Annotated in this window: 101 protein-coding genes (2 of these 101 running past the window's edge); 43 read left to right on the top strand and 58 right to left on the bottom strand. The window is 63.6% G+C overall.

The features are described from left to right. Both ACP7BV_RS01805 and ACP7BV_RS01800 read right to left on the bottom strand, forming a co-directional pair. On the bottom strand, positions 1-2056 hold the 5' portion of the coding sequence (locus ACP7BV_RS01805) for a hypothetical protein (RefSeq protein ID WP_426100888.1). 206 nt of this gene lie to the left of the window's left edge; only the first 2056 of its 2262 coding nucleotides appear in the window; its start codon is at positions 2054-2056; the stop codon falls past the left edge of the window. Between the two features lie 327 nt (positions 2057-2383). Beyond that, complete coding sequence (locus ACP7BV_RS01800) at positions 2384-3373, bottom strand: serine/threonine protein kinase (protein WP_426100886.1); 990 nt, start codon at positions 3371-3373, stop codon at positions 2384-2386. Positions 3374-3480: 107 nt separating this feature from the next. Between ACP7BV_RS01800 and ACP7BV_RS01795 the strand changes: the two genes are divergently transcribed. Further along, entirely contained in the window at positions 3481-4176 is a 696-nt protein-coding gene (locus ACP7BV_RS01795; RefSeq protein WP_426100884.1) for a UPF0149 family protein, read from the top strand. A 73-nt stretch (positions 4177-4249) separates the two neighbouring features. On the opposite strand, the gene ACP7BV_RS01790 is transcribed toward ACP7BV_RS01795, so the two are convergent. Continuing rightward, positions 4250-5473 carry an HPP family protein gene (locus tag ACP7BV_RS01790; RefSeq protein WP_426100882.1) on the bottom strand — a complete coding sequence of 408 codons (1224 nt, stop codon included), beginning with the start codon at positions 5471-5473 and terminating at the stop codon, positions 4250-4252. Positions 5474-5602: 129 nt separating this feature from the next. Between ACP7BV_RS01790 and ACP7BV_RS01785 the strand changes: the two genes are divergently transcribed. After that, positions 5603-6172: a hypothetical protein gene (locus ACP7BV_RS01785; RefSeq protein WP_426100880.1), complete on the top strand. Its 570-nt coding sequence runs from the start codon at positions 5603-5605 to the stop codon at positions 6170-6172. A 40-nt stretch (positions 6173-6212) separates the two neighbouring features. On the opposite strand, the gene ACP7BV_RS01780 is transcribed toward ACP7BV_RS01785, so the two are convergent. The 3 genes from ACP7BV_RS01780 to orn all read right to left on the bottom strand — a co-directional run bounded on the left by ACP7BV_RS01780 (position 6213) and on the right by orn (position 9248). Then, positions 6213-6386, bottom strand: a complete 174-nt coding sequence (locus ACP7BV_RS01780) for a hypothetical protein (RefSeq protein ID WP_426100878.1) — start codon at positions 6384-6386, stop codon at positions 6213-6215. Positions 6387-6475: 89 nt separating this feature from the next. Then, positions 6476-8533, bottom strand: a complete 2058-nt coding sequence (locus tag ACP7BV_RS01775) for a hypothetical protein (protein WP_426100876.1) — start codon at positions 8531-8533, stop codon at positions 6476-6478. Positions 8534-8648: 115 nt separating this feature from the next. Beyond that, the gene (gene orn / locus ACP7BV_RS01770) at positions 8649-9248 is read right to left on the bottom strand and encodes an oligoribonuclease (protein WP_426100874.1); all 600 of its coding nucleotides are present in this window, start codon (positions 9246-9248) and stop codon (positions 8649-8651) included. A gap of 47 nt (positions 9249-9295) precedes the next feature. Here orn and ACP7BV_RS01765 point away from each other — a divergent pair, with 47 nt between their 5' ends. The 15 genes from ACP7BV_RS01765 (at position 9296) to ACP7BV_RS01695 (ending at position 28230) form a co-directional block, all read left to right on the top strand. After that, the gene (locus ACP7BV_RS01765; protein ID WP_426100872.1) at positions 9296-10558 is read left to right on the top strand and encodes a M48 family metallopeptidase; all 1263 of its coding nucleotides are present in this window, start codon (positions 9296-9298) and stop codon (positions 10556-10558) included. Further along, entirely contained in the window at positions 10555-10911 is a 357-nt protein-coding gene (locus ACP7BV_RS01760; RefSeq protein ID WP_426100870.1) for a 4a-hydroxytetrahydrobiopterin dehydratase, read from the top strand. Before ACP7BV_RS01765 ends, ACP7BV_RS01760 begins: the two co-directional genes overlap by 4 nt. Before the next feature lie 20 nt (positions 10912-10931). Further along, positions 10932-11822 (top strand): ribosome small subunit-dependent GTPase A, encoded by an 891-nt coding sequence (gene rsgA, locus ACP7BV_RS01755; RefSeq protein ID WP_426100868.1) that lies wholly within the window; start codon positions 10932-10934, stop codon positions 11820-11822. A gap of 91 nt (positions 11823-11913) precedes the next feature. Continuing rightward, complete coding sequence (locus tag ACP7BV_RS01750) at positions 11914-14784, top strand: ATP-binding protein (protein WP_426100865.1); 2871 nt, start codon at positions 11914-11916, stop codon at positions 14782-14784. 111 nt (positions 14785-14895) lie between these two features. Beyond that, entirely contained in the window at positions 14896-15822 is a 927-nt protein-coding gene (gene argF, locus ACP7BV_RS01745; protein WP_426100863.1) for an ornithine carbamoyltransferase, read from the top strand. A 27-nt stretch (positions 15823-15849) separates the two neighbouring features. Then, positions 15850-17082: an argininosuccinate synthase gene (locus tag ACP7BV_RS01740; RefSeq protein WP_426100861.1), complete on the top strand. Its 1233-nt coding sequence runs from the start codon at positions 15850-15852 to the stop codon at positions 17080-17082. A 231-nt stretch (positions 17083-17313) separates the two neighbouring features. Further along, positions 17314-19134 carry a methyl-accepting chemotaxis protein gene (locus ACP7BV_RS01735; RefSeq protein WP_426100859.1) on the top strand — a complete coding sequence of 607 codons (1821 nt, stop codon included), beginning with the start codon at positions 17314-17316 and terminating at the stop codon, positions 19132-19134. A 90-nt stretch (positions 19135-19224) separates the two neighbouring features. Beyond that, positions 19225-21036 (top strand): HAMP domain-containing methyl-accepting chemotaxis protein, encoded by a 1812-nt coding sequence (locus ACP7BV_RS01730; protein ID WP_426100857.1) that lies wholly within the window; start codon positions 19225-19227, stop codon positions 21034-21036. Between the two features lie 3 nt (positions 21037-21039). After that, entirely contained in the window at positions 21040-21492 is a 453-nt protein-coding gene (locus ACP7BV_RS01725) for a chemotaxis protein CheW (protein ID WP_426100855.1), read from the top strand. Beyond that, entirely contained in the window at positions 21489-22775 is a 1287-nt protein-coding gene (locus tag ACP7BV_RS01720; RefSeq protein WP_426100853.1) for a CheR family methyltransferase, read from the top strand. Before ACP7BV_RS01725 ends, ACP7BV_RS01720 begins: the two co-directional genes overlap by 4 nt. Beyond that, positions 22772-23482 (top strand): chemotaxis protein CheW, encoded by a 711-nt coding sequence (locus ACP7BV_RS01715; protein ID WP_426100851.1) that lies wholly within the window; start codon positions 22772-22774, stop codon positions 23480-23482. Before ACP7BV_RS01720 ends, ACP7BV_RS01715 begins: the two co-directional genes overlap by 4 nt. Further along, the gene (locus ACP7BV_RS01710) at positions 23479-25839 is read left to right on the top strand and encodes a hybrid sensor histidine kinase/response regulator (RefSeq protein WP_426100849.1); all 2361 of its coding nucleotides are present in this window, start codon (positions 23479-23481) and stop codon (positions 25837-25839) included. Before ACP7BV_RS01715 ends, ACP7BV_RS01710 begins: the two co-directional genes overlap by 4 nt. After that, entirely contained in the window at positions 25836-26849 is a 1014-nt protein-coding gene (gene cheB / locus ACP7BV_RS01705; RefSeq protein WP_426100847.1) for a chemotaxis-specific protein-glutamate methyltransferase CheB, read from the top strand. Before ACP7BV_RS01710 ends, cheB begins: the two co-directional genes overlap by 4 nt. A gap of 34 nt (positions 26850-26883) precedes the next feature. Then, complete coding sequence (locus ACP7BV_RS01700; RefSeq protein WP_426100845.1) at positions 26884-27897, top strand: diguanylate cyclase domain-containing protein; 1014 nt, start codon at positions 26884-26886, stop codon at positions 27895-27897. Positions 27898-27918: 21 nt separating this feature from the next. Beyond that, positions 27919-28230 (top strand): pyrimidine/purine nucleoside phosphorylase, encoded by a 312-nt coding sequence (locus tag ACP7BV_RS01695; protein WP_426100843.1) that lies wholly within the window; start codon positions 27919-27921, stop codon positions 28228-28230. A 113-nt stretch (positions 28231-28343) separates the two neighbouring features. On the opposite strand, the gene murB is transcribed toward ACP7BV_RS01695, so the two are convergent. Next, a complete protein-coding gene (murB, locus tag ACP7BV_RS01690; RefSeq protein ID WP_426100841.1) occupies positions 28344-29372 on the bottom strand; it encodes a UDP-N-acetylmuramate dehydrogenase in 1029 nt (342 codons plus the stop codon). A 124-nt stretch (positions 29373-29496) separates the two neighbouring features. Here murB and ACP7BV_RS01685 point away from each other — a divergent pair, with 124 nt between their 5' ends. Together ACP7BV_RS01685 and ACP7BV_RS01680 are read left to right on the top strand one after the other, a co-directional pair. Beyond that, positions 29497-29982 (top strand): YajQ family cyclic di-GMP-binding protein, encoded by a 486-nt coding sequence (locus ACP7BV_RS01685; RefSeq protein ID WP_426100839.1) that lies wholly within the window; start codon positions 29497-29499, stop codon positions 29980-29982. A 153-nt stretch (positions 29983-30135) separates the two neighbouring features. Beyond that, entirely contained in the window at positions 30136-31401 is a 1266-nt protein-coding gene (locus tag ACP7BV_RS01680) for a nitronate monooxygenase (protein ID WP_426100837.1), read from the top strand. A gap of 63 nt (positions 31402-31464) precedes the next feature. Here the strand turns inward: ACP7BV_RS01680 and ACP7BV_RS01675 are convergent, their stop codons facing one another. Then, positions 31465-32400: an exopolyphosphatase gene (locus tag ACP7BV_RS01675; RefSeq protein ID WP_426100835.1), complete on the bottom strand. Its 936-nt coding sequence runs from the start codon at positions 32398-32400 to the stop codon at positions 31465-31467. Between the two features lie 340 nt (positions 32401-32740). On the opposite strand from ACP7BV_RS01675, the gene ACP7BV_RS01670 reads away from it, so the two are divergent. The 5 genes from ACP7BV_RS01670 (at position 32741) to ACP7BV_RS01650 (ending at position 38665) form a co-directional block, all read left to right on the top strand. Beyond that, on the top strand, positions 32741-34018 hold the full coding sequence (locus tag ACP7BV_RS01670) for a sensor histidine kinase (RefSeq protein WP_426100834.1): 1278 nt from the start codon (positions 32741-32743) through the stop codon (positions 34016-34018). Positions 34019-34113: 95 nt separating this feature from the next. Then, the gene (locus ACP7BV_RS01665; RefSeq protein ID WP_426100832.1) at positions 34114-34875 is read left to right on the top strand and encodes a LytR/AlgR family response regulator transcription factor; all 762 of its coding nucleotides are present in this window, start codon (positions 34114-34116) and stop codon (positions 34873-34875) included. A 205-nt stretch (positions 34876-35080) separates the two neighbouring features. Beyond that, positions 35081-36334 carry a PAS domain-containing sensor histidine kinase gene (locus ACP7BV_RS01660; RefSeq protein ID WP_426100830.1) on the top strand — a complete coding sequence of 418 codons (1254 nt, stop codon included), beginning with the start codon at positions 35081-35083 and terminating at the stop codon, positions 36332-36334. Positions 36335-36433: 99 nt separating this feature from the next. Further along, positions 36434-37444 carry a porin gene (locus tag ACP7BV_RS01655; protein ID WP_426100828.1) on the top strand — a complete coding sequence of 337 codons (1011 nt, stop codon included), beginning with the start codon at positions 36434-36436 and terminating at the stop codon, positions 37442-37444. 210 nt (positions 37445-37654) lie between these two features. Beyond that, positions 37655-38665, top strand: a complete 1011-nt coding sequence (locus ACP7BV_RS01650) for a porin (protein WP_426100826.1) — start codon at positions 37655-37657, stop codon at positions 38663-38665. A gap of 71 nt (positions 38666-38736) precedes the next feature. Here the strand turns inward: ACP7BV_RS01650 and ACP7BV_RS01645 are convergent, their stop codons facing one another. Then, positions 38737-39387, bottom strand: a complete 651-nt coding sequence (locus ACP7BV_RS01645; protein ID WP_426100824.1) for a class I SAM-dependent methyltransferase — start codon at positions 39385-39387, stop codon at positions 38737-38739. Positions 39388-39412: 25 nt separating this feature from the next. Beyond that, entirely contained in the window at positions 39413-40354 is a 942-nt protein-coding gene (locus ACP7BV_RS01640; RefSeq protein WP_426100822.1) for a CysB family HTH-type transcriptional regulator, read from the bottom strand. 196 nt (positions 40355-40550) lie between these two features. On the opposite strand from ACP7BV_RS01640, the gene ACP7BV_RS01635 reads away from it, so the two are divergent. From ACP7BV_RS01635 to cobA, 6 genes are read left to right on the top strand one after another with little or no spacing between them, the layout of a single operon-like run. Beyond that, positions 40551-42239, top strand: a complete 1689-nt coding sequence (locus ACP7BV_RS01635; protein ID WP_426100820.1) for a nitrite/sulfite reductase — start codon at positions 40551-40553, stop codon at positions 42237-42239. Further along, entirely contained in the window at positions 42232-42789 is a 558-nt protein-coding gene (locus ACP7BV_RS01630; RefSeq protein ID WP_426100818.1) for a DUF934 domain-containing protein, read from the top strand. Before ACP7BV_RS01635 ends, ACP7BV_RS01630 begins: the two co-directional genes overlap by 8 nt. 10 nt (positions 42790-42799) lie before the next feature. Then, a complete protein-coding gene (locus ACP7BV_RS01625; protein WP_426100816.1) occupies positions 42800-43516 on the top strand; it encodes a phosphoadenylyl-sulfate reductase in 717 nt (238 codons plus the stop codon). A 34-nt stretch (positions 43517-43550) separates the two neighbouring features. Further along, complete coding sequence (cysD, locus tag ACP7BV_RS01620; protein ID WP_426100814.1) at positions 43551-44489, top strand: sulfate adenylyltransferase subunit CysD; 939 nt, start codon at positions 43551-43553, stop codon at positions 44487-44489. Further along, on the top strand, positions 44489-45808 hold the full coding sequence (locus ACP7BV_RS01615) for a sulfate adenylyltransferase subunit 1 (RefSeq protein ID WP_426100812.1): 1320 nt from the start codon (positions 44489-44491) through the stop codon (positions 45806-45808). The genes cysD and ACP7BV_RS01615 overlap by 1 nt, the downstream gene beginning before the upstream one ends. 10 nt (positions 45809-45818) lie before the next feature. Beyond that, positions 45819-46583, top strand: a complete 765-nt coding sequence (gene cobA / locus ACP7BV_RS01610; protein ID WP_426100810.1) for a uroporphyrinogen-III C-methyltransferase — start codon at positions 45819-45821, stop codon at positions 46581-46583. Positions 46584-46711: 128 nt separating this feature from the next. Here the strand turns inward: cobA and ACP7BV_RS01605 are convergent, their stop codons facing one another. Further along, entirely contained in the window at positions 46712-47119 is a 408-nt protein-coding gene (locus tag ACP7BV_RS01605; RefSeq protein WP_426100808.1) for a hypothetical protein, read from the bottom strand. Positions 47120-47322: 203 nt separating this feature from the next. Between ACP7BV_RS01605 and hemP the strand changes: the two genes are divergently transcribed. Then, positions 47323-47499, top strand: coding sequence for a hemin uptake protein HemP (hemP, locus tag ACP7BV_RS01600; protein WP_426100806.1), 177 nt, complete (start codon positions 47323-47325; stop codon positions 47497-47499). A gap of 87 nt (positions 47500-47586) precedes the next feature. Continuing rightward, a complete protein-coding gene (locus tag ACP7BV_RS01595; RefSeq protein WP_426100804.1) occupies positions 47587-47898 on the top strand; it encodes a hypothetical protein in 312 nt (103 codons plus the stop codon). Positions 47899-47964: 66 nt separating this feature from the next. Here the strand turns inward: ACP7BV_RS01595 and ACP7BV_RS01590 are convergent, their stop codons facing one another. The 5 genes from ACP7BV_RS01590 to lptF form a co-directional block, all read right to left on the bottom strand. Next, a complete protein-coding gene (locus ACP7BV_RS01590) occupies positions 47965-49254 on the bottom strand; it encodes an alpha-amylase family glycosyl hydrolase (protein ID WP_426100802.1) in 1290 nt (429 codons plus the stop codon). A gap of 78 nt (positions 49255-49332) precedes the next feature. After that, entirely contained in the window at positions 49333-49572 is a 240-nt protein-coding gene (locus ACP7BV_RS01585; protein WP_426100800.1) for a glycogen-binding domain-containing protein, read from the bottom strand. A gap of 68 nt (positions 49573-49640) precedes the next feature. Next, positions 49641-50018 (bottom strand): sirohydrochlorin chelatase, encoded by a 378-nt coding sequence (locus ACP7BV_RS01580; RefSeq protein WP_426100798.1) that lies wholly within the window; start codon positions 50016-50018, stop codon positions 49641-49643. After that, entirely contained in the window at positions 50018-51196 is a 1179-nt protein-coding gene (lptG, locus tag ACP7BV_RS01575; RefSeq protein ID WP_426100796.1) for an LPS export ABC transporter permease LptG, read from the bottom strand. The genes ACP7BV_RS01580 and lptG overlap by 1 nt, the downstream gene beginning before the upstream one ends. Further along, positions 51193-52332 (bottom strand): LPS export ABC transporter permease LptF, encoded by a 1140-nt coding sequence (gene lptF, locus ACP7BV_RS01570; RefSeq protein ID WP_426100794.1) that lies wholly within the window; start codon positions 52330-52332, stop codon positions 51193-51195. Before lptF ends, lptG begins: the two co-directional genes overlap by 4 nt. Before the next feature lie 68 nt (positions 52333-52400). Between lptF and ACP7BV_RS01565 the strand changes: the two genes are divergently transcribed. Beyond that, the gene (locus tag ACP7BV_RS01565; RefSeq protein ID WP_426100792.1) at positions 52401-53894 is read left to right on the top strand and encodes a leucyl aminopeptidase; all 1494 of its coding nucleotides are present in this window, start codon (positions 52401-52403) and stop codon (positions 53892-53894) included. A 223-nt stretch (positions 53895-54117) separates the two neighbouring features. Here the strand turns inward: ACP7BV_RS01565 and ACP7BV_RS01560 are convergent, their stop codons facing one another. Genes ACP7BV_RS01560 through ACP7BV_RS01545 form a run of 4 tightly spaced genes read right to left on the bottom strand, consistent with a single transcriptional unit; the run spans position 54118 to position 55689 of the window. Then, positions 54118-54570, bottom strand: a complete 453-nt coding sequence (locus tag ACP7BV_RS01560) for a hypothetical protein (RefSeq protein ID WP_426100790.1) — start codon at positions 54568-54570, stop codon at positions 54118-54120. Between the two features lie 33 nt (positions 54571-54603). Then, on the bottom strand, positions 54604-55077 hold the full coding sequence (locus ACP7BV_RS01555) for a CreA family protein (protein ID WP_426100788.1): 474 nt from the start codon (positions 55075-55077) through the stop codon (positions 54604-54606). Between the two features lie 40 nt (positions 55078-55117). Continuing rightward, the gene (locus tag ACP7BV_RS01550) at positions 55118-55306 is read right to left on the bottom strand and encodes a DUF1653 domain-containing protein (RefSeq protein WP_426100786.1); all 189 of its coding nucleotides are present in this window, start codon (positions 55304-55306) and stop codon (positions 55118-55120) included. Then, positions 55306-55689, bottom strand: a complete 384-nt coding sequence (locus ACP7BV_RS01545) for a hypothetical protein (RefSeq protein ID WP_426100784.1) — start codon at positions 55687-55689, stop codon at positions 55306-55308. The genes ACP7BV_RS01550 and ACP7BV_RS01545 overlap by 1 nt, the downstream gene beginning before the upstream one ends. 475 nt (positions 55690-56164) lie before the next feature. On the opposite strand from ACP7BV_RS01545, the gene xth reads away from it, so the two are divergent. Next, entirely contained in the window at positions 56165-56935 is a 771-nt protein-coding gene (gene xth, locus ACP7BV_RS01540) for an exodeoxyribonuclease III (protein WP_426100782.1), read from the top strand. Positions 56936-57023: 88 nt separating this feature from the next. Here xth and ACP7BV_RS01535 read toward each other — a convergent pair whose 3' ends face one another. The 5 genes from ACP7BV_RS01535 to prpB all read right to left on the bottom strand — a co-directional run bounded on the left by ACP7BV_RS01535 (position 57024) and on the right by prpB (position 66824). After that, a complete protein-coding gene (locus ACP7BV_RS01535; RefSeq protein ID WP_426100780.1) occupies positions 57024-60647 on the bottom strand; it encodes an EAL domain-containing protein in 3624 nt (1207 codons plus the stop codon). 307 nt (positions 60648-60954) lie between these two features. Beyond that, entirely contained in the window at positions 60955-62145 is a 1191-nt protein-coding gene (prpF, locus tag ACP7BV_RS01530; RefSeq protein WP_426100778.1) for a 2-methylaconitate cis-trans isomerase PrpF, read from the bottom strand. Beyond that, on the bottom strand, positions 62146-64740 hold the full coding sequence (gene acnD, locus ACP7BV_RS01525) for a Fe/S-dependent 2-methylisocitrate dehydratase AcnD (RefSeq protein ID WP_426100776.1): 2595 nt from the start codon (positions 64738-64740) through the stop codon (positions 62146-62148). A gap of 16 nt (positions 64741-64756) precedes the next feature. Beyond that, a complete protein-coding gene (gene prpC, locus ACP7BV_RS01520; protein ID WP_426100774.1) occupies positions 64757-65911 on the bottom strand; it encodes a bifunctional 2-methylcitrate synthase/citrate synthase in 1155 nt (384 codons plus the stop codon). A gap of 25 nt (positions 65912-65936) precedes the next feature. Beyond that, positions 65937-66824 carry a methylisocitrate lyase gene (gene prpB / locus ACP7BV_RS01515; RefSeq protein WP_426100772.1) on the bottom strand — a complete coding sequence of 296 codons (888 nt, stop codon included), beginning with the start codon at positions 66822-66824 and terminating at the stop codon, positions 65937-65939. Between the two features lie 217 nt (positions 66825-67041). Here prpB and prpR point away from each other — a divergent pair, with 217 nt between their 5' ends. From prpR to ACP7BV_RS01500, 3 genes are all read left to right on the top strand, one after another. Next, positions 67042-68646: a propionate catabolism operon regulatory protein PrpR gene (prpR, locus tag ACP7BV_RS01510; RefSeq protein ID WP_426100973.1), complete on the top strand. Its 1605-nt coding sequence runs from the start codon at positions 67042-67044 to the stop codon at positions 68644-68646. A gap of 156 nt (positions 68647-68802) precedes the next feature. Continuing rightward, positions 68803-70179 (top strand): pyridoxal-phosphate dependent enzyme, encoded by a 1377-nt coding sequence (locus ACP7BV_RS01505; protein ID WP_426100770.1) that lies wholly within the window; start codon positions 68803-68805, stop codon positions 70177-70179. After that, on the top strand, positions 70176-71354 hold the full coding sequence (locus ACP7BV_RS01500) for a trans-sulfuration enzyme family protein (protein ID WP_426100768.1): 1179 nt from the start codon (positions 70176-70178) through the stop codon (positions 71352-71354). Before ACP7BV_RS01505 ends, ACP7BV_RS01500 begins: the two co-directional genes overlap by 4 nt. A gap of 292 nt (positions 71355-71646) precedes the next feature. On the opposite strand, the gene clpA is transcribed toward ACP7BV_RS01500, so the two are convergent. Both clpA and clpS read right to left on the bottom strand, forming a co-directional pair. Next, positions 71647-73947, bottom strand: a complete 2301-nt coding sequence (clpA, locus tag ACP7BV_RS01495; RefSeq protein WP_426100766.1) for an ATP-dependent Clp protease ATP-binding subunit ClpA — start codon at positions 73945-73947, stop codon at positions 71647-71649. Beyond that, entirely contained in the window at positions 73944-74246 is a 303-nt protein-coding gene (gene clpS / locus ACP7BV_RS01490; RefSeq protein ID WP_426100764.1) for an ATP-dependent Clp protease adapter ClpS, read from the bottom strand. The genes clpA and clpS overlap by 4 nt, the downstream gene beginning before the upstream one ends. A gap of 319 nt (positions 74247-74565) precedes the next feature. On the opposite strand from clpS, the gene cspE reads away from it, so the two are divergent. From cspE to ACP7BV_RS01470, 4 genes are all read left to right on the top strand, one after another. Beyond that, positions 74566-74769, top strand: a complete 204-nt coding sequence (gene cspE / locus ACP7BV_RS01485) for a transcription antiterminator/RNA stability regulator CspE (protein ID WP_010395943.1) — start codon at positions 74566-74568, stop codon at positions 74767-74769. A gap of 98 nt (positions 74770-74867) precedes the next feature. Next, entirely contained in the window at positions 74868-76103 is a 1236-nt protein-coding gene (locus tag ACP7BV_RS01480) for a GAF domain-containing sensor histidine kinase (RefSeq protein WP_426100762.1), read from the top strand. Between the two features lie 129 nt (positions 76104-76232). Next, a complete protein-coding gene (locus ACP7BV_RS01475; RefSeq protein WP_426100760.1) occupies positions 76233-76604 on the top strand; it encodes a tachylectin-related carbohydrate-binding protein in 372 nt (123 codons plus the stop codon). A 110-nt stretch (positions 76605-76714) separates the two neighbouring features. Continuing rightward, positions 76715-77131 carry a hypothetical protein gene (locus ACP7BV_RS01470; protein ID WP_426100758.1) on the top strand — a complete coding sequence of 139 codons (417 nt, stop codon included), beginning with the start codon at positions 76715-76717 and terminating at the stop codon, positions 77129-77131. A gap of 107 nt (positions 77132-77238) precedes the next feature. Here the strand turns inward: ACP7BV_RS01470 and icd are convergent, their stop codons facing one another. Continuing rightward, positions 77239-78492 carry an NADP-dependent isocitrate dehydrogenase gene (gene icd, locus ACP7BV_RS01465; RefSeq protein ID WP_426100756.1) on the bottom strand — a complete coding sequence of 418 codons (1254 nt, stop codon included), beginning with the start codon at positions 78490-78492 and terminating at the stop codon, positions 77239-77241. Positions 78493-78757: 265 nt separating this feature from the next. Between icd and ACP7BV_RS01460 the strand changes: the two genes are divergently transcribed. Beyond that, positions 78758-79327, top strand: coding sequence for a pseudouridine synthase (locus ACP7BV_RS01460; protein ID WP_426100754.1), 570 nt, complete (start codon positions 78758-78760; stop codon positions 79325-79327). Positions 79328-79727: 400 nt separating this feature from the next. Here the strand turns inward: ACP7BV_RS01460 and rpsT are convergent, their stop codons facing one another. Then, on the bottom strand, positions 79728-79994 hold the full coding sequence (gene rpsT, locus ACP7BV_RS01455; RefSeq protein ID WP_426100752.1) for a 30S ribosomal protein S20: 267 nt from the start codon (positions 79992-79994) through the stop codon (positions 79728-79730). A 198-nt stretch (positions 79995-80192) separates the two neighbouring features. Between rpsT and murJ the strand changes: the two genes are divergently transcribed. Beyond that, the gene (gene murJ, locus ACP7BV_RS01450; protein ID WP_426100750.1) at positions 80193-81752 is read left to right on the top strand and encodes a murein biosynthesis integral membrane protein MurJ; all 1560 of its coding nucleotides are present in this window, start codon (positions 80193-80195) and stop codon (positions 81750-81752) included. 22 nt (positions 81753-81774) lie between these two features. Here murJ and ACP7BV_RS01445 read toward each other — a convergent pair whose 3' ends face one another. The 29 genes from ACP7BV_RS01445 to ACP7BV_RS01305 form a co-directional block, all read right to left on the bottom strand. Then, entirely contained in the window at positions 81775-82602 is an 828-nt protein-coding gene (locus ACP7BV_RS01445; RefSeq protein WP_426100748.1) for a type II secretion system protein, read from the bottom strand. 1 nt (position 82603) lies between these two features. Then, on the bottom strand, positions 82604-83011 hold the full coding sequence (locus ACP7BV_RS01440) for a type II secretion system protein (RefSeq protein ID WP_426100746.1): 408 nt from the start codon (positions 83009-83011) through the stop codon (positions 82604-82606). 2 nt (positions 83012-83013) lie between these two features. Beyond that, complete coding sequence (locus ACP7BV_RS01435; RefSeq protein ID WP_426100744.1) at positions 83014-83490, bottom strand: type II secretion system protein; 477 nt, start codon at positions 83488-83490, stop codon at positions 83014-83016. A gap of 2 nt (positions 83491-83492) precedes the next feature. Beyond that, positions 83493-85526: a secretin N-terminal domain-containing protein gene (locus ACP7BV_RS01430; protein ID WP_426100742.1), complete on the bottom strand. Its 2034-nt coding sequence runs from the start codon at positions 85524-85526 to the stop codon at positions 83493-83495. A gap of 29 nt (positions 85527-85555) precedes the next feature. After that, positions 85556-86116: a hypothetical protein gene (locus ACP7BV_RS01425; protein WP_426100740.1), complete on the bottom strand. Its 561-nt coding sequence runs from the start codon at positions 86114-86116 to the stop codon at positions 85556-85558. Beyond that, positions 86113-86679, bottom strand: a complete 567-nt coding sequence (locus ACP7BV_RS01420) for a hypothetical protein (RefSeq protein ID WP_426100738.1) — start codon at positions 86677-86679, stop codon at positions 86113-86115. Before ACP7BV_RS01420 ends, ACP7BV_RS01425 begins: the two co-directional genes overlap by 4 nt. Next, the gene (locus ACP7BV_RS01415) at positions 86676-87221 is read right to left on the bottom strand and encodes a PilN domain-containing protein (protein WP_426100736.1); all 546 of its coding nucleotides are present in this window, start codon (positions 87219-87221) and stop codon (positions 86676-86678) included. The genes ACP7BV_RS01420 and ACP7BV_RS01415 overlap by 4 nt, the downstream gene beginning before the upstream one ends. Next, positions 87218-87997, bottom strand: coding sequence for a hypothetical protein (locus tag ACP7BV_RS01410; RefSeq protein ID WP_426100734.1), 780 nt, complete (start codon positions 87995-87997; stop codon positions 87218-87220). Before ACP7BV_RS01410 ends, ACP7BV_RS01415 begins: the two co-directional genes overlap by 4 nt. 16 nt (positions 87998-88013) lie before the next feature. Then, positions 88014-89702, bottom strand: coding sequence for a GspE/PulE family protein (locus ACP7BV_RS01405; protein ID WP_426100732.1), 1689 nt, complete (start codon positions 89700-89702; stop codon positions 88014-88016). Further along, on the bottom strand, positions 89699-90886 hold the full coding sequence (locus tag ACP7BV_RS01400) for a type II secretion system F family protein (RefSeq protein WP_426100730.1): 1188 nt from the start codon (positions 90884-90886) through the stop codon (positions 89699-89701). Before ACP7BV_RS01400 ends, ACP7BV_RS01405 begins: the two co-directional genes overlap by 4 nt. Before the next feature lie 47 nt (positions 90887-90933). After that, a complete protein-coding gene (gspG, locus tag ACP7BV_RS01395; protein ID WP_426100728.1) occupies positions 90934-91377 on the bottom strand; it encodes a type II secretion system major pseudopilin GspG in 444 nt (147 codons plus the stop codon). A gap of 126 nt (positions 91378-91503) precedes the next feature. Then, entirely contained in the window at positions 91504-92304 is an 801-nt protein-coding gene (locus ACP7BV_RS01390) for a LuxR C-terminal-related transcriptional regulator (RefSeq protein ID WP_426100726.1), read from the bottom strand. Next, positions 92301-93026, bottom strand: coding sequence for a phosphate regulon transcriptional regulator PhoB (phoB, locus tag ACP7BV_RS01385; RefSeq protein ID WP_426100724.1), 726 nt, complete (start codon positions 93024-93026; stop codon positions 92301-92303). The genes ACP7BV_RS01390 and phoB overlap by 4 nt, the downstream gene beginning before the upstream one ends. A 260-nt stretch (positions 93027-93286) precedes the next feature. Then, the gene (locus ACP7BV_RS01380; protein ID WP_426100722.1) at positions 93287-93913 is read right to left on the bottom strand and encodes an NF038129 family PEP-CTERM protein; all 627 of its coding nucleotides are present in this window, start codon (positions 93911-93913) and stop codon (positions 93287-93289) included. Positions 93914-93931: 18 nt separating this feature from the next. Next, the gene (locus ACP7BV_RS01375; protein WP_426100720.1) at positions 93932-96922 is read right to left on the bottom strand and encodes an ExeM/NucH family extracellular endonuclease; all 2991 of its coding nucleotides are present in this window, start codon (positions 96920-96922) and stop codon (positions 93932-93934) included. Positions 96923-97242: 320 nt separating this feature from the next. After that, the gene (locus ACP7BV_RS01370; RefSeq protein ID WP_426100718.1) at positions 97243-97665 is read right to left on the bottom strand and encodes a hypothetical protein; all 423 of its coding nucleotides are present in this window, start codon (positions 97663-97665) and stop codon (positions 97243-97245) included. 190 nt (positions 97666-97855) lie between these two features. After that, positions 97856-99280 carry a mannose-1-phosphate guanylyltransferase/mannose-6-phosphate isomerase gene (locus ACP7BV_RS01365; protein WP_426100716.1) on the bottom strand — a complete coding sequence of 475 codons (1425 nt, stop codon included), beginning with the start codon at positions 99278-99280 and terminating at the stop codon, positions 97856-97858. A 29-nt stretch (positions 99281-99309) separates the two neighbouring features. After that, on the bottom strand, positions 99310-100461 hold the full coding sequence (locus ACP7BV_RS01360; protein ID WP_426100714.1) for a sugar phosphate nucleotidyltransferase: 1152 nt from the start codon (positions 100459-100461) through the stop codon (positions 99310-99312). A gap of 19 nt (positions 100462-100480) precedes the next feature. After that, a complete protein-coding gene (gene galE, locus ACP7BV_RS01355) occupies positions 100481-101479 on the bottom strand; it encodes a UDP-glucose 4-epimerase GalE (protein WP_426100712.1) in 999 nt (332 codons plus the stop codon). A 23-nt stretch (positions 101480-101502) separates the two neighbouring features. Continuing rightward, positions 101503-102783: a nucleotide sugar dehydrogenase gene (locus ACP7BV_RS01350; RefSeq protein WP_426100971.1), complete on the bottom strand. Its 1281-nt coding sequence runs from the start codon at positions 102781-102783 to the stop codon at positions 101503-101505. Positions 102784-102919: 136 nt separating this feature from the next. Next, the gene (locus ACP7BV_RS01345; protein WP_426100710.1) at positions 102920-103657 is read right to left on the bottom strand and encodes a WecB/TagA/CpsF family glycosyltransferase; all 738 of its coding nucleotides are present in this window, start codon (positions 103655-103657) and stop codon (positions 102920-102922) included. Continuing rightward, entirely contained in the window at positions 103654-104763 is a 1110-nt protein-coding gene (gene wecB, locus ACP7BV_RS01340) for a non-hydrolyzing UDP-N-acetylglucosamine 2-epimerase (RefSeq protein WP_426100708.1), read from the bottom strand. The genes ACP7BV_RS01345 and wecB (ACP7BV_RS01340) overlap by 4 nt, the downstream gene beginning before the upstream one ends. Before the next feature lie 63 nt (positions 104764-104826). Continuing rightward, on the bottom strand, positions 104827-106146 hold the full coding sequence (locus ACP7BV_RS01335) for a hypothetical protein (RefSeq protein ID WP_426100706.1): 1320 nt from the start codon (positions 106144-106146) through the stop codon (positions 104827-104829). Between the two features lie 16 nt (positions 106147-106162). Beyond that, entirely contained in the window at positions 106163-108157 is a 1995-nt protein-coding gene (locus tag ACP7BV_RS01330; protein ID WP_426100704.1) for a heparinase II/III domain-containing protein, read from the bottom strand. After that, on the bottom strand, positions 108154-109191 hold the full coding sequence (locus ACP7BV_RS01325) for a glycosyltransferase family 4 protein (protein ID WP_426100702.1): 1038 nt from the start codon (positions 109189-109191) through the stop codon (positions 108154-108156). Before ACP7BV_RS01325 ends, ACP7BV_RS01330 begins: the two co-directional genes overlap by 4 nt. 151 nt (positions 109192-109342) lie before the next feature. Next, the gene (locus ACP7BV_RS01320) at positions 109343-110479 is read right to left on the bottom strand and encodes a glycosyltransferase family 4 protein (protein ID WP_426100700.1); all 1137 of its coding nucleotides are present in this window, start codon (positions 110477-110479) and stop codon (positions 109343-109345) included. Further along, on the bottom strand, positions 110476-111972 hold the full coding sequence (locus ACP7BV_RS01315; RefSeq protein WP_426100698.1) for a glycosyltransferase: 1497 nt from the start codon (positions 111970-111972) through the stop codon (positions 110476-110478). The genes ACP7BV_RS01320 and ACP7BV_RS01315 overlap by 4 nt, the downstream gene beginning before the upstream one ends. Beyond that, positions 111969-113168, bottom strand: coding sequence for a non-hydrolyzing UDP-N-acetylglucosamine 2-epimerase (wecB, locus tag ACP7BV_RS01310; RefSeq protein ID WP_426100696.1), 1200 nt, complete (start codon positions 113166-113168; stop codon positions 111969-111971). The genes ACP7BV_RS01315 and wecB (ACP7BV_RS01310) overlap by 4 nt, the downstream gene beginning before the upstream one ends. Then, positions 113168-113798, bottom strand: the end of a protein-coding gene (locus tag ACP7BV_RS01305; RefSeq protein ID WP_426100694.1) for a lipopolysaccharide biosynthesis protein. It continues 1082 nt past the right edge of the window; the window shows 631 of its 1713 coding nt (coding positions 1083-1713); its start codon lies off the right edge, out of view; the stop codon is at positions 113168-113170. Before ACP7BV_RS01305 ends, wecB (ACP7BV_RS01310) begins: the two co-directional genes overlap by 1 nt.

Below are 113798 nucleotides of genomic sequence, written 5' to 3'. Positions count from 1 at the left end.
TCTCGCGCGTGGCGAGGGCCGCCTTGCGCTGCATCTCGGCGTGCGCCTGGGCGCTGTCAAGCAGCAAGCGCTGGGCGTTGCGCTTGTCGACGGCCGACTGCGCCGCGCTTTCCTGGGCCGCCTCGAGCTGGCGCGCCATGTCGGCCTGCTCCTGCTCGGCGTCGGCGCGCAGGCGGGCCGCCTTGCATGCTGCCTGCTCCGACGCCACGCGCGCCGCGATGGCCGCGTTGGCGCGTTCGTCGGCGGCGGCCTTGTGGCGCTGGGTCGCCAAGGTCTGCTCAGTCAGCGACAGCGAAGCGCGTTCGGCCGCCAGCGTTTGCGAGGCCAGCTCCAGCTTCAGCTTTTCATTGTGGGCGCGCTCGGCCTGGACCCGGCCCAACTCGGACGCCATGCGCAGCTGCGCGATGACCGCGTCGGCCGCTGCCGCCTTGTCGGCCGCGGCGCTGGCCGTTTGCGCCAGCAGCGCGCTGGTGCTGTCAATTTCCGCGCGCTGCGCCTGCTCCAGGCGGCGCTCCGCGTCCGCCATCTGGCGCATCAGCAGCGCCTGCGCCTGTTCCGCATCGGCGCGGGCGTGGGCGGCGGCCGCCGCCTCCTGTTCGGCCGCCAGCCGCTCTTGCAAGCGCACCAGTGCGCCCTGCTCGGCCAGCGCGTGCTCGTGCTCGGCATGGGCCAGCAACGCCGACTGCGCCGCTTTTTCGCTTGCCAGCGCCGCGCTTTGTTCCTGCAGCGCGACCTGTTCGGCGATCGACGCCACCAGCGACTGCTCGGCATCATTCTCAAGCGCGGCCGCAGCGGCCGACGCGGTGGCCAGCGCCGCGCGCTCCTCGGCCAGGGCGCGGGCGCGCTGCTGCTGCTCGGCCTCGAGCGCGGCGGCGGCGGCGGCGGCCTGCTCGGCCAGTTTGCGTTCAGCGGCCTTTTCGGCGGCAATGCTTTCCGCTTCCACCCGTGCGTGCACTTCCAGGCTGGCGTCGTCTTCGGCCTTGGCGCGCGCCAGCGCCACTTCGCGCAGCTTGCGGTCCACTTCAATGCGCGCTTCGGTCGCGCTCATGATGCGCGCCTCGGCTTCGCGCCGCGCCTCGGCGCTGGCGGCCGCCATCTGTTCCAGGCGCTCACGGTGCATTGCCGCGTCGCGCAATTCCTTTTCCGACTGCAGACGCAGATGGATCGATTTGGAAGCCATCCGCTCGGACTCGGCCTGGGCGATCGCGATCGCCTCGCGCTCCTGTTCCACGTGGGCCAGGGCGCGCGCTTCCTCCAGCGCGCGCGCTTCGGCCACGGCGCGGGCAAAGGCGGCGGCCAGCGCCACCTGATCGGCCTTTTCGCGCTGCACCGTCAGCTCCAGCGCTTCGGCCTCGGCGTCGGCCAGCAGTTCGGCGGTCTGGCGCGCGCCGCGCGCCTGGCGTTCGCGTTCGCGCGCCAGCGTGGCCACGCGCGCGTCGGCGCTGGCGATGTGCAGCACTTCCTCGCGCGCCGCGTGAACGGCGGCGACCCGCTCGACCGCCTGCAGGCGCGCCTGTTCGGTGTGCAGCATCAGCTCGTCGGCGGCGCGCGCAGCCAGTTCGGCCATGACCGCTTCCGCTTCGATCTGCTCCGCGGCGCGGCGGCGCGCCTCCTCCTCGGTCTTGGCGCGCGCTTCGGCGGCCAGCTTGATCTGGGTATCGGCTTCGACGCGGGCGCGCAGCTCGGCCGTTTCCAGGCGCACCGCTTCGAGCCGCTCCAGGCTCGCCTGCGCGGCCAGGCGCAGCGTCTCCAGTCGGTCGCGGTTGGCTTCGATGGCCTCCTCCGAAGCTTGCGCATTTTGCAGCGCGGCGGCGGCGGCGGCGGCATCCATCGCGGCGCGCTCTTCGGCCAGCGAGCGGGCGCGGGCCTCGGCATGGGCCCGGCTCTCGGCCGCGCACGACGCCTTGGCCTCCGCCTCGACGCGCGCAATCGCCTCGTGAATGGCCCGCATTTCCGACTTGGCCCGTCCTGGCGCGCCGGCCTGCGCTTGATTGTCCGCCACCGGCAAAGCAATGGTGATATCGGCGTCGTCGTGCAGGCAGGCTGTGGATTCCATCGTCTTCTCGCTATAAGAGCCCTCCGCAGACGGGTAGGCGTACAGCGATTATCAGGCGACCGGCCGATTGGCGGCGTACCGAGCAGAAGCCTAAAACCCGCCCAATTCGCCAGATGGCAATTCTTTTTTAATTGGGGTCAGACCTCCGATTTTGTGCAATATTGCCAATTTATAACGCGTTATCCGATACTTTATTTAATTCGTCATTGCCGAGTATTACGAAGCGACACCAAGATATTGACTAGCGAATAGCAACCGTCAGGCCAGCTGAGAAATCGCAGCCAACCGGAAATGTTGAACAATTGAGGTCTGACCCCGATGTTGTTGTCAGGCGGGCCAGAGGGGGGGCTCGTCCATGAGGGCGATTTGCTCGCGCAGTTCGAGGATTCTGTCTTGCCAGTAACGTTGGGTGTTGAACCACGGGAATGCGGCGGGAAAGGCGGGGTCGTCCCAGCGCCGTGCCAGCCAGGCGCTGTAGTGGATCAGGCGCAGCGTGCGCAGCGCTTCGACCAAATACAGCTGGCGCGGCTCGAAGTCGCAAAAGTCTTCGTAGCCGGCCAAGATGTCGCTCATCTGGCGCACCATGTCGGCCCGCTCGCCCGACAGCAGCATCCACAAATCCTGGATCGCCGGCCCCATGCGGCTGTCGTCGAAGTCGACGAAATGGGGACCGTCGCCCGTCCACAGCACGTTGCCGGCGTGGCAGTCGCCGTGCAGCCGCAGCGACGGCGTCGCGCCGGCCCGGTCGTAGCAGCGCCGCACGCCATCGAGCGCCTGCGCGGCCACGCTGCTGTACGCAGCGAGCAGCTCGGGAGGAATAAAGTCGTGCGCCAGCAGGTAGTCGCGCGGCTCGGTGCCAAAGGTCTCGATGCTCAGCGCGGGCCGCTCGGCGTAGGTGCCAAGCGCGCCAACGGCGTGGATGCGCCCGATGAAGCGCCCGCTCCACTCGAGCGTGGCCGGGTCGTCCAACTCGGGCGCCCGCCCACCCTTGCGCGGGAAGACGGCGAAGCGAAAGCCGCCAAAGCTGTGCAGCGTGCCGCCGCCCAGCGTCAGCGCCGGCACCACGGGAATCTCGCGCTCGACCAGTTCATCGACAAAGCGGTGCTCTTCCAGGATGGCGGCGTCGCTCCAGCGCGCCGGCCGGTAGAACTTGGCCACCACGGGCGGCCCTTCTTCCATGCCGATCTGGTACACCCGGTTTTCGTAGCTGTTGAGCGCGAGCAGGCGGCCGTCGGAAAACAGGCCGACGCTGTCGAGCGCGTCGAGCACGCATTCGGGGCTGAGGGTGGCAAACGGGTGCAGCGGCGGTGTCTCCATGCGCGCTATTGTACGGCCCAAGCTTGGCGCGCGACCAGCGAATAAGTGCGTCGATCGGGCCCCGACGCGTTAAACTAGCGCCTTCAACGACGATTAAGAGCCCCGCCATGCAACTCGACCAGCCCCTTTCAGAAAAAGAATTCAACGAACTCGATCAGTTTTTGCTGTCGGACCGCTCGTCCGACGACGCGATGACGATGGATACCCTGCACGGCTACATGACCGCCATTGCGATCGGCCCGGAAACCATCATGCCGGCCGAATGGCTGCTCAAGGTCTGGGGCGACGATGCGGCCGCGGCGCCCAAATGGAAAAACGCCAAGGAAGAGGAGCGCATCGTCGAACTGATCATGCGCTTCATGAACGAGGTGCTGGTGACGTTCGAGGTGGCGCCCAAGGAATTCGAGCCGCTCTTTTGCGAGCACGAGGAAGACGGCGAAACCCTGATCGACGCCGAAGCCTGGTGCTGGGGCTTCTGGGAAGGCATGGAGCTGCGAGCCGGTTCGTGGGACCCGATCTGGCAGTCCGACCTGGCACCCCTGATGCGCCCGATCTACCTGCTCGGCGCCGACGAGATCGAAGAAGCCGAACTGGCCGAAGTCGACAATCCGGTCAAGGGCCACAAGCTGGCCGTCGAGATCGAGGCGAACCTGCCGGCCATCTACAAGTTCTGGGTTCCGCTGCGCAAAGGTCCCGTGCAAACGCTTAAGCGCGACGAGCCGAAGGTCGGCCGCAATGACGACTGCCCTTGCGGCAGCGGCAAAAAATACAAGAAGTGCTGCGGCGCCGACGGCGCAGAATAAGCCGCCCCGCATCAAGCCAAGCCGCCCGCAGTCTAGGCGGCTTTTTCACGCCCGTGCAACCTGATCAATCCATTCAAGTCGCCGGCGCCGGCACCGGCCGCGCCGACGGGCGCGCCGCTGGCGGCCCGTCGCCGAGCGGCTCGGCAAGCCGGCTTTGCACCAGCGCGGCGATCACGTCGGACTGGGTCACGATGCCGGCAAAGCGCCGTTCGGCGTCGATCACGGGAATATGGTGCAAGCCGCTGTTGGCCATCAGCGGCACCAGTTCGACGATCGGCGTGTCGACAAAGGCCGAACTGATATGGGTACTCATGATCTGCCCGACCACTTCCGGCTTGTCCGAATGGGTGTGGCGCGTGCGCACGATCAGCTGGCGCAAGCGCGCGCCCAGCGTGCGGAAATCATCGAGGTCGCTGTAGCGCAAAAAATCTCCTTGCGAGACCATGCCGATCACGCGCCGCGCGCGGTTCAGCACCGGGATCGCGTGCACCTGGTGGTAGCGCATCATGCGCCAGGCTTCGCCCAGCTCGGTCGAAAACTCGGCCGTAAGCGCATGGGTGGACATGATGGCGCCGCAGGTGATGACGCCGAAGCGGCGCGAATACGCATGCGCTTCGGTGGCCAGGATGATGTTTTCAAGGTCGTCGCGGCTGACGTCGAGCACCTGCCCGTAGTGCGCCAGCACGTCGTCGAGGTCTTCGCGCTGAAAGCCCAGGCGCGCGCTGGGCACGACGTCGCCGGTGGCGTGCGGATTTTCCAGCACCGAGCGCTGCGGATGCGGATAGCGTTTGCCGCTGAGGTTATTGAACGCCAGCGCGGCCAGCACCATCAAGGCCGAATTGAGCGCCACCGGCAGCAGTGCGAATTGAAAACCCATCGCGTGCACGGCGGGGCCGGCCAGCACGGCCGTCAGCCCGACCGCGCCGCCCGGCGGATGCAGGCAGCGCAGCGCGAACATGGCGCCAATGGCCGCCGCGCCCGCGAGCGGCGCGGCCAACCAGTGGCCGCCGCACAGCTTGTAGCAGGCCACTCCCGCCAGCGCCGACACCACATTACCCCCAAAGACGGCCCAGGGCTGGGCCAGCGGGCTGCCGGGCAGGCAAAACAGCAGCACGGCCGAGGCACCCATGGGTGCGATCAGCCACACGCCTGCGCTTCCCAGCCACAGCATCGACAAGCCGGCCGCGGTAGCCAGTGCGCACAGCGCGCCGGCGACCGCGCGCAGTTGTTCGGACAGGGGAACGGTCGGCTTGGCGGGCAGTAGATTTTGCAGCCAGGAAGGAATGTCGTTTGGCATTGTTGAAGATGCGAAAAACATGAATTAGAGCACAAGCGCCCCTTCGCTGCATTGCTTGATACTTTGCAAACACGCGCCGGGGCACGCCGCTAGCATGGACACATCAGTCCGTCATAAAAGGGGAATGCCATGATCCGCACCTGCCTGTTCGCCAGCATGCTCTCGCTCACTTGCCTGCCTACGCACGGCGCCGCCAGCCTGTACACGGACTTGTATGGCAAGGCCTGCAAGACGGTGGAACTGGACCGCGGCAGCGGCGCCAGCACGCGCCAGTGCGCCGGCGTGGGCGGCTTCAGCCTGCTGGTGCACGAGGCGCGCGCGCAAACGTCGATCGATATCGTCACCCCGCGCGGCGCAGTCTATCCGCTCGAGTATTGGGAAGTGGTCACGCCGGGCTTGTCGCGCGTGGGGCGCAAGGCCGAGTGGCGTGTCGCGGAGCGTAATGGCAAGCCGACGCCCACCGCGCTGCTGGTCAGGCTGGACACGGGCAAGACGATCCTGGAAGGCCCGCGCGAGGCGGCCGGCACGATCATCACGGCGGCGCGCATCGCCAGCGATGGGGCATGCGTGGTGTATCAGGGCGATGGCGCGTTAAAAACGGCTGACACGGCGGCGCGCAGCGCGGTAGTGGAGTCCGGGCGCAAGTGCCTGGGGGTATTTTCAACCTCCGGGCGCGTCCGCACGGAACTTGCCAACTAAGACGGATACATGGCCCCCGGTCGGGGACGATGTCGTGTCATTACTGCCCGCGCGGACCCTTGTCGGCGCCCTTGTGATCCTTGGCGCCATCATTCTGGTGGCGTCCATCAACTTCATGCGATTCAGCACGCTGGCGATTGTTGTCGGCGTCTTGCACAGCCTGCTGCGCTTCACGTTGCTGCTGCTCGCGCGAGTCTTCGATAGGCTTGGTCATGGCACTCTCCTTCATGTGATTGAATGAGGACGATACGCGACCTTGCCCTGCCCGACTGTTCGACAGGCAACATAAGAACCCATAAACTTTTACGGTCCCGGCAACCTGTCCAGCGCTTCGCGAAACGGCAAGCGTTCCACTTCCGGCGCGCGCAGCAAGCGGTCCATGCCGTCAAAGGTGCTGTCGGCCAGGGCCCAGGCCAGCGGCGTATCGTTATTCGCCTGCATGCCAAACCACAAAAACCGCTGGGGATCGTCGCGCCGCTCGGCCGAGACGGCAAACGTGGCGCGCGCGGCGCGCGTATTGAACAAGCCCAGCGGCGGGGCCAGCAACTCGGACAGGAACGTCATGTCGAGCCTTGCCGCCAGCGGCGCCAGCCGGCCCGACGGCGCCATCGCGCCCGGCGAATTGCTGATCACCATCACCACCGGCTCGATCACGAAGCCGCGCGCGCGCCAGCGCTCGAGCATCGGGCGCATTGCAAAGAGCAGGTCGCGCACCGATTCCACGCCCGAATTTTCAAAGTAGCCGCCATCGATCACCCGCCCCCACGGGTAGCGCGCCTGGCCCGCCTCGCACACGGCGGCGCGGCCGTTGCGCTGGCAGCCCGACACCGTTCCCGCCGGGCTGATGTAGCTAAAGCGCGCGCTGTTGTGCACCGCCGTGGCCAGACTCATCTGGCGCAAGTCGAGCATGGGATCGAAGGCGTCGTAGGCGTCCGGGAAACGCCCGTCGATCACCAGGTCGCTGGCGATGACGCGGTTGCCGCCGTCGACCAGCGTGGCGTTGAGCAGCAGCGAAGGCACGTCGAGCGCGCCGTCTTCGCTCCACAAGGTGTCGAAGCGCTGCGCGAAACGCTCGCTACCGGTGGCCTTGCGCCAGCCATGCTCCCAGCCCTGCTCCATGGCGCGCGCGCGGTCGGCGCTCGGCATGCGAAATGGCAGCAAGCGCTGCAGCATGTCCGGATACAGCAGGTAGCCCAGCGTCGGCGACAGGTAATCCTGGCGCAGCATGGCGCGCACGCAGGACTGGTACATGGCCGCCGGATGCGCGCGCGCGCATTGGCTGCGCGCCAGTGTGTCGCTGCCGGCGTCGGCCATCAGCGCGGCGAAGGTGGCGCCCGCCAGGCTGCCGCCGGACACCCCGCTCAGGGCAAACAGATGGCGGCCGAAGCGCGATGCGCTCTCGTCCTGCAGCTTGGCCAGCACGATGCCGGCCCAGTAGGCGGCGCGGATGCCGCCCCCTTCAGCGGCCACCAAAAACAGTGGGAAGGGCGTACCGGCGCGCAGTTCGCCCCGCGCCGCGCGCGACTCGAGCCAGGCGTCGAGATGCTCGTCGACCTGGCGCCGCATGCTCACGCCCTGATCTGCTTCGATCAGGGCGATGGCGTGGTTGTCGTTCCAGGCGCTAAAGGCAATGAACAGCAGCAGCGGCGCGGCCGCCATCGACGGCAGCCTGGCCTGCTTGAAAAAATACGTCAGCACCAGGTCGCCGAACAGGATCCAGCTGGCCAGCGCAAAGCACAGCAGCACCGGCGCGGTAACGAACGAGGTCACTTCAACCGGCTTCCACCAGACCGCGAACAGCAGCGCAAAGGTGCAGGAGATGGCGAGCACGACCGTGCCCAGGGTGCGCTGCTGCAGCGAGCCAAAGCGCACCTGCAGCTTTTGCCCCGGCTCAAAACCGCCAAAGCGCGAGGCGAACCAGCTGCGCCGCTTGACGACGAACAGGGCGATGGCAAGCGTGGTTGCCAGGCAGGCCAGCGCCAGCGCCGCCAAGCCCAGGCGGCGAAACTGCAGCGTGAGCACGGCGCCGGGCAGCACCGCCAGCACGCGCGGCAGCCACAGCCGCATGCCATTGACAAAAGGCGTGTCGCTGCGGTCGATGACGGAGGTGTGCTCGAACACGCGGCCAAGCGTCAGGCGCGCGCTGTACCAGGCCGACAGCGACCAGGTGGCCACCGAAAATAGAAATAAGGGAAAGTTCCAGCCGGGCTGGCTGACCAGGCGCAGGCATTCGGCGCCCTGCGGCACGCCCACCAGGCCGATTGCGCCCAGCACGGTCAGCGTCACGCTGTAAAAACAGCGCCACAGGAGCGAACCGATTTCCTTCAGGCGATCGCCAATTTCGCGCACCAACTGCAACATGCAACTTCCCCTCGCGGACACCTTTGTTAAGGAACATCACAAGGGTGACTGCTGGGGCTGCTAGCGGAGTTGCGCGAAATCAAAGAAATGCGCGTGGACTACCAGATCGTAGCGCTTAATCGAGCTTGATGAAATGCTCGCGGTAGTAGCGCAGCTCTTCGATCGATTCGATGATGTCGGCCAGCGCCGTGTGCTTCTGGTGCTTCTTGAAGCCGCCGACGATGCCCGGCTTCCAGCGCTTGCACAGCTCCTTGAGCGTCGACACGTCCAGGTTGCGGTAGTGGAAAAACGCTTCCAGCTTGGGCATGCCGCGCACCATGAAACGGCGGTCCTGGCAAATGGTATTGCCGCACATCGGCGACTTGCCGGCCGGAACCCACTGCTTCAGGAAGGCGATCAATTCAAGCTCGGCCTGCGCTTCCGTCACGGTCGAGCTCTTGACGCGCTCGATCAAACCGGAGCGGCCATGGGTGCCCTTGTTCCACGCATCCATCTTGTCGAGCGCTTCGTCGGACTGGTGGATCGCAAACACGGGACCTTCGGCCAGGATATTCAGATGCAGGTCGGTAACGACCACGGCCACCTCAATGATCAGGTCGGTATCCGGTTCGAGGCCCGTCATTTCCATGTCCACCCAGACCAGGTTGAACTCGTTCGGACGCTGCTGCGCGGCCGGTGCCGGGATGGCTGAGGGTATTTCAGTGGCTTGTGACATAATTCTCTCTTGGCCTAAACAATCCTGCATTTTCTCACAGGCACCGAATGTATTCATCTGCGTTTTCAATTTTGTTCGTCAGTTTCTTCATCCTGACGCTGGCGCTGCGCTTCTGGCTGGCGTCGCGCCAGGTGCGCCACGTCAAAGCGCACCGTGGCGCGGTCCCGGCCGAATTTGCCGCCAGCATCCCCCTTGCAGCGCACCAGAAGGCGGCCGACTACACCGCCGCCAAAACCACCTTTGGCTTGCTCACGCTGTTTGTCAGCAGCGCCGTGCTGATCGGCTTCACGCTGCTGGGCGGCCTGCAATGGCTGTCGATGACGCTGCTGCCGCTGACCGGCGCGGGCATGACCTACCAGTTGGCGCTGCTGGCCGCCTTCGCGCTCGTCAGCGGCCTGCTTGACCTGCCATTCGACTACTATCGCCAGTTCATGCTGGAGCAGCGCTTTGGTTTCAACAAGATGTCGGTGGGCCTGTGGCTGGCCGACATGGCCAAGGGCGTGGCGCTTGGCGCGCTGATCGGCCTGCCGCTGGTCTGGGTGGTGCTCACGCTGATGGACAAGACGGGTCCGCTGTGGTGGTTGTACGCCTGGCTGGTCTGGAGCGGCTTTCAGTTGTTGCTGATGGTACTCTACCCGACCGTGCTGGCGCCCCTGTTCAATCAATTCACGCCCCTGCAGGACGCCAGCCTGCAGGCGCGCATCGAAGCGTTGATGCAGCGCGTGGGCTTTGCCTCCAAGGGGCTGTTCGTGATGGACGGCTCCAAGCGCAGCGCGCATGGCAACGCTTACTTCTCCGGCTTTGGCGCCAACAAGCGCATTGTGTTCTTCGACACCTTGCTCGCGCGCCTGGCGCCCCAGGAAATCGAAGCGGTGCTGGCGCATGAACTGGGCCACTTCAAGCTCAAGCACATCGTCAAGCGCATTGCCGTCATGTTCGCCGTCTCGCTGGCCTTTCTGGCGCTGCTGGGTTTTCTCAAGGAGCAGACCTGGTTTTACCAGGGCTTGGGCGTCGATCCCGTGCCCGGCAGCGGCAACGACGCCATGGCGCTGATCCTGTTCATGCTGGTGCTGCCGGTGTTTACCTTCGTGTTCTCGCCCCTGACGTCGATCAGCTCGCGCAAGCACGAATTCGAGGCCGACGCTTTTGCCGCCACCCATTCCAGCGCGCGCGACCTGGTCTCGGCGCTGGTCAAGATGTATGAAGACAATGCCTCGACGCTGACGCCCGATCCCCTGCACTCAGCTTTTTACGACTCCCATCCGCCGGCCTCCGTGCGGATCAAGCAACTGAACCTGGCGGCCACATGACCCACACTAATACGCTCAATGCCACCCTGGCCGAAACGCACTGCGCCGAGAACGCTCCCGCCCTGGACGCCGGCGCCATCGATGACCTGCTGGGGCTGCTGCCCGGCTGGGCTATCATCGACGGCAAGCTGCAAAGCAGCTTCTCGTTCGCCAATTACTACCAGACCATCGCGTTCGTCAACGCCATCGCTTGGGTCAGCCACCAGCAAGACCACCATCCGGACCTGATGGTCTCCTACAAGCTGTGTGCGGTCAGCTACACCACCCATTCGGCTGCCGGCGAACTGTCGCTCAACGACTTCATCTGCGCGGCCAAGGTCAGCGCCCTGTATGTGCAGCGGACGGCTCAGTGAACGGCACAGCGAACAGCCCCATGAATAAAATCACCGGTACCATCATCGCCGGCCACGGCCGCCATTACGTGGCCGAAGCCGACGGCCGCAAGCTGCAATGCGTCACCCGCCAGCGCAAGACCAATATCGCCGTGGGCGACGTCGTCAACCTGATGATGACGTCCGATGACCAGGCCGTCATCGAATCGACCGCCGAGCGCAAGACGCTGCTGTACCGCTCGGACCAGTACAAGTCCAAGCTGTTGGCGGCCAACCTGACGCGCCTGTTCATTGTCGTGGCGACCGAACCCGGTTTTGCCGACGACCTGATTTCGCGCTCGCTGGTGGCCGCCGAAGCGGCCGGCATCGACGCCCACCTGATCCTCAACAAGACCGACGTCGCCGACCTGCTGCCCAAGGCGCGCGAGCGCCTGCTGACCTACACCTCGCTCGGCTACCCGTGCCACGAAGTGTCGGCGCGCGGCAATCCGGAGCACGCGGTGGCCACCTTGATGCCGCTGCTAACTGGCCAGTCGTCGATCTTCATCGGCCAGTCCGGCATGGGCAAGTCGTCGCTGATTAATTTGTTGGTGCCGGACGCCGACATCGCGGTGCGCGAAATTTCAGCCGCGCTCGACACCGGCAAGCACACCACCACCTTTACGCGCCTGTATTCGCTGGGCGAAGGTTCGTCGATCATCGACTCGCCCGGCTTTCAAGAGTTCGGCCTGTACCACCTGTCCGAAGGCATGCTCGAACGCGCCTTTGTGGAATTCACCCCCTACCTGGGCGGCTGCAAGTTCTACAACTGCCGCCATCTGATCGAGCCCCAATGCGCCATTTTGCAGGCGCTCGAAGAAGGCAAGATCGCGCGTTTTCGGCACACCCTGTATGGACAGCTGCTGCACGAATCGGCCCAGACGCTGTATTGACGGGGCATTGACGTTCCATTCGCTGTAGAGGATCGTCGCTTTTTTGTTGCTCAAGGCATACAATCGCTGCATACACCGGCGAGGCGATTCCATGGACATGTTCACGGCAGACGACAAGGTAGCGCAGTGGGAAAGCGCCCTGCTCCCGCTGCGCGGCGCCGAGCGCTTGCCGCTGCTGCTGCCGCTGGCCTGGCACCTGCGCCAGCGCGACACGCGCCGCGCCCTGGCGTTCGCCACCGAAGCACTGGCCCTGCTGCCCGATTCTTCCCTGCCCGACTCCTCCCTGCCCGACCCCGAACACGCCAGCCAGGTGGCGCGCATGCACCTGGTGCACGCCGAAGGCAAATGGCTGGACGGCCACCTCGATGATGCGCAAGCGCGCGCCACCGATGTGCTGCAGCGCTTTGCCGCGCTCGATGACCGGGCAGGCTGCGCCGACAGCCACTGGCTGCTGGCCTGGATCGCCGTCGACCAGGGCAAGCATGGCGCCAGCGACGCCGCTCTGGCCGCCGGCGCCGCGCAGGCGCGCCTGGGCGGGGACATGTTGCGCGCCGAGCTGGCCGATGCGGCCCGTGCGCGCTGGGCAGTGCTGGTTGAGCGCAACAGCGCGGTGGCGCAATGGGGCGGCCAGTTCAATGCGCATACGCGCGTGGCCGACCCTGCGCTGGCGACCTGGGTCAACGATTTCCTGGCGCTGGCCGCCAGCCAGACGGGCGACTTTGGCGCCGCCGCCGGCTACTTTATTGGCTGCTACGAATGTGCGCTTGAGAGCGGCCAGCTGCGCGCGGCGATCATCGCCGCCACCAACATCGGCGAAGACTTCACGCTGCTGGGCGACCATCACTCGGCCCTTGAATGGATGCAGCGCGCGCTGGAGCTGGCGCGCCCCACCGGCTGGCCGCGCAGCGTGGGCGCCTGCCTGATGCACACGGCCGACACCTTGCGCCGCCTGGGCCAGCTCGACCCGGCGCACGACCTGCTGCAAGAAGCGCTGACGATTTTAAAACCCCTGGCCGGCGCCCGCAGCTACGCCATTGCACTGCAGTACCTGGGCGACCTGTCGCTCGACCAGGGCGACTTCGACGCCGCGCTGAACGCCTTTACCCGGCTCGAAGCGCGCGCCGACGTGCTTGGCCAGTCGGACTTTCACAGCATTGCACGGCGCGGCCAGGCACACGCGCTGGGCCGGCTGGGCCGCGCCGACGAAGCGCTGGCCGTGGCCGCGCAAGCGGTGGCCATCAGCGTGGCCGACGACAACCCGCACAACCAGATCGCCGCGCTGCGCGTAATGGCCATGGTCCACTCCCAGCATCCGCGCCACGGCCTGCCCGCGCCGGAGGGCATGACCGAGCCGAACGCCGCCCTGCACTACTTGGTGCAGGCATTGGCGCTGGCAGCGACCATCGAAGGCTATACCGTGCCGGGCGACCTGTACGACGCCATGGCGCGCGAATACGCCGCCGCGGGCGACTTTCGGCGCGCCTACGAAGTGGCCATGGCCGGCTCGCTCGCGCGCGAAACCACCCACAGCCAGGAAGCGACCAACCACGCCATTGCGATGCAGGTGCACCACCAGACCGAGCACGCGCGCAACGAAGGCCACCACCACCGCGAACTGGCCGCCTCCGAAGCGCGGCGCGCCGAGGTGCTGGCCCGCACCAGCGCCACGCTCGAACGCCTCTCGACCATTGGCCAGGAAATCACCGCCCACCTCGACGCGGCCGCCGTGTTTAGCGCGCTCGACCGCCACATCCACGGCCTGCTCACGGCCAGCACCTTTGCCATCTACATGACCGATCCGGCGCACACCGAGCTGCAGCGCGCCTTTGGGGTGGAACTGGGGCAGGCGCTGCCCCCGCATGCGATCGCACTCACGCACCCGTCGGCGTACGCGGTGCGCGCGCTGCTGGAACGGCGCGAAATCTACATCGCGCACTGGCCCGACTGCGAACATCAACAGGTGGTGCCCGACACCCTGGTCAACATGAGCGCCCTGTTCGTGCCGCTGACGGCCGGCGAACGGGCGATCGGCGTGATGACGGTGCAGGCCCCGCAGTCGCATGCCTATGGCGAAAACGAGCGGATGATTTTTCGCACGCTGTGCGCCTACGGCGCCATTGCGCTCGACAACGCCGACGCCTACCGCCAACTGCAAGATGCACAGGCGCAGCTGGTGTCGCAGCAAAAGCTGGCCGCGCTCGGCGCGCTGACGGCCGGCGTCGCCCACGAATTGAACACCCCAATCGGCAACAGCTTGCTGATTGCCTCGACCATGCAGGAAAAGACCAGCGAGATCGAAACGCTGATGAACGGGCGCGGCTTGCGCCGCTCCGAACTGGCCGCTTTCGTGGCGGACTCGCAAAAGGCAGCCGCGCTGGTGATGCGCGGGTTGACCAGCGCGGCCGACCTGGTCAACAGCTTCAAGCAGGTGGCGGTGGACCGCACCACCGAGCAGCGGCGCTTTTTCAATTTGCAGCAGGTGTGCCACGAAATCATCGCCACCATGATGAACCGCATCCGCGCCGCCGATCATCGGATCGAGATGGACGTGCCCGACACGATCGGCATGGACAGCTATCCCGGCCCGTTCGGCCAGGTGATCACCAACTTCATCGCCAACGCCTTGCTGCATGGGTTCGCGCCCGGCGTGTCCGGCACGATGCGCCTGTCGGCCGCGCTGACCGGCGAGGCCCGGGTGCAGGTGCGCTTTGCCGACGACGGCGTGGGCATCCCGAGCGAACATCTGGGGCGCATTTTCGACCCGTTCTTCACCACCAAGCTCGGTCAGGGCGGCAGCGGCCTGGGGCTGTCGATCAGCTATAACATTGTCTCGTCGCTGCTGGGCGGGCAGATCGGGGTGAACAGCGGCTTGAACAATGCAGACAGCGCCGGTACCTGCTTCACGCTCGATCTGCCCTTGCGCGCGCCCGAGCAGGCGCCGGACGCCGGCGGCATCTACTGAAGACCGGCAGCGCTGCGCAACGGGGCAACTTGTCTATACATTCACCACGCACACCCTCGACAAAGGAAACCCTTATAATTGCTCGGACAACACTCGCAACCGGCCGTCCCCATGCCCCCAAATACACCAATCAAGCACTTCCTGCAGTTTTCCGACTTCACGCTCGACGAGTTCAACTACGTCATCGCGCGCGCGGCGGTCATCAAGCGCAAATTCAAGGCCTACGAGGTGTACCACCCGCTGGTGGACCGCACCCTGGTGATGGTGTTCGAGAAAAATTCAACCCGCACCCGTCTCTCGTTCGAAGCCGGCATGCACCAACTGGGCGGCGCCGCCATCTACCTGAACACGCGCGACAGCCAGCTGGGGCGCGGCGAACCGGTCGAGGACGCGGGCCAGGTCATCAGCCGCATGTGCGACATCATCATGATCCGCACCTTCGGCCAGGACATCATCGAGCGTTTCGCGGCCAATTCGCGCGTGCCGGTAATTAACGGGCTGACCAACGAACACCACCCGTGCCAGGTACTGGCCGACATTTTCACCTTCGTCGAACACCGCGGCTCGATCGCCGGCAAGGTCGTGGCCTGGATCGGCGACGCCAACAACATGCTTTACTCGTGGCTGCAGGCGGCCGAAGTATTCGGCTTCCACCTGAACGTGTCGACCCCAAAAGGCTACGACATCGACGAGTCCCTGGTGGCTACCAGCCGCTACACCTTTTTCGACAATCCGTCCGACGCCTGCGCCGGCGCGCACCTGGTCAACACCGACGTCTGGACCAGCATGGGCTACGAAGAGGAAAATGCGGCGCGCCTCAAAGCGTTCGCCGGCTTCATCGTCGACGCCCAGAAAATGGCGCGCGCCGCGCCCGACGCCCTGTTCATGCATTGCCTGCCGGCCCACCGCGGCGAGGAAGTCGCGGCCGACGTCATCGACGGCGCGCAGTCCGTGGTCTGGGACGAGGCCGAGAACCGGCTGCACGTGCAAAAGGCGCTGATCGAATACCTGCTGCTCGGGCGCGTCGCCAATCAATAATTACCCCTACATCAAACTGGAAACACCATGAGCGACATTAAAAAAGTAGTCCTTGCCTATTCGGGCGGCCTTGACACCTCGGTCATCCTGAAATGGCTGCAGGATAACTACCAGTGCGAGATCGTCACCTTCACCGCCGACCTGGGCCAGGGCGAAGAGCTGGAACCGGCGCGCGCCAAGGCGATCAAGTTCGGCATCAAGCCGGAAAACATCTACATTGACGACGTGCGCGAAGAATTCACGCGCGACTTCGTGTTCCCGATGTTTCGCGCCAATACCGTCTACGAAGGCGAATACCTGCTCGGCACCTCGATCGCGCGCCCCCTGATCGCCAAGCGTCTGATCGAAATCACGCGCGAGACGGGCGCTGACGCCATCTCGCACGGCGCCACCGGCAAGGGCAATGACCAGGTCCGCTTCGAACTGGGCGCGTATGCCCTGAAACCGGACGTCAAGATCATCGCCCCGTGGCGCGAGTGGGACTTGCTGTCGCGCGAAAAACTGCTGCAGTACGCGCAAGACGCCGGCATCGAGATCGACATGAAGCACAAGAACGGCGGCGCGCCCTATTCGATGGACGCCAACCTGCTGCACATCTCGTTCGAAGGGCGGCACCTGGAAAACCCGAGCGCCGAAGCCGAGGAATCGATGTGGCGCTGGACGGTCAGCCCGGAAAACGCGCCCGACGCGGCCGAGTACATCGACCTGGAATACGAAAAGGGCGACATCGTGGCCATCAACGGCGTACGCATGACGCCGGCCACGGTGCTGACGGAATTGAACCGCGTGGGCGGCAAGCACGGCATCGGACGGCTGGACCTGGTGGAAAACCGTTACGTGGGCATGAAGTCGCGCGGCTGCTACGAAACGCCGGGCGGCACCATCATGCTCAAGGGTCACCGCGCGATCGAATCGATCACGCTCGACCGCGAAGTGGCGCACCTGAAGGACGACTTGATGCCGCGTTACGCATCGATGATCTACAACGGCTACTGGTGGTCGCCCGAGCGCGTGGCGCTGCAAACGCTGATCGACCATACCCAGCTGTCGGTCAACGGCTGGGTGCGCATCAAGCTGTACAAGGGCAATGTGATCGTCGTTGCGCGCGACTCGAAGACCGATTCGCTGTTCGACATGAACATTGCTACCTTCGATGAAGACGGCGGCGCCTACAACCAGGCCGACGCGGGCGGCTTCATCAAGCTCAACGCGCTGCGCATGCGCATTGCCGCCGTGGCCCGCGAAAAGCGCGGGCAGTAAGCAACAGCACGCAATAGCACGCAACAGCACGCACCAGCGAACAAGCTCGCAAGCCGCCTCCGGGCGGCTTTTTTTCGCCATCCACCCCGGGGTCAGTTCCCCCATTGCGACACGGCCTCAGCTGTATCGGGCCTTTAAGGACCAGTTCGTGTCGTAATGGGGGAACTGACCCCATTTTTATGCATATTCCATGTTACATTTCTACAGGAAATTATGTATCTGGAGAAGTGCATGTTCAAGAACATCAGGATCGCAAACAAACTGGCGCTCGGCTTTGGCACCATCGTCTTCATCATGCTGGTGCTGTTGGCGCTGGCGTACGGTGTTTTTGCGCGCCTGGCGGCGGCCAACGCGTGGGACCGGCATACGCTGGAAGTGCTGCTGGAAACCAATCAGCTCGCCACGTCCGTGGTCCAGGTGCAAAATTCGACGCGCGGCTTCATGTTGACCGGCAGCGAAAAACTGGCCGCCGCCGTCGATCCCGAAGACCTGTTGGCCCATGAGCACCTGGCGCGCGCCTTCAGCCTGACGGCCGACAACCCGGCCCAGCAGGAGCGCCTGGCGCGCCTGAAACCCATGCTCGAGGGCTGGATGCAGGAGGTGATCCGACCGCTAATCGTCAAGCGGCGCGAAGTCAATACCAAGGTGGGCGAATCCCAGCAGGTGGCCACGGCCGCCGATGTGCTTAAAGGGGCCCAGACGGTAGGCGCCATTCGCGCCCTGATCGCCGATATCGGCGCCGAGGAAAACCGCTTGCTGGCCATACGCAGCGCCGAATCGCAGTCGCTGCAAAGAACCGTCTCGCTGCTACTGGTGGGCGGCGGCGCGGTGTGCGCGCTGCTGGCGGTGCTGATCGGCTGGGTGCTCACGCGCGCGCTGCTCGCGCCGGTCGACAAGCTGATGGACGCCGTCGCTGAGATCGCCCGCGGCAACCAGGGCGCGCGCGCGCAAGTGCTCGGCACCGATGAACTGGGGCGCGTCACGCTCGCCTTTAACGCCATGGCGCAAGCCATCGAGGACAGCCAGGCCGCCGAAACGGCAGCTTCCGGCGCGCTGCGCGCCAAGGTCGATGCGCTGCTCGGCGTGGTCTCGCTGGCTGCCTCGGGCGACCTGACCGGCAACGTGCAGGTGCACGGCGAGGACGCCATCGGGCGCATGGGCCAGGGCCTGCAGACCATGGTCGACAATCTGCGGCGCTTGCTGAGCAACGTGCAAAAGGCTGGCATCCAGGTCACCACCAGCGCCACCGAAATTGCCGCCTCGGCCAGGCAGCAGGAGGCCACCGGCATTGAACAAGCGCAGACCAGCGTCGAGATTCTGGCCACCACCAAGGAGATTTCGGCCAACACGGCGCAGCTGTTGAAGACCATGGAAGGCGCCACCGCCGTGGCCGACTACACCACGGGTGCCACCGCCCAGGCGCAGACCAACCTGGCGCGTATGGACCAGACCATGGGCCAGATGGTGGCCGCCACCGATGCCATCAACGCCAAACTGGCGGCGCTGTCGGAAAAGGCGTCCAACATCAACAGCGTGCTGACCACGATCACCAAGGTCGCCGACCAGACCAACATCTTGTCGCTGAACGCGGCCATCGAGGCTGAAAAAGCGGGCGACGCGGGGCGCGGCTTTTCGGTCGTGGCCACTGAAATTCGGCGCCTGGCCGATCAAACGTCGGTCTCCACCTGGGATATCGAGCAGATGCTCAAGGAGATGCAGTCGGCGGTGTCGGCCAGCGTGATGGGCATGGATAAATTTTCCGAAGAGATCCGGCGCAGCGTGGAGGAAGTGCGCAGCGTCGGCGCCCAGCTCTCCGGCGTGATGGACCAGGTGCAGCGCCTCGCGCCCCAGTTCGATCTGGTCTTGCAGGGCATGCAGTCGCAGGCGCAGGGCGCCGCGCAGATCGCCCAGACCATGATGCAGCTGGCCGACACCAGCCACCAGAGCGTCGACTCGCTCAAGGCCACCAGCGAGGCGGTGCACCAGCTGCAGTATGCGGCGAGCGACCTGCAGTCGTCGGTTGCCACGTTTTCAGTGAACAGCGCCGCGTGATGGGCCGCCGGCACTCATCGCTTCGACGTCCCGCAGGCGCGGGCCCGTCAGTGTTACATTGTGAGCGATCAACCAGGCAGTGGGAAAAACATGTTTAAAAACCTGACAATCAGGACCAGGCTGTACGTCGGCTTCGGCGCAATCGTCTCCATTATCCTGGTGCTGCTCGCTGTCTCGTACAACAATTTTTCGCGCATGTCGGACGCCAGCCAGCTCGACCGGCGCACGCTCGAGATCATGCTCGAGGCGAACAAGGTGTCGACGGCGATGTTGGAGATCCAGGCTGAAACGCGTGGTTTCCTGTTAACCGGCAACGAGCGCTTCCTCACCCCCGAAAAAGATGAGCGCGCTATCCTGCGCAGCCACTTTGACAAGGCATACAGCCTGATGCTCGACGCCGGCGTCAAAGTCAAGATGGTTCAGCTCGGCACGCTGGTCGATGGCTGGCTGGCGCAGGTGATCGACCCGCTGGTCGCGCGCCGGCGCGCACTGGGCGCCGGCAGCGCAGCGGCGGCGCAAATCGCGCAGGCGAGCGAACTGCAGCAGGGTTTCCAGACGGTTGGCACAATGCTCGCTCTGCTCGACCAGATCAACGCCGACCAGAACCGCCTGCTTGCGCAGCGCACGCGCAATTTAGGCGAACTGCAGCAGCGCATGCAACTGCTGTTGTCGGTGGGCGGCTTGATCACGGTGGCGCTGGCGACACTGGTCGCCTGGGTGCTCACGCGCGCCTTGATGACGCCGTTAAGCGACCTGACCGACGTGGTCGGGCGCATCGCCGGCGGCGACGCGATCGCGCGCGCCACCGTGCATTCAGGCGACGAACTGGGCAAGGTGGCGCTGGAATTCAATCGCATGGCGCAGGCGATGCACGATAACCAGGCCAAGGAGCTGGCCACCTCGAACGCGCTGCGCACCAAGGTCGACGCCCTGCTGACGGTGGTGTCGAAAGCGGCCATGGGCGACCTGACCGGCGGCGTGACGGTCAACGGCGGCGACGCCATCGGGCGCATGGGCGACGGCCTGCAGACCATGGTCGACAATCTGCGCAAACTGATCAACAACGTGCAAAAGGCCGGCATCCAGGTCACCACCAGCGCCACCGAAATTGCCGCCTCGGCCAGGCAGCAGGAGGCCACCGGCATTGAACAAGCGCAGACCAGCGTCGAGATCCTGGCCACCACCAAGGAGATCTCGGCCAACACGGCGCAGCTGTTGAAGACCATGGAAGGCGCCACCGCCGTGGCCGACTACACCACGGGTGCCACCGCCCAGGCGCAGACCAACCTGGCGCGCATGGACCAGACCATGGGCCAGATGGTGGCCGCCACCGATGCCATCAACGCCAAACTGGCGGCGCTGTCGGAAAAGGCGTCCAACATCAACAGCGTACTGACCACGATCACCAAGGTGGCCGACCAGACCAACATCTTGTCGCTGAACGCGGCCATCGAGGCTGAAAAAGCGGGCGACGCGGGGCGTGGCTTTTCGGTGGTGGCCACTGAAATCCGGCGCCTGGCGGACCAGACCTCGGTCTCGACCTGGGATATCGAGCAGATGCTCAAGGAGATGCAGTCGGCGGTGTCGGCCAGCGTGATGGGCATGGATAAATTTTCCGAAGAGATCCGGCGCAGCGTGAGCGAAGTGCGCCAGGTGGGCGAACAGCTATCAAGCGTGATGGAGCAGGTGCAAAAACTGGCCCCGCAGTTCGACCTGGTCTTGCAGGGCATGCAGGCGCAGGCGCTGGGCGCTTCGCAAATTTCGGACACCATGATGCAGCTGAACGACGCCACCCAGCAGAGTGTCGATTCGCTCAAGGCCACCAGCGAGGCGGTCCACCAGCTGCAGTACGCGGCGAGCGATCTGCAGTCGTCAGTGGCCACGTTTTCGGTCAATGGGTAAGCCATGAAAGTGCTGGTTTTTCAGATTGGCGCCGACCGCTACGCATTGCGCCTGGCGGCCATTGCGCGCGTGCTGCCGGTGGCCGCGCTCAAGGCGATTGCGCTGGCGCCCCCGTTCGTGGCGGGCCTGCTCGACCTGCACGGCGAACCGGTGCCGGTAATCGACCTGTCGCGCCTGGCCGGCGTGATTCCCGAGCAGATCTGGTTCGACACGCGCATCGTGCTGGCCGACTATCCGCTGCCTGGCGGCGCCATGGCCCGCGTGGGCCTGTTGGCCGAGCACGTGATCGGCGTTGACACGGTCAACGATGCCGATCTGCGCGAAAGCGGCGTGGCCGGCGCACCCTTCCTGGGCCAGGTCGCCAGCACCGCACATGGCTTGCTGCAGCTGGTCGAAGTCGATCAATTGCTCGCGCCCGAGGTGTGCGCGCTGCTGTTCCCGCAGGCGCTGGCATGAGCGCGCGCAGGGACGCCCGCATGGATGCCCGCGAGCTGATCCGGCGCGCGTCGGGTCTGAACCTGACGGCCTCGGTGGCCGAGCGCGCCGTCGCCGAACGCATGGCGCGGCGCGGGGCCAGCGACGCAGGCGTGCAGGCTTACCTGGACGCGATCGACCCGGCCGAAATCCGGGCGCTGCTGGAACTGGTGGTGGTGCCCGAGTCGTGGATGTTCCGCGACCCCGAAGCCTTTTACGCGGTGGCCGCCTTGGTGCGCGAGCGCCTGGCGGCAACGCCGGGTTCGGGTTCGGCTTCGGGTTCAGCTTCAGTACGCCCGGTGCGCATCCTGTCCATTCCCTGCGCCGGCGGCGAGGAGCCGTATTCGATTGCGATGGCGCTGGTCGACGCGGCCGTGCCCAAAGCGTCGGTGTCGATCGATGCGGTCGACCTGTCCGAAGCAGCGCTCGAGCGCGCGCGGCGCGGGCGCTACACGCGCAACGCCTTTCGCGGCGCCGAACTGGCCTTTCGCGAGCGTCACTTCAGCCAGGACGGTGAACACTATCAGATCCACCAAACGCTGCGCGAGCAGGTCAATTTCAGCCAGGGCAACCTGCTGGCCATGGACGCCATCGGCAACGCCGGGCGCTACGACATTGTCTTTTGCCGCAACCTGCTGATCTACTTCGACGACGCCACCACCGCCACCGCAATTGCCAAGCTGCGCCTGCTGCTGGCCGACGACGGCATGCTGATGGCAGGCTACGCCGAGGTGCCGGCATTTTGCAGCCATGGCTTTACGGCGCTGCGCTTGCCCGGCGCCTTTGCGCTGCAAAAGGATGCGCGCGCGCAGACGCCCGCCAGGACGAGCCTCGCGGCGCCGACGCAACGCGTCGCTCCACGGGCGCCGCGGGCCGCGCTGCCCGCCGGCCTGCCTGCGGCGGCAACGCCCGCGGTTCGGGCGCCCGACGCGCACATGCTGCTCGACCAGGCCAGGCGCCTGGCCGACCAGGGCGACCTTGGCGGCGCCGCCAGCCTGTGCCACGCTGCCCTGGCGGCCGACCCCGGGTCGGCGCAAGCCTACTTCATCCTGGGCTTGGTCAGCGAATGCGAGCAGCATGCGGCGGCGGCGCAAGACTACTGGCGCCGCTGCGTCTACCTTCAGCCCGACCACTACGAAGCACTGTGCCACCTGGCTTTGCTGGCCGACCAACAGGGGGACGCCGGCCAGGCCGCCGTCTTGAGGCAGCGCGCCGCGCGCATCTACGGCCGGCGCGCCGACGGCGCAACCAGGAAGCAGTCATGAGCCCGAGCGACATCATGAACCACCACGACGATCCGGCTCACACCCAACCCGCCCCGCTGGCCGACTGCTGGAACCGCATTGGCGTGGCCGGCGACCAGAGCTGCCCCAAGCTGGCCAGCGCCATCCACTGCCGCAACTGCCAGGTCTACGCCGAGGCCGCGCAGCGCAATTTGCAGCGCCCCGTGGACGCGCTCTACCGCGAGCAATGGGCGGCGCAATTACGCCAGCCGCGCCAGGCGCGGGTGGCGGCCGACAGCGCGGCGCTGGTGTTCCGGGTGGGGCGCGAGTGGCTGGCGCTGCCGGCGGCCAGCATCGATTCGGTCGCCCCCGAGGCCAAGGCGCACCGCCTGCCGCACCGCAGCGCGGGCGGCCTGCTGGGCGTGGTCAATGTGGGCGGCAAGCTGCACCCGCAACTCTCGCTGGCCACGCTGCTGGGCATCGGCCACGAGGAGGCTCTTGCAGTAAGCGGGCGCCACATCTTTGCGCGGCAGGTCGTGATGCAGTGGGAAGGCCAGTCCTTTGCGCTGCCCGTGGCCGACCTGCACGGCATCGAGCGCTACGCGGGGGGCACGCTGGGCGCGCCGGCCGCCACCATCAACAAGGGCCTGGTGCGCTACCTGACCGGGGTGCTAAGCGTTGCGGGCATGCACATCGGCGTGCTCGACGCGCCGCTGCTGGGCCACCAGATGGCAAGGCTGCTGCGATGAGCTACGGCGACAAGGATTTAAGCCAGTTTTCGATGATGGACCTGTTCCGCATGGAGGCGCACGGCCAGACCCAGGAGCTGACCGACGGCCTGCTGGTCATGGAACGGGGCGCTGGCACCGACGCCACGGTGGAGTCGCTGATGCGCGCGGCGCACTCGATCAAGGGCGCCGCCTCGATCGTCGGGCTGGACGTGGTGGTGCAGCTCGCGCATGCCATGGAAGACGCCTTTATCGCGGCCCAGAACAAGCTGCTCGCGCTCTCCCCCGCGCGCATCGACGTGCTGCTGGCCGGGGTCGACCTGATTTTGCAGATGTCGACCTTGCTGGAGCCGGCCATCGATGGCTGGCTGGGGCAGAACAAGCAGCGCGTCGACGCGCTGATGAAAGCCATGTGCGGCATCGGCCATGTGCACGGCGCGCTGGCGCTGCCGGGGCTGTTTGGGACCACGCAGGCCGTGCCGCAGCCCGAACCGGAGGACGATGCGCTCGAACTGGCCGCGGCGATGGCGGCCATGGCGGCGCTGGAGGAGCGCGAGAACGGCGCCGCGCCGCAAGCGGGCGCGCCGCCCCCCCCTGCCGCTGCGCCGGCGGTACCAACACCGGCGCCGGCGTCCGGCAGCGCGGCAAGCGCGCGCCCTTCCCAGAATTTCGACCGCCTGCTGGCGCTGGCGAGCGAATCGCGCATCAACGCGCACCAGATGCATCCTTTCGTCACGTCGCTGCAGCGCTTCAAGCGCAACCAGGGCCTGTTGTTCCAGGCGCTCGAGCAGCTCAATGAAACGATCATCGCCAGCGGCAACGCGGCGCTGATCGACCAGTCGATGCAGGCGCTGCACAGGGCCCGCCCGCTCAAGCAATTCCTGCTCGAGCACATGGCCGGCATCGAAAGCTACGAGCGGCGCCTGCTGACAGTGTCGAACAAGCTGGTGGACGAGGTGCTCACGCTGCGCATGCGCCCTTTCCGCGACGGCGTGCAAGCGTTTGGGCGCATGGTGCGCGACCTGGCGCGCTCGTTGGACAAGGAAGCGCAGCTGATCATCAGCGGCGAAGAAACACTGGTGGACCGCGACATCCTTACCAAGATCGAAGGCGCGCTCAATCACATGCTGCGCAACGCCGTCGACCATGGCCTGGAAACGCCGGCCCAGCGCCTGGCTGCCGGAAAAAACGCGATCGGCACCATCACGCTGACGGCGCGTCACCGCGCCGGCATGCTGTCGATCGAGATTGGCGACGACGGGCGCGGCGTCGACCTTGAGCGCATCCGCAGCCATGTCGTCGCGCGCGCAATGGCCAGCGAAGCGATGGCCGCCCTGCTCTCCCCCGCCGAGCTGATGGAGTTTCTGTTCCTGCCCGCCTTCAGCCTGAAGGAAACGGCGAGCGCGATTTCCGGGCGCGGGGTGGGCCTGGACATCGTGCTGCAAACGATCCGCGAACAGAACGGCACCGTGCGCATGGAGTCCGACAGCGGGCGAGGCATGCGCACCTCGATCACGCTGCCGTTGACGCAGTCGGTGGTGCGCGCTTTGGTCATCGAGATCCAGGGCGAAGCCTATGCGATTCCGATCGTCAAGGTCGAGCGGGTGATGATGGTGGCGCACGACGCCATCCACAGGCTGGAAAACAAGCAGTTTTTCGCCTACGACGGCGAGCACCTGGGATTGGTGTCGGCCTCGCAAGTGCTGGAACTGGGTCAGATGGCCGCTGCCGGAGCCGAACTGGCGGTGGTGGTGGTCGGCTCCGGCCAGAAGCGCTACGCGCTGGTGGTCGACGCCATCGTCGGCGAGCAAAGCCTGGCGGTGCAGGCGCTCGACCAGATCTTTGGCAAGCTGCGCGACATCAGTTCGGCCGCGCTGCTCGACGACGGGGCGCCGGTGCTGATACTGGACGTGCCGGACCTGCTGCTGTCGATCGACAAGCTGCTCGGCGAAGGCGCGCTGCACCAGATGGCGCACGACGACAACCACGGCGCGCGCAAGATCAAGCGCATTCTGGTGGTGGACGATTCGCTCACGGTGCGCGAAATGGAGCGCAAGCTGCTGCACGCGCGCGGCTACCAGGTCGACATTGCGATTGACGGCATCGACGGCTGGAACGTGGTGCGCAGCGGCGACTACGATCTGGTGATCACCGACGTCGACATGCCGCGCATGGACGGCATCGAGCTGGTGGCGCTGATCAAGAAGGACCTGCACCTGCACCAGACGCCGGTGATGATCGTCTCCTACAAGGACCGGGCTGAGGACCGCGCGCGCGGCATGGCTGCCGGCGCCGACTACTATCTGACCAAGGGCAGTTTCCACGACGAGACGCTGCTCGACGCCGTATTCGAACTGATCGGAGAAGCCACGACATGAAGATAGCCATCGCCAACGATGTGGCCATGGCGGCCGAGGCGCTGCGGCGGGTGATCGCCGCCACCAGCGAGCACCAGGTGGTGTGGATCGCCCGCACGGGCCTGGACGCGGTGCGCCTGTGCGCCGAAAACCGGCCCGACCTGGTGCTGATGGACTTGAACATGCCGGGCCTGGACGGGGTCGAGGCGACGCGTCAGATCATGGCCGCCTCGCCGTGCGCGATTTTGATCGTCACCGGCCAGCCGCAAGACAATGTGAGCCAGGTGTTCCGCGCGCTCGGCGCCGGCGCGCTGGACGTGACGGCCACGCCGATCATGGCCGGCAGCACCGGCGGCGACGCCGCCCTGCTGGCCAAGATCAAGACCATCGGCAAGCTGGTGCGCGCGGCGCGTCCCGAGGCGAGCGCCAGTGGCGGCGCGCCCGATCGCGGCGAGACGGTACGCCACCTGCTTGCCATCGGCGCCTCGACCGGCGGTCCGCTGGCCGTCTCGCACATCCTGGCCGGCTGGATTGCTCCACCCGGCACCGGCATCGTGGTGGTGCAGCACATCGACGCCAACTTCGCCGGGCATTTTGCCAAGTGGCTGGGCGACCAGTTAAGCATGCCCGTCAAAGTGGTCGAAGATGGCGACGCGCTGGCGCCGGGCTGCGTGCAGATCGCGCGCACCAACGACCACTTGGTGCTGTCGGCGCGCCACCGCCTGCACTACGCGCAGGAGCCGCGCGACTATCCGTACCGCCCGTCGGTGGACGTGTTTTTCGAGTGCGTGGCGCGCCACTGGGAAGGCGACGCGACCGCCATCCTGCTGACCGGGATGGGGCGCGACGGCGCGCACGGCCTGCTGTCGATGCGCGCAGCCGGCAAGGCCACCATCGCCCAGGACCAGGCCAGCAGCGCGGTGTACGGCATGCCGCGCGCGGCAGCCGACCTCGATGCCGCCCGGCAGATCCTGTCGCTGGACCAGATCGCCAAGCTGCTGCGTGGCCGGGCCGGCTCAAAGATGGCATAATTGCCGCCAATTTTCTACTAGAACCGAATGCGCGATGACCCAATCCAGCAGTAAGCCAGCCTCTGTACTGCCGGACACCGAAGGTAAAATCAAGGTGCTGCTGGTGGACGACCAGCCCATGATCGTCGAAGCGGTGCGCCGCATGCTAAGCGACCAGGACGACATCGAATTTCACTATGTGCTCGATGCCGCCGTCGCGCATGCGCAGGCCGAAAAGATCGCACCGAACGTGATTTTGCAAGACCTGATCATGCCGGGGAAGGATGGCTTTGCCCTGATCCAGGAATACCGCGCCAGCGAACGGCTCAAGGCGGTGCCGGTGATCGTGCTCTCGGCGCGCGAAGACCCCAAGCTCAAGGCGCACGGGTTTGCCGTTGGCGCCAACGATTATGTCACCAAGCTGCCCGACCGGCTCGAACTGCTGGCGCGCGTGCGCTACCATGCGGCCGGGCATATCAGCCGGCTGCAGCGCGACGAAGCCTTCCGTTTTTTACGCGAGAGCCAGGCCAGGCTGGCCGACGCCAACATCGAACTGCAAAAGCTGGCCGCGCTCGACGGCCTGACCGGCATTGCCAACCGGCGCCGGTTCGACGACGCCATCACGACCGAGTGGCAGCGCGGCATGCGCGAACAGGGGCCACTATCCTTGATCATGTGCGACGTCGACAGCTTCAAGCTCTACAACGACGCCTATGGCCACCCGGCGGGCGACCTGTGCCTGAAAAAGACCGCCGCTGTCCTGACCGAACACTTGAAGCGCCCGGCCGACCTGGTGGCGCGCTACGGCGGCGAAGAATTTGCCATCGTGCTGCCGGAGACGGCCTCTGCGGGCGCGCTCCAAATTGCCAGCGCCTGCCGCGCCCATCTTGCACAACTCGCCATCGAACACGGCGGCGTGGCCGGGGGCATCGTCACCGCCTCGTTCGGCGTGGCCACGATGCTGCCCTCGCCTGGCGCCAGCGTGGACCAACTGATTGCGCGCGCCGACAAGGCGCTGTATGCCGCCAAGGAAGGCGGACGCAATTGCGTCAGCCAGGCTCCAGAATAACCACAACCCTGCAAGGAAACCATGAGTACGCTGCAAAACGTCACATTGAGCAAAAAATCGAATGTCTACTTCGACGGCAAATGCGTCTCGCATACGGCCGTGCTGGCCGACGGCAGCAAAAAAACCGTGGGCGTGATTTTCCCGTCGACGCTGACCTTCAACACCGGCGCGCCGGAGACGATGGAAATTGTCGGCGGTAAATGCCGGGTGCGCCTGGCTGGCGCCGACACCTGGGTCACGTACGAAAGCGGCCAGCAATTTGACGTCGCCGCCAACAGCGCCTTTGACATTGAAACGCTGGAGATGGTGGACTACGTCTGCCACTTCGGCTAAAACCGCAAGCGGGTTCAAAACCTCAACCGGGGTCAGACCACTTTTGCCGAAACGCTAAAGTGGTCTGACCCTGTTTTTTCAGCAAAAGTGGTCTGACCCTGGTGTGGAAGAAATTAAATAAAGACGGGCTCGGTTTCGAGCGTGACGCCGTAGCGGGCGGCGACGTCAGCCTGGATGGCGCGCGCCAGCGCCACGACGTCGGCTCCCGTCGCCCCGCCATTATTGACCAGCACCAGCGCCTGCTTCGGGTACACGCCCGCCGCGCCCAGCGTCCTGCCCTTCCAGCCGCATTGATCGATCAGCCAGCCGGCAGCCAGTTTTTCGCTGCCGTCCGGCTGCGCATGGTGCACCAGCGCCGGGTGCGCCGCCAGTAGCGCGTCACATTGGGCGCGCGTGACGACGGGATTTTTGAAAAAGCTGCCGGCGTTGCCGATAACGGCAGGGTCGGGCAACTTGCGTTGCCGGATCGCGACGATGATGTCGCTGATGGCTTGCGGGCCAGGTGCGCCCAAGCCCGCAGCGGCCACCGCCTGCGCCAGCTCGGCATAGCGCAAATTGGGTTGCCAATCGGTCGGCAGCGCGAACGTGACGTCGACGATGACGAGACCGGCCCCTTGCGCGTGCTTGAAGACGCTGTCGCGGTAACCGAAGCGGCAGGCTGCAGCATCCATTTCGCGCAGCACGCCCTGGTTCAGGTCGTACACGGTCAGCGCATGGAAGACGTCTTTGAGCTCGGTGCCGTAAGCACCGATGTTCTGGATCGGCGAAGCGCCCACGGTGCCGGGAATGAGCGCCATGTTTTCCAGCCCGCCCAAGCCTTGCGCCAGTGTCCATTGCACAAAGCCGTGCCAGTTTTCGCCGGCCCCGCAGCGCACCAGGGTGTGGCCGCCGTGCACGCCAACAATCTCCTTGCCAATAATGGCCATATGCAGCACCAGCGCGTCGACGTCGCCGGTCAGCACGATGTTGCTGCCGCCGCCAAGCAGCAGGCGCGGCAGCGCGGCAAGCACGGGATCGGCCATCACGGCGCGCAATTGCTCAACTGCCGTGACGGTCAAAAATGCCCGCGCGCGGGCGGCGATGCCGAAGGTATTGAGTGCCTGGAGCGGGAAATCGGGAAGGATGGAGAGGTCGGGTTGCATAAGTTACCGTGGTTTTAGCCGATTATAGGGTAAATAGGGGAAAAAAAGCCGTGCAACCGGGGCGAGGTGCCCGTTGTCCGTTAAAATATCGGCATTCTACATTTGCAAGTAAAAGGAAACCACCATGCCGTCATTTGATGTCGTCTCCGAAGCAGACATGATCGAGGTAAAAAACGCCGTTGAGCAAGCGAGCAAGGAAATCATCGGCCGCTTCGATTTCAAGGGCAGTTCGGCCAAGATCGACCGCAAGGAAGCAGAACTGACCTTGTTCGGCGACTCGGACTTTCAACTCGACCAGGTGCGCGATCTGCTCACCACCAAGCTGGCCAAGCGCGGCGTCGATGTGCGTTTTCTCGATGTGGGCAAGATCGAGAAAATCGGCGGCGACAAGGTCAAGCAGCTCGTCAAGATCAAGAATGGCATTGAATCGGATGACGCGAAGAAAATCGTCAAGGCCGTCAAGGAAAGCAAGATGAAAGTCCAGGCCAGCATCCAGGGCGAATCGGTGCGCATCACCGGCGCCAAGCGCGACGACTTGCAGGCGGCCATGGCCATGCTGCGCAAGGATGTACCAGACATGCCGCTCGAATTTAACAATTTCCGCGACTGAGCATAACGCGCGCGGCGCTGAATCCGTCGTGCGCCGAGCAACGTATGTAGCTTTGGGGCCATTTATGCGCTTCAGGTAGAATTGGGGTTACGCAAACCGGCCTTGATCGGCTGTGCCAGTGGACCGGTGAAACTCGGTAGTCTAAGGATAGCAATGAAACGTGTTGATGATTTCCGCCTGCGTCTGGGCAATAAGGAATATGTACCGATCATGATAGGCGGCATGGGGGTCGACATTTCGACGTCCGAGCTGGCGCTCGAGGCGGCGCGCCTGGGCGGCATCGGCCACATTTCGGACGCGATGGTGGAAGACGTGTCGGACCGTAAGTTTGACACCAGCTATGTCAAAGACAAGACCAAGACCTACAAGTTCAATATCAACAACATGGACAAGGCAGTGGTGCAGTTCGACCTGGAGCGCCTGGCCGATGCCACGCGTCGCCACGTGGGCGCGACCATGGCCGCCAAGCGCGGCGATGGTTTGATTTTCGTGAACTGCATGGAAAAGCTGACCATGAACGCGCCCAAGGAAACCTTGCGCACGCGCTTGAATGCGGCGCTGGACGCCGGTATCGATGGCATCACCATGTCGGCCGGCCTGCACCTCGGTTCCTTCGCCCTGATTGCCGACCATCCCCGTTTTCGCGAAGCCCAGCTGGGCATCATCGTGTCCTCAGTGCGCGCTTTGCAACTGTTCTTGCGCAAGATTGCCCGCCTCGACCGCTTTCCCGATTACGTCATCGTCGAGGGTCCATTGGCCGGCGGCCACCTCGGCTTTGGCATGGACTGGGCCGAGTTCGACCTGCACACCATCATGGACGAGATCCACGCGTTCATGCGCGAGCAAAAGCTGGACATTCCGCTGATTGCTGCGGGCGGCATCTTTACCGGCTCGGACGCGGTCAGCTTTCTGGAAAAAGGCGCCGGCGGCGTCCAGGTGGCCACCCGCTTTACGATCACCGACGAATGCGGCCTGCCCGACGACGTCAAGCAGGAATACGTGCGCGCGACGGAAGACGACATCATCGTCAACGGCATCTCGCCCACCGGTTATCCGATGCGCATGCTCAAGAGCACGCCAGCCATTGGCGCCGGCATCCGCCCGGGCTGCGAATCTTACGGCTACCTGCTCGACGCTACCGGCAACTGTTCGTATATCAATTCGTACAACCGCGAAGTGCTGGCCCATCCGGGTGCCAAGACCATCACCGTCATGGACAAGACGTGCCTGTGCACGCATATGCGCAACTTCAATTGCTGGACCTGCGGGCACTACACCTATCGCTTGAAGAACACCACGCACAAGCTGGCCGACGGGCGCTACCAGATGCTGACGGCCGAGCACGTGTTCAAGGATTACCAGTTCAGCGTTGACAACCAGATTGCCCTGCCCGACCGGCAGGACGCCGTCGCCGCCTGAGCCAAGCACGAGCGATAAAAAAGCCGCGAAAATCTCGCGGCTTTTTTTTGCCCTGCCGTCAAGCTAGCCTTCGATGACGATGCGGCCGATCAAGGCGGCCTGGACGTCATCGGCCAAATCATTCGACACCTGGCAGGTGCCGGCATTCTCGTGCCCGCCGCCGCCGTATTCCAGCATCAGGGCGCCGATGTTGGTGCGCGAAGTACGGTTCAAGATTGATTTTCCGGTGGCGAACACGGTGTTCTGGTTGCGCAAGCCCCACAGCACGTGCATGGAAATATTCGTTTCGGGGAACAAGGCATAGATGATGAAGCGGTTGCCGGCAAAAATGACCGGCTCCTGGCGCAGGTCGAGCACCACCAGGTTCTTGTGCACCGTGGCGCAGCGGCGGATCTGGTCCTTGCATTTCTGGCTATGATCGAAGTACAGGTCCATGCGCTCGCGCACGTCCGGCAAGTCCATGATCTCGTCGATCGTGTGGTTCTTGCAATAGTCGATCAAGTCCATCATCAGGTTGTAGTTCGAGATGCGGAAATCCTTGAAGCGCCCCAGCCCGGTACGCGCATCCATCAGAAAATTGAGCAAGTCCCAGCCCTGCGGATCGAGCACTTCCTTCTGGTTGAAGCGGGCCGCGTCGCCCTTGTCGACGGCGGCCATCATGTCAAACCAGGATGCGGGGAACACCGACGAGCCGCCGTAATAGGCGTACACCACCCGCGCCGCCGAGGGCGCTTCGGGGTGGATGATGTGGTTGTGGCTCGGCGCGTTGCGGATGGTTTCCGACAAGTGGTGATCGAACGCGAGGTGGACGCCGGGAACAAAGGGCAGATTGGTGGTGATGTCGCGGTCGCTCACTTCAATCTTCCCATCCTGCATGTCCTTGGGATGGACAAACAGAATTTCATCGATCAAGTCCAGGTGCTTGAGCAAAACGGCGCACACCAGGCCGTCAAAATCACTGCGCGTTACAAGGCGACATTTTTTCTTGTCTAGGGACATAGGCGCACCATAGGGGGATATAAGGATTATCTGAAGATCATGAAACGCCGCTGGTCGAAATCGGTTCCCCATAGTACAGCGTCGTATTGACTTCTGAAAAGCGATGTTTTCGTCGCCACGCCCGGGGCTTCCCGTGCATTCCAGGCCTCCAATCCTGCAGACTGTCGCAAACGGATGGTCGTGCGCCGGATGGGGGACTAAAGTTGCATCATCCCAACAGCGCTAAGACGCGCCGATCACGTTTTTGCGGCAGGGACATGCGATGCTTTACACTCGCCTCTGCCACTGGCCCTTGCCACGCGCCATCGCGTTTTGATTTGACTACGGAAAACAGTTCACCATGCCTTCTCGCCGCCTTTCCCAGCAGGACATCAGTGCCATCATGGCATGGCTGCATCGCGCTTTCGATGCAACCACGACCTGGGTCACCGAATTATCATGGTGGAAATTTTTCCTGTTTGCCGCCGTCTCGCTGATCGCCGCCAACATCTTGCAAGACCAGTTGTTTTCCACCTCCGGTGAAGTCGTGGTGCGCTCGGACAGCGCCAAGGATGGGCATAAGAAGAAGGGCAAGAAGCCGGAAGCGACCATCCTGATCGACGACAGCGGAATTCACTTCAATCCCGGCAAGCCGGTCAAGCAACCGGTGGCGCCGGTGCCACCGACCCCGCCCGCCCCGCCCGAGCCGGCGGCGGACCCGGCCGAGCCGGGCACGCCAGCCCCGGAGACCACGCCGGACGTGGCCTCGATGCCCGACAGCGGCGACGCGGTGCACATCGAATTGCCGCCGCAAATCGGCGAAGAACTGTCGAACGCGATCGAAAAAGCGGTGGAAGACGCGGCCGAACAGAAAGTGACGCGCTACGAAAAGCAGGCGTCGACCTGGTTCATCAGCTTTGTGTCGCTGCTTATTCTCGCCTTGCTTGCCATGAAAGCGCTGGTGGGCGGCAAGAAGCGCGCCGAGGCGGAAACCATGACGGCCAACGCTGCCGCCGAGCGCGCATCGATGCAGCGCCAGCTCTCAGAAACCAAGATGCAAATGATGCAGGCCCAGGTCGAGCCGCACTTTTTATTCAATACGCTCGCGTCCGTCGAATACCTGATCGAAACGGATCCACCGCGCGCCTCGGCCATGCAGCGCAGCCTGATCCAGTACCTGCGGGCCGTGCTGCCGCAGATGCGCGACAACGCCGTCGTTACCAACCTGGGGCGCGAAGCGGACATGGTCAAGGCGTACCTGAACCTGCTCAAGATGCGCATGGAAGAACGCCTGACGGTCGACATGCAAATTCCCGAAGGCTTGCGCAGCGCCGCCTTCCCGCCCATGATGCTGCAATCGATGGTCGAAAACGCAATCAAGCATGGCCTCGAATGCAAGGCCGAAGGCGGCACCCTGCGCATCGTCGCTGAAGTTGCCAGCGGCAAGCTGCGCGTGATCGTCGCCGACGACGGCGTGGGCTTTGGCGTGATGCCAAGCGACGGCACCGGGCTGGGTTTGCCCACCATCCGTGAACGGCTCAAGCTGCTGCACGGCGACCAGGGCCAGCTGCACATCGCCGCCAACACCCCCACCGGCGTGATTATCACCATCGAAGTGCCGTACCAGGTGTCGAAGTAAGCACTCGCCAAGGCATCGATTGACCAAGGAATCGATTGATTAAAGCGGCGATTCGTTGAATAATTGGCACCCTGATCACCAGAGCCCAACGGACCATGCCTACAGCAATCATTGCCGACGACGAAAGACTCATGCGGGACCAGCTGCGCATGCGCCTGTCTCAGGTGTGGCCCGAACTAGAAATAGTCGGCGAAGCCAAGAACGGCGATGAAGCCATCGAACTGGTCGCGCAACTGAAACCCGACCTCACCTTCCTCGATATCCGCATGCCCGGCAAGACGGGCATGGATGCGGCGCGCGCCATCGGTACCGGCAGCAACATCGTGTTCGTGACCGCGTATGACCAGTATGCGGTCGAAGCGTTCGAGCGCGGCGCGGTGGACTACGTGCTCAAGCCGCCCGAGCAGGAACGCCTGCAAGTGACGGTGGACCGCCTCAAGGCGCGCCTGGCGCGGCCGAAAGAAGCGGTCAACGAGAGCGTGACGGCCATGCTGTCGCAGTTGGCCGAAAAGATGGCCGCGCCCAAGCCGACCTATCTGCAATGGATCCAGGCCAGCATTGGGCAAGACTTGCGCATGATTCCCGTGGAAGAGATTTTATTTTTCCGCTCGGATGAGAAATACACCTGCGTGCAGACCGAAAAGTTTGAAGCGCTGATTCGCAAACCGGTGCGCGACCTGGCCGAGGAACTCGATCCTGCGCTGTTCTGGCAGATCCACCGGGCCACGCTGGTAAACGTGAATGCGATCGAGGGGGTCACGCGCGACATTCGCGGGCGCCATCTGGTGCTGATCAAGGGCAAGCCAGACAAGCTTGAAGTGAGCCGCAGTTTCTTGCACTTGTTTAAGCAGATGTAGCCATGCAGCGCGCGACGCGTCTCGACGGCTCGCGGCGCAATGCTCTGCGTTTTTCCGCCCGACAGCTCGCCCGACAGCTCGCCCGACAGCTCGCCCTACAGCTTACGCTTGTGCGCGGCTTGTGGGCCCTCAACGCCCACTTCCTTCTTCTGCACTAAGCTGGTCCCGGGCGCGCTTCGCGTGCCACCAACGGCAGGCACGCTCCATGACATTTCCGCGTTTTCCCCGTTTGCCAGCCTGGCGCGCGGGGTTTTTCGTGCTCGGCTTCGCAGGCGGGCAACTTCTGGCGCGCGCGCTGGCAAACACCCGGGGTCCACGGTTTGCGCAAAGCCACAGCCGTGACATCATCCACAATGCCAGCGAAGCGATTATCTCCACTGACGAATCGCAAACCGTGGTGCTGGTCAATCCGTCGGCCGCATCCATGTTCGCCACCACCGTCGAGGCAATGCAAGGCAGCCACCTGAGCCGGTTCATTTATCCGCTGCCCACCGCTTCGCGCGATGCCACGCCCGCCTATTTTGGCGACGGCGCCGGGCGCGCCGGGCGCCGCGCCACCGACTACGCCGTCACGGGCGTGCGCGCCAGCGGCGAAACGTTCCCCCTCGAAGGCTCGGTCTCGAGCACGGTTGAAGGCGACAAATTGATCAACACCATCATCTTGCGCGACGTCACCGAGCGCCAGCAAGTGCAGGAAAAGCTGTCGCGCTCGCACGCCCAGTTGCGCCAACTGTCGGCCGCGCTGCAAACGGTGCGCGAGGAAGAACGCGCCCACATCGCCCGTGAATTGCACGACGACCTGGGGCAACTGCTGGCCTCGCTGCGCATGGACCTCAATTTGCTGCAGCAGGAAGCACACGCCAGGCAAGCACACACCGGCGCCACCGATGCGCGCTTGATGGAAGGTATGGAAGAGAATTTGCTGACGGCCATCCATTCGCTGCGCCGCATCGCCACCAACCTGCGTCCGCGCGCGCTCGATGAAGGCGGCCTGTTTTTCGCACTGAAAGGCTTGCGCGACGAGTTCGTGCAGCGCCACGGCATCAGTTGCGCGCTGTTCGCCGATGAAGCCGAGCTGCGCCTGGACGACGCGGCCAGCACCGCGATCTTTCGCATCATCCAGGAAGCGTTGACCAATATCGCGCGCCACGCGGCAGCCTTGAGCGTTACCATGTACCTGTACCGCATCAATGGCCAGCTCTTGATTTCGATCCGCGACGACGGGCGCGGCATCCAGGCGTCCGACTTCGACAAATCGCAGTCGCTCGGCCTGATCGGCATGCGCGAGCGGGTCTGGGGCTTGCGCGGCGAAATCAGCGTCAGCGGCGACGACCCTCCCGGCACCCGCATCGACATCGCGCTGCCGCTGCCCCCCATGCCGTCCGGCGACGAGCAAAGCGCCGCGCAAGGCGCCCCTCAGGCGCAGCCGGCGGGGCGCATCGGCGCCAATCCTCCCTGATTGCAACAATATCTCCCTGTCATCAACGTGACACACTTGCTCGATATAATTTCCGTCGATTAGTAAGCAACTCGTTGAAGCAAACCCATGGAGATTCATATGCAAGTCAAATTGTTGGCAGCTGTAGTGTTCGCGTCCCTTCCCCTGGCAGCATCGGCACAGTCGAGCGTCACCGTGTATGGCGTGATGGACGCCGCCATCGCCCACGAAGACACCGGCGCGCCTAACGGCAGCCGCAACGTCGTCAATTCGGGCAACCAGTCAAGCAGCCGCCTCGGCTTCAAAGGCACGGAAGACCTGGGCAATGGCCTGAAAGCGATGTTCAACATCGAAGCGGGCGTCGCGCTCGACACCGGTGCCAGCGACACGGCATTGTTCGGCCGCCGCTCCGTGGTCGGCTTGTCGGGCGGCTTCGGTTCGCTCACCCTGGGCCGCGAATACAGCCCGATCGCCGACGTGGCCAAGGAAACCGACGTGTTCGGCCAAGGCTTCTACGGCAGCAACCTGAATGCCTTCACCACGGGCCGCCTGACGCGCCGCCTGAGCAACTCGGTGAACTACCGCACACCTACGATGAGCGGCTTCAAGGCAGGCCTGGCGTACTCGGCCGGCGAAACTTCCACCGGCCCATCGGGCACGCTCAAGGGCGTCATGGCCGACTACACCAACGCCGGCCTGTACATCGGCGCCGGTTACCATACGCTGGAGCGCCTGGCGAGCGGCGACGACAAGGAAATGATCGTCGGCGCGGGCTACAAGTTCGGCACGGTCGAACTGAAGGCCAACTACCTGGAAGCGGACCCGACCGGTGCGAACAATCAGTTCGAACAAGTCAACCTGGGCGCTTCCTACGGCATGGACGCGCACAAGTTCTTTGCCAATTACCAGACCAACAAGCTGGAAAACGGCGCCAAGGCCAACGGGATTGCCGTCGCTTACACGTACTCGCTGTCCAAGCGCACCAACGTCTACGCGTCGTACTCGACGCTGCGCAACAACGCCACCGGTCTGTTCGGCATGAATTCGTCAAGCACCAACGTGACGCCGCCGACCACGGCGCCAGGTGCGGATCCAAAAGCGCTGGTACTGGGCATGCGCCACTCGTTCTAAGCGACCCTGTTCCCCAAAAAGCACGCCTTGCGCGTGCTTTTTTCGTTTACTCAAGGTGCTTTACTTGTGATTTGTGTCTGATTTTTGTACGACTTACGTGTAATCCACACCCCCGCCCTGCCTCCCCCGGCAACATGGGCTCTCGCCAGGGGCTATAATGCTCTCGATTAATTTGTTGCAAACTTTTGAAGTCATTCTATGGAGATTCACATGCAAGGTAAATTATTGGTAGCTGCACTGTTCGCAACGCTTCCTCTGGCCGCATCGGCGCAGTCGAGCGTCACGGTTTATGGCATTGCCGACGCATCGATCGCGCGCGAAGACACTGGCGCGCCGGCCGGCGGCCGTAACATCGTCGCTTCGGGCAACCAGTCGACCAGCCGTTTTGGCTTTCGCGGCACCGAAGACATCGGTGGCGGCCTGAAAGCCATGTTCAACCTGGAAGCGGGCGCCCAGTTCGACACCGGCATGGGCGACTCTGCCTTGTTCGGTCGCCGCGCAGTCGTTGGCCTGGAAGGTTCGTTCGGCCTGATCACGATCGGTCGCGAGTACTCGCCAATCGCCGACGTTGCAGGTTTGACCGATATTAACGGCCAGGGTTTCTACGGCACCAACTTGAATTCGTTCAACGCCGGCCGCCTGACCCGCCGCCTGAGCAATTCGGTCAACTACAAGTCGCCTTCGTACTCCGGCTTCAAGCTCGGCCTGGCCTACAGCGCCGGCGAAGTTGCCACCGGTGCCTCCCAGAACCTGAAGGGCGTGTCGGCCTCTTACACGCTGGGCAACCTGTACCTGGGCGCCGGCTACCACACCATCGAGCGCCAGCTGAGCGGCGACGACAAGGAAATGATCCTTGGCGCGGCTTACAAAATGGGCGACATCGAGTTCCGCGGCAACTACATGACTGCCGATCCAACTGGTGCCAACAACCAGTACGAGCAGCTCAACGCGGGCGCTTCGTACGCCTTCGGCGCCAACAAAGTGTTCGGCAACTACCAGCGCAGCGAGCTGGAAAACGGCGCGCGCGGCAACGGTTTCAGCGTGGCTTACTCGTACACGCTGTCCAAGCGCACCAATGTGTACGCAGCGTACGCGACGATCCGCAACAACGACCAAGCCGTGTTCGGCATCAACTCGGCAGGCAGCAGCGTTGTCGTGCCGGTCGCGTCGCTGGGCGCCGATCCTAAGGCGTTCACGCTCGGCATGCGTCATATGTTTTAAGTTTTACCCGCAATGCAAAAAGCACGCGTCAATGCGTGCTTTTTTCGTTTACGGCGCAACATCCATGGATGTCACTTCAGGCGGCAAGTCAGCATCCAGTAATACTCCAGCCGCACGATCTTGATTTCGCGCACCGACGAGGCCAGCTTCTTGCGCAGCGCGCTGTCGGACGGATAGGTCTTGGGAATTTCATAGCGCTCGCCATCGGGCGCGGTGCGGATCTGGTACGTATTGCCTTCCATATCCGTGCGCGCCACAGTCTCGCTGCTGCCTTCCACATACGCGTCGTCCAGCAGCACGATCCACATATCCTTGCCCACCCTGGCACGCAACTGCGCCAGGAATTTCTCCTGCACTTCGCGCCCCACGTGCGACCACCAGAATCCGATGAACACGGCCGTAAAATCGCCTATATCTTCCGGCAAGTCATAGGCATCGGCGACGCGCAGCGTGACTTTGTCGGCCGGCATCGCGCGCAAGGCGGCCATGGCGATCATTTCCGGATTGATGTCGGTGGCCACGACCTTGTCGGCCACCTCGGCGATGATGCGGGTCCAGTAGCCGGTGCCGCAGGCGAGTTCGAGCACGGTGTGCCCGCGCAAGGCCTCGGCGACGTGCCCGCGCATGGCTTCCAGGTCATCCTGGCGTTCAGGGCGGTCGTAGATGCGGTCGTGGTTGGAAGCGCTCTTGGCGTAAAACTGGGCAGATTGTTCGGTAATCATGTTTTTCTTAAGGTAATACGTTGCGTCACAGCTCGTAGTTGTCTTTGTTGCCACTCATGGCGGACTCGACCAGCTTGCGGTTCAGCGTGGGCGCCAGCAGCTCGATAAAGGTGTAGATATAACTGCGCAGATAAGCGCCCTGCTTGACCGCCACCCGCGACACATTCATGCCGAACAAGTGGCCGACAGGAATTGCCCGCAGGCTTTTGTCGCGCTCGGCATCGAAGGCCATCCCCGCTATGATACCAACTCCCATGCCAAGTTCGACATAAGTCTTGATGACGTCGGCGTCGATAGCTTCGAGCAGCACGTCGGGCTTGAGACCGCGCAGGCCGAAAGCGTGGTCGATCTTGCTGCGCCCGGCAAACGCGCCATCGTAGGTAATCAAGGGGTAAGTCGCGATTTCTTCCAGCGACACGGCCTTCGATTTTAACAGCGCATGGTCGGGCGGCACCACGACTACATGCTCCCATTGATAGCACGGCAGCGTGATCAGGCCGTCGATGCCGGCAATCGATTCGGTGGCGATGGCCAGATCGGCCTGGTCGCGCTGGACCATCTCCGCAATCTGGCGCGGATTGCCTTGCAGTAGCGACAAGCGCACCTTGGGATACTTGAGCATGAACGCCTGCACCACCTTGGGCAGCGTGTAGCGCGCCTGCGTGTGCGTGGTGGCAATGGTGAAACTGCCGCTGTCCTGGGCCGCATATTCCTTGCCTATACGCTTGAGGCTGTCGATTTCCTGCATGATCAGTTCCACCGAGGCCAGCACCAGCCGGCCGGGTTCGGTCAAGCCGCGGATGCGCTTGCCATGGCGTGTGAAAATATCAACGCCGAGCTCTTCCTCAAGTTCAATAATGGCCTTGGACACGCCCGGCTGGGACGTGAACAGCGCCTTGGCCGCGTCGGTCAGGTTGTAATTCTGGCGCACCGCTTCGCGCACAAAGCGCAGTTGATGAAGGTTCATTGCTATTTTTTCTCTATTTCTTCAGTAAAAGCCCTGCCCGAGCATTTTAAGTGATTGCTTATGCCTGATACGCATATAAGCAAATAAATTCTTAGTCCTTTGGAATATAGACGGAGTTTATTACCATTGGGGCTAGTTTGGGGAGACTCTGGTGCTCTGCCCCGCGCATCAAGACCGTAAAAAAACAGGATTACATATGTATCGCTACGACAAATACGACCATCTCATCGTCAAGGAACGCATCGCGCAATACCGCAGCCAGGTGGAGCGCCGCATCAACAATGAGCTGGACGAAGCCGAATTCGTGCCCTTGCGCCTGCAAAATGGCCTGTACATGCAGCGCCACGCCTACATGCTGCGCATCGCCGTCCCGTACGGCCTGCTGTCGGCAAGCCAGATGCGCATGTTCGGCCACATCGCGCGCAAGTACGACCGCGGTTATGGCCACTTCACGACGCGCCAGAATATCCAGTTCAACTGGATCGAACTGGAGCAAACGCCCGACATCCTGGCCGACCTGGCCTCGGTGGAAATGCACGCCATTCAAACGTCGGGCAACTGCATCCGCAACATCACGTCCGACGAATACGCGGGCGTGGCCGCGGACGAAATCATCGATCCGCGTCCGTACGCCGAAGTACTGCGCCAGTGGAGCACCTTCCACCCGGAATTTGCCGCCCTGCCGCGCAAGTTCAAGGTGGCGATCAACGGCGCCGTGGAAGACCGCGCCGCCATTGCCGTGCACGACATCGGCCTGACGGTGGTGCACAACGACGCCGGCGAGATTGGCTTTAAAGTCATGGTCGGCGGCGGCATGGGCCGCACCCCGATCCTGGGCAGCACCGTGCGCGACTTTTTGCCGTGGCAGCACATGCTCACGTATATCGAAGCGGTCATGCGCGTGTATAACCAGTACGGCCGGCGCGACAACAAGTACAAGGCGCGCATCAAGATCCTGGTCAAGGCGCTCGGCGTGGAAGCATTCACGCGCCTGGTCGAAGCAGAATGGCTGGACTTGAAAAACAGCCCGTCCACCTTGACGGTCGACGAGATGAACCGGGTGGCCGCCTACTTCACGCCGCCCGCCTACGAGCAGCTTGAGAGCACCGACCCGCTCGCCGAGCACGCCGGCAACAAGGCGTTCTCCAACTGGCTGCTGCGTAACGTCAAGGCGCACAAGGTGCCGGGCTACGCGATCGTGCTGCTGTCGCTGAAAAAAACCGGCGTGCCGCCGGGCGACGCCACCGCCACCCAGATCGACTTCGTGGCCGACCTTGCGGATCGCTACAGCTTTGGCGAACTGCGCGTCACGCACGAACAAAACCTGGTGCTGGCCGACGTCAAGCAGGGCGAGTTGTTCAAGCTGTGGCAAGAGATCAAGGCTCATGGCCTGGCCACGCCGAACATCGGCCTGCTGACCGACATTATCTGCTGCCCGGGCGGCGACTTTTGCTCGCTGGCGAACGCCAAGTCGATCCCGATCGCCGCGGCCATTGCCGAGCGCTTCGACGACATCGACTTCCAGCACGATATCGGCGAGATCGAACTGAATATCTCCGGCTGCATCAACGCTTGCGGACATCACCATGTGGGCTCGATCGGCGTACTGGGCGTGGACAAGGACGGCAGCGAGTTTTACCAGGTCTCGATCGGCGGCGCGCAGGGTAACAACTCGGCCATCGGCAAGATCATCGGACCATCGTTCTCGGCGCTGCAAATGCCCGAAGTGATCGACCGCCTGCTGCAAGTGTACGTGCGCGAGCGCGCCGAGGACGAGCGCTTTGTCGACACCGCGCAGCGCCTGGGTGTCGCCCCGTTCAAGGAACATGTTTATGCCACGCCGATCAAGGCGGGCAACCTGGTTGGAGAAGACCATTATGCTTGAAAATCACCCACAGATCATCAAGGGCCGCGAAGTCGTCGCCGACGATTGGAGCGTATTGCGCCTCGATGAAGGCCAGACTGCTGCTGACGCCGTCGTCCCCGAAGGCAAAATCATCGTGCCGCTGGCCGTCTGGCAGGCGCAGAGCGCCGTGCTGTCGTCGCGCGCCGCAGTTGGCGTCTGGATCGCTTCCGACGAGCGCCCTGAAGTGTTGAAAGGGGAGCTGGACAAATTTGCCGTTGTCGCCGTCGACTTCCCCAAGTTCACCGATGGCCGCGGCTATTCGATCGCCTATAACCTGCGCATGCGCCTCGCCTACACGGGCGAGCTGCGCGCCATTGGCGACGTGCTGCGCGACCAGCTGTTCCAGATGCACCGCACCGGCTTTGACGCCTTTGCCACGCGCCAGGACCGCAACATCAACGATGCGCTCAAGGGCTTGACCGACTTTTCAGAGGTCTACCAGACATCGGTCGACATCAAGGCGCCGCTGTTTCGCCGCCTCGAGCGCGATGTGCGCGTCGAGAGCAGCGACGTCGGCTTTGGCATCTGAGGGCGCGCGCATGAGCGATATCACCGCACTGGTGGCAAGCACCAGCGAGACGCTGGCGCGCATCGCGGCCGAGTTCTCGCCCGCCGTCTTCGCCTCCAGCCTGGCCGCCGAAGACATGGTCCTCACCGACCTGATTTTAAAAGCCGGCCTGCCGATCGGGATTTTTTCGCTCGAGACCGGGCGCCTGCACCCCGAGACGCTGGCCGTTCTCGACCAGGTCAAGGCCACCTACGGCTACGACGTGACGCTGTACAAGCCGCAGGAAGCGGCCGTGGAAAACTACGTGGCGCGCAATGGCTTGAATGCGTTCTACGACAGCGTCGAGATGCGCCGCGAATGCTGCCGCATCCGCAAGGTGGAGCCGCTCGGACGCGCGCTGGCCGGCAACAAGGCCTGGGTGACGGGCCAGCGCCGCGCGCAGTCCACCACCCGCGCCGAACTCGATGTGCAGGAAAACGACCCGGCGCACGGCATGACCAAGTTCAATCCGCTGGCCGACTGGTCGGAGGAAGATGTCTGGAACTACATCCGCGCCAACCAGGTTCCGTACAATGCGCTGCATGACCAGGGCTTTCCATCGATCGGTTGCGCACCGTGCACGCGCGCCGTGCAGCCGGGCGAAGACGTGCGCGCCGGGCGCTGGTGGTGGGAAAATCCGGACTCCAAGGAGTGCGGGCTGCACATGGTCGACGGCAAGCTGATTCGCATCAAATCCGTAGCTGCTTGAATTTCAATTGGCTGAACAAGAACAGGTCCACGCAATGAATACAACAACAGACATCCCACGCGTACTTACCGACGTCAATGCGCGCCACCTCGACGCGCTGGAATCGGAAGCGATCCACATCATGCGCGAAGTGGCGGCCGAATGCGCCAATCCGGCCCTGCTTTTCTCGGGCGGCAAAGACTCGGTGGTGTTGCTGCGCCTGGCCGAAAAGGCCTTCCGCCCGGGTAAATTCCCGTTCCCGCTGGTGCACATCGACACCGGCCACAACTTCGCCGAAGTGATCACCTTCCGCGACGCCCGCGCCGCCGAACTGGGTGAGCGGCTGATCGTCGGTTCGGTCGAGGAATCGATCCGCAAGGGCACCGTGCGCCTGCGTAACCCGGCTACCGATTCGCGCAATGCCGCGCAGGCGGTCACGCTGCTCGAGACCATCGCCGAATACAAATTTGACGCCTGCATCGGCGGCGCGCGGCGCGACGAAGAAAAGGCCCGGGCCAAGGAACGCATCTTTTCCTTCCGCGACGAATTTGGCCAGTGGGATCCCAAGGCCCAGCGCCCGGAACTGTGGGACCTGTATAACACCCGCGTCCACCCGGGCGAAAACATGCGCGTGTTCCCGATCTCGAACTGGACCGAACTCGATGTCTGGCTTTACATTCAGCGCGAAAAGCTGGCCCTGCCGCCGATCTATTTCGCGCACGAACGCCAGGTCATCCCGCGCAATGGTTTACTGGTGCCGCTGACCGATTTGACGCCGGCGCGCGAAGGCGAAACCGTTGAAACGCAAGTGGTGCGTTTTCGCACCGTGGGTGACATTTCATGCACCTGCCCCGTATCATCGAACGCCACGACGGTTGAAGCGATCATCGCCGAAACGGCCGTTACCCAGATCACCGAACGCGGCGCCACCCGGATGGACGACCAGACCTCCGAAGCGTCGATGGAAAAACGCAAGAAAGCAGGATACTTCTGATGAACGCCCGCATTGACCCAAGCTCCGACACCCTGACCGAACGCGGCCTGCTGCGCTTTATTACCGCCGGCTCCGTCGACGACGGCAAAAGCACGCTGATCGGACGCCTGCTGTTTGACAGCAAAGGCATCTTTGCCGACCAGCTCGACGCCATGTCGCGCTCCAAGCACAAGCGCACCGTGGGCGACGCAGTCGACCTGTCGCTGCTGACCGATGGCCTGGAAGCGGAGCGCGAACAAGGCATCACAATCGACGTCGCTTACCGCTACTTCGCCACGCCCAAGCGCAAGTTCATCATCGCCGACACGCCTGGCCACGAACAGTACACGCGCAACATGGTCACCGGCGCCTCGACGGCGGACGCGGTCATCATCCTGATCGACGTTTCCAAGGTCAAGCTGCGTGAAGACGGCGGCGTCGACCTGCTGATCCAGACCAAGCGCCACTCGACCATCGCCCACCTGCTGCAAATCGAGCACGTGGTCGTCGCGGTCAACAAAATGGACCTGATCGGCTACGACCAGGCCATTTATGATCGCATCGTCAAGGCTTACCAGGAATTTGCCGCCACGCTGGGCTTGAAGGACATCACCCCGATTCCCTTGTCGGCCCTGACGGGCGATAACGTCGTCGAGCGCGGCGACAAGCTCGGTTGGTACGAAGGCCCGACCCTGATCGAACTGCTCGAGTCGCTGTCGGTCTACGACGAGTCGCACAATGCGCCGTTCCGCTTTCCGGTGCAGCTGGTGGCGCGCCACAACGGCCACGAAGCGAACGACTTCCGCGGCTACATGGGCCGGATCGAAGCGGGCAAGGTCAGCGTCGGCGACAAGCTGGTGGTGCAGCCTTCGGGCCAAAGCGCCACCGTCAAGGATATCGTCACGCTGGAAGGCTCGCACCAGTTTGCCGTGGTGGGCCAGTCGGTCACGCTGCTGCTCAATGAACACCTGGACATTTCGCGCGGGGACCTGCTGGCAGGCGCCGACCAGCCGGCCACGCTGCTCAAGACGCTCAACGCAGACGTGTGCTGGATGTCGGACGAGCCGCTCGACCTGCGCCGCAAATACTGGATCAAGCACGGCACCAAGCAGACGGGCGCCAAGGTCACGGCGATTGACACGCTGCTGGACATCAACACCCAGCAGCGCCATCCCGCGCAAGGCTTGAAGCTGAACGACATTGCGCGCATTTCGCTCTCCGTGCAGCAGCCGCTGGCGGCCGATGCGTATGACGACATTCGCGCCACCGGCGCCTTTATCCTGATCGATGAAGTGACCCACCAGACCGTCGCCGCGGGCATGATCCGTCTGGGCGAATAAGGCAAGCACCATGACAGCTGTTCCCGGAAAAGTCTACCTGGTGGGGGCCGGCCCCGGCGCCCAGGACCTCATGACGCTGCGCGGTGCGCGCCTGCTGGCGCAAGCCGACGTGGTGCTGCACGACGCGCTGGTGACCGCCGAGATGCTGGAACTGTGCCCGCAAGCGCAGAAGATCCTGGTTGGCAAACGCTGCGGCCAGCTGTCGACGGCGCAGCAGTTCATCAACAAGCAGCTGGTCGACAACGCCAAAAAACACGCCATCGTGGTGCGCCTGAAAGGTGGCGACCCGATGCTGTTCGGGCGCGCGGATGAAGAATTGCGCGCGCTGGAAGAAGCGGGAATCGCCGTTGAAGTGGTGCCGGGCATTACCACGGCGCTGGCGGCGGCTGCCGCAACGCGGCAACCGCTGACCAAGCGCGGCGTATCGCGCAGCGTGGCGTTTTTTACGTCGAGCACGGCGCCCGAGCACGCGGGGCAATCGGCCATTCCCGACACCGATACGCTGGTGCAGTACATGGGCGGGCGCGAGGCGAGCGTGACGGCGCAGCGCATGCTGGACCAGGGACGGCGGCCCGACACGCCGGTGGTGGTGATTGAAAACTGCAGCCGGGTCGATCAGCGCATTTTCAGGCTGACGCTGGCGACGCTGGCGCAAGGGCTGGGACAGGCGCATGGACCGGTGCTGGTGATGCTGGGCGAGGCGATGAAGCAGCGCGAGAAGCAGGCGTCAGATGCCGCGGAGCCGGAGCCGAAGCCAGCGCGCCTGCGGGCATAAATCGATATATTGAGCAAGGCGTAGGGCGGAAAAGCCCGCAGGGCGCATTTTGCCAAGCGTTCCGGGGACCTCTCGGCGGAATGCGCCCTGCGGGCTTTTCCGCCCTACAGTAGAGGCTTTGCGACTACCTACACAAACCGCTGGTCATGCTCGTCAATCTCCCACTGCAGCTTGTCAGCACTCGCGTAGGTCAGTTCCGCAATGTTCCCCAGCCTGGCAAAGGCGCGCTGCAAGCGCGCGCTGAGCTGCGGCGACTGCATCCCGGCCAGCTGGCAACGAATCTCCCGAATATCTTCCTTTAAACCGCGCAAGGCGTTGCGCAGTGCGTGATCGGTATCGATTGCCTCGCCGACCTCATCGTGCATGCGCGAACGCAAAAGATTGATGCGCTCACCCATCAGATGGAGGCGGTCGCCAAGCCGGTCCAGCCGTAACGCGCAGCGCCGTTCGGCGCCAAACGAAGCGAACGCAACTTCAGTGCGCCGGAACACGTCAAGCACGTTGGCAAACAGGTATTTGAGGGTGTTTGCAAGCATGATCAGACCCAATCGAATCGCAGAAAATATCAAGAAAGTCTGGTCCCAATCACGGTGCACGTCAAACGTTCACGTCCCGTTTGACACTGATTTAAAACAAACGAACCGATTATTTACCGGGTGCGTTTTTGGCGCTTGCAAACCCGGGCGCCATGGGCCATAATCCAAATGCGAATAATTCTCATTTAACAGGAGGTGAGCCGATGACTAAGCACGCTTTACCGCAGCACGCCGCGGCGCCGGCCGCCCGGCAAACGCAGCCGGTGCGTCTGAGCAGCCACGACTTGCTTCGGCAAGCCCGGTCGATCGAGATCGAGCACGAGGGCAAAATCTACCAATTGCGGCTGACGCGCTTGAACAAGCTGATCCTGACCGCCTGAATTTTCCCTGAATTCCCCTGAATGCAGCCAGCCATCCGCCACCATGCGGCAAGCGAGCCAATCAACCACCATTATTAGGAGCGTTGCATGGCTATCGACCTGACAAATTCCCCCTCAACCGCGCCCGGTTTGCCGCCCCAGCCGGAACTGCTGGTCTCCAGCGCGCTGCACTTGATGACCCACTACAGCGCCCAGGCCGGGCAGGCGGGAGCGTGCGTGAAGCTGGCGTCGGTCATTGAACGGCATTTGAAGGCGCTGGCCGGCCATGGCGACCTGAACCCGGTGCTGCGAGCCACCTGCCAGCAGTTGTCGGAGCAGTGGGCCCTGGTCGTCGACAAGGCGATGCCGCGGCCGACCCGGCCGAAATTATTCCCCAGCTTCGGCCCGCGCAGTCACTGACCGGCATTGCGGCGCCGGGGTCTGAGCTGGGTCCGAGCTGGGTATGAGCTCGCACGCCCCAACTAGTCAGGCTTTGGCGATGGCGCAGCCGAAAGGCGCCAGTGTCTGGCCGCGCACACCGTGCGCGTACAGCATCTGCTGGGCTTCGAAGGCGGCGGGCAGCGCGCAGGCGGTGTCGGCGAGGTTGACCGCGACCAGCAGACGCGCATCGGCATTGCTGCGCCAGTACACCAGCAGCTGGGGAACGCCGCTGCGCACGAAGTGCACCGCGCCCTGGCGCAGCGCCGCATGCGCGCGGCGCAACTTGATCAGCGCCTGGTAATGCTTGAACGTGCTTTGGTCGAAGCTGTCCCAGTCAAGGCGGAAATCGTCGAACAGCGAACGCCAGTCCTGCCAGCGCGGCTCGTTGAATTCCTGCCCCATCATCAGGTGCGGCACGCCGTCAAGCGTGAGCACGACGGCGGCCGCAGCCAGATGCAGCGCAGGGCCAAAGTAGCGAAAAGCCCTGCCCTGCTCCTTTTCTTCCAGCCAGCGCATGCGCAGCGCCCCGCGCGGGAAGGTGTAGGTGGACTCTTCCCATTGCCAGCGCAGCGCGTTGGCCGTCGCTTCGCCGGCGGCGATGCGCAGCATGGTCTCGCGCGCGCCGCCGTCGTACGTCAGGTCGCAGGCGTCGAGGTGATGCAGTTCGTCGGTCGATTGTGAAATCAGGCCGATGTCGGGCCGCACGGCGACCAGCGCGGCGCGGATCTCGTCCAGGAAGTCGAGCGGGGTAATGTCGGCGTCGTCAAAGCGCATGCCGTCAAGATCAAAGCCGGTCACCCAATCCTGCATGGCCTTGAGCAGCCAGGCGCGCAAGTGGCGGTTGCTGAAGTCGAAACCGGCGAAACAGGCGCGGTCCGGCACCGCATAGTAAATTGCGCCGCCGGCGTCGCGCATAAACCATGCAGGATGGCTTACGGTGAGCACGTTGTCGCAACTGGCGCGGTTGAGCGTCCAGTCCAGCATGATGCGCATGCCGCGCGCGTGGATGTCGGCCACCAGCGCGCGCAGTTGATCGGCAGTGCCCAGCTCCGGATCGATGGCCATGAAGTCGCGCACCGCGTAGGGGTCGCCCTTCTCGCCAATGCGCGCGGCCACGCCGATGGGCTGCACCGGCATTATCCAGATCACGCTTATGCCAAGCTCCTGCAGGTAGCCCAGGCGCTCGCGCACGCCGTCAAAGGTGCCGCCGAAGGCACGCACCGACAGCTGGTAAATCACGCCATTGGCGAGCCACGGCGCACTTGCTACAGCGCTGCGGCGGCGGTACAGGTCGCCGGGCGTTTGCTGGGAGGCCTCGCCGGCCCGTACGAACACGTCGCCGAACTCGTTGATGGTAAAGCAGGAGTTGTTCTGCGCGTCTTCCGAAATCCAGGGATTGGCGGGGTCGACGATCTAGTCGCGCCCATTGACGACGTACTTGTAGTGATGGCGTCCGGGTTTGGCCGGCACCATGGCCTGCCAAGTGACGGCGCCCACCCGCGTGAGAGGGAAGCTGTCGCCCACCCAGTTATTGAAGGTGCCTGCCACCGCGACGGAGTCGATGCCGGCCCCGCCGTCGAAAGTAAAGCGGATGCCGCGCGCGGTTTTTTGCGGCAGCAGGTCGGGCCGCAGGGGTGGATTGGTGGTTGTCATGATGGCAGTATTTTACCGCGTGGCGCAGCGCTTTTACAACGCCTGCCCATCGCCAACGCCGGCTACGGTCAAGCCGATCTGGAGAACGCCGCCACGCAGTAGTCGGTCATGGCGTTGAGCACACCGGGGTCTTCGCCGACCGCGCCGGCCACGCGCAGCGCGAGCTGCGGATGGTCGCTCTGCAGTTGCTCGACCATCAGCGGCAGGTCGCGCAGCAGATGCCCGCCCTGCCCCAGGAACACCGGTACGATGGTGATGTCGGTCACGCCGCCGGCGATCAGCTCGGCCACATGGGCGGGCAGGCGCGGCTCCATCAATTCCAGGAACGCCAGCGACACCGGTACCTGCGGCATGCGTTCCTGGGTCAGCGCGGCCAGCCGCTCGAACGGCGCGGCCCACGACGCGGCGCGCGCGCCATGGGCAAACAGGATCAGGGAACGGGTCATCAATGCCTTTCAACGCGCCACAGCGCGACTAATGCGAGTGCCAGGAACACCAGGCTGGGCGCGATTGCCGTCAGCGGCGCCGGCATGGAACTAAGTACGCCCAGGCTTGCGGACAAACTATTGACCAGCATGTAGCCGACACCGAGCATGATACCCGCAAAAATCTTGATGCTGATCCCGCCGCTGCGCGTTTGCAGGTAGGCGAACGGCAGCGCGAGCGCCATCAGGACGAAAATGGCAAGCGGATCGAAGAGCTTTTTCCAGAAGGCGATCTGGAAGCGCTCGCTCTCCTGCTTGTTCTCGCTCAGGTGGCGCGCATAGACGGCCAGCTCATTGGCCGACATGCGGTCTGGGTCGGAGGCCGAGACGGATATGATCTTGGGCGTCACCTCGGAAACGAGGTCCATCCCCGGCAGCTTGCGCGTGACGACCCGGCTGCTGTCCTGGCCGTAGTTGGACAAGCCCTGCTGCCCTGCGGCCGTCGCCGGTGCGGCGTCCGGCGCGGTGTTTGAAAACACGGTCTGCGTGACCTCTTCCAGGCGCCAGGTGTTGTTGCCCTTGTAGCTGCCGCGCGCGGCGGTGATCAGCGATCGCATGCGAAAGTTGGTGTCGAATTCATAGAGCCGCACGTCGATCAGCTGGCCGTCATTGCGAAACTGGCGCACGTTAAAAAAACGCGAACCCGTCACGGCGCCGGTGATGCCCTCGCTGCGCACCACGTCCTTGGTCCACATGCCGCTGACGAAGCCCTGGGTGACGGTGGCGCCGCGCGCGGACAGGCGCATGCGTTCGGCCACCGGTGCGGTGCGCGGCGCGATCAGTTCGCCGAATATAAAGGTGATCAGCACCAGCACGATACCGATCTTGAACAGCATCCAGGCGGCCTGCCGGGTTGACATGCCCGACGCGCGCATGATCGTAAATTCGGAACTGGCGGCAAACTGCGCCATCGTATAAATGGTGCCCAGCAGCGCGGCGATCGGCATCACGACATACACGTGATACGGCAAGCGCAGCAGCACGAACAGCAGCGCGTGCTGCAGCCGGTAGCCGTTGTTGCCAATCACAGGCAACTGCCCGGTCAGGTCGAAGAACGCGTTCAACGCCAGGAAAGCGACCAGCACGAAGGCAACCGCCTGGGCGATCGAGACGGCGAAATAACGCTGCAGGATTTTCATGCCGCACTCGCCTTGCAGCGCGGCGCGTGCCGGCGCCGCTTGAGCGCCGCCCACAGCACCTTGGGATGGAGGCGGTGATTCACATTCAGGCGCCAGGCGAACATTCCCACCACCCACAGCGCTACGAGCAGGTGCAGCGGCCACCAGGCCGTGGCAAATTGCAGCTTGCCGCGGGCAACGGCCGACTCGGTCATCTTGGCCAGGTTAATGTAGGTGAAAAAAATCAGCAGCGCCACGATCATATTGGCCGCGTTACCGGCACGCGGATTGACGAAGCCGAGCGGAATGGCCAGCAAGATCAGCAGCAGGCAGGTCAGCGGCTCGGCGATGCGATACAGCAGTTCGGCGCGATTTTCCGGACTCGGCGCCGCTACCAGCGCCATGGTCGACATCGCGTCGGGCGGCAAGGCGCCGCCGGTCACGGGCATCTTGGTGGCCACGCGCATGCTGTAGCGTTCAAACTCCATCGACTGGAAATCGGCCTGCCCTGGCGTGCCCTGATAGCGTCGGCCGTTCTTGAGAACCAGGAATTGCCCGCCCTTGCCGTCCGCCTCGATCACGCCTTCCTTGGCGACGACGACGGTATTGATCTTGTCCTCGACGGTATTGACAAACACGTTTTGCACCACGGTCGATTCGCCCGAGACGCCTTCGACGAAAAACACGCGGTTGCTGGAGGACGATTCGCGAAACTGGCCGGGCGAGACTTTTTTCAGGTCTTCGCGTGTTTCGAAACGCTGGACGAACTCCGTGCTTTTCATCTTGGCCCAGGGACCGGCGTAAAGACTGACGACGGCGGTGAGCAGCACCAGCGGCAGGCCGAAGGTCATGACGGGCCGGACCCAGCGCACCAGCGACAGGCCCGAGGCGAACCACACAACCATCTCGGAATCGCGATAGCTGCGCGTGACGACGGCCAGAACGGAAATAAAGCTGGTGAGAGTCAGGACAGTTGGCAGATAATTCAGCATTGCGAAGAAGATCAACGCGACCACGTCGCCTGTGGCGACCTTGCCACCGGCGGCCTTGCCAAGAATGGCGATCAGGGTCCAGGTAACGAGGATCGAAAACAGTACGGTGAAGGTAGCTCCGGCCGAAGCGGCCAGTTCACGTTGCAAGGCGCGTTGAAAAATCATTCGAAGTTGGACATCATAGTTTAGGCAGTGCGCGTCAAATACGCGAAAAACACGACATGGAGATTCAAATGGACTTTAGCATAAAAGCATTCGATACAAAAAACACCATCGCGTCGGCCAAAACAGGCTGTATCGCGGTTGCGGTATTCGAAAACAAAAAACTGTCGCCGGCAGCGAAAGAGCTCGATCACGGCGGAGAAATCAGCGCCGCGCTCAAGTCCGGCGACATCACCGGCAAGCCAGGCACCACCTTGACGCTGCGCGGCCTGGCTGGCGTGGGCGCCGCCCGCGTGCTGCTCGTCGGCCTTGGCAATGAGGAGTCGGTCAGCGAGAAAAGCTTTACCACTGCGGTGACCGCCACGCTCAAGGTGTTCTCCACACTGGGCGCGACGGACGCCATTATCGCACTACCGATGGCCGATGTGAAAGAGCGCGACGCCGCCTGGGCGATTCGCACCGTGCTCTGCTGCGCGCACGAGGCTGCCTTTCGCACCGACGGCCAGAAGAGCAAGAAGGATCCGGCGCCTGCGGGCGTGAAAAAAGTCACGCTGGCGCTCGATGCAACGGCCCAGGCCAAAAATGCGCTGGCGCAGGCGCAAGCGATCGCCAACGGCATGGACCTGACCAAGGAACTGGGCAACCTGTCGGCCAATGTGTGCACCCCGACCTACCTGGCCAACACGGCCAAAAAGCTGGCCAAGGAATACAAGTTCGACGTCGAGATCCTCGACCGCAAGCAGCTTGAAGCGCTCAAGATGGGCAGCTTCCTGTCGGTCACCAACGGCAGCGACGAGCCGCCGAAATTCATCGTGCTCAAGCACATGGGCGGCAAGTCGAAGGACGCGCCGGTGGTCCTGGTCGGCAAAGGCATCACCTTCGACAGCGGCGGCATTTCGATCAAGGCCGGCGCCGGCATGGACGAGATGAAGTACGACATGGGCGGCGCCGCCTCGGTGCTGGGCACCTTCCGCGCGCTGGGCGAAATGAACCTCAAGCTCAACGTCATTGGCGTCATCGCCAGCTGCGAGAACATGCCGTCGGGGCGCGCCACCAAGCCGGGCGACATCGTCACGTCGATGAATGGCCTGACGATCGAAGTGTTGAACACCGACGCCGAAGGGCGCCTGGTACTGTGCGATGCGCTCACCTACGTCGAGCGCTTCAATCCGGCAGCGGTGGTGGACATCGCCACGCTGACGGGCGCCTGCATCGTCGCACTGGGCAACCATAATTCGGGCCTGTTCACCCGCAGCGACGAGGCGCACGAAAAGCTGGCGGCCGAACTGCTCGCCGCCGGCAAGCAGACCAGCGACACCGCATGGCGCCTGCCGATCGAGGAAGCCTACAACGAGCAGCTCAAGTCGAATTTTGCCGACCTGGCCAACATCGGCACCCCTGGTGGCGCGAGCGTGACGGCGGCGTGCTTCCTGGAGAATTTCACGCGCAAGTACACCTGGGCGCATTTGGATATCGCAGGTACGGCGTGGAAGTCGGGCGGGTCCAAGGGCGCGACCGGGCGTCCGGTGCCGCTGCTGACGCAGTTCTTGATCAACCGCGTGTAAGCAGCGGTTGTTGAAGACAAAAAGCGGCCCGTGCGGCCGCTTTTTTGTGCTCAAGAATACGACGGCGCTGCCACTCGTGTGAACGCGCCGCAGTCAGGAGCGTAGGTCGGATTGCGCTGGCGCTTATCCGACCTACCGCTTGATCCCGAAGGACGAACGGCCAAAGCCATGCAGTGCCGCCTTCGCGAGGACGATATGGCAACAGGCGTACTTTCCGACGCTCTCAATACACAGGGTTACCCGGATTGCCCTGCTGCGTCCCGGGGGCCGCTGCCGCCGGCCTGCTCGCCTTCATCAGCACCGTGAGCGTCTCGGGGTAATCAAACCCCGCTCCGGTTTTTTTATCGAGCAGATACCCCAGGCCGGCCGTTGCCACATTGCCGATCATGGCGCTCGCATTGGGCCTTGACGCAAAGCGCTCCTGCCCCACGCTCTCGGTACCCCTGCGACAGTCCACGAACAGATTGCCCGCGCTGCGCCTGACCGATACGCGACCGGGCGCCGTGACGAACCAGCGCCCCGCGTCATTGGTGATCACGCAGCCCACGCCCGTGATTTCACGGTTGTCGAAGATGGTATGAATTTCAAGCCGCTGCATGGGCGACTCGCTGATCGTCGCGCAGCCCGCCAGCGCAGCGGCCAGCGCCAGCGCGCCCCAGTGTCTTGTGAATGCCATGCCATCCTCCTTTAGCGTTGAGTGCTGCAGCGCCTACTGTAGCGGAATTGGCTGGTTCGCGGGTACCGGCACGGCCGTCACGCTGTTTTTCGGGCTGCCCTCGATCAGCTTGTCGGAGTAAACCAGGTAGACCAGCGTATTGCGCTTCGGGTCCACCATGCGCACGACGCGCGTGTGCTTGAAAAAAATCGACGCGCGCTCGCTGAACACTTCTTCGGTGCGCGCGACCTTGCCGTTGAAACTGAGCGCGCCCACCTGGCGGCAGGCGACGGACGAATCGGACTTGTCTTCGGCCAGGCCGATGGCGCCCTTGATGCCGCCGGTCTTGGCGCGCGACAGGTAGCAGCTCACGCCGCCCACCTTGGGGTCGTCAAACGCTTCGACCACGATCTTGTGATCGGGCCCGATCAGCTTGAACACGGTGTCGACCGAACCGATGGTCTCGGCATTGGCAAACTGGAAGGCGGCAGACAAGACGACGCCGATGGCCACATGGCTTATGCGCATAAAAAATCCTGGAGGTTGCGGCCGCATCATGGGCCTGGCATTACGGTACCGGCGTGAAGCGCTGCACGAGCGTGCCGTCGACTTCCACCAGCTGGAAAAACACGTCTCGCGGCCGGGTCCAGAAGGACCCGTCGGGAGCCGTGTAGACAATCATTTCGGACAGGTCCGATTCAAGCGTGGCCACGCATACCAGCTGGTACAGGCCACCCTTGTAGTGCCGAAACTGCATCAGCTTTCGGACTTGTCTTCGGCCATGGCCTTCTGCTTTTTCTTCAGGCCCTGGATCACCTTGAGCACGCCTTCAATACCGGCGGTGTCGTCCAGGTCGCTGAAAGCGTCGAGCACTTCGTTGAGCACGCGGTTACGCACGGCGCTCTCGTCGGACGTGGCGGGCGCGGCGGCGCGCACGCTCTCTGGGCTGACCTCTTTCGCGGCAAGCTTGGGCGCTGCATACTTCGTCGTCGCTGCGGCAGTTTTGCCATGCGCTAACGCTGCCTGCCAGATTACCCAGCGGCGCTGCGTCTCGAATACGAGGTATTCCTCGGGTTTGTCTTCGCGGCGGCGTACGATGTGACCATCACGCTGGGCCCATGCTTCAAATGCATTGCGCATTTCGATCCTTTACAAATGCTGTGTTCGCATTTTTATCACTAATTGAAACACGTAGTTTCGAATTAGAACCACCTGTCTGGCTGCCTTGGAAGCACAGCTTTTCAGGACTAGTAGTGCCTGATTCTACGGAAAACATGTAAGCGCGGTCGGTGCACAAGCTTACCGCCACAACTTATATTACGCTCTCCGTTATAAGAATGCAATTTTTAATTCCCGTCGAGTAACAATAGTACGAAACCCGCGTAAAGTATTACTGTTGTTACACTTTGCAACACTTATAGGCTGTTCTGCAGAAAAAAGCAATAGTGTCGTGAAATTAACATAGCATAACTTGCCAAGAATCTTACTGCGACATTAGCACAAGTTGCCTTGGATCATTATAAAACAGAATAAATTCGGTGGTCGCGCGATCTTGCACGAAATTGCGGCTGGGTTGATACTGCGCATACCTGCAACATTTATACAACACTACAACATGAAAATCGCTACCTGGAACGTCAACTCCCTGAAAGTCCGCCTGCCGCACTTGCTCACGTGGCTAGCTGAAAACCCGGTCGACGTGCTCTGCTTACAAGAGACAAAATTAACAGACGATAAGTTCCCCATCGCACAAATTAATGAAGCCGGTTACCAGGTCGCGTTCAGCGGCCAGAAAACGTATAACGGGGTAGCGATCCTGTCGAAGCATCCGATCAGCGACGTGGTCAAGAACAATCCCCGCTATCCGGACGCGCAGCAGCGCATCCTTGCCGCCACGATAGCGGGCAGCCGTTTCATTTGCGCTTACGTGCCCAACGGGCAGTCGGTCGACTCCGACAAATACGGCTACAAGCTGGCATGGCTTGCCGCGCTGCGCGACTGGCTGGCCGACGAGATGGCAGCGCACGCGGGCGCTGGCCTGGCCATTTTGGGGGACTACAACATCGCCCCGGCCGACCAGGACGTGCATGACCCGGCGGCGTGGGCCGGACAGGTGCTGTGTTCGGACAAGGAGCGCGCCGCCTTGACTGCGCTGACCGACCTGGGTTTGACCGATGCGTTTCGCATGTTCCCGCAGCAGGACAAGTCGTTCAGCTGGTGGGATTACCGGATGCTGGGTTACCAGAAGAACAAGGGGCTGCGGATTGACCACATCTTGCTGTCGGCCGCGCTTGCCGAGCGCTGCGTGGCCTGCGCCATCGACCGCGCGCCGCGCAAGTGGGAGCAGCCGTCGGATCATGCGCCGGTGATTGCCACGCTGGCGTAGCCCTTGTGCCGGGCGAAACAGCAAATGCGCGCGCTACCGTAAGCCGTCGGCGGCGCCTGGCGCAATGCACGCTGCGCGTTTTTGCGCCCTACGTGTTCTTCAGAACCTCGGCGGCCTCGCGCGCCTCCAGCGGCTGCGCAAACAGGTAGCCCTGCGCGTACTGGCAGCCGTTCTGCTGCAGCAGCGCGTACTGCGCTTCGGTCTCCACGCCCTCGGCCACGACCGACAGCTGCAGGCTGTTCGACAGCGCCATGATGGCCGCCACAATGGCGCGGTCCTCGGTGCTTTGTTCGAGGTCCTTGATAAAGGCGCGGTCGATCTTGATCTTCTTGACCGGGAAGCGCTTCAGGTAGGCCAGGCTCGAATAACCGGTGCCGAAATCGTCGATCGACAGGCGGATTCCCATGTCGTTGATCTGCCCGAGAATTTCGAGCGTCTGTTCGCCGTGCTGCATCAGCGCCGTTTCGGTAATCTCGAATTCGAGCAGCGCCGGATCAATCCCGGTTTCGTCGAGCACGCACTGGATCGACTCGATCAGCCCGCGGTGCATGAACTGGCGCGGCGACAGATTCACCGTCAGCGGTACCGGTTTGAGTCCCTGGCGCTGCCAGGCCATGCTTTGGGCGCAGGCGCTGCGCATCACCCATTCGCCGATCGGCACGATCAGGCCGTTCTCTTCGATGATCGGGATGAAGTGGTCCGGCAAAATCAAGCCATCGTGCGGCCGGCGCCAGCGCAGCAGCACTTCCATCGCGTGCAGGCGGCGCGTGGCGGTGTCGATGATCGGCTGGTAAAACAGCTCGAACTCGTCCTTGGCCATGGCGCCGCGCAGGCTGCTCTCAAGTTCAAAATGCTGGGCTGCGGCCTGGTTCATGCGCTGCATGAAGAATTGGTAGTTGTTGCGCCCGTTCGCCTTGGCGTGGTACATGGCCGCGTCGGCGTGGCGCATCAGCGTTTCGACGTCGGCGCCGTCGTCCGGATACATGCTGATGCCGATCGACGGCGTAATGTGCAGCATGCGTCCTTCGAACGGGAACGGCAAAGCCAGCGCTTCAATGATCTTTTCGGCCACGTGGCTGCATTCTTCCGGCTCGCGGATGCCCGGCACCAGCACCACGAATTCGTCCCCGCCCAGACGCGCCACAGTGTCGCTGGCGCGCACAGCGCGGCACAGGCGGCTGGCCACTTCCTTGAGCAGGTAGTCGCCGGTCAGGTGGCCGAGGGAATCATTGATGGTTTTAAAACGGTCGAGATCGATGAACATGACGGCCAGCTTGCGCTCGGAGCGCTGCACGGCCAGCATGGCGCGGTCGAGCCGGTCCGACAGCAGCGCGCGGTTGGGCAGGCCGGTCAGGCTGTCGTGGTAAGCCATGTGGTGCACGCGCGCCTCGGCCTGGCGCCGCTCGACGATCTCGGCCTGCAGCAGCGCGTTGGCGCCGGCCAGCTCAGCGGTGCGCTCAAGCACCCGCACTTCGAGTTCGTCGCGCGCGCGCCGGATCGCTTCGGCCGCCTCGCGGCGCGCCGTCACATCATCGACCAGCCACACCGAGCGGCCGGTAACACGTTCCAGTTCGAACGGACGGCCCGACAGGCGCGCCCAGAACAAGGTGCCGTCCTTGCGCACCAGCTGGAACTCGGACATGCTCACGCGCCCGGCCCGAAAGTCGCGCGCCGTCTCAAGGCGCGCCTGCTCCCAGCTGGTCTTGTCGGGATACAGCGACTGCACCGACAGGCCATTGATTTCGCCCGTCGAGTAGCCAAACAATTCTTCCATCTTGGCGTTGCAGCGCAGATTAAAACCGTGTTCCACCACGGCGATGCCGAGCACCGCGCTATCGAGGATGGCCTGGTTTTCCAGCAGCGCGTTGCGCAGCGACTCCTCGGCGCGCTTGGCGTCGGTGCGGTCTTCGATGATCCAGATCGTGCCCTGGCTCGGGTCTTCCGGGTTCACCACATAGCCGATCAGCTGGCACCACATCACCGAACCATCCTTGCGGGCCATCCAGACGTCGGTCTGGAACGGCTTGGCGACCGACAGCAGCGGCCCCGCTTCAGCGCCAACGGCAGCATAGACGTCGTCGCTGGGATAGAGCGCGCGGCCCGGCAGGCCGAGGCCTTCGTCATCATGGTAGCCGAACATCTCGGCAAAGCCGCGGTTGTAGCGCTTGATCACGCGGTTCTTGGTGTACAGGATGCTCATTGACGCATTCGTCATCAGGGCCTGCACCTCGATGAGCGTCTGGCGCGCTTCGGTGACGTCTTCCAGAATCCAGATCGTGCCCTCTTCGCTGCGGTCGGTGTCGACCGCCTTGGCGCGCACCCGGCACCAGAACAATTCGCCGTTCTTTTTCCTGAACTGGTACTCCGCTTTCTCGAACGGCAAGCCGTTGCCCAGCAAGGGTCCGGCGTCGCGCCCGAACTGCTGGTACAGCTCTTCGGACGGGAACACCTCGAGCGCGCGGCGCCCGGTCATCTGGTCGATGGTGGAGCCGAACATCTCGGCAAAGCGCGGGTTACACGACAACATCACGCCGCCCCTGCTGAACAGGATGCCGACCGACGCATTGTCGAGAATCGCCTTTTGTTCGAGCAGGATTTTCTTGGTTGCTTCCTCGGCCGCCTTTTGCGCGCTGCGGTCGTCCAGGATCCAGATCGTGTCCTGGCGCTCGCGCCCGGCATTGATGACGTAGACGTAGGCATGGGCCCAGAAAGTGAGGCCGTCCTGGCGCCGCATCAAGCCGTCGGCCTGGTACGGGCGGCCGGAGCGCAGCAGTGGACCGGCGTCTTCCAGCATCGCGTCGTAGCTCTGCGCGCACGCATACAATTCGCTCGCAGTGCGCCCTACCCCGTCGTCGCCCGCAAAGCCAAAGAATTGGGCGAACTGGCTGTTGTAGCGCAGGATGGTGCCATCGCGCTGGAAGGCAATCGCTAACGGCGCGTTGTCCATGATGGCCTGCATCTCGAGCAGCGCGCGGCGCAGCTTGTCCTCATTATGGTGCGGCTCGTCGATATCCTCGACGATCCAGATCGTGCCGTGCGCGCTATTGTGCGGGTCGACGGCGCGCCCGTAAATACGGCACCACAGCAAGCGGCCATCCTTGCGCCGCAATTCCATTTCACGCGTAAAGGCGGCGCCCGACGAAAGCGCGGGGCCGGCCTCGACGCCCATCTCTTCGTAGCATTGCACCGAAGGGAAGATGCACACGCTGCTCATGCCAATCAGTTCGTGCTCGGCATAGCCCAACATTTCCGCGGCGCGGATGTTGCATTCCTCGATGGTCCGTCTTTTACTGAGGAGGATGCCCACGGCCGCATTTTCGAAGAGCGCTTTCTGTTCGAGCAGTGTGGTGCGCAGTTCGGCAGCGTCACCTTCAAAACGGCGGATATCGGTAAAGACAAAGGTGGCGCCTTGGCCGTTTGCCAGCGGCTTGGCCGTGATCTGCACTGCCACTTCGGCGCCGTTTGCACGCAGCGCGCTTTGCCAACGACAGGCGCTGGTCTGGGCGCTGTGCGCGTGCGCGGCGCCCTCCGCAAGCGCGCCTGCGGCGAACAGGTCGACCAGGCGAACACCATCTACCGCCGCGCCAAGCAGGTCGCGTAGTTCGGCATTGGACGCAAACACGGTGCCCGCAGCGTCGCAGGCGCATGCGGGAGACGCGATCAGCTGTAATGCGTCGACGATGAAATCGTGGTTGGTAAGTGCGCGGTCCATGCAGGAAAACCGCCTGATGAGCGGGAGCCAAGGGAGCTGTGATCATAAACCACAATTGCACCCAAGTTACAAAACTGGCCGAAAAACAAGCGCCCGGAGCGCTCTGGGAGAGTGCTTCCGGGCATTCTTACCACACGGGGCGCGTGGGAATTGGAGACAATTGGAGAAGCATTAGCAAAATGTGTTGGCTAAAAGACAACTACCGGCCCGTCCCGGCACAGTGGAAACGCCAATGCACGCTGCCTTCTACCACGAGAGGACGGCAAGGCAAGCGAGGAAGGCATCCTTCCCCACCCTTCAGCGTGAATTAAAACGCGTCGCCCGGCACGCGTACCCAGCCTTCCATCAGCACGCGCGCGCTGCGGCTCATGATCGCTTTCTTGACCTTCCACTCGCCGTCGACCAGGTGCGCTTCGGCGCCCACGCGCAGCGTGCCGGACGGGTGGCCAAAGCGCACCGCCGTGCGCGCAAGGCCACCAGCGGCGAGATTGACCAGCGTGCCGGGAATGGCCGCCGCCGTGCCGATCGCCACCGCGGCCGTGCCCATCATCGCGTGATGCAGCTTGCCCATCGACAGGGCGCGCACCTGCAGGTCGATGTCCCCGGCCGGGATCTGCTTGCCGCTAGACGAGACATAGTCGCTCGGCCCCGACACGAACGCCACCTTCGGCGTGTGCTGGAACCTGGACGCTTCGGCAATGTGCTTGATGAGGCCCATGCGCACCGCGCCATGCGCGCGGATGGTTTCGAAACGCGCAAGCGCCGCGGCGTCGCCGTTGATCGCTTCCTGCAGCTCGGTGCCGGTGTACCCGATCTCTTTCGCATTGAGAAAAATGGTCGGGATGCCGGCATTGATCATAGTCGCCTTGAAAGTGCCCACGCCCGGCACTTCCAGATCGTCGACCAGATGCCCGGTCGGGAACATCGAGCCGCCCGCGCCCTCTTCGTCGGCGGCCGGATCAAGGAACTCGAGCTGCACTTCGGCCGCCGCGAACGTCACGCCGTCAAGCGCAAAGTCGCCCGTTTCCTGCACCGCGCCGCCGCTGACCGGCACGTGCGCGATGATGGTCTTGCCGATGTTGGCCTGCCAGACGCGCACCGTGCACACGCCGTCTGCGGGCACCCGCGCCGAATCGAGCATGCCGGCACTGATGGCGAACGATCCCACAGCCGCCGACAGGTTGCCGCAGTTGCCGCTCCAGTCGACAAACGCCTTGTCGATGGCGACCTGGCCGAACAGATAATCGACGTCATGCCCTTCGCGGCTGCTGGGCGAGACAATCACGGCCTTGCTGGTGGACGAGGTGGCGCCGCCCATGCCGTCGATCTGCTTGCCGTACGGGTCGGGGCTGCCGATCACGCGCAGCAGCAGCGCGTCGCGCGCGGGACCTGGATACTGGCACGTTTGCGGCAGGTCCTGCAGGCGAAAGAACACGCCCTTGCTGGTGCCGCCTCGCATATAGGTGGCGGCGATTTTGGTCTGGGGTACGCTGGACATCTAGGCCGCCTTGGTCGATTCGAGGAAATCCTGGGCAAAGCGCTGCAGCACACCGCCCGCTTCGTAGATCGCCACTTCTTCGGCCGTGTCGAGCCGGCAGATGACCGGTACCATGAGTTGCTCGCCGCCTTTGCGCTTGATCACCAGCGTGAGCGTCGAACGCGGGGTGCGCTCGCCGATCACGTCATACGTCTCGCTGCCGTCGATCGCCAGCGTATTGCGGTCCACGCCGGGTTTGAATTCCAGCGGCAGCACGCCCATGCCCACCAGGTTGGTGCGGTGGATGCGCTCGAAGCCTTCGGCGACGATCGCTTCCACGCCGGCCAGGCGCACGCCCTTGGCGGCCCAGTCGCGCGAGGAACCCTGGCCATAGTCGGCCCCGGCGATGATGATCAGGGGCTGCTTGCGCTCCATGTAGGTTTCAATCGCTTCCCACATGCGCGTGACCGTGCCTTCGGGCTCGATGCGGGCCAGCGAGCCGGCCTTGACCTTGCCGTCGACCTGCACCATTTCGTTCTTGAGCGTGGGATTGGCAAAGGTTGCGCGCTGCGCCGTCAAATGGTCGCCCCGGTGGGTGGCGTAGGAATTGAAGTCTTCTTCCGGCAGTCCCATTTTGGCCAGGTATTCGCCCGCTGCGCTGTCAAGCATAATCGCGTTCGATGGCGACAGGTGGTCGGTGGTGATGTTGTCGCCCAAAACTGCGAGCGGACGCATGCCCTTCAGTGCACGCTCGCCGGCCAGCGCGCCTTCCCAGTAAGGCGGACGGCGGATGTAGGTGGTCTGCGCGCGCCACTCGTACAGGGGGCTGACCTTCAGGCCATCGTCGGCCTGTTTGGCGAACATCGGGATGTAGACCTTGCGGAACTGCTCCGGCTTGACGCTCGAAGCGACGATGGCGTCGATCTCTTCGTCCAGCGGCCAGATGTCTTTGAGCGTGACGGGCTTGCCCTGGGCGTCCAGACCGAGGATATCTTTTTCGATGTCGAAGCGGATGGTGCCGGCAATCGCATAGGCGACCACGAGCGGCGGCGACGCCAGGAAGGCCTGGTTCGCATACGGGTGGATGCGCCCGTCAAAATTGCGGTTGCCCGACAGGACCGCGGTCGCATACAGTTTGCGATCAATGATCTCTTGCTGGATCACCGGGTCAAGCGCGCCGGACATGCCGTTGCACGAAGTGCAGGCATACGCCACCACGCCAAAGCCGAGCTGCTCGAGTTCCGGCATCAAGCCTGCTTCTTCCAGGTACAGCGTGACGGTCTTGGAGCCTGGCGCGAGCGAGGTCTTGACCCACGGTTTGCGCGTCAAGCCAAGGCGGTTGGCGTTGCGCGCGATCAGGCCAGCGGCGATCATGTTGCGCGGGTTGTTGGTGTTGGTGCAGCTGGTGATGGCGGCGATGATCACGGCGCCGTCGGGCATCAGCCCAGGTTCGTTCTCGACCACGCCGCTAATGCCGCGCGCTGCCAGTTCGGAGGTCGGCACGCGGTTGTGCGGGTTGGACGGGCCGGCGATATTGCGCACCACCGACGACAGGTCGAACGTCAGCACGCGCTCGTATTGCGCCGTTTTCAGGCTGTCGGCCCACAGGCCGGTATGGCGCGCATACAGTTCCACCAGCAAGACCTGCTCGTCGTCGCGTCCGGTCAGCTTGAGGTACTTGATGGTCTGCTCGTCGATGTAGAACATGGCTGCGGTCGAACCATATTCGGGCGCCATGTTCGAGATCGTTGCGCGGTCGCCCAGCGTCAGGTGCGACGCGCCTTCACCATAAAACTCCAGGTACGACGAGACCACCTTCGCCTTGCGCAAAAATTCGGTCAGCGCCAGCACGGTGTCGGTGGCGGTAATGCCAGGCTGCGGTTTGCCGGTCAGTTCCACGCCGATGATGTCGGGCAGGCGCATCCACGAGGCGCGGCCCAGCATCACGCTTTCCGCTTCCAGGCCGCCCACGCCGATGGCGATCACGCCGAGCGCGTCCACCATGGGGGTGTGCGAATCGGTGCCGACCAGCGTATCGGGAAAGGCGACGCCGTCGAGCACCTGGATCACGGGCGACATGCGCTCAAGGTTAATCTGGTGCAGGATGCCGTTACCGGGCGGGATCACGTCGACGTTCTTGAACGCCTTCTTGGTCCAGTTGATGAAGTCGAAGCGGTCTTCGTTGCGGCGGTCTTCAATGGCGCGGTTTTTTTCAAAAGCGTCAGGGTCGAAACCGCCGCACTCCACCGCCAGCGAATGGTCCACCACCAGTTGGGTCGGCACCACCGGGTTGACCAGCGCCGGGTCGCCGCCTTGCAGGGCGATGGCGTCGCGCAGGCCGGCCAGGTCGACCAGGGCGGTCTGGCCCAAAATGTCGTGGCACACCACGCGCGCGGGGAACCATGGAAAGTCTAGGTCGCGCCTGCGTTCAATGAATTGGGACAGCGATGCATTCAGGCTGGCCGGATCGCACCGGCGCACCAGGTTTTCGGCCAGCACGCGCGAGGTGTAGGGCAGCTTGTCGTAGGCGCCCGGCTCGATCGCGTCGACCGCGGCGCGGGTGTCGAAATAATCGAGCTTGGTGCCCGGCAGGGACTTGCGAAATTGCGTATTCATGATGATTCCCAGTGGTCTACTTGCGGTCCGAAATCGGCACGAAGGTGAGGTCTTCAGGGCCGACATAGTTGGCGCTCGGGCGAATGATCTTGTTGTCGATGCGCTGCTCGATCACGTGCGCGGCCCAGCCGGAGGTGCGCGAGATCACGAACAAGGGCGTGAACATGGCAGTCGGCACACCCATCATGTGGTACGACACGGCCGAGAACCAGTCCAGGTTCGGGAACATCTTTTTAACGTCCCACATGACCGTTTCGAGGCGCTCGGCGATGTCGAACATTTTCATCGAGCCCGCCTGCGTGGACAATGACCGCGCCACTTCCTTGATGACCACGTTGCGCGGGTCCGACACGGTGTAGACCGGATGGCCGAAGCCGATCACGACTTCCTTGTTGGCCACGCGGCTGCGGATGTCCGCTTCGGCTTCGTCCGGGTTTTCGTAGCGTTCCTGGATTTCAAGCGCGACTTCGTTGGCGCCGCCGTGCTTTGGACCGCGCAGCGCACCGATGGCGCCGGTGATGGCCGAGTGGATGTCGGAACCGGTGCCGGCGACCACGCGCGCGGTGAAGGTGGAGGCGTTAAATTCGTGTTCCGCGTACAGGATCAGCGAGGTGTGCATCGCCTGCTCCCATTCCTTGGATGGTTTTTTGCCGTGCAGCAGATGCAGAAAGTGCGCGCCGATCGACTCGTCGTCCGTCTCGGTCTCGATCCGCTTGCCGTTATGGCTGAAGTGGTACCAGTACAGCAGCATGGAGCCGAACGACGCCATCAGGCGGTCGGCGATCATGCGGGCGCCGGGCACGTTGTGGTCATCTTTTTCAGGCAGCACGCAGCCCAGTACCGATACGCCGGTGCGCATCACATCCATCGGGTGGGCCGACGCCGGCAGCGCCTCGAGCGCCGACTTGACCGCCTGCGGCAGGCCGCGCATCGACTTCAGGTGCGCCTTGTAGCCCTTCAGTTCAGCCTTGGTCGGCAGTTTGCCGTGCACCAGCAGGTAGGCGATTTCTTCGAACTCGCTGTTGGTGGCGACGTCGAGAATGTCGTAGCCGCGGTAGTGCAGATCGTTGCCGGTTTTGCCGACCGAGCACAGCGCGGTGTTGCCCGCGGTGACGCCGGAAAGGGCGACCGATTTTTTTGGCTTGAAGGGGGTTGCTTGTACATCGCTCATGCTGGAGTCTCCTGGAATAGTTGGTTTATTTTTTCTGGGCTGCGAACAGCGCGTCGAGCTTTTGCTCGAAATCGTGATAGTTGATGCGCTCGTACAGTTCCATGCGGGTCTGCATGGTGTCGACCACGTTCTTTTGCGTGCCGTCGCGGCGAATCGCGCCGTAGACGTTTTCGGCCGCCTTGTTCATGGCGCGAAAGGCCGACAGCGGGTACAGCACCAGGCCGACGTCGGCGCCTTTGAGTTCGTCCACCGTGAACAGCGGGGTCGCGCCGAACTCGGTGATGTTGGCCAGCACCGGCACCTTGACCGCTTTCGCAAACGTGGCGTACATGGCCAGGTCGGTGATCGCTTCCGGGAAGATCATGTCGGCGCCCGCTTCCACGCAGGCGATGGCGCGCTCCATGGCCGACTCCAGGCCTTCGACGGCCAGCGCATCGGTGCGCGCCATGATGACGAAACTGTCGTCGGTGCGCGCATCCACTGCCGCCTTGATGCGGTCAACCATCTCCTGCTTGCTGACGATTTCCTTGCCCGGACGGTGGCCGCAGCGCTTGGCGCCGACCTGGTCTTCGATGTGGATGGCGCCGGCGCCGGCCTTGATCATCGAGCGCACCGTGCGCGCCACGTTGAAGGCGGACGAGCCGAAGCCGGTGTCGACGTCCACCAGCAGCGGCAGGTCGCACACGTCGGTAATGCGGCGCACGTCGGTCAGCACGTCGTCCAGGTTGGAGATGCCCAGGTCCGGCAGGCCGAGCGAGCCGGCGGCCACGCCGCCGCCGGACAGGTAAATAGCGCGAAAACCGGCGCGCTTGGCCAGCAAGGCGTGGTTGGCGTTGATGGCGCCGACCACTTGTAAGGGCAACTCTTCTTGAACAGCTTTGCGAAATGCCGCGCCTGCGGAAACTTGGGCCATGATTGTCCTTTAGTGTTGCGTGGTCGATTGAACGAGATAGCACCTACACCGCAAAAGGCGTGCCACAGGTACGAGAACGGGGTGAGTCCTTGTGAATCAAGCACTTGGGTAGCTTGCGTTTCTCCACAAGCAAACAAATGAAACAAAATATTGCATTGCCAGTGGAACATTGAAACACAAATGAAACACCATTTGAAACATGGACTACAATAAGGATATGAGCTACCAGAACCGCCCTGCCCCCGATTCGCCCGACAAACCCGTCATCTGGACGGTATCGGTGTCCCGTCTGGCCGATCTGTTTCGCGACATCACGCTTGAATACGACCACCTGGCGACCATCGAACCGGTGAACCTGGGCTTTGACGAGGCGGCGCGCGCGATCCGCGAACGGGTCGCCACCGAACGCTGCGACGTGGTGATCGCGGCAGGTTCAAACGCGGCCTATCTCAAGGGCCGCGTCTCGGTGCCGCTGGTGATCGCCAAGGCCAGCGGCTTTGATTTCATGCAGGCGCTGGCGCGCGCGCGGCGCGTGTCGGACCGCATCGGCGTCGTCACTTACCAGCAGCAACTGCCCGAACTGGCGGAGTTCGCCGCGACCTTTGGCGTGGCCATCGCCCAGCGCACCTACGTGACCGAGGAAGACGCGCGCGCCCAGATCAATGAACTGAAAGCTGCCGGCATCCAGGCCGTCGTGGGCGCGGGCCTGATCACCGATTTGGCCGAAGAAGCGGGACTGACCGGCGTTTTCGTCTACTCGGCCGCGTCGATCCGCCAGGCCTTTGACGATGCGCTGGAACTGGCGCGCCTGACGCACCTGGAATCGATTCGCGGGCGCCGCTTGGTGGTGGCCGACACGCTGCGCGCCAAGCACGGCCTGAACGACCTGCGCGGCGTGTCCGGCGCGATGGAGACGCTGCGCCAGGCCGTGGTGCTATACGCGCGCTCGCCAGCGACGGTCTTGATTGCCGGCGAGACCGGCACCGGCAAGGAAATGGTGGCGCAAGCCATCCACCGCGAAAGCCCGCGCAGCCTGGGCCCCAACCGGCCTTTTGTGGCCGTCAACTGCGGAGCGATCGCCGAGTCGCTGCTGGAGTCCGAACTGTTCGGCCACGAAGAAGGCGCCTTTACCGGCGCGCGCCGGGGCGGCCACGCGGGCCTGTTTGAAGCGGCCAACCACGGCACGCTGTTCCTCGACGAAATCGGCGAAATGCCGCTGGCGCTGCAAACGCGCCTGCTGCGCGTGCTCGAAGAGCGCGAGGTGGTGCGCGTGGGCGGCACGCGGCCCATTGCGGTCAGCGTGCGGGTGATCAGCGCCACCCACTGCGACCTGGAGGCGCGGGTGCGCGAAGGACGCTTTCGGGCCGACCTGTTTTACCGGCTGGCGGTGCTGCGCCTGGCGCTGCCGCCGCTGCGCGAGCGCGCCGATGACATTGTCGTGCTGGCCGAATGGTCGCTCAAGACTGCGCTGGCGGCGCTCGGCGCGCGACCGCACCCCAACCTGCATGCCGAAATCACAGCCTGCGCCCCGCTGCTGGAGCGCTACAACTGGCCGGGCAATGTGCGCGAACTGCGCAACATGGCCGAGCGCCTGGCGCTCTACCTGGCGGCCGAGCCGCTACAGGCACTCACGCCCGCGTTCGTGCTCGGCGTGGCGCCGGAGCTTGGGCGCGGCGCGCCTGATGCGCAAGCGCTCGCCGCGCCAAAGATCAAGAGCGAAACGGTGGAGCAAGTGCTGGCGCGTTTTGGCGGGCGGCGCGACGAAGCGGCGGCCTACCTGGGCATCAGCCGCACAACGCTGTGGCGCAAGCTGAAAAAATGATACGTTCTTGAGCAAGTCGACACAAAAAGTGACTAACGAAGTCTAGAATTATTCGTTCCCTCTCCCGCAGCGCAACCGTATGATCGCCCTTTTACCGCTGGCGGCAAAGCTCGCCGAAAAATTCGCAAGCGCGCGCGCCAGCTACCTGGAGGTCCCATGTCGCCCGCAACCGCACCTGCCCTGTTTTCCCTGATTGGCAATACGCCGCTGGTCGAAGTGACCCGCATCGATACCGGCCCCTGCCAATTGTTCCTCAAGCTTGAAAGCCAAAATCCCGGCGGCTCCATCAAGGACCGCATCGGGCGCGCCATGATCGAAGCGGCCGAAGCGGACGGCAGCCTACGACCGGGCGGCGTGGTGGTCGAGGCGACGGCCGGCAATACGGGCCTGGGACTGGCACTGGTGGCGCGCCTCAAGGGCTACCGCGTGGTGCTGGTCGTGCCCGACAAAATGGCGGTCGAAAAAATCCTGCACCTGAAAGCGCTGGGCGCCGAGATCCACCTGACCCGCTCCGACGTCGGCAAGGGCCATCCCGAGTATTACCAGGACTATGCGGCGCGCCTGGCCCGCGAGATTCCCGGCGCCTGGTTTGCCGACCAGTTCAACAATCCTGCCAATCCGCGCGCGCATGAAACCGGCACCGGCCCGGAGCTGTGGTCGCAAACGGGCCAGCAGCTCGACACCATTGTCGTCGGCGTGGGTTCGTCCGGCACGCTGACGGGGCTGTCACGCTTTTTCGAGCGCGTGCAGCCGGCGCTGCAATTCGTGCTGGCCGATCCCAAGGGCTCGATCCTGGCCGACTACATCAACACGGGCGTGCTGCGCACCGACGCCGGTTCGTGGGCGGTGGAAGGCATCGGCGAGGACTTCATTCCCGCCATCGCCGACCTGTCGCGCGTGACCAGCGCCTACACCATCAGCGACGAGGAAAGCTTTCACACGGCGCGCCTGCTGCTGCGCCAGGAAGGCATATTGGGCGGGTCGTCGAGCGGCACTTTGCTGGCCGCCGCGCTGCGCTACTGCCGCGCGCAGAGCACGCCAAAACGCGTCGTCACGTTCGTGTGCGACAACGGCACACGCTACCTCACCAAGGTCTACAGCGATGGCTGGATGGCCGACCAGGGGCTGCTTTTGCGTGAACAACTGGGCGACTTGCGCGACCTGATCGGGCGCCGCCATGACGACGGCGACATCGTCACCGTGGGGCCGGGCGACACCCTGCTCACCGCCTTTAACCGCATGCGCAGCAGCGACCTGGCACAACTGCCGGTCATGGACCAGGGGCGCCTGGCCGGCATCATCAACGAATCGGACCTGCTGCTGCATGTAACGAGCGAGCCGGCCGGGTTCCGAAGCCCAGTCAGCAGCACCATGACGGCGCAGCTGCAAACGCTGCGCCCGTCGGCCAGCGTGCAGAACCTGCGCACCATCCTCGAGCGCGGCCTGACGGCAGTCATTTGCGACGAGGCGCGCTTTTATGGCCTGATTACGCGTTTTGACCTTCTCAACCATTTGCGCAGGACTTTATCGTGACCGACTCCACCATCAAGAAGCACCTTTCCACGCGCGTGATCCACGGCGGCCAGTTTCCCGACCCGACAACGGGCGCGGTGATGCCGCCCATTTATGCGACGTCCACGTTTGTCCAGGAAAGCCCGGGCGTGCACAAGGGGCTCGACTACGGGCGCTCGCATAACCCCACGCGCTGGGCGCTGGAGCGCTGCGTGGCGGACCTGGAAAGCGGCGCGCAAGCATTCGCGTTTGCGTCGGGCCTGGCGGCGATAGCGACCGTGCTGGAACTGGCCGACAGTGGCTCGCACATCATCGCCGGCGACGACATGTATGGCGGGACGTACCGGCTGTTCGAGCGCATACGCAAGCGCAGCGCGGGGCATGAATTCACCTACGTTGATTTGACCGATCCGCAAGCGCTGCTGGCGGCATTGAGGCCAGAGACGCGCATGGTATGGATCGAAACGCCGACCAACCCGATGCTCAAGCTGGCCGACCTGGCAGCGATCGCCACCATCTGCCGCGCGCGCGGCGTCATCACCGTGTGCGACAACACCTTTGCCAGCCCGATCGTGCAGCGGCCGCTGGAGTTTGGCATCGACATCGTGGTGCACTCGACAACCAAGTACATGAACGGGCACTCCGACATCATCGGCGGCATTGCCGTGGTGGGCGGCGAGCCGCACCAGGGGGCTTGGCGCGAACAGCTGGGATTTTTGCAAAATTCGGTGGGCGCGATCCAGGGGCCGTTCGACAGCTTCTTGGTACTGCGCGGGATCAAGACGCTGGCCTTGCGCCTGGAGCGCCATTGCGCCAGTGCGCTGGACCTGGCGCAATGGCTGGAAAGCGAACCCAAGGTGGGCAAGGTGTTCTATCCCGGGCTAGCGTCGCACCCGCAGCATGCGCTGGCCAGGCGTCAGATGAATGGCTTTGGCGGGATCATTTCGATCCAGTTAAATACCGACCTGGCGGGCGCGCGCCGTTTTCTCGAGCGCTGCGACGTGTTCACGCTGGCCGAAAGTCTGGGCGGCGTGGAGAGTTTGATCGAGCATCCCGCCTTGATGACGCATGCGACGATTCCGCAGGCCCAGCGCGCGCTGCTCGGGATCAGCGACGGCTTGATCCGGCTGTCGGTGGGCGTCGAGCATGTCGAGGATTTGCGCGATGATTTGCGCGCTGCGCTGGCGGCCATTTGACGCTTCCAGGGCCGCTTATAGTGGAAGGCACGCGTTGCGCTTTTTCACCATACCCTACCTAGCAGCCTGTCGGACTATGGGTAAAAAAGAAACTTTATTGACCGCTTGCTGAAAATTTAGGCTAAATTTCCGCATTTAAATGCCACGAATGGTATCCAGAGCCAATATTTTTCGTTTCAGGCGCGCAATCGTGTTTTAGTTTCGCAAGTCCGACAGGCTGCTAGGCCCCCCGGAGTTCAGGAACGTAAAAAAACCCGCCTCGTGAAGCGGGTTTTTTACTTTAGCGAGTCGATTACTCGATCTCGACCGTCTCTGCAGGCGCCATCGGCGGCGGTGCATCGGACTCGGGAAACTCCAGCGTGACGTTATCCTTATCATCCATATCGACCGTCACGCGCCCGCCGTTGACCAGGCGGCCAAACAGCAGCTCGTCGGCCAGCGCCTTGCGGATCATGTCCTGGATCAGGCGCGCCATTGGCCTTGCACCCATCTGCGGATCGAAACCCTTTTTAGACAAGAACTTGCGCAGCGACTCGGTGAAGATGGCCTCGACTTTTTTCTCGTGCAGCTGTTCTTCCAGCTGCATCAGGAATTTGTCGACCACGCGCAAGATGATTTCTTCGTCCAGGGCGCGGAAGCTGATGATCGCGTCGATCCGGTTGCGGAACTCCGGCGTGAACATGCGCTTGATGTCGGCCATCTCGTCGCCTGGTGCCTTGGACTCGGTAAAGCCCATCGAACGCTTGGTCAGGCTTTCGGCACCGGCGTTGGTCGTCATGATGATGATCACGTTGCGGAAGTCCGCCTTGCGCCCGTTGTTATCGGTCAGCGTGCCGTGGTCCATCACCTGCAGCAGGATATTGAAAATATCCGGATGCGCTTTTTCGATCTCGTCAAGCAGCAGCACCGCATGCGGCTTCTTGGTAATCGCTTCGGTCAGCAAACCACCCTGGTCGAAACCAACATAACCCGGTGGCGCGCCGATCAGGCGGCTGACGGCATGCCGTTCCATATACTCGGACATGTCGAAGCGGATCAGTTCAATGCCCAGAATGAACGCAAGCTGCTTTGCCACTTCGGTCTTGCCCACGCCGGTAGGACCGGAGAACAGGAAGGAACCAATCGGCTTGTCGGTCTTGCCCAGCCCGGCGCGCGCCATCTTGATGGCCGACGACAGCGCATCGATGGCCGGCTCCTGGCCAAAGACGACATTGCGCAAGTCGCGGTCGATCGTTTGCAGCTTGCTGCGGTCGTCCTGGTTGACGGTCTGCGGCGGGATGCGCGCGATCTTGGCGATGATGTCTTCGATCTCGGCCTTGCCAATAGTCTTTTTCTGCTTCGATTTCGGCAAAATGCGCTGGGCGGCGCCAGCTTCGTCGATGACGTCGATCGCCTTGTCGGGCAAGTGACGGTCGTTGATGAAGCGGGCCGCCAGTTCGGCGGCCGTCGTCAAGGCCGAGGACGAATACTTCACGCCGTGGTGCTCTTCGAAACGCGATTTCAGGCCGCGCAGGATCTGGATGGTCTGTTCGACGGTCGGCTCGTTGACGTCCACTTTCTGGAAGCGGCGCGACAGCGCATGGTCTTTCTCGAACACGCCGCGGAACTCCGTGTACGTGGTCGCGCCGATGCACTTGAGCTGGCCGTTAGCGAGCGCCGGCTTGAGCAGGTTCGATGCATCCAGCGTGCCGCCCGACGCGGAACCGGCGCCGATGATCGTGTGGATCTCGTCGATGAACAGGATGCCGTGCGGCGTTTCCTTCAATTGCTTGAGGACCGCTTTCAAGCGCTGTTCAAAGTCGCCGCGATACTTGGTGCCGGCCAGCAGCGCGCCCATGTCGAGCGAGTAGACGATGGCGTTTTGCAGGATTTCGGGGACGTCTTCCTGCGTGATGCGCCATGCCAGGCCTTCGGCAATCGCCGTTTTGCCCACGCCGGCTTCACCGACGAGCAAGGGATTGTTCTTGCGGCGACGGCACAGGATCTGGATCACGCGGTCGACCTCGTCTTCACGGCCGATCAGCGGATCGATCTTGCCTTCGGCGGCAGCCTTGTTCAGGTTTTGCGTGAACTGGTCAAGCGGGCTTTCCTTGGCCTGCCCTTCAACCTGCGCTTCCTCGACTCCCTCGGACGTTTTTTGCATGTCGACCTGCTGGTCCTTGCGCACGCCGTGGGAAATAAAGTTGACGACGTCGAGCCGCGTTACGCCCTGCTGGTGCAGGTAGTAGACCGCATGCGAATCCTTCTCGCCAAAGATGGCCACGAGCACGTTGGCGCCCGTGACTTCCTTCTTGCCATTGGACGCGGACTGCACGTGCATGATGGCGCGCTGGATCACCCGCTGAAAGCCGAGCGTGGGCTGGGTGTCCACTTCGCCCGTGCCAGGCACGGTTGGCGTGTTGTCGCCAATGAAGTTGGTCAGCGTTTTGCGCAGGTCTTCAATGTTGACAGCACAGGCGCGCAAGACTTCGGCGGCCGATGGATTGTCCAGAAGCGCCAGCAGCAAATGCTCGACTGTAATGAATTCATGACGTGCTTGCCGAGCTTCGACAAAAGCCATGTGTAGGGAAACTTCGAGTTCCTGCGCAATCATACTTCCTCCATAACGCACTGCAGGGGATGCCCCGCCTTGCGCGCATGCGTTAATACAAACTCCACTTTTGTACAGGCTATATCTTTGGAAAACACGCCGCACACTCCCTTGCCGTGGCGATGGACGGAAAGCATAATCTGCGTCGCCGTCTCCAGATCCTTGTTGAAGTACTCCTGAATAATGGCCACCACAAACTCCATTGGAGTGTAGTCATCATTGAGCAGCGCTACCTGGTACAGCGGCGGTGGCTTGACCACCTGCCGCTCCAGCACTTGTTCGGTGTCTTGCTTGGTTGCCATACGCTTATTCTAATGCTTTCAATGTTGATGCATTACGTAAATATCAGGGCATTTACATTTGTTTTCCATCTTACGCGTTTTCCGATTAATGCGCAGATGGCGTCCAGAACCGGGAATTCAAGAGTTGCTTTTGTGTTTGACGTGAGCTTTTCGGCAATTCCGCAGCAAAACCACTTGACTTCGCTATTTTTTCAACCAACAATGCAGTTATTGACTTGTACTTATGTACATGGTTAATCCGAAGTGAGCAGGCTGAGGAGGGGGCAAAAGCTTCTTGCTTTTATGGCTCGTGTGATTGGTTTTTATTTGAAAGTTCTTTATGGCAACAGGTACAGTTAAGTGGTTCAATGATTCCAAAGGTTTTGGCTTCATCACTCCAGATGACGGCGGCGAGGATCTGTTCGCACACTTCTCCGCAATCAACATGAACGGTTTCAAGACCCTCAAAGAAGGTCAAAAAGTTCAATTCGAAGTCACGCAAGGCCCTAAAGGCAAGCAAGCTTCCAACATCCAGGCTGCGTAAAGCTTACCCGATGTAAAAAAACCCCGTTGCGAGACGGGGTTTTTTTTCGCCCGGGCCGCGCGCTCCCGTGCGCGCGCGTTGCGCCATGGTAGGATGAATTGACATTTCAAGACGACGAGGTTCCCGTGCCGATGCATGATCAGGCGAGCGATATCGCCGCCATCCAATCCATCTCGTCCGTGCCAACCATCCTCGAAGCTGTGGCCGCACTCACCGGCTTGCGCTTTGTGTGCATCGCCCGCGTGACCGACGCATCGTGGACCACCTGCGCCGTGCTCGACAGGCTTGAATTCGGCCTCAAGGTTGGCGACGGACTCGACCTCGCAACCACATTCTGCCAAACCGTGCGCAAGACCCGGCGCGCCGTCATTATCGACAACGTCAGCACCGACCCGGCCTACCACGACCATCCCATACCACGCCTGCATGGGTTCCAAAGCTATATTTCCATCCCCGTGATACGCCCCGACGGCGAATATTTCGGCACCCTGTGCGCGCTCGATCCGCTGGCAGCGACAGTGTCGGGCAGCGCGACGGTGGCGAGCATGACGCTGTTTGCCCAGCTCATCACCAAGCACCTGGAAACCGAAGCCAGGCTGAGCGAATCGCAGGTCGCGCTGCTCGGCGAGCGCGAAACGTCGGAATTGCGCGAACAGTTCATCGCCGTGCTCGGGCACGACCTGCGCACGCCGCTCGGCTCGATTTTGCTCGGCGCCGACCTGCTTCAATTTGAAAGCCTCACGCCGCGCGCGGCCGGCGTGGTTGAGCGCATGAAGCGCAGCGCGCTGCGCATGGCAGGGCTGGTCGACGACGTGCTCGACTTTACGCGGGGCCGTATGGGCGGCGGCATTGCGCTCGACATGCAGCAGCAAACGTCGCTGCTGGCCCCAATGATGCAAGTAATCGACGAATTGCGCAGCGCCTACCCGGGGCGCGCGATCGACATCGATTTCACGCTCGCCGTCCCCGTGCTGTGCGACGTGCAGCGCATCCAGCAGATGCTGTCGAACCTGCTGAAAAATGCGCTGGTGTACGGCGACGCCGATTCCCCCGTGCTGGTGCAGTGCTCGTCGCAAAACGGCATCTTTGAACTGGCCATCGTCAACCATGGGCCGGCCATCTCGCAAGCGACGATCGACCAGTTGTTCAAGCCGTTTTGGCGCGCCTCGGCCAAGGCATCTAATGAGGGGCTGGGCCTGGGCTTGTTCATCGTGTCAGAAATTGCGCGCTCGCATGGCGGCGAACTGGCCGTCGCGTCGTCCGAGCAATCCACGCGCTTTATTTTCCGCCTCAAGGGACGCGACTTCGTCGAGCGGCGCAAGACGGCGCGCTAGCTTTTGCCAGTGGCCCGCTATGCGCACGCTTGAGCAGCATCAGGCTCGCCTCATTTCATTCGCACACCATGGCTGTTCGCGCTCCGGTGTTGACCGCCTGCCGCGGCAAACCTGACTCGTCCGGAGCTCTTGCATGAACCCGCATCGCCTATCCGCTCTGCTTGCCTTTGCAGCGGCCCTGTTCCTGATGGCCCGCGCGCCCTCATCTATGTCATCGCCCCCAACCTCGACCTGCTGTGGTACCAGTACCTGGACCACCCGGACGGCACTTTTCGCTGGGCTTTCGACCAGGGCAAGAAGGTCGGCAACCAGTGGGCGGTCAAGCACGTGTTCGCTGGCGACGGCGGCGTGATCTACACCGTCAACAACAATAATGATCTGATGTGGTACCGCCATGTCGGCCAGCAGGACGGCACATTTACCTGGGGCTTTAACGAGGGCAAGAAGGTGGGCGTGGGGTGGCAGGCGCGGCACATCTTTCATGGCGGCGACGGCATTTGAGCTGCACGCAGGATATGATACTATTTTTCGTCCAATATTAAATTATTGATATCATATTCACACCGGGGCGAGCGCTGGTGCTTGCCCGGAATACCTGCCGAGGAACTACATTGAAAACCACCAAGAGCGGCGTGCTGCGCGCGCTGATCGTTGCTGCAGCACTGGCTGCGACACTTACCGGCTGCCTGAGTATTTCACCGCCGAACATCGATATGTCGACCAGCTCTTCCGTCGTGACGGGCGCCCCCTTCTGTGACAGCTCTTCCGACGGCAAAATGGTGGCCTGCGGCGCAATTGCCCAGGTGTGCCAAAAGTCGCCGGACGGCCACATGGTCGCCTGCGGCGGCATGGCAACCGTGTGCGACACTTCGCACGACGGCAAGATGGTGGCGTGCGGCGGCCGGGCAAACCATTGCGCCAAGTCGACCGACGGCAAGATGGTTGCCTGCGGCGGCGCCGCGCCTTTTTGCGACAAGTCTTCCGACGGCAGGATGGTTGCCTGCGGCGGCACGCCTCCCAAGACGTAAAGCGCGTCCGGTCGCGTCAGCAAGCCAGCAAGTCAGCCAGTCAGCGCCCAATAAAAAAAGCCCCGCTCTCTTACGAGGCGGGGCTTTTTGTCAGCGGTACTTTGCTATTACATCTGCTCGATCATCACATCGCCGAAACCGGAGCACGATACCTGCGTCGCGCCTTCCATCAGGCGCGCGAAGTCGTAGGTAACTTTCTTGCTGGCGATCGACTTTTGCATCGACGAGATGATCAGGTCGGCCGCTTCGAGCCAGCCCATGTGGCGCAGCATCATTTCAGCGGACAAGATCAGCGAACCCGGGTTCACGTAATCCTTGCCTGCGTACTTAGGTGCGGTGCCGTGAGTCGCTTCAAACATCGCAACCGAATCGGACAGGTTGGCGCCTGGCGCAATACCAATGCCGCCAACTTGCGCTGCCAGTGCGTCGGAAATGTAGTCGCCGTTCAGGTTCAGCGTTGCAATCACGCTGTACTCTGCCGGACGCAGCAGGATCTGCTGCAGGAAGGCGTCGGCGATCGAATCCTTGATGATGATGTCGCGGCCGGTCTTCGGGTTCTTGAACTTGCACCATGGGCCGCCATCGATCAGCTCAGCGCCGAATTCCTTCTGCGCCAGCGCGTACGCCCAATCGCGGAAGCCGCCTTCGGTGTACTTCATGATGTTGCCCTTGTGGACGATCGTCACCGACGGTTTGTCGTTGTCGACCGCGTACTGGATCGCCTTGCGCACCAGGCGCTCGGTGCCTTCGATCGATACTGGCTTGATGCCCAGGCCCGACGTGTTCGGGAAGCGGATCTTGGTAACGCCCATTTCCTTGATCAGGAAGTCCATCAATTTCTTGGCGCCTTCGGAACCTTGCTGGTATTCGATACCGGCGTAGATGTCTTCCGAATTTTCGCGGAAGATGACCATGTCGGTCTTCTCAGGCTCTTTCACTGGCGAAGGCACGCCGGTAAAGTAACGCACCGGGCGCAGGCAGACATACAGGTCGAGCTGCTGGCGCAGGGCGACGTTGAGCGAACGGATGCCGCCGCCGACCGGCGTCGTCAATGGACCCTTGATCGAGACCACGTAGTCCTTGAGCACTTCGAGCGTTTCTTCCGGCAGCCAGACGTCGGGGCCGTAGACGCTGGTCGACTTTTCGCCGGCGTAAATTTCCATCCAGCTGATCTTGCGCTTGCCGCCGTATGCCTTGGCAACGGCCGCATCGACGACCTTGATCATGACGGGGCTGATGTCGACGCCGGTGCCGTCACCTTCGATGTAGGGAATGACAGGATTATCTGGTACATTCAGCGAAAAATCGGCATTGACGACGATTTTTTGGCCGTCAGCGGGTACTTTGATATGTTGATACATTCTTGATCTCCGAAGTGGACGTTCCAGCAGCCGGCAACCTTGGGGTTGTCTCTGTCAGGCGTGTGCGAAATGATTGAATAAATACGACGACAAATACGGCGCAAATACGACGCAAATACGACGCAAATACGACGAAAGTCTTGGTCTTCTATAAGACATAAGAGGCGCGTTTCACATTATGCACCAGTATTTTACTAGGCGCTACGACTTTGCGACACTAACAATTGGCTCAAAAGCTTAACATTCCTCCGACTGCCGCCCCATTATGCCCCTCATTCTCTTTAACAAGCCGTTCCAGGTGCTGTGCCAGTTCACGCCCCAGGACGGGCACGCATCGCTGGCCGACTATATCTTGCGGCCCAACGTGTATCCGGCCGGGCGGCTGGACGCCGACAGCGAGGGCTTGATGCTGCTGACCGACGACGGCAAACTGCAGCATGCAATCGCCCACCCGGACCACAAGGAGGCCAAGACCTACCTGGTGCAGGTCGATGGCGCGCTCGATGCGGGCGCGCTGGCAAGGCTGCAGGGACCGCTTGACCTGGGCGACTTTGTGACCAAGCCGTGCAAGGCGGTGCAGATTGCCGAACCTGCGTGGCTGTGGCCGCGCACGCCGCCGATCAGGGTGCGGGCGGACAAGCCCACCAGCTGGATCGCGATCACGCTACAGGAGGGCAAGAATCGGCAGGTGCGCAGGATGACGGCGGCAATTGGCTTGCCGACCTTGCGGCTGGTACGCAGCAGTATCGGGCCGTTTTCGCTGGCGACGCATCCTTTGATGCCCGGGGAATGGGTGGAGGTGGCGAGCGAGAAGATCAGCAAGTATAGGGAGTGATGCAGGGCGCGCGAGCGCTACTGAAACATGCTGGGGCAGCCGCCGCCAACGGCCGTCACGAACGCGGCTGTTGCAAAATGGGCGACAGTGCAGCAACCCCACATCGTCCTCGCGAGCGAGGGTGTAGTAAAACGCATTGAGATCAGTCGGCCCGACAGAAATCGCGAAGTTTGCGAACTCGAAAACGAAAACGACATCGTCCTCGCGCACGCGGGGACCCATGGAACGGTTCAATTGAACAACCGTTCTATGGGTCCCCGCGTCCGCGAGGACGATGTCATGGGGCACGTTGCGGCTTTCCGCGCGCACACAAGCGAAAAAACCCGCCGTGACCAGGTCAGGCGGGTTTTTACCATCTCAAGTTGCAGCTGGCGGACAAGTCCGCCAAAACGCGGAGCGATTAAGCTGCCAGCGCTTTCAGGGCTGCTGCCAGACGGCTCTTGTGACGAGCTGCCTTGTTCTTGTGGATGATTTTTTTGTCAGCAATGCTGTCGATCTTCGACACGGAGGTCTGGAAGATCGCCGTTGCAGCAGCCTTGTCGCCAGCCTGGATGGCCTTGCGAACCGCTTTGATTGCGGTACGCAGGGTCGAACGCTGCGACGAATTGTGAGCGTTTTGCTTTACTGCTTGACGAGCGCGTTTGCGCGCTTGTGCTGTATTTGCCATGGAATTTCCTAGATCGGGTCAAGTTGCGTTTGCAAACATTAGCGTCTGCTAAACATTAGTGTCTGCGTAACAGAATTCTGTACAGCCTTCGATTATAGCGGAGTAAACGGTCAAGGGCAATTCCTATATCAACAATAGTTCGCCGCGACGGGCCCGATGACGCTCTTCCCCACTCTTGCCGAGCTATAATTCGGCCCCATGAACTTGCTCAAGACCCTCTCCGCCATTTCCAGCATGACGCTGGTGTCCCGACTCACCGGCCTGGTGCGCGAAAGCTTGACCGCCGCCGCCTTTGGCTCGACGGTCTATATGGATGCGTTCAACGTCGCCTTTCGCCTGCCCAACATGCTGCGCCGCCTGTTTGCCGACGGCGCCTTCTCGCAAGCGTTCGTGCCGATGCTCTCCGAGTACAAGAACAAGAACGGCCAGGCGGAAACCAAGGAGCTGGCCGATCAGGCCGCCACCTTTCTGCTATGGAGCACGATCGTGGTCAGCATCATCGGCATCATCGCCGCCCCGCTGCTGATCGACCTGCTCATCGACGCCGAAAACCGCACACCGGACAGCACCGTTGCCGCCATCTGGATGACGCGCTTCATGTTCCCGTACATCGCCTGCATGTCCATCGTGGCGCTGGCGGGCGGCATTCTGAACACCTGGCAGCAGTACAAGATTCCCGCGTTTGCCCCCGTGCTGCTGAACCTGTCGTTCATCGTCGCTGCCCTCTTCCTCAAGGATCACCTCGAACACCCAATCTACGCCATGGCCATTGCCGTCATGGTGGGCGGCCTGCTGCAGATCGGGGTCCAGATCCCGTCGCTGATCAAGATCGGCATGCTTCCCCGCATCCATTTCAAGCCGTGGATCGCGCTCAAGAACGTCGGCGTGCGCCGCATCCTGCGAAAAATGACGCCGGCGCTGCTGGGCGTGTCGGCCGCGCAAGTGAGCCTGCTGATCAATACCAGCATTGCCGGCAGCCTGGGGCCGGGCGCGATTTCGTCGCTGACCTGGGCCGACCGCCTGATGGAGTTTCCCACCGGGATGCTGGGCGTCGCGCTGGGCACCATCTTGCTGCCGAATTTGTCGCGCGCCAACGCCAAGGGCGACATGCAGGAATACTCCGGCCTGCTGAACTGGGGCCTGCGCCTGACCTTCCTGCTGGCCCTGCCGGCCGCCGCCGGCCTGGCCGCGCTGGCCGTGCCGCTGATCGCTTCGCTGTTCAATTACGGCGCCTTTGATGCCAAGGCCACCTACTCCGCCGCCGCGCCGCTGGTAGCGTATAGCGCCGGGCTGATCGGCATCATCGTGGTCAAGACGCTCACGCCCGCCTTTTATGCGCGCCAGGATTACCGGGCGCCGGTGCGCATCGCCATCGGCGTGATCGTCGCCGTGCAGCTGATGAACCTGGTGTTCGTGCCCTTGCTGCACGGCGTGGCCGGCCTGGCGCTGTCGATGGGCATGGGCGCCTGCCTGAATGCCGGCTGCCTGTACTTTCTGCTGCACAAGCGCGGCATTTTCGTGCCGCAGCCGGGCTGGATGCTGTTTTTCGCCAAGCTGACGGTGGCCGTGGCCGCCATGGGCGCGCTGTGCTGGTACGCGGCGGCGCAATTTACCTGGACCGGCCCCGGCGTCCACCTGCACGGCATGGCACGCCTTGCGGTGCTGCTGGGTATTATCGGGGCGGCGGCGGTGGCCTATTTCGCGGTACTGTTTGCGCTGGGATTTCGCCCAAGCGACTTCAAGCGCACCAGCCGCTAATGGTGGCTTAGGGGCCTGCTTGCTAGTGCCGCCTGGCAGGCGGCGGTGTCACAATCGCTGACGGCTCGACTGCTGCCTCTGGCTCCAGCGGCCGGGCGCTGCCTTCCTCGTCTTCCGACTTTTCTTCCTCGGGCGGCGCTTCTGCGGGAGGCATTTCTTCGGGCACGGGTTCTTCCACCTTGCTCTCTTGCAGGGGCACGGGCGGCGGTGGCTCATTGCCCTTGCCCGTGACAGCACCCGGCGCAGCACCCGACTTGCCACCAGAGTCGCCGCCCGGGATAGCCGAAGGAAACAAGGACGTTGGCGCGCCGCCGGTCATCGAATTGGGCGGAGTGACCGTTGTGGCGCTACCCAGACCGCCATCGCCGCCGGCAACCAAAAACTTCCAGTCCGAAATTTTTTCGCGGTTTTCCATGTTCAGGAAGCGGATGTCGAAGTTGGCCACCTTGAGCGGCCTGGCATTCGACAGGCTGTAGACGCCCAGCACGCCGACCTTGTCGCCCAGATAAATGATGCCCCACTCGGCCTTGCCGGTGACCGGGTCAACAAAGATTTTACGCAGGTGACGGCGGGTGTTGGGAAAGCGCGGGTCCTTGAGCAAGTCTTGCAGCGTAGGCGGCTGCGTGGGTTTGCCCGGGGGCGTGGCGGCGGCATAACTGCGCAGCGCTTCGCTGAACTGAGCGCCGATTTCCAGCAATTCCTCTTCGGCCGCGGCACGCTGCAGCAACGTTCCCATCTTGAGCCCCGCGGCCGCCACCAGTGCCATGATGGCGAGCAGGATCATCAATCCCATGTAGGTAAAGCCGCGCGAGCCTGCCTTGCACGGCAAGCTTCCTTGGGCTGGCCTCATGTCACCACTCGGAATACGGCTTGCCGTGGCGATCGAGCCCCGGGGCGCCGCTCTTGATGCTGTACAGCGCGCCCTTGGTGGCGTCCTCGGGCGCGATCAAGATCCAGGTTGCCGCGCTTTCGGTAATCGGATCGACGGGCAGGCTGCGCAAATACTTCTTTTCCACCAGTTGTTCCAGCGAATCGGGGTAGCGTCCCCGGTCGGTATAGAACTGGTCGATCACGTCGCGCGTATTGCGCAGGTTGTCGGCCAGGATAGTTTCCTTGGCCTTGTCGACGCTGGGGAAATAACGCGGCACGGCCAGCGTGAGCAGCAGCGCGACGATGCCCAGCACCACCAACAGTTCAATGAGCGTGAAGCCGGCGGGACCGCGACAGGCGCGGCGTGCCTGGGCGGGCGGGAATCTCATGTCTACCATTTTCTGTACGGTATTTCGTTCAGGCCCAGCCGCTCGGAAATCGCATACACGTCGTACACGTCTTCGCCCTCCTGCGGTTCGGCCGCTTCGCTGGCATAGCTGCGCTTGCCCCAGGTCTGGGCGGCTACCAGCTGCGGGTCGCCATTGAACGGATCGCGCGGAATGCGGCGCAGGAAAAAAATCTTGGCGCGCTTGGGGTTGCGCAAGTCCGGCACGCCCTCGACCAGCACGTCCAGGCTCTTGGGGTAGCCGGTACTATTGAGCGAACGGGCGATGCGCCCTTCATCATAGGCCTTCTTGTAAGTGTCGATGGCCCCGCGAATGTCGCGCAGCGCGCGCCGCAACTCTTGCTCCTGCTTGCGCTGCACCGCCACTTGCGTGACGGGAATCACCAGCGTGCCCAGCAGAGCGAGGATGGTCAACGTGACCAGCAACTCGATCAGCGTAAAGCCGCGGCGGCATTGCATCATGGCTACTGCTTCTTGGTGTTGGTGGATTCGGCCGGCTGCACGGGCGCCGCGCTTTCCTGGGCCGGTTCGGTCACTTGCACCGGCTGAGCCGGCACGGACTCGGCAACCGGCACGGCGGCCGGCAGCGTGTCCACTCCCGGCTCGGGCAAGGGCGTGATCGTGGGCGCCGTCGGCGGCAGGCGCGCCGGCGCGGTCTGTGCGCGCGGCGCGGCTGGCACCGCTGGTACGTACGGCGCAGGAGCCGCCGGCTGGCGCAGCGCCGGGCTGGCCGGCAACACCGTCGGCGCCTTGACCGTGGTATCCGGACGGCGGCGGAAGCTCGTTTCGGTGCCGGCGCTAAATTCGGACGCCGACGCCGCAGGGCGCTGGATGTTGCGAATCAGGTGCGGCGTGATCGAGAGCACGATTTCCGTCTTTTCATTGCCGTCACGGTTGCTGCCGAACAGGCGCCCCAAAATCGGCAAGTCGCCAAGACCTGGCACCTTGTTGCCGCTGCTGCGGTCTTCGTTATTGATCAAACCGGCCAGCACCTGGTTCTCGCCATCTTTCAACTGCAGCATCGTGGTCGCTTCGCGCGTGCCGATCTGGTAGGCGGTGGTGCCGGACTTGGTGGTGGTCGAACCGAGCAAGTTGCTCACCTGCAGGCCGATGCGGATCGCGATTTCATTATTCAGGTAAATGGTCGGCTCGACATTGAGCGTCAGGCCGACGTCGAGATAGGTGACCGATTCGGATGCAAAACCATTCGCGCCCGGCGAGACGGTAGTGGTAATGTTGGGCACCTTGTCGCCGATGACGACCTTGGCCTTTTCCTTGTTGCGCACGCGAATGCGCGGATTGGCCAGCGTGTTCGAATCGATGTCGTTCTTGTTGGCGTTGATGGTTGCCGACAAGCCCGACACGCCAAGGTTGCCGCTATTAAGGCGGCGCAGCGCCGCGATGGTCAGCTTTTGCTCCACGTTGTTGGCGTCCGGCAGCATGATCGGTGAAATGCCGATGCTGGTCGGCCAGGCGATACCCAGTTCAATCAAGCGGCTGCGCTTGATTTCCAGGATCTCCACTTCCAGCATCACTTCCGGCTCGGCGATGTCTTGCAGCGCCACCAGCTTGGTGGCCAGCTTGATCGCTTCCGGGCTGTCGCGCAGGATCACCAGGTTCAACTTTTCGTCGACCACGACGTCGCGCGACTTCAAAATGGTCTTCAAGGTATTGGCCACCGACTTGGCGTCGGCATTGGCCAGGAAGAAAGTCTTGATCGTCATTTCCTGGTATTCCTTGAGCTTGGCAGCTACGTTGGGATACACCAGGATGGTATTGCCATCCATGACTTGCTGCTCAAGCTGGTTGGTCACGAGCAAAAAGTGCACGGCCGCCTCCACGGTGCTGTTTTTCAGCATGATGGTGGTGCGCTGGTCCGCTTTGACGTCCTTGTCGAACAAAAAGTTCAAGCCCGAGCGGCGCGAGATGACCTCAAACACTTGCTTGAGCGGCGCGTCGCGAAACTCGATGCTGATCGGCTGCCGGTAGGCCGCGGCCAGGCCCGTTTCCGCCACCGGCGCGGCGGCCGTCTTTTCATTGATGCGCACCAGGAGCTTGCGCGCCTGTTCATGGTTGGGGCGCTCGGTCAGGATCGCCGCCGCACTGGCGCGCGCCTGCTCATAGTCGCCGCTGGCAAACGACGCTTCGGCGCTGTCCAGCAAGCTTGCGTGGCGCACATCGGCTTCGATGGCGCGCATGCCCAGCCGGGCGCGCTCGTTGGCCGGGTCGATCGAGAGCACGCGCTGGTAATGCTGCAGCGCCGCTTCGGCGTTGCCACTGGCCAGCGCGCGGTCGGCCAGGTCCAGCAAACGCGTGGCGTTGCGGTCGCGCGTGCGCAGGAAGGCGAGGCGATACTTGGGGTTGCCCGGATCGGCAGCGACCGCCTGCTGGTACTTGCGCAAGCCCGCTTCGATCTTGTCCTGGTCGACCAGGGTCTGCCCTTCTTGGTACGCCATCTGGGCGGCGCAGCCGGAAAGCAGCAGCGCCAGGAGTGGCATGGACAGGCGGCGAGAAAGGTGACTAGGCATCAGTCGAGTACTCCAATGTTAAGCTGTTGAACCTGGTTCAAAGGCAGATAAGTAAGCGTCAGCGTCGGCGGTGCTATCGCGTCAACCCGGTAAGTGCCGTCGATGACCATCTTGTCGCGCACGATGTAAGTCTTCTCGCCAATGGCGAGAAATACTTCCCAGCTGCCGGCGGACGCGGCCTTGCCAAGATAGGTGAAAGGCAGCGCCGGCGCCATGGGCGGCGGCGGTGGTGGCGGCGCGGCGTTGCTGGCCTGCTTGGGCGGCGGCGGCGGTGGCGGCGTCCAGTCGCGCCGGCCAAACACGTCCTGGCCGGGGCCCATGGCCTCGTCGCTGTTGCCAATCAGGGTGGCGCGCGGGGTCAGGCGCAAAATGGCCGGGTCGGCCGCAGCGCCGGGCGCCGCGCGCCGGGGAATGGCGACGGCGGCCACGGTCGCGTCGGCGCGGGCCGGTTTGCGCTCGACCGCTTCGGCCACGCCGCTGTCGGGCTTGCGGTCGCCAAAAGCGACCAGCGCCGCGGCGCCCAGCAAGGCCGCTCCCATGGCGATATGGCGTGGATTCATCGCGCGCCTCCCTGGTCGGACAAATACAGCGTCAGGCGCAGGCGCGCTTCGAGCTGGGCGTCGCCGATATTTTCGCGCTTGAAGCTCAATTCATCGAGCGACGCGTAGGGAATCGAACGCAGCGCCATCAAGCCGAACGACCAGACCTGGCCGTAGGTGCCCTTGACCGGCAGCGTGACCTGGTAAGTGTGCAGGTTCGCGTTCCGGTCATAGGCGCTCTTGTATTCGCCCTGGCTGAGCGACAGGCTGGCCTTGCCGGCCAGCGCGAACAGCGTCTTGACCTGCTGCTCGGCGTAGCGCTGCTCGCCCAGCGTGGCGTAAAACAGTGCCAGATTCTGGTCGCTGGTGGCCACCGGCAGCACGGCGCTGGCAACGGCCGGCATGCTCACCACGCGCAGCGCGTTGCGGTGGCGTTCGGCCTGCAGCGCGCGCTGCGGCAGCAGCCAGGCCAGCGCCGCAGCGCCCACCGCGATCAACGCGCAGGCAAGACAAAACACGGGGCCAAGGGCGGTGGCGGCCAGGCGCAGGCGCAAGGCCAGCGCGGAAAAATTTATCGGCTTCATGGGGCGATCCATTCTGCTTCGATCTGGAAGCGGATCGGGCGCGCCGGGTCCTGTTCGTTGATCTCGTGGCGCGTCAAGGCCACGTTGGCAAATAGCTCCTGCTCTTTGAGCTTTTCGACGTAGTCGATCATCGCGTCGCTGCTCTTGGCCTCGGCCGTGATTTTCATGCTGCGCTTGCGCGCGTCCGGCTCCAGCGCCAGCATGGCAATGGCCGGCGGCGTGGCCGCGCCAATGGCGTCCTGCAGCGCGCGCCACGGCAAATTCAACTGCATGACGGCGGCGTTGACCACGGCGGCCTGCTGCTCGCTCACGCGCGGACCCGTGCTGGCCACCGCGACCACCACCGGCACGTTGGCGCGCACGCGCGCCGCTTCCAGCATGGCGTCGTCCGCTTTCTGGCGCGCCAGCATGCGCCCACCGAGCACGCCCGCCACCGCGCAAAGCGTCAGGCCCACCACGCCCAGCACCCAGGCGCGCCTGGTGGTGCGGTGCAAAGTACGCCGCAAACCCGGCGGCGCAAAGTCGATGGGGAGCTGATTCATGAACAAATTCCGGTAGCTGCCAGGCGCGCCGCGTGCGACAGCGAAGGGTTCGATTGCGGCGCCAGCAGCGAGCACGCAAACGCGCCGCTGCTATTGTTCCAGATGGCAGGCGCCTGGCCGGACAGCTGCAGCCGCTGCGGCACCGGCAGATTCAAGCGCAAGGCTTCGCGCGCCACATGCTGGCCGAGCCACTCGATGCCAGCACCCTCAGGCAGCGCGGTGGCGCGCACGGCGCGCACCTGGCCGGCGTCTATGGCGCCGAGCGTGAGGACATTTTCCTGCACCAGGCCGTACCAGGCCCCGGGCAACAGGGCGCGCCGGTACTGGTTCCAGCCGGCGACGAACTGGGGCACGATTTCCACCAGCGTGACGTGCTGTTCGCCCGCCGCCGCGCCCAGCATGGCGAGCAGCTGGCGCGGCAGCGCGCAGGCGATGAAGGGCTTTTCGGTGTCCCAGCCGCCGGCCAGCTTCCAGCCGGCTGCGCTCTCGCCGTACAGCGACTGGAAGCGCAGCGCGGCCGCCCCTTCCAGGTCGGCCAGGCGGGCGGCGCCAACGGGCGGCGCCACTTGCCAGATGCGGGCCAGTTCATCGGCCAGCACGACCGTCGCGCTCCACTTGGCGCAGCCGGCGTCGGCCAGCAGCTGGCGCAGCGCAGCGCCGATGGCGTCGACCCCACCCTGGCCCAGCGCCAGCTCGGCCACCACTTGCGCGCGCGCCTTGCCGAAGCGGTTGGCCGTGACCAGCGCCACCGCATGCCTGGATACGCCGATGCGCAAGGATTGTCCAAAACTTTTACGCATGCAGTGTCACCCGTTTAATCTCCGTGAGCGTGGTGGCGCCGCGCTTGACCAAGTCGAGCGCAGCCAGGCGCAAGCTGCGCGTGCCGTTCTCGTAGGCGGCCTGCTTGATCTGGCGGATCGGGCGCTTGTCGACGATCAGCTCGCGGATTTCATCGTTCAGCGTCAAGATCTCGGCAATCGAGCGGCGCCCCTTGTAGCCGGTGCCGCGGCAGTCCCCGCAACCCTTGCCCTGCATGAAAAGGTAATCCTGCACTTCATTGCGCTCCAGGTTGACGGCGGCAAGTTCGGCGTCGCTCGGCGTGTACTGCGCGGCGCAGTGCGGGCAGTTCATGCGCACCAGGCGCTGGGCCCAGATGCCGTTTAACGCCGACACGAACGCATATGGATCGATGCCCATGTGGGTGAAGCGGCCAAACACGTCGAACACATTGTTGGCGTGGACGGTGGTGAGCACCAGGTGGCCCGTAAGCGCCGACTGCACCGCAATTTCGGCCGTCTCGCGGTCGCGGATTTCGCCGACCATGATCTTGTCCGGGTCGTGGCGCAAGATCGAGCGCAAGCCCTTGGCAAAGGTCAGGCCTTTTTTCTCGTTGACGGGAATTTGCAAAATGCCGGGCAGCTGGTATTCGACCGGGTCTTCAATGGTGATGATCTTTTCGCGCCCGTTGTGAATTTCGGTCAGCGCCGCGTACAGCGTGGTGGTCTTGCCCGAACCGGTGGGCCCGGTCACGAGCAGCATGCCGTAAGCTTCTTGCGCCAGCGTGCGCAGCGACACCAGGGAAGCGGCGTCAAAGCCGAGCGCTTCGAGCGTGAGCGCGCCGTACGCTTCGATCATGGCGCGCTTGTCCAGGATCCGGATGACGGCGTCTTCGCCGTGAATGCTCGGCATGATCGACACGCGCAGGTCGATCTCGCGCCCACCCGACTCGACCCGGAAGCTGCCATCCTGCGGCACGCGCCGCTCGGCGATGTCCAGTTCGGCCAGTACCTTCAGGCGCGAAATGATATGTTCGGCCACTTCAATGCCGTTGACCGAGGTTGCGTGGTCAAGCACCCCGTCCACGCGGTACTTGACGGCCAGCCCGCCGGCGGTGCTTTCCAGGTGAATGTCGGAAGCGCCCGCTTTCAAGGCGTCGTACAAGGTCGAGTTGACCAGCTTGACGGCGGGACTGGCAGCTTCCGACACCGACGCGAACGAGAGCACGGCGGCGGTCTTGCCGTCGCGCCGCCCTTCGGAGACGCCCGCCACCAGCGTATCGACCGCGCGCGCCGACTCTTCCTGCTTGGACAGGTAGGCCTGGATGTCGGACTGCAGCGCCAGGCGCAGGCGCAAGGGATGGCTGGGCGCGGCGCGCGCCTGCGTCTCGAGCCAGGTTTGCAGGTCCAGGTCGAACGGGTCGGCAATCACCCCGGTCAGTTCGCCCGCCGCGCCGCGCAGCAGCACGCAGTGGCGCGCCAGCGCGTGCGCCAGCGGCAGCAGGTCAAAGGCGGGCAACTGGCTGAGCATTTCGGCCGTTTCCATCACCGACAGGCCAAAGGGCAGCGCCAGTTCCTGCACGATCAGGCGCGCGTCGAGCCCGCACAGCACTTCGAGTTCGGCCATCAAGGGACGCTGGGTGTGCAGGCTTTGGGCGCGCGCGCGCGCCAGCATAGCGGCGTCGATCATGCAAGCCTGGCTCATGACATGTCTCCGGCAAGGTCGAAAATGGGCATATACAGCAGCACCACGATGGCGCCGACGATCAGGCCGATGCCGGCCATCAGCAGCGGCTCGAAGGTGCGCGTAAAACGGTCGATCCAGCGGCTGATTTCGCCGTCGTAGAACGCGGCTGACTGGGTCAGCATCGGGCCCATGTCGCCGGTGCGCTCGCCCACGCGCAGCATGCGCAGCGAAATCGGGGTGGTCAGCTGGTGCGCTTCGAAGGCGGTCGACAAGGGCTGGCCCGCTTCGATGTCGGCGCGCGCGGCAACCAGCGAGGCGCGCACCGTGGCCGAGACCATCGACTGCACCGTTTCAATCGCGTGCACGATGGTGATGCCGCCTTCGGAGAGCATGCCGAGCGTCAGGTACAGGCGCGACAGTTCATAGATCCGAACGCGCTCGCCAATGCCGGGCAGGCGCGCCAGCAGGCGGCCCAGGCCGCCGTCGCGCGTCAGGTGGCGCCAGGCCAGCACGCCCAGCGCGGCCACGCTGCCCAGGCCCGCCAGCAGCATGCTGGTGTGGGCGCCGGCGAACTGGCCCCAGCCGAGCATGACCTTGGACATCCACGGCAGATCGCGCCCCGCGCCCTGGTAGACCTCGGCGAATTTGGGCACTACATAGGTGATCAGGAACAGGCTCACGCCGCCGCCCACGAGCAGCAGGATGCAGGGATAAATGGCGGCGCTGACGATCTTGCTGCGCACGATGTCAATGCGCTGCTGGTAATCGATGAAGCGCGAGAGCGAACGCGGCAGGTCGCTGGTGCCTTCGGCCGCGCGCACGATGCCGATATACAGCGGGGGAAACAGGTCGGGCTGTTCGGACAGGACGGTGGAAAAACGCTTGCCTTCGCGCAGGCCGCCCAGCAGGCGTTCGAGCACGCCGCGGGTGTTTTCGGAGGCTTCCTTTTCGAGCAGCGCTTCGAGCGCTTCGACGATGCCCAGGCCGGCGGTGAGCAGCGCCAGCAACTCCTGGCTGAACAGCACCAGCGACAGTGCGCCGCCGCGTCTTTTGCGCAGGCCGCCCGCGCGCACCGGTTCCACCTGCGAGACGAACAGCCCGCGCGACTCAACCTGGCGGCGCGCATCGGCCTCGTCGAGGGCGTCAACAGTCATGCGCGCGATGGACATATCGGGCGCCAAGGTTCGGACGGCAAACTGCATGGAACGTTCTACCGATTCAAGGAAAAGTGCGCAAGGAAATATGCGGCTTACTGGGTGACGATATCGGCGTTTTCGCCAGTACCGCCCGGCTGGCCATCCTTGCCGGTGGAAACGATTTCGTACTCGGCCTTGGCGCCGGGCGAACGGTACACGTAGGCGTTGCCCCACGGGTCGAGCGGCACCGCTTTTTTCAGGTACGGGCCGTTCCACTTGGTGGCGGCGGCCGGAGGCGCGACCATCAGCGCAGCCATGCCCTCCTCCGTGCTCGGATAGCGCCCGACGTCGAGGCGGTAGGTGTCGAGCGACTTTTCAAACGATTCGATCTGGGCCTTGGCGACCGTGACTTCCGACTTGCCCAGTTGGGCAAAATATTTGGGACCGACATAGGCGGCCAGCAAGCCGATGATGACGATAACGACCAGTAATTCGAGCAGCGTAAAGCCCGCGTTGTGCTTGCGCGCAGTGCTGTGTCTTGGGTTTGTTGCAAACATCCGACCGACTCCTCAATGGCTCATTTTGGCGTGCAAGGCTACCATACCCTTTGCAATACCCACAACTACTGTTTAGGCTGACCGACGGCGAGCTGCATTGCCGTCCTGCAATAGACAAAACGATGTTCAAGTCCCAGCGGAAATGACTAGTCTTTCATTGGCCAGCAAGCCCGCATCGGTGCAGCGGGTGACCGCTTCGACACGGTTGCGCACACCCAACAGTTTGTAGATCCGCTGCAAATGATTCTTCACAGTCAAGCCACTCAGGCCCAGGATGGCGCCGATCTCGTCGTTGCGCTTGCCGGCGCGCAGCCAGTGCACGATTTGCGCCTCGCGCGCGCTCAGCGCCCGGCCCGCAGCGCCGGGTGTGGTGCGGGCCAGTGCGCTGCCCGGCCGGGCCAGTCTGACCAGCGCCAGGTGCAACTGCGGCAGCAGCAAGGCCAGAAAATAGGCATGGCGCGCGCCGGGGCGCATCGGCAGGCCGAACAGCGCAAACACAGTCGCGCCCCCGGCTACCGGGCCGCTGCCGTCGATGATCACATTGGCGTAGCCGCAGTCGGCCAGTTCGGCCTGGAAAGGTGCAACAGCTCGATCGAGGGGGCCGTGCCCGTGCAATTGCGCCATGCAAGGCAAGACGCCTGGCGCGCTGCAATGGCGCGCCAGGCGCACGGCCAGCCCGGCATGCGGATCGCACAGACGCGCGATCGCAGATTCCCCCTCCACGCTGGCGTGCAAGGCTTCAATGCGCTGCAGCACGCCCGCGCCCGAAAACTGCATACACACCATCAGTTGATGGGGCAGCAATGCTTGCAGCTGACCTTGGCTCCAGAGAAAGAACTGGCGCAGGTCGTCCACCTGCAAGGACGACTCGATAATGCGCAGCAGGTACTCCTGCTCCCTCTTGCTGAGGATGACGGGCGCTGTCACGCGGCGGCGGCTTGCCAGGGTTGTCCGGCGCGCGTGCCCCAGGCCACGAAGCGGTAGCCGCTGCCGCGCACGGTTTCGATGTGTTCCTGGTGGCCGGTGGCCTGCAGCGCGCTGCGCAAGCGGCCGACATGGGCGTCCACGGTACGCTCACCCAGAAAAACATGGTCGCCCCAGACCTGGTCGAGCAGTTGGGAACGGGTATGCACGCGCTCTGGATGGTGCATCAGAAAATTAAGCAGGCGAAACTCCACGCGGCCCAGCGCCACCTGCTGGTTGCCGGCCGTGACGCGGTGGGTGCTCGGGTCGAGGCGCAGGCCGGCCATTTGCACCGTGTCTGCGGCCGCGTGGGGCGAGCGGCGGCGCAGCAAGGCGCCAATGCGGGCAATCATTTCGCGCGGGCCGAAGGGCTTGGTAATGTAATCGTCGGCGCCGGACTCGAGCGCCATGATCTTGTCATGCTCGCCGCTGCGGGCGCTGACCATGATGATTGGCAAGTCGCGCGTGCGCGGCTGAGCGCGCAGTCGCCGGATCAAGGAGACGCCCGACTGGCCGGGCAAGTCCCACTCGAGCAGCAGCAGGTCGGGCAGGCACTCGCCCAGCGCCAGCAGTGCGCACTCGGCATCAACGCTGCTGGCAACGACGTGGCCGGCCCGGCTCAGGTTCGAATGGATCACTTGCTGGACGGCGCAATCGCTGTCGACGACGAGTATGTGGGCTGGCATTGTTGCGATCCTAAACGAATACTCACACAAAATTGCATATTAAAATGACTATGCCCGAAGCCGGGAACCCATGGCTAATACAATTTAGTTTGTGTATTAAGACAGATGTCGACTAAATCGCGCCCGTCATTCTATGCGCACGGTGGAGCATTGTTGTTGAGGCGTGCTGTACCAGGATAAAAAAAAGACACACTTGTCGTTTCCGAACAAATGTGTCTGATGCAAGGTCGGGCGCGGCGCCCGGAACGGCTGGCCCTGACTTAGCGGCTGCGACGGCGGCGCAGTGCAACACCGGCCAGCGCCAGCGTGCTGAGCATCATCAGCATGGCGGACGGCTCGGGCACGTCCGACGCCACCAGTTCGGTGACGCTGGCCAGCAATGGGTCGTTAATCGTCACCAGCACGCCGGCGGCGTCGGCATTGAGCGCCGGGAGCAGGTCGAACTGCACGGCCACGCCGTACTCCGTGGCCAGGAAAGCGTCGTACAGCGAGACCTGGAAGGTGGGCGCATACAGGCCCGCCACGGTTTCATAGTCGCCTGAAAACGTCACGTTGAACGAAAAGTCGCCGCCGAAGAGCACGTTTTGGGTCAGGTAGTTCGACGTCAAGCCCGGGGTGAAGGTGAGCGTGTCGGCAACGCTGCCGTCGGCGCTGCCGGCGCGGTCGTACTCGGCGCCGAAGGCGCCGCTGAAGTTCGACAAGCTGGCAGTACCGCCGATGGCGTCATTGGTGGTATAGAAATTGAAGTCCATCAAGCCGGCTTCGGCATCGACGTTGCCCGTATGGATCGTCACCAGGTAGCTGGGACCTGCCAACGCGGCGGCGCTGCTCAGCGCCAGGGTGGCAGCCAGTAGTGCCTGGCGGGCGAAGCTTGCAAAGTTAAACATGGTCATGGTTCCTTGGAATTAGTAAGTGCCGGTAAAGACTTTGTTGGTGTGACCAAAGACCACCTTGTTCGGGTTGACGTACACGGCGCTGAAGCTCGCCTTGGCGCCGGGGGCGATCGTTGCATTGTTGACGGTGATGTAATACATGCCGTCCTTCATGCCGGTGGCGTTTTCAATCGACACGCCGGGGGTCAAGTTGGTAAACAGCACCAGGAACGGGCCGCTCATCGATTTGCCCGAAATGTTGGTCAGGGTGATGGTGGCGCTGACCTTGCCGGTCACGCGGTTTTGCACCAGGCCGGAGCGCTGCACCGTCAAGTTGGCGCTGGCGTCGGTAATGGTTGCCGGCAAGTTCATGCTGACCACGACCGGGTCATGGTCGGAAGCGCGGTAGGCATGGTCTTCGATCAGGGCCACGGCGGCGGCCGTCTTGCCGTCGATGTTGTAGTCGATCATGGTCGGCTCGTCGGCGTTGTTGTGCCACTCGGCCGCGCCGGTCATCTGGGCGCTGAGGGACGGCGTTGCCAGCGCGTGGTCGAGGTAGCCCACTTCACCGTTGAACACGTACGAATACGGCGTTTCAAGGGGACGCACGAAGCGCTCGAGCTGGTTGACCAGGCCCGACTCGGTCAAGGTGAAGATCGGGTCTTCGGCGCCGTTGGCGTTCAGGTCGCCCATGACCAGCACGTCAGGGTCGCTCGCGACGCTGATGATTTGCGGGATGAACACCTTGGCCAGGCGGGTGGCTTGCTGGGTGCGGCGCACATTGCTGCACCCCTGGCCGTCGCCCTGGTCGGCGTTTTCGCCGCTGCAGGTGCTTGCCTTGGCGTGGAAATGGTTGACCACCAGCGAGAACCGGGCGCCGTTGCCAGCCTTGAAAGTCTGCGCCATGGGCGGACGGGTGTTGACGCTGTCAGCGTCCGACAGCGCCGCGCCCACCAGCTGCACCTTGGCCGGCTTGTAGATCATCGATACGCGAATGGCGTCGGTGCCGGTGGCGGCGGGCGCGGGCACATAGGCGTAGAGCGGGTAGCCGACGCTGCCATTGAGTTGCTGCACCAGGTAGTCGGTCGCGATGTCGCCGTTGTTCTGGATTTCCATCAAGCCAAACACGTCGGCGTCGATGCCCAGCATTTCATTGACAATCTTTTTGGTCTGGCGTTCGAATTCGGCCATATTGTTGGCGCCGCGGCAGTTGGCCGCCGCGTTGGTGGCGCCGAGCTGGCAGCCGACGCCGGTCTCGCCCCACGCATTGGTGCCGTCGGTAAAGGTCGTGAAGTAATTGAGCACGTTGGCGCTGGCGACCTTGATATTGCCGGCAGCCAGTTGCGGTGCGCCCGTGCGCGGGTTGGTCGCCGAGAACGACGGCTCGAGCGTGTACTGCAGCTTGAAGCCGGCGCCGGCGCCGATGGAACCGTAGTCGATGACGCCGGTCAGGCCGGTGACGGTGTCGCCCGCGCGCACGATGCGCGCGCCGCCGTCGACATAAGGAATCACGGTTGGCGCGACGAAAATACTGTCGTCAAGCACCAGTGCATTGCGCGCATTGGCCGTAGCGAGCGCAATCGCTTCCGGCGTGCCTGGACGGTAGCGGTTGGTCGGTGTTTCGCGCCGGCCGGCAGCCAACGTCAGTTCGCCGCGCGTGCCCAGGAAGCTGGACTGGTTGATGGTGAGCGCATTGTTGATGTTGACCAACATCCCCTCGAAGCGGGCCAGGTCCAGGGTGCCGTCGAAGTTGATATTGGTGGGCGTGACGCTGTTGCCGCTGGAGAGGACCTTGGTAGCCGTGACGTCCTTCATTTCCGTGTAGGTGCGCGGCGCGCCGGTCGGGCGAAATTCGGTGATGGTGCCGCGCACCCGGATCAGGTCGCCGACTTTGACGGCGCCCGAGGTGAACACGAACAGGCCGTCGGACGTGGCCGGGTTGCCGTCGCCGGCGGCGTCCTGCAAAAAGTAGCCGTTGCCAACCTTGTGGGTGACCACGCCTTCGGTGATCACGACCTGGTCTTTGAACGGGCTGGCCTCGCCCGCGCCCTGGATCTGGGAAATGGCGGCCACGCCGGTGACGGCGACGGTGACGCTGCAGCTGCTCTCCTGCGCGCTGTCATTGGTGAAGCGGATCGTGACGGGATAGCTGCCGGCGGCCAGGGAAGCGTCGGCCTGCAGGTTGACGCTGGCCACGCCGCCACGGGCAGCGGCGGGGGTGAAGCCGGCCAGGCTGATGCCGGCCACGGCGGCGCTGGTAATGCTGGCGCCGTTGACGATGCTGTCGGCATCCTTGCCGCTCAAGCTGACACCGCCGCCGGTGCCCTGCTCGATGGCAAGCGAGGATGGGCAGGTCAGCACGATGGGCGCGGCGGCTACGACGCAGCTGTTGCGGGGCGAATCGCTGGTGCGCGGGCTTGGCGCGCCGGTGGCGAAATCGGCCGCGTTGTTGTCGGTGTCGACGCAGCCGCCCTGGGCGCGGAACAAGGCCAGCGTGTTGCTGGCCGGCGCAGACGGCGCGGTTTCGCTGCCGTTGGCGGCGCCAAAGCCGAGCAGGTCGACGACATTGGCCGTGGCCGGCGTGGTGCCCGACAGCGAGACGGTATCGCTGACCAGGGCGACCTTGCCGACGGTTGCAGACATGTTGAACATCGTGGTCGGCACAATGACCGGGGTTGGCAGCGCGGCCTGGGCGCCGGTGCCGCCCTGCTCCTGGATCAGCAGGTACTGGCCAGGCTCGATGGTAAAGGTTGGCAGTGGGGACTTGTTGCTCCAGGTCGTGCTGTTCTGGGAACCGTATTGCACGCTCCAGCCGCTGGCCGTGACGGCCGTGCTGCCGCGGTTGAAGATCTCGATGTAGTCGAACTTGTAGAAGGTCGTTCCGCTGTTGCCGCCGGCGCCGTAAATCTGGCTGATAACGAGGTTCGGCGAGGCCGCCATGGCGGGAGCGGACAGTCCAGCCATCAGAGCGGCGAGCACGGTCAGCCGACCGGGGGCGCGAATCGTAGCAACAAGCTTTGTCATCGAAAATCCTGAAGTGAAGTGGTAGAAAAACTGTTTTGTGTAAATGGCACGGCGCTTGCCCGCAGAGTGTTATAAAAAAGCACCTAATATTGACGGAATGGATATTAACGGTCGGAGGTGACACGTTGATGACGGCACATTGATCCGAATGGACTAACCGGCGTGAAAAACAAGGGCGCGTGGGCCGGGAAGCGGCGCGAAAAGAAGGGTAGCCTTCCAGCGAAAGAAGAACTACTTGTACTGCAAGGATGCGCCCATGCTGGGCGCACGTAAAAAAAGGAAGCCGCAGCTTCCTTCACGGGACCAACGCTTCGGTCGGGTCAGATCAGCGACTGCTCGCATTCCACGGCGGCGTGGCCCTCGGTACCTTCGCAGCCGGGGCCCTGCACCACCCCGGCGCGCGCGGCGACGGCGGCGCGTTCGGCGCGCGCGGCCTGTTCCTGGTTGCGGCGATTCATTTCAATAGCAAACGACTGTTCAAAATCGACCAGGCGCAGCTCTTCAGCGACGCGTTCGCTTTCCGACACTTGCGGTGGGGTGACCAGCACGTTGACGGACGCGACCAGCACGCGCGTGCCCGCTGGCGCAGCGGCAGGGTCAGCGGCGTATTCGACGAAGATCGGTGCGACGGCAGCCGCAGGAGCGACGGCAGCGACGGGTGCATCGGCCGGCGTATTGCTGCAGGCGACGAGCAGCGTCATGGTGGAAAAAGCCAGCAATGCTTTGGAAATTGTCTGCAACATGATGCCCCCGGGAAGAAATGATTCGACGCATTTATTGTATCCCTGAGGCAATTGTTTTCCCTATGGAAATTTCCTTCCGCGCAGAAAGTGTTGTGTTTGCGCTTTGTCAGTTCACAATCTACCCCGGGTAGAGTTGTGCAGGCGCGAAAAAAAGGGAGCCGAGGCTCCCTTCTTTTGCGCGCGCGGTGGCTCAGGCGCGCTGGTAAATGTCTTCGAAGCGGACGATGTCGTCTTCGCCCAAGTAACTGCCACTTTGCACTTCGATGATGTGCAGCGGCAGCTTGCCCGGATTTTCGAGGCGGTGATTCATGCCGATTGGAATGTAGGTCGACTCGTTTTCGGACAGCAGGCTTACTTTCTCGCCGCAGGTCACGCGCGCAGTGCCGCTGACCACCACCCAGTGCTCGGCGCGGTGGTGGTGCATTTGCAGCGACAGCTTTTCGCCCGGCTTGACCGTGATGCGCTTGACCTGGAACCGGTCGCCCGCATCGATGCCTTCATAGTGACCCCACGGGCGGTACACCTTGGTGTGCTGCAAGTGCTCGGTGCGCTCGGTCTTCTGCAGGTGCTCGACGATCTGCTTGACGCGCTGCACCTGGTCCTTGTGCGCCACCAGCACGGCGTCATTGGTCTCGACCACGATCAAGTCTTGCACGCCCAGCACGGCCACCATGCGGCTGGACGCGCGCACCAGCGAAGTGCTCACGCCGTCAAGGTAGACATCGCCGCGCCGTACGTTGCCGTTGGCGTCGGCCCCGGCTTGTTGCACTTGCCACAGCGCCGACCAGGAGCCGACATCGCTCCAGCCGATGTCAGCCGGCACCACCACCGCGCGCGCGGTGCGCTCCATGACGGCGTAATCGATCGAGTCGGACGGGCACATCGTGAACGAGGCTTCGTCCAGGCGGCAGAAATCGAGGTCTTGGTAACCGAGCCGTACCGACGCTTCGGCCGCGGCGGCAATGGCGGGGGCGAATTCGGCCAGCTCGTCGAGGTAGGCGCGCGCGCTGAACAGGAACATGCCGCTGTTCCAGTAATAGCGGCCGTCATCCACAAAACCTTGGGCAGTTGCGCGGTCCGGCTTTTCAACGAAACGGTCGACCTGAAAGCCCTCTTCGGAACCGGGCACGTGCGCGCCGCGGCGGATGTAGCCGTAACCCGTTTCCGGCCCCTGCGGCACGATGCCGAAGGTGGCCAGGGCGCCGCCCGCCACCAGCTTCGCGGCGCTCGCCACGGCGGCGGCGAAGGCTGGCTGGTTTTCAATTACATGGTCGGCCGGCAGCACCAGCATGACGGCGTCGGGGTCGATGGCGACCAGGTACTGGGCGGCGGCGGCAACGGCCGGCGCGGTGTTGCGCCCCACGTGCTCGAGCAGGATGCCGAGCGGCTTGACGTCGATCTCGCGCAATTGCTCAGCCACCAGGAAACGGTGCTCGTTGCCGCACACCACCAGCGGCGTCATCAGGTCGGGCCAGCCCGTGACGCGCAAGACAGTGTCTTGCAGCATCGTTTTGTCCGTCACCAGCGGCAGCAGTTGCTTGGGCAGCACCGCACGCGACAGCGGCCACAAACGGGTGCCGGCGCCGCCGGACAGGATGACTGGGTAAATTTTCATTGGTTCTGCTTTCTTTTCTTGGTCTGTTTTTATAACAAGGTGTTCTGTTCGGCGCTTGCATCGGTGCGCCGGCTTTGGCGCCGGTCGCGCGCGTTCAACCATGCATGCGATGCGTACTCGGAGACATGTTTCATCTCCCCTGCGCGATCGACGCTGTAATCTTTGAACACGATCATTTCGTGCAAGTTTACATCATGCAAGACGCGCGTGTATTCAAAAAGTACACTGCGCACGACTTTCGCGCCCGCGCAGATGTGGCTGCCGTGCCCGATCCAGCTCGGCCCCACGATGTGCACGCCCGGCTCGATGCGCGCGCCCGAGCCGATGTAGACGGGGCCTTCGATGGTGGTGCCTTCCCACGCGATCTGGGTGTTCAGGCCAACCCACAGGCCGTCTTCGATCTGGGTGCCGGGCACGTCAAGCTGCGGGATTTGTCCGCGCAGCATGTCTTGCAGCACTTGCCAGTAATCGGACACGGTGCCGATGTCGATCCAGTTGAACGAGCGCGCCTGCGCGTAAAACGGTACGCCCTTTTCTACCAGCAGCGGGAACAGTTCGGAACCGATATCGAATTGGCGGTCCTTCGGAATCAGGTCGATGACTTCCGGCTCGAAAATATAAATCCCGGTGCTGATGAAATTGGACTTGGCCTCGGCCTGGCTGGGTTTTTCCTGGAACGCGGTGATGCGTCCGTCGGCATCGGCCACGACCACGCCGTAGCTCGAGACCTTATCCCACGGCACTTCCTTGGTGATGATGGACGCCAGCGCGCCACGGCGCCGGTGCTCGAACAGCGCCGACTTCAAGTCGAGGTCGATCAGCGCGTCGCCGCACAACACCACCGTAGTTTCGTCGAAAAAGCCGCCGAACTCCTGGATTTTTTTCAGGCCGCCGGCCGAGCCGATCGGTTGCGGTACGACTTCGCCATCGTCGGTGGTGTAACCCTCGAAGGAATAGCCGATCTGCACGCCGAACTGGTGCCCTTCGCCGAAATACTCTTCGATTTTTTCATGCAGATAGCTGACGTTGACCATGATTTCAGTGACGCCGTACTTGGCCAGATGCTCCACCAGGTAAGCCATCACGGGCTTGCCCAGGATCGGGATCATGGGCTTGGGGAGGTCGTAGGTCAGAGGACGTACGCGGGTGCCTTTGCCCGCGGCTAAAATCATTGCTTTCATCAGAACTTCCTTTATCTAGTCATTTGGGCATCGATTGCCAGCGCCAGGAATCGGCGCACATTTGGGCGATATCGCGTTCGGCGCTCCAGCCAAGTTCTGCTTTTGCGAGCGCGGGATCGGCGTAGCAGGCGGCAATATCGCCGGGACGGCGGGGCACGATCTGGTAGGGAACGGCCTTGCCGCTGGCGCGCTCGAACGCACGCACCATTTCCAGAACACTATTGCCACGCCCGGTGCCCAAATTGTACGTAACAACGCCGGGACCTGTCGCCAGCTTGCTTAGGGTTTTGACATGACCTAGCGCCAGGTCGACCACGTGGATGTAATCGCGCAGACCGGTGCCGTCGGGCGTGGGGTAATCGTCGCCGTAGACGGACAGTTTTTCGCGCCGGCCTTCGGCCACCTGGGCGATATACGGCAGCAGGTTGTTGGGAATGCCGTTCGGCTCCTCGCCGATGAGCCCGCTTTCGTGGGCGCCGACCGGATTGAAGTAGCGCAGCAGTGCAATGCACCAGTCGGGCTGGGCGACAATCAGGTCGCGCAGGATGTCTTCGATCATCAGCTTGCTGCGACCGTAGGCGTTGGTGGCCGACAGCGGAAAGTGTTCGCTGATCGGCACCGACGCCGGGTCGCCGTAGACCGTGGCCGACGAGCTGAACACCAGCGTCTTGACGCCGTGCTCCTGCATCGCTTCAAACAGCGTGACGCTGCCGGCCACGTTGTTGTCGTAGTAGCGCAGCGGCTGCGCGACCGATTCGCCCACCGCTTTCAGGCCCGCGAAGTGGATCACGGCATCAAAGGCATGCTGCGTGAAGACGGCGTCGAGCGCGGCGCGGTCGCGGATGTCGGCTTTGACAAAGGCCAGCGGGCGGCCGGTGATTTTTTCCACACGCGCCTGCACGGCCGTTGTGGTGTTGGACAAGTTGTCGAGGGCGACGGGATCATGCCCGGCCGCGATCAGTTCAACGCAAGTGTGCGCGCCAATGTAGCCAAGGCCGCCGGTAACGAGAATTTTCATAGGGACTCACTAAAAAGGGTTGTTTACAGTCGCCAGACGCGCATGCCCGCCGCTTGCAGCGCTTGCGCGTCAAAGCAAGCCTTGACGTCGATGAAGCAGCCGCCATCGACCAGCTTGTGGCAAAAATCTTGCGCACTTAACGCGCGCAGCTGCTTGTGCGACACCGCCGCGACAATCGCTTCGGCGCGCGGCAATTGCGCCCAGTCGAGCAGCGTGACGCCATATTCGTGCAGCGCTTCGGCATGGTCAGCATACGGATCATGGACAAACACGTCCACCCCGTAGGAACGCAATTCGGTGATCACGTCGCCGACCTTGGAGTTGCGCAGGTCGGCGCAGTCTTCCTTGAAGGTCAGGCCCAGCACGATGACGCGCGCGCCCTTGATATGCGCGCCGCTGGCGATCATGTTCTTGATGGTCGCCTCGGCAATGAACTTGGCCATGCCGTCGTTGATGCGCCGGCCCGCCAGAATGACTTGCGGATGGTAGCCCAGCATGCCCGCCTTGTGGGTCAGGTAATACGGATCGACGCCGATGCAATGCCCGCCCACCAGGCCCGGGCTGAACTTGAGAAAGTTCCACTTGGTGCCGGCAGCTTGCAGCACTTCGGCGGTGTCGATGCCGATCTTGTCGAAAATGAGGGCGAGCTCATTCATCAAGGCGATGTTCAGGTCGCGCTGCGTGTTTTCAATGACCTTGCAAGCTTCGGCGGCTTTGATACTCGAGCAGCGGTGCACGCCGGGCACGACGATGGCCTCGTACATGACGGCCACTTTTTCCAGCGTTTCTAGCGTATCGCCGGCGACCACTTTCAGGATGGTCGTGAGCGTGTGTTCGCGGTCGCCCGGGTTGATGCGCTCGGGCGAGTAGCCGACGAAGAAGTCTTTTTTCCAGGTCAGGCCGGACGCTTTTTCCAGCACGGGAATGCACACTTCCTCGGTCGCGCCCGGGTACACGGTGGACTCGTAGACGACGGTAGCGCCGCGCTTCATGAATTTGCCGACCACCTCGCTGGCGCCGATCAAGGGGCCAAAATCGGGGTTGTGGGCGATGTCGACCGGGGTTGGGACGGCCACGATAATCATGTCGGCGTCGTTCAGGCGCGCCGGGTCGGCCGTGTACTCGGCGTGCACGGCCAGCGCCATCTGGGCGTCGGACAATTCGCGCGATGGGTCGACCCCGCGCCGGCAGGCATCGACCTTGGCTTGCGAGATATCCAGGCCGATGGTGGGCCCGAGTTTGCCGAATTCAACGACCAGGGGAAGCCCGACATAGCCGAGGCCGATAACGCCGATAGTGCCGATAGTGCCGATACTGCCGATACTGCCGATACTGCCGATAGTGCCGATAGTGCCGATAATGCCCGAAGCGGCTGAAGCGCCCGAACCGGCTATAGCGCCTGTGGCGCCAATTGTGCTCATGATGTCCTTGTTCGAGAGGTCAAAGGCGCGCCGCTTCCTTGAGAAACAGCCAGAGAAAAGCCACGTCATCGATAAAGTAACGGCGGAACATGCGCCGCGGTTCCTGCAAAAAACGGTAAAACCATTCCAGCCCCGCGCGCTGCATCCAGCGCGGTGCGCGCCGCACCAGCCCGGCCGCAACGTCAAAGCTGCCGCCCACGCCCATGGCAAACGGCACCTGCATGCGGGCCTGATACTGGCCCAGAAACTGTTCTTTTTTGGGAGAACTAATGGCCACGAACAGCAGGTCGGCGCGGCTGGCGCCCACCTGTTCCACCACATTGATTTCCTCGGCCGCGCTCCAGTAACCGTTGCGGTGGCCGGCGATGACCAAGCCACGGTATTTTTGTTCGTACAGCGCACGCACGCGGGCCACGACTTCTTCGCGCGCGCCCAGCAAAAACACGCGCCAGCCGCGTTCGGCCGCGCGCTCCATCAAGGCTTCGAACAGGTCGATGCCGGCCACGCGTTCCTTGAGCGGTTTGCCCAGCAGGCGCGCCGCCCACACCACCGGCATGCCGTCGGCGCTGACCAGGTCGCAGTCATTGATGATGCGGCGCAGCTCAGGCGCGCGGCTGGCCTTGACGAGCTTGTCGACATTGACCACCACATGCTGGTGCGGCGTGCCCGCGCGGATAAAACCGTCGACCCGGTGCAGGGTCTCTTCCATGGACAGGTTGTCGATCAGACAGCCCATCATGGAAATGCGCTGTGTCACGCAAGTTCCCTCGCGAGCACGGCGACGATGCGCTCGGCGGCCTTGCCATCCCACAGGTCTGGACGGCGGCCCTGCTTGCCTTCGCCGCGCATGACCTTGCGCGCTTCGGCCACGATGCGCACCGGATCAGTGCCCACCAGCACGTTGGAACCTTCGTCGACGGTGACGGGGCGCTCCGTGTTTTCGCGGATCGTAATGCAAGGCACGCCTAGCGCCGTGGTTTCTTCCTGCAGGCCGCCGCTGTCGGTCAGCACCACCGTGGCGTCTTTCCAGAGGTTCAGAAAAGCCATGTAGGCTTGCGGGCCGACCAGCGTGATGTTCGGCCCCAGGTCGATGCCGAAGCTGGCCAGGTTGGCGCGCGTGCGCGGGTGCACCGGGAAGATCAGCGGCAAGTCGGCCGCAATATCCTTGAGGGCGCCGGCGATGCGGGTCATCATGGCGGCATCGTCGACATTGCTGGGACGGTGCAGCGTGACGACGCCATAGCGCCCACTTTTTTCCGCCTGCGCCGCCTTGAAGGCGCTCGTTTCAAAGCCGGAAGTGTCGGTGCGGGTCAGCTTGTCGGCCTGGAACAGTACGTTGTCGACCATGACGTGGCCGACGTAGTGAATGGCCGAGTCCGGCTTGCCTTCGCGCTGCAAATGCTTGACGGCCGACGGCTCGGTGACAAAAAACCAGTCGGTGATGCTGTCGGTGACGAGACGGTTGATTTCCTCGGGCATGGTCATGTCGCCGCTGCGCAAGCCCGCTTCGACGTGTGCGACGGGAATGTTGAGCTTTTTGGCGGCAATGGAACACGCCAGCGTGGAATTGACGTCGCCCACCACCAGCACTGCGGCGGGACGCTCGGCGATGCACAGTTCCTCGAAGGCGACCATGATCTTGGCCGTTTGCGCCGCATGGCTGCCGCCGCCCGCGCCCATGAAAATGTCGGGCTGGGGAATGCCCAGTTCCTCGAAGAAGACCTCGTTCATGTCGCGGTCATAGTGCTGGCCGGTATGAATGATTTTGAAGGTCAGCGCTTGCTGGCTTTGCAAGGCGCGCACGATGGGTGCGATCTTCATGAAATTGGGCCGGGCACCGGCGACGAGATAGATCAGTGGCATGGTTGTCCAAATTTATCAAAAGTACAATTATAGTGGGAATAGCGCTTTTTTTGGCGCGCGATTTCAGCCGTGCGCGGTGCAACTGCCAGCGTTTTCAGGCAGCACCCCTTCCATATCGTCCACCCGCAGCACAAAACGGTGCTTGCCGTTCTTGATACAAATAAATGGCGAGTTGATAAAAAACCGTATCACGTCAAAGCGCAGTGCCGCAGCAATGCGGGCGCGGTAGGTGTCTAGCGCGGCGCCCAGTGCCGCGTCCGGGCACTGCACGATCACGGCCAGTTGCCGCGCATCGTAGAGCACCTGGAAGGCGGCAATGCGCGCATCTTCGCGAAAAAGATGGGTAAAAAATTCGGAATGGACGGTATTGCCCGCGCTGTCGTGCACCAGGTCGTTGGCGCGCCCGATCACGCTTTTGATCAGGGGAAAGCCGCGCCCGCACGGGCACGGGGTGTCCGCCATGGCGACCAGGTCGCCCGTGTCGTAGCGCGGCAGGAAAAAAGCGTCGTTGGCCAGGTCGGTGGCGATCAGCCGGCCATCGGGCAACACTTCGTGAAAGGCGCGCTCGGTGACCAGGTGAAAGCCGTCGCGCCGTTCGCATTCGTAAGCGGACACGCCGGCGTCGTTGCAGCCGTACTGGCTGTAACACGGCGCACCAAAAGCGCGCTCGATGTCGGCGCGCATGGCCGCGCTGAGCACTTCGGCGGTGCACACCACTCCGCGCAGCGAAAAGTGCGCGCGCGCGGGCCCGGCCAGGACATGCAGGGCAAGCCGGTGAATGGCCGACGCATAGCCGTACAACAAGCGGCAGCGCGCGATGCCGGCGGCGTAACGGTCCAGTTGCGCGCTCGCCAGGTCGAAGGCGGAAAACAGGTGCACATTCATCAGCCGGTAATACAGCTGTTGCTTGTAGCCGGCGCCGAACAGTGCGCTGCCAGCCAAAAAGGCGACCGGCTCGCCCAGCCGATAGCCGGCCACGCGCCAGCTGAGCAAGATCGCCGCCCACAGGTAGGACTGGGCGCGCACGCCCGTCACGTAGACGAAGGGTTCGCCGGTCGAGCCGCCGGTTTTTTTGCGCACCAGCTTGCCGTGGTAAGCACGGTTGCGCAAGCGCTCGCGGTTGGCGAGCGCGAAGGCTTTGTCGATGACGGGGAACTGGGCAAAGGCGCCGTAGCGCGCGTGCAGCGCGCCGGCGCCGCGCACCGTGGCCACATACTGAGCGAGGGCCAGGCGCTGGCGCGCGGCAAGCACGGCAGGCGGGGCGAATTGAAGCGCTTCGAGTTCGCGCAGCACGGCGAGCGCGCGCGTGCCGCGCACCAGGTCGATCAGGGCAAACCTGAACCTGCCGGCCATTGCTTGCAACACCGAACCGTCGCACGCCATGCCCACCCCTTGTGCACTATTGCACCGTTACGTCCAGGTCGCTTACCGTGATCACGCGACCGCCAGCGGTAATCGTAGCACCGGAACTGCCGAACACGATGTCCGGCTTGGCCGACAGACAGTCGGTGCGCAACACCGACACGATCAGGCCGCTGGTGCGGGGATTGCTGAAGCTAAACTTGTTCCAGTAATGGGGCCCGGCTGGCGTGGTCGGAGCCGGGTAGTACCCCTGGCTGCTGCTGATGGCCAGCGCGTCGGGCGAGGCCACTGCGCCGCACAATTCGGCGGGCGCATTGGCCGCCCGGAAAGCGGCAGCCGTGCCGCTGAGCGGAACCGGCGTGTGCAGATTGTATTCATAACGGCGCGCCACCGTGCTGGCCAGCTGGTCGACCGTGACCAGCGTCGAAGGCCGGATAAAAATCACGGTGCGTTTGGCTTTGCTCAACAAGCCGCTGTAGGCGGCGCTGGCGTCGCCGCTGGAAATGTCGTACGCCGGCGTTTGCTCGAAGCGCGTCAGGCGCCCGGCCGCGGCGCGTTCGCCCAGGCCAGTCGGACCCAGGCCCTGCCCCTGGCCACCATCGACCGTGATGGCGTTGTGCGCGCGCGTTTGCTTGTAGTAACTGCGCCAGTGGGGCGAGTTGTAGTAGTCATAGACGCCGCTGTCCATGGCCAGTACGGTGCCCTTGGCATACAGCACGAAGCTGTTCTGGTCGGCGTGGGAATGGTTGACTGAACCGAAGGGGCTGCTCTTGAAGAACACCGACGTGCGCAGGCGATCGGTGAGCGCGCTGTGCATGATCGACCAGCCGATCACGGGAAAATAGGCGCCGCTGGGCTGGGTGGCGGGCAAAACCGCGCTGGCAGTCGATTCGCGGGGACTGAGCAGGATATGCAGGCGCGCATAATCCTCGCCGCTTTGCTGCTTGCTGTACCAGCGCGACAAGGTGGTGTCGGAGCGGTTCATGATGGCCTTGCCAAAGCGGGCCCAGTCTTCCTTGCGGTTGACTTCGGCGCCGTCGCCAAACACCCCGGCCGGCGTGCCGGGCGGCAGCGCGTAAGCGATGAAGCGCGCGAACTCGGTCAGCCACGGCTTGCGGTAAAACGGCACGCCGAGCACGCGTTCGACCAGGTCCCACATGATCAGCGACTCGCCCGCGTCCCATTCGGCGTAGGTGGAGCCGTTGGCAAAGCCGCCGTCGTCGCCGCCCCACGGACTGACGCCGGCCACGTAAGTGGGCAGCGCGTTGCGCAGCCAGGAATTCATTTCGGGCATGTCGCCGCGCACGATCAGCAAGGCGCCGACGAACTTGCCCAGCGCATTGAAGGCAATCCCGTTTTCCGAGTACAGGCGCACCGTGTCGGCCACCTTCAGCAGGCCGGCGTTGCCGCAGGAGAGCAGGATATTCTTGACCGCCTGGCGGTCGCTGGCGCTCATGCCGGCGTAGGCAAAGTCGTAGGCCAGGCCGTAGAACCAGACGTAGTCGCGCGTTTCGGCGACGTCGCCGCTGCACTTGCGCGCCAGCACGGCCGGCGTGAACAAGGTCATGCGGGCGCGCATTTCGTTCAAAAACCAAGGGTCGCGCGTAATGTACCAGGCCACGGCCGCTTCCGCCATGCCTTCCAAAATGCGGGTTTGCTGCCACCACGTGCTCATGCGCACGGCGCTGTCGGCCGCGTTGATGTTGGCGCGCAGCGCGGCGCTGGTGTTGGCCACGGGATTGCGCTTGAGGTAGCCGGTCAGCGCCGTGATCGACGTCGATCGCTCGGCCTTGGTGGCGGCCACGATGCCGGCATAGTCGGCCTGGCCCTTGAATAGGCGCGGGTGGGCCATGGCGGGAACCCTGGCGTCGAAATTGTCGAGCGCGGTGCCCAGCGCCGTGCCGCTCAGAGCGCTGGCGGTGACGCCCAGCTCGGACGGAGAATAGGTCTGGGGCGTGGCGGTGAACTGCGCACGGGCGGGCGAGCACAAGGCTGCAACGCAGGTGGTGGCGATGGCAAACTGTTTGATCATTGCAGCAACTCCTCGTAGCGACGGCGGAGACGCGCTAACACTTTTTCCACATGATATTCGGACTGCACCCGCTCCAGTCCGCGTGCGGAGATATTGTCCGCAAGAATATTATCTTGCAGCATTTTCAGGATGGCCGCAGCTAACTTGTCGATATCGCCGGGCGGCACCACAGTTCCGTATCTTCCATATGCCAACAGCTCGCCAATGGCGCCCACGTCGGTGGCCACGACGGGTGCGCCGGCGGCCATCGCTTCAAGCAAGCTCATCGGCAATTGCTCGTGATGCGATGGCAAAACGAACACGCCCGCCGTGGCCAGCAGCGCGCGGCGCTGCTCGGCATCGATCCAGCCGGGGAGTGACAGGCTGTCAAGCAGGCCCAGCTTTTCGGCAAGTGCCTCCAGCGGCCGCGCGTCGCCATCGCCGGCCAGCACCAGGCGCGCGTCGGGCCGCGCCGCGTGCACGCGGGCAAAGGCGTGCAGCAGGTCGAACACGCCCTTGCCCGCTTCCAGCCGTCCAACAAAGAGCAGGTTCGCGCCCGGCGCGCGAGGCAGGGAAGGCGCGGGCGCGACGGGATTGGGAAACAGCTCGATCTCGGCCTGCGGACAATGTTCGCGCAGCAGCGCGGCCGACGCGCGGGTGAGCGCAAAACCGGCGCGCGCGCCGGCCAGCAGCGCGAGCGCCAGGCGGCGCCGGCGCCGGCCCAGGCGCTGGTCGAGAAACTGGGCGAACTGGCCGCCGTGCAGGTGGATCAGCACCGGGCAACCGGCCAGGCGCGCCGCGCCGATGAAGGCTGCCTTGCGCCAAAAACTGGCGCCCGAGGCCAGATGCACATGCAGCAGCGCCACGCGGCCCAGGGCCAGCAAGCCGGCCACCTGCGCCAGCGCGGCCAGCGCCCTGCCCGCCTTGCGCGCGCGGCTGCCGTCGACCTGGGTGGCGATGAAGCGGCAGCCGTCACCGTTGCCGTAGCCGTGCGCGAGCAAGGTGGCGATGACGCTGGCCATCCCGCCGCGCGAGGCGGGAGAAGGCCCGATCATGACAATGCTTTTCATTAGCGGCGGGGAAGGGGTATCAAGAGCGGGTATCAAGAGCGGGTATCAAGAGCGGGTATCAAGAGCTGGTATCAAGAGCGGGCATCAAGAATGGACATCAAGAACGTGCATCAAGACCGGGCATCAAGCACGGGCATCAAGTCAGCGTGGAATGCTGCAGGTGCGCAAACAGGGCTTCGTAGCGCGCCAGCATGGCGTGCAGGTCGAAGCGCGCGCGCACCGTGGCCAGCGCGCCCTGCCCCAGACGCGCCCGTAGTGGCGGATCGGCAATGCGGCGCAGCGCGGCGGCCAGGGCGTTCACGTCGCCGGCGGCAAACAGCAAACCGTTGGTGCCATGTTCCACCTGTTCGCGCATGCCGCCCACATCGCTCGCCACCAGCGGCTTAGCCAGCGCCATGTATTCGAGCGTGGCGATGGGAAAGGTTTCACTGTGCGAGGTCAGCGCCATGACGTCGCAGGCGGCGATGAATGGACGCACGTCGGCCTGGAAGCCGGCCAGCACGACGGCGCTGTCAAGACGCAAGCGGTGGCGGCATGCCTCAATGCGCGCGCGCATGGGGCCGTCGCCTACCAGCAAGACCTTGACCGGCATGCCTTCGTGGCGCAGGTGCGCGACAGCCGCCAGCAAGTCCGCGTGGCGTTTTTCCTCGCGGAAAATGGCGCACAGACCAACCACCAGGTCGGCCGGACCAAAACCGAGCGCTTGGCGCAAGCGTGTGCCTTCGTCCTTTTGCGGCGGTGAAAAATATGCCAGGTCGATACCGTTGTGCACCACCTCGGTGTGGGCCAGGCGCAAGCCCAGGGCGGCAAAGAAATGGCGCTGGTGTTCGCTGACGAAGACCACGCACTGGGCCAGCCGGTAGAACTGGCGGTAGACCAGAAAGCGCGAGCGCGCGCGCCAGCCACGCCGCACCACGTCCGTGCTGTGGCAGATAAAGGCGAGCGCCGGACGGCGCGGCGCGCCTAGCCGCGCCAACGCTGCGAACATCAAGGAATATTGCGACGTGGCCACCAGCAGGGCGGGACACTCGAGGTCGATCAGGGCGCGCAGGCGCGACAGCGCCGCACGGTCCAGGCCGCCAACGGAGTTGCAGCACACGCAGGGCACGCTGCCACGTTCCAGTTCACCGGCAAGCTCGGCGTGCTCCTTGAGGTAGGCGACGGAGACCCGGTGGCCGCGGCGCGCCAGTCCCGTTGCCAGCGACACCAGGTGACGCTCGGCGCCGCCGCACTTGAGATGGTCGGCTACAAACAGCAGGTGCAGTGGCGTCATGGCGGTGATGGTGGCGGTGCTGGCATGGGCGACAGCGGCGCCATGGGTGGCAACGGTGGCAACGGTGGCGGCGGCGGTGGTGGCGATGGTGGCGATGGTGGCGATGGTGGCGGCGGTGGCGACGGCGCAGACATCCGCGATGGCGCCGATAGTGGCGATAGTGGCGATAGTGGCGATAGTGGCGATGATGGCGCGTCCGGCTCCGGCCCTGTCACGGCCAGTTCGGCGCGGGCGCGGCGGCCGATTGCGTGGCGCAGGTATTGTTTCAAGCTTTGGGCCACGCGCGCGGGTGCGTAACGCAGCGCGACGTGGTCAGGCCCGTAGCACCCCGGCTGGCAGTCCAGGCCATCGATGTTGGCGGCCAGCATGGCAGCCACCGTGGCTGGATCGGCCGGATTGGCGCAGGTGTGGGCGCCGCCCGTCCATTCGGCAACCAGGCTGGCGCAGGTCCCGGGCGGCGTGATGGCCCAGATAGGACGGCGCGCGCCGATGTAGTCGATCAGCTTACTGGGCAGGAACACGCTGTCGGCGGCGCTGGGCGCGTCGATGACCAGCAGCGCCGAGGCGTCGCGCGCCAGCGCCAGCGCGCTGCGATAGCTTACTTGGGGGCGGCGCGTGACCAGGCCAGGCGGCAGGGACTTGAACGCGGGCGAAGCCAGAAAGGCGGGGGCGATCGGCCCCACCAGCTCAAAGGCTACGCCGTCGAGCTGGCGCGGGGTTGCGCGGTGGATGCGCGCCAGGGCTGCGAACAGCGGCTCGGGAGAGCGCGCGCCGTAGCAGGCGCCGATGTGACGGATCACGTGGCGCGCGGGCAGTCCGCGCGGCGCGGCTGTCGCCTGGTGCGCCAGCGGCGTGGCGAAATTCTCCGTGTCCCAGGCATGCGGCAGCACGGCGGCGCGGCTGCGCCAGGCGGGCGGATACTTGCCCATCACCAGATCAAGCGTGCGCGCCGACGTAAACAGCACCTGGTCGGCCTGGGCCAGCACGCGCCGCTCCAACGCCAGGTTGACCTGGTGTTCGAGCGGCGTGGTCTTGTGGAAGGGATTGTCGGCCCACGGATCGCTAAAGTGGGCCAGCCACGGCAGGCCAGTGCGGCGCTTGAGCGTGAGTCCCAGCAGATGGTCGGACATGGGCATGCCGAAGCTGGCCAAGGCATCCGGACGGTGCGCCGCGATATGGTCCAGCGCGGCGCGGCAGGCGGCGCGGCGCCACGGGCCGAGCAAATCGGGACAGGCACCGTACAGGGGCAGCGCGCGCAGGGCTGCGCGGTGCCAGACGCCCTTGAGCGGCGGACCAGGATCGGCCACCTCGAGCGCGGCCACGCGCCGGTAAAAATTGGGATACTGGTCGAAGCCGGCGCCAGCGTCGGGCTGGGCATCGGGCGCGTGCAGCAGCGTGACGCGGGCGTCGAGGTGGTACAGCAGGCGCGCGACCTGGATCGCCTGCGGCGTCAGCTGGGGCGGGGCATAGCGGGAAATGGCGAGCAGGTTCATGCATTCTCCTTGACGCGGTCCGGCGGGCTGGGCGGGCTGGGTGGGCAAGCGGCGGCGGACACGAGCGCGGCCAGAATGCGCGCCGCCGCATGGCCGTCGCCGTAAAAGTTGCCGCCGGTCCCGGTGGGCGCGCCGGCGTCGAGCAGCGCGGCTACAGCGCCGACGATGCGGCTTTGGTCGGGCCCGACGAGGTGGACCATGCCCGAGGCGGCCCCTTCGGTGCGTTCGGTCAGTTCGCGCATCACCACCACCGGCTTGCCCAGGCTGGGCGCTTCTTCCTGCACGCCGCCGGAATCGGTCAGCACTACTGCGGCGGCCAGCATCAGAGTGACGAAGGGTAGATAGTCGAGCGGGCCGCACAGCACCAGATTTGACGCTCGCAACGGCGCCAGATGGCGTTCGACGGCGCCGCGCACGGCCGGGTTGGGGTGGACCGGGAACAGGAAATCGACCCCGGCGTAGCGCGCGCACAGCTCGGCGATCGCTCCGCAAATGGCGTCAAAACCGGCGCCGAAACTTTCGCGGCGGTGCGCCGTGACGAGCACAAACGGGCGCTGCGGCGCGCTGAAGTGGGCCAGGCCATGGCAGGCGAGCGCCGAACAGGCTTGGTCGCGGCAGGCAGGTTCGGCGTGCAGGCGCGCGCGCACCAGGTACAGCGCGTCGATGCCGGTGTTGCCGGTAACGTGGACGCGGGCGCGCGGCACGCCTTCGCGCAGCAGGTTGCCGGCGGCAACGGCAGTGGGCGCGAAATGCAGCGTGGCGATGGCCCCCAGCAGGCGCCGGTTCATTTCTTCGGGAAACGGGCGCTGGACGTCGCCCGTCCGCAAGCCCGCTTCAACGTGGGCCACGGGCACCCCGGCGTAAAAGGCGGCCAGCGCGGCAGCAAACGCGGTGGTGGTGTCGCCCTGTACCACCACCCAGTCGGGTCGCACGGCGGCCATCACGGGACCGAGGCCGGCCAGCGCGCCGGTGGTCACGGTGGTGAGCGTCTGGCCGGGTGTCATCAGATCGAGGTCGAACTCGGGCACGATGCCGAAGAACGCCAGCACGCTGTCGAGCATGGCGCGGTGCTGCGCCGTTACGCACAACGCCACTTCGACGCCGGCATGGGCGCGCGCGGCGAGCAGCAGCGGAGCGAGCTTGATGGCCTCGGGACGGGTGCCGCACACGAACAGCAAGCGAACTGGCGCGCCCATCACGCCTCCCCCGCCGCCGTCCGGCATGACGGAGCGCGCCAGCCCAGCAGGGAGCGCGCCTCGGCCAGCAGGCCGGCGCCCCTCAGCAGCAGCAGGTAGGCCAGCGTGTACAGCGCCGCCGCCAGCACCGCCTCGAGTCGGGACGCGCTCCCCGGCGCCATGGACATCGGTGGCGCAGCCAGCGCCGCAGATGGCGGCGCGCCCACCAGCGCCGTGTGCAACAGCGGCGACGGTGCGTCCCCAAGTCCGAGGTGCACTGAAACTGCGTTCAGTGTCGCGTTCAGTGTCGCGTCCGCTGCAGCAGCGCAAGGCGAAGCGGCGTGCAGTGCCGCGTCCCACATCCCGGCATGCAGCAGCAACAGCGCCGGCACGGCTGCCGCCAGCGCGCAGGCCAGGATGCGCAGCAGCGCGCCCCAGCGCTGCAGGCGGCGCAGCGGCACGCCCGTGGCGCGCGCGACCCGCCAGAAACTGAAGGCGTTGCCGGCCCCCAGCGTGAGCAGGTTGCCCAGCGCGGCGCCGGGCAAGCCCCACAGCACGGCGCCGCCGATGCCGGCAGCGAGGCCCAGCGGCAACAGCAGCGCGTCGGCGGCGAGCAAGTAGCGGCCCTGATTGAGGACCAGGGTCAGGGTG

This window comes from Massilia sp. TSP1-1-2, from assembly GCF_049896185.1.
GTDB lineage: Bacteria > Pseudomonadota > Gammaproteobacteria > Burkholderiales > Burkholderiaceae_D > Telluria_A.
This window is presented reverse-complemented; position numbering and strand designations above follow the sequence as displayed.

Excerpts from the sequence above, each read along its gene's own strand:
- ACP7BV_RS01800 (WP_426100886.1), bottom strand. The coding sequence starts at position 3,373 with ATGGAGACACCGCCGCTGCACCCGTTTGCCACCCTCAGCCCCGAATGC.
- ACP7BV_RS01795 (WP_426100884.1), top strand. The coding sequence starts at position 3,481 with ATGCAACTCGACCAGCCCCTTTCAGAAAAAGAATTCAACGAACTCGAT.
- ACP7BV_RS01790 (WP_426100882.1), bottom strand. The coding sequence starts at position 5,473 with ATGCCAAACGACATTCCTTCCTGGCTGCAAAATCTACTGCCCGCCAAG.
- ACP7BV_RS01785 (WP_426100880.1), top strand. The coding sequence starts at position 5,603 with ATGATCCGCACCTGCCTGTTCGCCAGCATGCTCTCGCTCACTTGCCTG.
- ACP7BV_RS01780 (WP_426100878.1), bottom strand. The coding sequence starts at position 6,386 with ATGACCAAGCCTATCGAAGACTCGCGCGAGCAGCAGCAACGTGAAGCG.
- ACP7BV_RS01775 (WP_426100876.1), bottom strand. The coding sequence starts at position 8,533 with ATGTTGCAGTTGGTGCGCGAAATTGGCGATCGCCTGAAGGAAATCGGT.
- orn (WP_426100874.1), bottom strand. The coding sequence starts at position 9,248 with ATGTCACAAGCCACTGAAATACCCTCAGCCATCCCGGCACCGGCCGCG.
- ACP7BV_RS01765 (WP_426100872.1), top strand. The coding sequence starts at position 9,296 with ATGTATTCATCTGCGTTTTCAATTTTGTTCGTCAGTTTCTTCATCCTG.
- ACP7BV_RS01760 (WP_426100870.1), top strand. The coding sequence starts at position 10,555 with ATGACCCACACTAATACGCTCAATGCCACCCTGGCCGAAACGCACTGC.
- rsgA (WP_426100868.1), top strand. The coding sequence starts at position 10,932 with ATGAATAAAATCACCGGTACCATCATCGCCGGCCACGGCCGCCATTAC.
- ACP7BV_RS01750 (WP_426100865.1), top strand. The coding sequence starts at position 11,914 with ATGGACATGTTCACGGCAGACGACAAGGTAGCGCAGTGGGAAAGCGCC.
- argF (WP_426100863.1), top strand. The coding sequence starts at position 14,896 with ATGCCCCCAAATACACCAATCAAGCACTTCCTGCAGTTTTCCGACTTC.
- ACP7BV_RS01740 (WP_426100861.1), top strand. The coding sequence starts at position 15,850 with ATGAGCGACATTAAAAAAGTAGTCCTTGCCTATTCGGGCGGCCTTGAC.
- ACP7BV_RS01735 (WP_426100859.1), top strand. The coding sequence starts at position 17,314 with ATGTTCAAGAACATCAGGATCGCAAACAAACTGGCGCTCGGCTTTGGC.
- ACP7BV_RS01730 (WP_426100857.1), top strand. The coding sequence starts at position 19,225 with ATGTTTAAAAACCTGACAATCAGGACCAGGCTGTACGTCGGCTTCGGC.
- ACP7BV_RS01725 (WP_426100855.1), top strand. The coding sequence starts at position 21,040 with ATGAAAGTGCTGGTTTTTCAGATTGGCGCCGACCGCTACGCATTGCGC.
- ACP7BV_RS01720 (WP_426100853.1), top strand. The coding sequence starts at position 21,489 with ATGAGCGCGCGCAGGGACGCCCGCATGGATGCCCGCGAGCTGATCCGG.
- ACP7BV_RS01715 (WP_426100851.1), top strand. The coding sequence starts at position 22,772 with ATGAGCCCGAGCGACATCATGAACCACCACGACGATCCGGCTCACACC.
- ACP7BV_RS01710 (WP_426100849.1), top strand. The coding sequence starts at position 23,479 with ATGAGCTACGGCGACAAGGATTTAAGCCAGTTTTCGATGATGGACCTG.
- cheB (WP_426100847.1), top strand. The coding sequence starts at position 25,836 with ATGAAGATAGCCATCGCCAACGATGTGGCCATGGCGGCCGAGGCGCTG.
- ACP7BV_RS01700 (WP_426100845.1), top strand. The coding sequence starts at position 26,884 with ATGACCCAATCCAGCAGTAAGCCAGCCTCTGTACTGCCGGACACCGAA.
- ACP7BV_RS01695 (WP_426100843.1), top strand. The coding sequence starts at position 27,919 with ATGAGTACGCTGCAAAACGTCACATTGAGCAAAAAATCGAATGTCTAC.
- murB (WP_426100841.1), bottom strand. The coding sequence starts at position 29,372 with ATGCAACCCGACCTCTCCATCCTTCCCGATTTCCCGCTCCAGGCACTC.
- ACP7BV_RS01685 (WP_426100839.1), top strand. The coding sequence starts at position 29,497 with ATGCCGTCATTTGATGTCGTCTCCGAAGCAGACATGATCGAGGTAAAA.
- ACP7BV_RS01680 (WP_426100837.1), top strand. The coding sequence starts at position 30,136 with ATGAAACGTGTTGATGATTTCCGCCTGCGTCTGGGCAATAAGGAATAT.
- ACP7BV_RS01675 (WP_426100835.1), bottom strand. The coding sequence starts at position 32,400 with ATGTCCCTAGACAAGAAAAAATGTCGCCTTGTAACGCGCAGTGATTTT.
- ACP7BV_RS01670 (WP_426100834.1), top strand. The coding sequence starts at position 32,741 with ATGCCTTCTCGCCGCCTTTCCCAGCAGGACATCAGTGCCATCATGGCA.
- ACP7BV_RS01665 (WP_426100832.1), top strand. The coding sequence starts at position 34,114 with ATGCCTACAGCAATCATTGCCGACGACGAAAGACTCATGCGGGACCAG.
- ACP7BV_RS01660 (WP_426100830.1), top strand. The coding sequence starts at position 35,081 with ATGACATTTCCGCGTTTTCCCCGTTTGCCAGCCTGGCGCGCGGGGTTT.
- ACP7BV_RS01655 (WP_426100828.1), top strand. The coding sequence starts at position 36,434 with ATGCAAGTCAAATTGTTGGCAGCTGTAGTGTTCGCGTCCCTTCCCCTG.
- ACP7BV_RS01650 (WP_426100826.1), top strand. The coding sequence starts at position 37,655 with ATGCAAGGTAAATTATTGGTAGCTGCACTGTTCGCAACGCTTCCTCTG.
- ACP7BV_RS01645 (WP_426100824.1), bottom strand. The coding sequence starts at position 39,387 with ATGATTACCGAACAATCTGCCCAGTTTTACGCCAAGAGCGCTTCCAAC.
- ACP7BV_RS01640 (WP_426100822.1), bottom strand. The coding sequence starts at position 40,354 with ATGAACCTTCATCAACTGCGCTTTGTGCGCGAAGCGGTGCGCCAGAAT.
- ACP7BV_RS01635 (WP_426100820.1), top strand. The coding sequence starts at position 40,551 with ATGTATCGCTACGACAAATACGACCATCTCATCGTCAAGGAACGCATC.
- ACP7BV_RS01630 (WP_426100818.1), top strand. The coding sequence starts at position 42,232 with ATGCTTGAAAATCACCCACAGATCATCAAGGGCCGCGAAGTCGTCGCC.
- ACP7BV_RS01625 (WP_426100816.1), top strand. The coding sequence starts at position 42,800 with ATGAGCGATATCACCGCACTGGTGGCAAGCACCAGCGAGACGCTGGCG.
- cysD (WP_426100814.1), top strand. The coding sequence starts at position 43,551 with ATGAATACAACAACAGACATCCCACGCGTACTTACCGACGTCAATGCG.
- ACP7BV_RS01615 (WP_426100812.1), top strand. The coding sequence starts at position 44,489 with ATGAACGCCCGCATTGACCCAAGCTCCGACACCCTGACCGAACGCGGC.
- cobA (WP_426100810.1), top strand. The coding sequence starts at position 45,819 with ATGACAGCTGTTCCCGGAAAAGTCTACCTGGTGGGGGCCGGCCCCGGC.
- ACP7BV_RS01605 (WP_426100808.1), bottom strand. The coding sequence starts at position 47,119 with ATGCTTGCAAACACCCTCAAATACCTGTTTGCCAACGTGCTTGACGTG.
- hemP (WP_426100806.1), top strand. The coding sequence starts at position 47,323 with ATGACTAAGCACGCTTTACCGCAGCACGCCGCGGCGCCGGCCGCCCGG.
- ACP7BV_RS01595 (WP_426100804.1), top strand. The coding sequence starts at position 47,587 with ATGGCTATCGACCTGACAAATTCCCCCTCAACCGCGCCCGGTTTGCCG.
- ACP7BV_RS01585 (WP_426100800.1), bottom strand. The coding sequence starts at position 49,572 with ATGACAACCACCAATCCACCCCTGCGGCCCGACCTGCTGCCGCAAAAA.
- ACP7BV_RS01580 (WP_426100798.1), bottom strand. The coding sequence starts at position 50,018 with ATGACCCGTTCCCTGATCCTGTTTGCCCATGGCGCGCGCGCCGCGTCG.
- lptG (WP_426100796.1), bottom strand. The coding sequence starts at position 51,196 with ATGAAAATCCTGCAGCGTTATTTCGCCGTCTCGATCGCCCAGGCGGTT.
- lptF (WP_426100794.1), bottom strand. The coding sequence starts at position 52,332 with ATGATTTTTCAACGCGCCTTGCAACGTGAACTGGCCGCTTCGGCCGGA.
- ACP7BV_RS01565 (WP_426100792.1), top strand. The coding sequence starts at position 52,401 with ATGGACTTTAGCATAAAAGCATTCGATACAAAAAACACCATCGCGTCG.
- ACP7BV_RS01560 (WP_426100790.1), bottom strand. The coding sequence starts at position 54,570 with ATGGCATTCACAAGACACTGGGGCGCGCTGGCGCTGGCCGCTGCGCTG.
- ACP7BV_RS01555 (WP_426100788.1), bottom strand. The coding sequence starts at position 55,077 with ATGCGCATAAGCCATGTGGCCATCGGCGTCGTCTTGTCTGCCGCCTTC.
- ACP7BV_RS01550 (WP_426100786.1), bottom strand. The coding sequence starts at position 55,306 with ATGCAGTTTCGGCACTACAAGGGTGGCCTGTACCAGCTGGTATGCGTG.
- ACP7BV_RS01545 (WP_426100784.1), bottom strand. The coding sequence starts at position 55,689 with ATGCGCAATGCATTTGAAGCATGGGCCCAGCGTGATGGTCACATCGTA.
- xth (WP_426100782.1), top strand. The coding sequence starts at position 56,165 with ATGAAAATCGCTACCTGGAACGTCAACTCCCTGAAAGTCCGCCTGCCG.
- ACP7BV_RS01535 (WP_426100780.1), bottom strand. The coding sequence starts at position 60,647 with ATGGACCGCGCACTTACCAACCACGATTTCATCGTCGACGCATTACAG.
- prpF (WP_426100778.1), bottom strand. The coding sequence starts at position 62,145 with ATGTCCAGCGTACCCCAGACCAAAATCGCCGCCACCTATATGCGAGGC.
- acnD (WP_426100776.1), bottom strand. The coding sequence starts at position 64,740 with ATGAATACGCAATTTCGCAAGTCCCTGCCGGGCACCAAGCTCGATTAT.
- prpC (WP_426100774.1), bottom strand. The coding sequence starts at position 65,911 with ATGAGCGATGTACAAGCAACCCCCTTCAAGCCAAAAAAATCGGTCGCC.
- prpB (WP_426100772.1), bottom strand. The coding sequence starts at position 66,824 with ATGGCCCAAGTTTCCGCAGGCGCGGCATTTCGCAAAGCTGTTCAAGAA.
- prpR (WP_426100973.1), top strand. The coding sequence starts at position 67,042 with ATGAGCTACCAGAACCGCCCTGCCCCCGATTCGCCCGACAAACCCGTC.
- ACP7BV_RS01505 (WP_426100770.1), top strand. The coding sequence starts at position 68,803 with ATGTCGCCCGCAACCGCACCTGCCCTGTTTTCCCTGATTGGCAATACG.
- clpA (WP_426100766.1), bottom strand. The coding sequence starts at position 73,947 with ATGATTGCGCAGGAACTCGAAGTTTCCCTACACATGGCTTTTGTCGAA.
- clpS (WP_426100764.1), bottom strand. The coding sequence starts at position 74,246 with ATGGCAACCAAGCAAGACACCGAACAAGTGCTGGAGCGGCAGGTGGTC.
- cspE (WP_010395943.1), top strand. The coding sequence starts at position 74,566 with ATGGCAACAGGTACAGTTAAGTGGTTCAATGATTCCAAAGGTTTTGGC.
- icd (WP_426100756.1), bottom strand. The coding sequence starts at position 78,492 with ATGTATCAACATATCAAAGTACCCGCTGACGGCCAAAAAATCGTCGTC.
- ACP7BV_RS01460 (WP_426100754.1), top strand. The coding sequence starts at position 78,758 with ATGCCCCTCATTCTCTTTAACAAGCCGTTCCAGGTGCTGTGCCAGTTC.
- rpsT (WP_426100752.1), bottom strand. The coding sequence starts at position 79,994 with ATGGCAAATACAGCACAAGCGCGCAAACGCGCTCGTCAAGCAGTAAAG.
- murJ (WP_426100750.1), top strand. The coding sequence starts at position 80,193 with ATGAACTTGCTCAAGACCCTCTCCGCCATTTCCAGCATGACGCTGGTG.
- ACP7BV_RS01445 (WP_426100748.1), bottom strand. The coding sequence starts at position 82,602 with ATGAGGCCAGCCCAAGGAAGCTTGCCGTGCAAGGCAGGCTCGCGCGGC.
- ACP7BV_RS01440 (WP_426100746.1), bottom strand. The coding sequence starts at position 83,011 with ATGAGATTCCCGCCCGCCCAGGCACGCCGCGCCTGTCGCGGTCCCGCC.
- ACP7BV_RS01435 (WP_426100744.1), bottom strand. The coding sequence starts at position 83,490 with ATGATGCAATGCCGCCGCGGCTTTACGCTGATCGAGTTGCTGGTCACG.
- ACP7BV_RS01430 (WP_426100742.1), bottom strand. The coding sequence starts at position 85,526 with ATGCCACTCCTGGCGCTGCTGCTTTCCGGCTGCGCCGCCCAGATGGCG.
- ACP7BV_RS01425 (WP_426100740.1), bottom strand. The coding sequence starts at position 86,116 with ATGAATCCACGCCATATCGCCATGGGAGCGGCCTTGCTGGGCGCCGCG.
- ACP7BV_RS01420 (WP_426100738.1), bottom strand. The coding sequence starts at position 86,679 with ATGAAGCCGATAAATTTTTCCGCGCTGGCCTTGCGCCTGCGCCTGGCC.
- ACP7BV_RS01415 (WP_426100736.1), bottom strand. The coding sequence starts at position 87,221 with ATGAATCAGCTCCCCATCGACTTTGCGCCGCCGGGTTTGCGGCGTACT.
- ACP7BV_RS01405 (WP_426100732.1), bottom strand. The coding sequence starts at position 89,702 with ATGAGCCAGGCTTGCATGATCGACGCCGCTATGCTGGCGCGCGCGCGC.
- ACP7BV_RS01400 (WP_426100730.1), bottom strand. The coding sequence starts at position 90,886 with ATGCAGTTTGCCGTCCGAACCTTGGCGCCCGATATGTCCATCGCGCGC.
- gspG (WP_426100728.1), bottom strand. The coding sequence starts at position 91,377 with ATGTTTGCAACAAACCCAAGACACAGCACTGCGCGCAAGCACAACGCG.
- phoB (WP_426100724.1), bottom strand. The coding sequence starts at position 93,026 with ATGCCAGCCCACATACTCGTCGTCGACAGCGATTGCGCCGTCCAGCAA.
- ACP7BV_RS01380 (WP_426100722.1), bottom strand. The coding sequence starts at position 93,913 with ATGTTTAACTTTGCAAGCTTCGCCCGCCAGGCACTACTGGCTGCCACC.
- ACP7BV_RS01375 (WP_426100720.1), bottom strand. The coding sequence starts at position 96,922 with ATGACAAAGCTTGTTGCTACGATTCGCGCCCCCGGTCGGCTGACCGTG.
- ACP7BV_RS01370 (WP_426100718.1), bottom strand. The coding sequence starts at position 97,665 with ATGTTGCAGACAATTTCCAAAGCATTGCTGGCTTTTTCCACCATGACG.
- ACP7BV_RS01365 (WP_426100716.1), bottom strand. The coding sequence starts at position 99,280 with ATGAAAATTTACCCAGTCATCCTGTCCGGCGGCGCCGGCACCCGTTTG.
- ACP7BV_RS01360 (WP_426100714.1), bottom strand. The coding sequence starts at position 100,461 with ATGAAAGCAATGATTTTAGCCGCGGGCAAAGGCACCCGCGTACGTCCT.
- galE (WP_426100712.1), bottom strand. The coding sequence starts at position 101,479 with ATGAAAATTCTCGTTACCGGCGGCCTTGGCTACATTGGCGCGCACACT.
- wecB (WP_426100708.1), bottom strand. The coding sequence starts at position 104,763 with ATGCCACTGATCTATCTCGTCGCCGGTGCCCGGCCCAATTTCATGAAG.
- ACP7BV_RS01335 (WP_426100706.1), bottom strand. The coding sequence starts at position 106,146 with ATGGCGTGCGACGGTTCGGTGTTGCAAGCAATGGCCGGCAGGTTCAGG.
- ACP7BV_RS01330 (WP_426100704.1), bottom strand. The coding sequence starts at position 108,157 with ATGATCAAACAGTTTGCCATCGCCACCACCTGCGTTGCAGCCTTGTGC.
- ACP7BV_RS01325 (WP_426100702.1), bottom strand. The coding sequence starts at position 109,191 with ATGATCGGGCCTTCTCCCGCCTCGCGCGGCGGGATGGCCAGCGTCATC.
- ACP7BV_RS01320 (WP_426100700.1), bottom strand. The coding sequence starts at position 110,479 with ATGACGCCACTGCACCTGCTGTTTGTAGCCGACCATCTCAAGTGCGGC.
- ACP7BV_RS01315 (WP_426100698.1), bottom strand. The coding sequence starts at position 111,972 with ATGAACCTGCTCGCCATTTCCCGCTATGCCCCGCCCCAGCTGACGCCG.
- wecB (WP_426100696.1), bottom strand. The coding sequence starts at position 113,168 with ATGGGCGCGCCAGTTCGCTTGCTGTTCGTGTGCGGCACCCGTCCCGAG.